This is a genomic window from Aeromonas sp. 9A (assembly GCF_963900955.1).
In the GTDB taxonomy this organism is placed as follows: domain Bacteria; phylum Pseudomonadota; class Gammaproteobacteria; order Enterobacterales; family Aeromonadaceae; genus Aeromonas; species Aeromonas salmonicida.
The window spans coordinates 3,160,454-3,275,796 of the sequence record NZ_CAWRFG010000001.1 but is presented as its reverse complement, the minus strand read 5'-3'; the positions used below and the strand labels follow the sequence as shown (position 1 = coordinate 3,275,796).

Annotated in this window: 94 protein-coding genes and 1 tRNA gene (2 of these 95 running past the window's edge); 52 read left to right on the top strand and 43 right to left on the bottom strand. The window is 57.7% G+C overall.

The annotated features are described in order from the left end of the window. Positions 1-739: the 3' portion of a DUF1615 domain-containing protein gene (locus AACX78_RS15100; RefSeq protein ID WP_059113220.1), read on the top strand. The gene continues 428 nt to the left of window position 1, outside the view; 739 of the gene's 1,167 nt are visible here — the last part of the coding sequence; its start codon lies beyond the left edge, outside the window; its stop codon occupies positions 737-739. Between the two features lie 35 nt (positions 740-774). On the opposite strand, the gene AACX78_RS15095 is transcribed toward AACX78_RS15100, so the two are convergent. Both AACX78_RS15095 and AACX78_RS15090 read right to left on the bottom strand, forming a co-directional pair. After that, the gene (locus tag AACX78_RS15095) at positions 775-1,773 is read right to left on the bottom strand and encodes a DUF1176 domain-containing protein (RefSeq protein ID WP_159166700.1); all 999 of its coding nucleotides are present in this window, start codon (positions 1,771-1,773) and stop codon (positions 775-777) included. 110 nt (positions 1,774-1,883) lie between these two features. After that, complete coding sequence (locus tag AACX78_RS15090) at positions 1,884-2,846, bottom strand: hypothetical protein (protein WP_159166699.1); 963 nt, start codon at positions 2,844-2,846, stop codon at positions 1,884-1,886. Positions 2,847-3,179: 333 nt separating this feature from the next. Here AACX78_RS15090 and AACX78_RS15085 point away from each other — a divergent pair, with 333 nt between their 5' ends. The 6 genes from AACX78_RS15085 to AACX78_RS15060 all read left to right on the top strand — a co-directional run bounded on the left by AACX78_RS15085 (position 3,180) and on the right by AACX78_RS15060 (position 8,733). Continuing rightward, a complete protein-coding gene (locus AACX78_RS15085) occupies positions 3,180-3,830 on the top strand; it encodes a DedA family protein (protein ID WP_159166698.1) in 651 nt (216 codons plus the stop codon). Between the two features lie 114 nt (positions 3,831-3,944). Then, positions 3,945-4,478 carry a spermidine N1-acetyltransferase gene (gene speG / locus AACX78_RS15080; protein ID WP_017413054.1) on the top strand — a complete coding sequence of 178 codons (534 nt, stop codon included), beginning with the start codon at positions 3,945-3,947 and terminating at the stop codon, positions 4,476-4,478. Between the two features lie 274 nt (positions 4,479-4,752). Next, positions 4,753-6,048: a DEAD/DEAH box helicase gene (locus tag AACX78_RS15075; RefSeq protein WP_005314664.1), complete on the top strand. Its 1,296-nt coding sequence runs from the start codon at positions 4,753-4,755 to the stop codon at positions 6,046-6,048. A gap of 137 nt (positions 6,049-6,185) precedes the next feature. Further along, positions 6,186-6,830 (top strand): DUF2913 family protein, encoded by a 645-nt coding sequence (locus AACX78_RS15070; RefSeq protein WP_021141127.1) that lies wholly within the window; start codon positions 6,186-6,188, stop codon positions 6,828-6,830. Positions 6,831-7,208: 378 nt separating this feature from the next. Next, complete coding sequence (locus tag AACX78_RS15065; RefSeq protein WP_201302868.1) at positions 7,209-8,249, top strand: M35 family metallo-endopeptidase; 1,041 nt, start codon at positions 7,209-7,211, stop codon at positions 8,247-8,249. Between the two features lie 49 nt (positions 8,250-8,298). Next, complete coding sequence (locus tag AACX78_RS15060) at positions 8,299-8,733, top strand: protease (protein ID WP_201302867.1); 435 nt, start codon at positions 8,299-8,301, stop codon at positions 8,731-8,733. Here the strand turns inward: AACX78_RS15060 and AACX78_RS15055 are convergent. Next, positions 8,730-9,725, bottom strand: coding sequence for a questin oxidase family protein (locus AACX78_RS15055; RefSeq protein ID WP_159166696.1), 996 nt, complete (start codon positions 9,723-9,725; stop codon positions 8,730-8,732). The genes AACX78_RS15060 and AACX78_RS15055 overlap by 4 nt on opposite strands. Positions 9,726-9,785: 60 nt before the next feature. On the opposite strand from AACX78_RS15055, the gene soxR reads away from it, so the two are divergent. The 3 genes from soxR (at position 9,786) to AACX78_RS15040 (ending at position 11,328) form a co-directional block, all read left to right on the top strand. Beyond that, on the top strand, positions 9,786-10,265 hold the full coding sequence (gene soxR, locus AACX78_RS15050; protein ID WP_159166695.1) for a redox-sensitive transcriptional activator SoxR: 480 nt from the start codon (positions 9,786-9,788) through the stop codon (positions 10,263-10,265). A gap of 62 nt (positions 10,266-10,327) precedes the next feature. Next, a complete protein-coding gene (locus tag AACX78_RS15045) occupies positions 10,328-10,915 on the top strand; it encodes an O-methyltransferase (RefSeq protein WP_159166694.1) in 588 nt (195 codons plus the stop codon). Between the two features lie 2 nt (positions 10,916-10,917). After that, positions 10,918-11,328, top strand: a complete 411-nt coding sequence (locus AACX78_RS15040; RefSeq protein ID WP_034524486.1) for a nuclear transport factor 2 family protein — start codon at positions 10,918-10,920, stop codon at positions 11,326-11,328. 91 nt (positions 11,329-11,419) lie between these two features. On the opposite strand, the gene AACX78_RS15035 is transcribed toward AACX78_RS15040, so the two are convergent. Further along, positions 11,420-12,835, bottom strand: coding sequence for an FAD-dependent oxidoreductase (locus AACX78_RS15035; RefSeq protein WP_159166693.1), 1,416 nt, complete (start codon positions 12,833-12,835; stop codon positions 11,420-11,422). Between the two features lie 12 nt (positions 12,836-12,847). Continuing rightward, positions 12,848-17,305 carry a glutamate synthase large subunit gene (gene gltB / locus AACX78_RS15030; RefSeq protein WP_159166692.1) on the bottom strand — a complete coding sequence of 1,486 codons (4,458 nt, stop codon included), beginning with the start codon at positions 17,303-17,305 and terminating at the stop codon, positions 12,848-12,850. Positions 17,306-17,905: 600 nt separating this feature from the next. Between gltB and AACX78_RS15025 the strand changes: the two genes are divergently transcribed. The 12 genes from AACX78_RS15025 to AACX78_RS14970 all read left to right on the top strand — a co-directional run bounded on the left by AACX78_RS15025 (position 17,906) and on the right by AACX78_RS14970 (position 37,170). Continuing rightward, positions 17,906-18,841, top strand: coding sequence for a TIGR01212 family radical SAM protein (locus tag AACX78_RS15025; protein ID WP_159166691.1), 936 nt, complete (start codon positions 17,906-17,908; stop codon positions 18,839-18,841). A 400-nt stretch (positions 18,842-19,241) separates the two neighbouring features. After that, positions 19,242-21,386 (top strand): type I secretion system permease/ATPase, encoded by a 2,145-nt coding sequence (locus AACX78_RS15020; RefSeq protein ID WP_159166690.1) that lies wholly within the window; start codon positions 19,242-19,244, stop codon positions 21,384-21,386. Beyond that, entirely contained in the window at positions 21,379-22,797 is a 1,419-nt protein-coding gene (locus AACX78_RS15015) for an HlyD family type I secretion periplasmic adaptor subunit (RefSeq protein ID WP_159166689.1), read from the top strand. Before AACX78_RS15020 ends, AACX78_RS15015 begins: the two co-directional genes overlap by 8 nt. 35 nt (positions 22,798-22,832) lie before the next feature. Next, positions 22,833-24,158 carry a TolC family outer membrane protein gene (locus tag AACX78_RS15010; protein WP_159166688.1) on the top strand — a complete coding sequence of 442 codons (1,326 nt, stop codon included), beginning with the start codon at positions 22,833-22,835 and terminating at the stop codon, positions 24,156-24,158. A 121-nt stretch (positions 24,159-24,279) separates the two neighbouring features. Further along, positions 24,280-25,041 (top strand): transglutaminase-like cysteine peptidase, encoded by a 762-nt coding sequence (locus tag AACX78_RS15005; protein ID WP_159166687.1) that lies wholly within the window; start codon positions 24,280-24,282, stop codon positions 25,039-25,041. A gap of 3 nt (positions 25,042-25,044) precedes the next feature. After that, positions 25,045-26,970, top strand: a complete 1,926-nt coding sequence (locus AACX78_RS15000) for an EAL domain-containing protein (RefSeq protein WP_159166686.1) — start codon at positions 25,045-25,047, stop codon at positions 26,968-26,970. A 260-nt stretch (positions 26,971-27,230) separates the two neighbouring features. Beyond that, positions 27,231-28,637: a retention module-containing protein gene (locus AACX78_RS14995; RefSeq protein ID WP_445206867.1), complete on the top strand. Its 1,407-nt coding sequence runs from the start codon at positions 27,231-27,233 to the stop codon at positions 28,635-28,637. Beyond that, on the top strand, positions 28,634-30,001 hold the full coding sequence (locus AACX78_RS14990; protein ID WP_159166685.1) for a tetratricopeptide repeat protein: 1,368 nt from the start codon (positions 28,634-28,636) through the stop codon (positions 29,999-30,001). Before AACX78_RS14995 ends, AACX78_RS14990 begins: the two co-directional genes overlap by 4 nt. Positions 30,002-30,205: 204 nt before the next feature. Continuing rightward, on the top strand, positions 30,206-30,898 hold the full coding sequence (locus AACX78_RS14985) for a winged helix-turn-helix domain-containing protein (RefSeq protein WP_159166684.1): 693 nt from the start codon (positions 30,206-30,208) through the stop codon (positions 30,896-30,898). Positions 30,899-30,900: 2 nt separating this feature from the next. Then, positions 30,901-32,247 carry an ATP-binding protein gene (locus AACX78_RS14980; protein ID WP_159166683.1) on the top strand — a complete coding sequence of 449 codons (1,347 nt, stop codon included), beginning with the start codon at positions 30,901-30,903 and terminating at the stop codon, positions 32,245-32,247. Between the two features lie 544 nt (positions 32,248-32,791). Continuing rightward, positions 32,792-35,545, top strand: coding sequence for a cation-transporting P-type ATPase (locus tag AACX78_RS14975; RefSeq protein ID WP_159166682.1), 2,754 nt, complete (start codon positions 32,792-32,794; stop codon positions 35,543-35,545). 227 nt (positions 35,546-35,772) lie between these two features. Beyond that, the gene (locus AACX78_RS14970; protein WP_159166681.1) at positions 35,773-37,170 is read left to right on the top strand and encodes an amidohydrolase; all 1,398 of its coding nucleotides are present in this window, start codon (positions 35,773-35,775) and stop codon (positions 37,168-37,170) included. 171 nt (positions 37,171-37,341) lie between these two features. On the opposite strand, the gene AACX78_RS14965 is transcribed toward AACX78_RS14970, so the two are convergent. Further along, entirely contained in the window at positions 37,342-38,550 is a 1,209-nt protein-coding gene (locus tag AACX78_RS14965) for a tyrosine-type recombinase/integrase (RefSeq protein WP_159166680.1), read from the bottom strand. Between the two features lie 396 nt (positions 38,551-38,946). On the opposite strand from AACX78_RS14965, the gene AACX78_RS14960 reads away from it, so the two are divergent. Beyond that, positions 38,947-40,509, top strand: coding sequence for a methyl-accepting chemotaxis protein (locus tag AACX78_RS14960; protein WP_201302866.1), 1,563 nt, complete (start codon positions 38,947-38,949; stop codon positions 40,507-40,509). A gap of 134 nt (positions 40,510-40,643) precedes the next feature. Here the strand turns inward: AACX78_RS14960 and AACX78_RS14955 are convergent, their stop codons facing one another. Continuing rightward, positions 40,644-42,227, bottom strand: coding sequence for a GGDEF domain-containing protein (locus tag AACX78_RS14955; RefSeq protein WP_159166679.1), 1,584 nt, complete (start codon positions 42,225-42,227; stop codon positions 40,644-40,646). Between the two features lie 90 nt (positions 42,228-42,317). Between AACX78_RS14955 and AACX78_RS14950 the strand changes: the two genes are divergently transcribed. The 6 genes from AACX78_RS14950 to maiA all read left to right on the top strand — a co-directional run bounded on the left by AACX78_RS14950 (position 42,318) and on the right by maiA (position 47,867). After that, on the top strand, positions 42,318-42,977 hold the full coding sequence (locus AACX78_RS14950) for a TIGR01621 family pseudouridine synthase (RefSeq protein WP_034524454.1): 660 nt from the start codon (positions 42,318-42,320) through the stop codon (positions 42,975-42,977). 17 nt (positions 42,978-42,994) lie between these two features. Continuing rightward, complete coding sequence (locus AACX78_RS14945) at positions 42,995-43,627, top strand: HAD family hydrolase (protein WP_159166678.1); 633 nt, start codon at positions 42,995-42,997, stop codon at positions 43,625-43,627. 258 nt (positions 43,628-43,885) lie between these two features. Next, complete coding sequence (hppD, locus tag AACX78_RS14940; RefSeq protein WP_159166677.1) at positions 43,886-44,998, top strand: 4-hydroxyphenylpyruvate dioxygenase; 1,113 nt, start codon at positions 43,886-43,888, stop codon at positions 44,996-44,998. Further along, entirely contained in the window at positions 44,991-46,148 is a 1,158-nt protein-coding gene (locus AACX78_RS14935) for a homogentisate 1,2-dioxygenase (protein WP_059169666.1), read from the top strand. Before hppD ends, AACX78_RS14935 begins: the two co-directional genes overlap by 8 nt. An 8-nt stretch (positions 46,149-46,156) precedes the next feature. Further along, a complete protein-coding gene (locus AACX78_RS14930) occupies positions 46,157-47,155 on the top strand; it encodes a fumarylacetoacetate hydrolase family protein (RefSeq protein WP_159166676.1) in 999 nt (332 codons plus the stop codon). A gap of 73 nt (positions 47,156-47,228) precedes the next feature. Then, the gene (gene maiA / locus AACX78_RS14925; RefSeq protein ID WP_201302865.1) at positions 47,229-47,867 is read left to right on the top strand and encodes a maleylacetoacetate isomerase; all 639 of its coding nucleotides are present in this window, start codon (positions 47,229-47,231) and stop codon (positions 47,865-47,867) included. 82 nt (positions 47,868-47,949) lie between these two features. Here maiA and AACX78_RS14920 read toward each other — a convergent pair whose 3' ends face one another. The 6 genes from AACX78_RS14920 to AACX78_RS14895 all read right to left on the bottom strand — a co-directional run bounded on the left by AACX78_RS14920 (position 47,950) and on the right by AACX78_RS14895 (position 53,960). After that, a complete protein-coding gene (locus AACX78_RS14920; RefSeq protein WP_159166674.1) occupies positions 47,950-48,333 on the bottom strand; it encodes a hypothetical protein in 384 nt (127 codons plus the stop codon). Between the two features lie 146 nt (positions 48,334-48,479). Then, positions 48,480-48,857: a hypothetical protein gene (locus AACX78_RS14915; RefSeq protein ID WP_159166673.1), complete on the bottom strand. Its 378-nt coding sequence runs from the start codon at positions 48,855-48,857 to the stop codon at positions 48,480-48,482. Between the two features lie 397 nt (positions 48,858-49,254). After that, the gene (gene asnB / locus AACX78_RS14910) at positions 49,255-50,919 is read right to left on the bottom strand and encodes an asparagine synthase B (protein ID WP_111587688.1); all 1,665 of its coding nucleotides are present in this window, start codon (positions 50,917-50,919) and stop codon (positions 49,255-49,257) included. A 193-nt stretch (positions 50,920-51,112) separates the two neighbouring features. Next, entirely contained in the window at positions 51,113-51,481 is a 369-nt protein-coding gene (locus tag AACX78_RS14905) for a cupin domain-containing protein (protein WP_159166672.1), read from the bottom strand. Positions 51,482-51,570: 89 nt separating this feature from the next. After that, positions 51,571-53,190: a cation:proton antiporter family protein gene (locus AACX78_RS14900; RefSeq protein WP_159166671.1), complete on the bottom strand. Its 1,620-nt coding sequence runs from the start codon at positions 53,188-53,190 to the stop codon at positions 51,571-51,573. Between the two features lie 20 nt (positions 53,191-53,210). Further along, a complete protein-coding gene (locus AACX78_RS14895) occupies positions 53,211-53,960 on the bottom strand; it encodes an HAD-IIA family hydrolase (protein ID WP_058395458.1) in 750 nt (249 codons plus the stop codon). 219 nt (positions 53,961-54,179) lie between these two features. Here AACX78_RS14895 and AACX78_RS14890 point away from each other — a divergent pair, with 219 nt between their 5' ends. Next, positions 54,180-55,199, top strand: a complete 1,020-nt coding sequence (locus tag AACX78_RS14890; RefSeq protein ID WP_159166670.1) for an adenosine deaminase — start codon at positions 54,180-54,182, stop codon at positions 55,197-55,199. Positions 55,200-55,301: 102 nt separating this feature from the next. Here AACX78_RS14890 and AACX78_RS14885 read toward each other — a convergent pair whose 3' ends face one another. The 3 genes from AACX78_RS14885 to AACX78_RS14875 form a co-directional block, all read right to left on the bottom strand. Continuing rightward, entirely contained in the window at positions 55,302-56,423 is a 1,122-nt protein-coding gene (locus AACX78_RS14885; RefSeq protein ID WP_159166669.1) for an alkene reductase, read from the bottom strand. A 175-nt stretch (positions 56,424-56,598) separates the two neighbouring features. Beyond that, entirely contained in the window at positions 56,599-58,134 is a 1,536-nt protein-coding gene (locus AACX78_RS14880) for a TerC family protein (RefSeq protein WP_159166668.1), read from the bottom strand. Between the two features lie 286 nt (positions 58,135-58,420). Further along, positions 58,421-59,347, bottom strand: coding sequence for a cation diffusion facilitator family transporter (locus tag AACX78_RS14875; protein ID WP_099992763.1), 927 nt, complete (start codon positions 59,345-59,347; stop codon positions 58,421-58,423). A 169-nt stretch (positions 59,348-59,516) separates the two neighbouring features. Between AACX78_RS14875 and ydiJ the strand changes: the two genes are divergently transcribed. The 7 genes from ydiJ to phnE all read left to right on the top strand — a co-directional run bounded on the left by ydiJ (position 59,517) and on the right by phnE (position 68,624). Continuing rightward, entirely contained in the window at positions 59,517-62,594 is a 3,078-nt protein-coding gene (ydiJ, locus tag AACX78_RS14870) for a D-2-hydroxyglutarate dehydrogenase YdiJ (protein WP_201302864.1), read from the top strand. Next, entirely contained in the window at positions 62,594-63,082 is a 489-nt protein-coding gene (locus AACX78_RS14865; protein WP_159166667.1) for a hypothetical protein, read from the top strand. Before ydiJ ends, AACX78_RS14865 begins: the two co-directional genes overlap by 1 nt. Positions 63,083-63,190: 108 nt before the next feature. Beyond that, positions 63,191-63,652: a hotdog fold thioesterase gene (locus tag AACX78_RS14860; protein WP_159166666.1), complete on the top strand. Its 462-nt coding sequence runs from the start codon at positions 63,191-63,193 to the stop codon at positions 63,650-63,652. A 181-nt stretch (positions 63,653-63,833) separates the two neighbouring features. Further along, a complete protein-coding gene (locus AACX78_RS14855) occupies positions 63,834-65,711 on the top strand; it encodes a DEAD/DEAH box helicase (RefSeq protein WP_017412353.1) in 1,878 nt (625 codons plus the stop codon). A 281-nt stretch (positions 65,712-65,992) separates the two neighbouring features. Then, the gene (phnC, locus tag AACX78_RS14850) at positions 65,993-66,826 is read left to right on the top strand and encodes a phosphonate ABC transporter ATP-binding protein (protein WP_159166665.1); all 834 of its coding nucleotides are present in this window, start codon (positions 65,993-65,995) and stop codon (positions 66,824-66,826) included. Between the two features lie 55 nt (positions 66,827-66,881). Then, positions 66,882-67,766: a phosphonate ABC transporter substrate-binding protein gene (gene phnD, locus AACX78_RS14845; protein WP_159166664.1), complete on the top strand. Its 885-nt coding sequence runs from the start codon at positions 66,882-66,884 to the stop codon at positions 67,764-67,766. A gap of 60 nt (positions 67,767-67,826) precedes the next feature. Next, positions 67,827-68,624 (top strand): phosphonate ABC transporter, permease protein PhnE, encoded by a 798-nt coding sequence (gene phnE, locus AACX78_RS14840; protein WP_040094714.1) that lies wholly within the window; start codon positions 67,827-67,829, stop codon positions 68,622-68,624. A 70-nt stretch (positions 68,625-68,694) separates the two neighbouring features. Here phnE and AACX78_RS14835 read toward each other — a convergent pair whose 3' ends face one another. Beyond that, on the bottom strand, positions 68,695-70,017 hold the full coding sequence (locus AACX78_RS14835; protein WP_021140420.1) for a Na+/H+ antiporter family protein: 1,323 nt from the start codon (positions 70,015-70,017) through the stop codon (positions 68,695-68,697). Between the two features lie 251 nt (positions 70,018-70,268). After that, complete coding sequence (gene rnt / locus AACX78_RS14830; RefSeq protein ID WP_005310637.1) at positions 70,269-70,940, bottom strand: ribonuclease T; 672 nt, start codon at positions 70,938-70,940, stop codon at positions 70,269-70,271. Positions 70,941-71,088: 148 nt separating this feature from the next. Between rnt and AACX78_RS14825 the strand changes: the two genes are divergently transcribed. Both AACX78_RS14825 and AACX78_RS14820 read left to right on the top strand, forming a co-directional pair. Then, on the top strand, positions 71,089-73,062 hold the full coding sequence (locus AACX78_RS14825) for a methyl-accepting chemotaxis protein (protein ID WP_159166663.1): 1,974 nt from the start codon (positions 71,089-71,091) through the stop codon (positions 73,060-73,062). A gap of 68 nt (positions 73,063-73,130) precedes the next feature. Then, entirely contained in the window at positions 73,131-74,006 is an 876-nt protein-coding gene (locus AACX78_RS14820) for a flagellar protein MotY (RefSeq protein ID WP_181455285.1), read from the top strand. Positions 74,007-74,078: 72 nt separating this feature from the next. On the opposite strand, the gene gloA is transcribed toward AACX78_RS14820, so the two are convergent. From gloA to rsxA, 8 genes are all read right to left on the bottom strand, one after another. Beyond that, positions 74,079-74,492 carry a lactoylglutathione lyase gene (gene gloA / locus AACX78_RS14815; protein ID WP_159166662.1) on the bottom strand — a complete coding sequence of 138 codons (414 nt, stop codon included), beginning with the start codon at positions 74,490-74,492 and terminating at the stop codon, positions 74,079-74,081. Between the two features lie 102 nt (positions 74,493-74,594). Then, on the bottom strand, positions 74,595-75,236 hold the full coding sequence (gene nth / locus AACX78_RS14810) for an endonuclease III (protein WP_005310645.1): 642 nt from the start codon (positions 75,234-75,236) through the stop codon (positions 74,595-74,597). An 18-nt stretch (positions 75,237-75,254) separates the two neighbouring features. Continuing rightward, the gene (locus AACX78_RS14805) at positions 75,255-76,013 is read right to left on the bottom strand and encodes an electron transport complex subunit E (RefSeq protein ID WP_125600485.1); all 759 of its coding nucleotides are present in this window, start codon (positions 76,011-76,013) and stop codon (positions 75,255-75,257) included. A gap of 73 nt (positions 76,014-76,086) precedes the next feature. Beyond that, positions 76,087-76,719: an electron transport complex subunit RsxG gene (rsxG, locus tag AACX78_RS14800; RefSeq protein WP_159166661.1), complete on the bottom strand. Its 633-nt coding sequence runs from the start codon at positions 76,717-76,719 to the stop codon at positions 76,087-76,089. Positions 76,720-76,842: 123 nt separating this feature from the next. Beyond that, positions 76,843-77,895, bottom strand: a complete 1,053-nt coding sequence (gene rsxD, locus AACX78_RS14795) for an electron transport complex subunit RsxD (RefSeq protein WP_021140426.1) — start codon at positions 77,893-77,895, stop codon at positions 76,843-76,845. A gap of 3 nt (positions 77,896-77,898) precedes the next feature. After that, a complete protein-coding gene (gene rsxC / locus AACX78_RS14790) occupies positions 77,899-80,469 on the bottom strand; it encodes an electron transport complex subunit RsxC (RefSeq protein ID WP_159166660.1) in 2,571 nt (856 codons plus the stop codon). A 14-nt stretch (positions 80,470-80,483) separates the two neighbouring features. Continuing rightward, positions 80,484-81,047 (bottom strand): electron transport complex subunit RsxB, encoded by a 564-nt coding sequence (gene rsxB, locus AACX78_RS14785; RefSeq protein WP_017412577.1) that lies wholly within the window; start codon positions 81,045-81,047, stop codon positions 80,484-80,486. A 4-nt stretch (positions 81,048-81,051) separates the two neighbouring features. Continuing rightward, entirely contained in the window at positions 81,052-81,633 is a 582-nt protein-coding gene (rsxA, locus tag AACX78_RS14780) for an electron transport complex subunit RsxA (protein ID WP_005310657.1), read from the bottom strand. A 112-nt stretch (positions 81,634-81,745) separates the two neighbouring features. Between rsxA and AACX78_RS14775 the strand changes: the two genes are divergently transcribed. The 4 genes from AACX78_RS14775 (at position 81,746) to AACX78_RS14760 (ending at position 85,927) form a co-directional block, all read left to right on the top strand. Continuing rightward, positions 81,746-82,642 (top strand): DMT family transporter, encoded by an 897-nt coding sequence (locus tag AACX78_RS14775; protein WP_159166659.1) that lies wholly within the window; start codon positions 81,746-81,748, stop codon positions 82,640-82,642. Positions 82,643-82,737: 95 nt separating this feature from the next. Next, positions 82,738-82,935 (top strand): hypothetical protein, encoded by a 198-nt coding sequence (locus AACX78_RS14770; protein WP_159166658.1) that lies wholly within the window; start codon positions 82,738-82,740, stop codon positions 82,933-82,935. A 160-nt stretch (positions 82,936-83,095) separates the two neighbouring features. Continuing rightward, positions 83,096-84,289 carry an enoyl-ACP reductase FabV gene (gene fabV / locus AACX78_RS14765; RefSeq protein WP_021140931.1) on the top strand — a complete coding sequence of 398 codons (1,194 nt, stop codon included), beginning with the start codon at positions 83,096-83,098 and terminating at the stop codon, positions 84,287-84,289. Positions 84,290-84,451: 162 nt separating this feature from the next. Next, the gene (locus tag AACX78_RS14760; protein ID WP_159166657.1) at positions 84,452-85,927 is read left to right on the top strand and encodes a YfcC family protein; all 1,476 of its coding nucleotides are present in this window, start codon (positions 84,452-84,454) and stop codon (positions 85,925-85,927) included. Between the two features lie 64 nt (positions 85,928-85,991). Here AACX78_RS14760 and AACX78_RS14755 read toward each other — a convergent pair whose 3' ends face one another. Beyond that, positions 85,992-87,206 (bottom strand): pyridoxal phosphate-dependent aminotransferase, encoded by a 1,215-nt coding sequence (locus AACX78_RS14755; protein ID WP_005314784.1) that lies wholly within the window; start codon positions 87,204-87,206, stop codon positions 85,992-85,994. Positions 87,207-87,598: 392 nt separating this feature from the next. Here AACX78_RS14755 and AACX78_RS14750 point away from each other — a divergent pair, with 392 nt between their 5' ends. After that, positions 87,599-87,811 (top strand): DUF1653 domain-containing protein, encoded by a 213-nt coding sequence (locus AACX78_RS14750; protein ID WP_159166656.1) that lies wholly within the window; start codon positions 87,599-87,601, stop codon positions 87,809-87,811. 61 nt (positions 87,812-87,872) lie between these two features. On the opposite strand, the gene AACX78_RS14745 is transcribed toward AACX78_RS14750, so the two are convergent. From AACX78_RS14745 to AACX78_RS14695, 11 genes are all read right to left on the bottom strand, one after another. Next, the gene (locus tag AACX78_RS14745; protein WP_005314790.1) at positions 87,873-88,136 is read right to left on the bottom strand and encodes a GrxA family glutaredoxin; all 264 of its coding nucleotides are present in this window, start codon (positions 88,134-88,136) and stop codon (positions 87,873-87,875) included. A gap of 197 nt (positions 88,137-88,333) precedes the next feature. Continuing rightward, positions 88,334-89,779: a D-alanyl-D-alanine carboxypeptidase/D-alanyl-D-alanine endopeptidase gene (gene dacB, locus AACX78_RS14740; RefSeq protein ID WP_021140934.1), complete on the bottom strand. Its 1,446-nt coding sequence runs from the start codon at positions 89,777-89,779 to the stop codon at positions 88,334-88,336. 105 nt (positions 89,780-89,884) lie between these two features. Beyond that, the gene (locus tag AACX78_RS14735; RefSeq protein ID WP_159166655.1) at positions 89,885-91,645 is read right to left on the bottom strand and encodes a DEAD/DEAH box helicase; all 1,761 of its coding nucleotides are present in this window, start codon (positions 91,643-91,645) and stop codon (positions 89,885-89,887) included. A 102-nt stretch (positions 91,646-91,747) separates the two neighbouring features. Further along, positions 91,748-92,785, bottom strand: coding sequence for an HlyD family secretion protein (locus AACX78_RS14730; protein WP_159166654.1), 1,038 nt, complete (start codon positions 92,783-92,785; stop codon positions 91,748-91,750). A gap of 3 nt (positions 92,786-92,788) precedes the next feature. Next, positions 92,789-93,127: a DUF3302 domain-containing protein gene (locus AACX78_RS14725; protein ID WP_005314799.1), complete on the bottom strand. Its 339-nt coding sequence runs from the start codon at positions 93,125-93,127 to the stop codon at positions 92,789-92,791. Between the two features lie 287 nt (positions 93,128-93,414). Then, on the bottom strand, positions 93,415-94,836 hold the full coding sequence (locus AACX78_RS14720) for a carbon starvation CstA family protein (protein ID WP_159166653.1): 1,422 nt from the start codon (positions 94,834-94,836) through the stop codon (positions 93,415-93,417). A 142-nt stretch (positions 94,837-94,978) separates the two neighbouring features. Then, on the bottom strand, positions 94,979-95,683 hold the full coding sequence (gene btsR, locus AACX78_RS14715) for a two-component system response regulator BtsR (RefSeq protein WP_021139958.1): 705 nt from the start codon (positions 95,681-95,683) through the stop codon (positions 94,979-94,981). Between the two features lie 75 nt (positions 95,684-95,758). Beyond that, positions 95,759-97,435 carry a sensor histidine kinase gene (locus tag AACX78_RS14710; RefSeq protein WP_159166652.1) on the bottom strand — a complete coding sequence of 559 codons (1,677 nt, stop codon included), beginning with the start codon at positions 97,433-97,435 and terminating at the stop codon, positions 95,759-95,761. A gap of 353 nt (positions 97,436-97,788) precedes the next feature. Next, positions 97,789-99,024, bottom strand: coding sequence for an HD-GYP domain-containing protein (locus AACX78_RS14705; RefSeq protein WP_159166651.1), 1,236 nt, complete (start codon positions 99,022-99,024; stop codon positions 97,789-97,791). 110 nt (positions 99,025-99,134) lie between these two features. Then, on the bottom strand, positions 99,135-101,810 hold the full coding sequence (gene adhE / locus AACX78_RS14700; protein WP_058395430.1) for a bifunctional acetaldehyde-CoA/alcohol dehydrogenase: 2,676 nt from the start codon (positions 101,808-101,810) through the stop codon (positions 99,135-99,137). 295 nt (positions 101,811-102,105) lie between these two features. Further along, a complete protein-coding gene (locus AACX78_RS14695) occupies positions 102,106-102,738 on the bottom strand; it encodes a 2OG-Fe dioxygenase family protein (RefSeq protein WP_169045921.1) in 633 nt (210 codons plus the stop codon). A gap of 268 nt (positions 102,739-103,006) precedes the next feature. Here AACX78_RS14695 and AACX78_RS14690 point away from each other — a divergent pair, with 268 nt between their 5' ends. The 7 genes from AACX78_RS14690 (at position 103,007) to AACX78_RS14660 (ending at position 110,867) form a co-directional block, all read left to right on the top strand. Beyond that, positions 103,007-103,642, top strand: coding sequence for a YchE family NAAT transporter (locus AACX78_RS14690; RefSeq protein ID WP_005314822.1), 636 nt, complete (start codon positions 103,007-103,009; stop codon positions 103,640-103,642). Positions 103,643-103,922: 280 nt separating this feature from the next. Continuing rightward, complete coding sequence (locus AACX78_RS14685) at positions 103,923-105,542, top strand: ABC transporter substrate-binding protein (protein ID WP_159166649.1); 1,620 nt, start codon at positions 103,923-103,925, stop codon at positions 105,540-105,542. 98 nt (positions 105,543-105,640) lie between these two features. Next, positions 105,641-106,561, top strand: a complete 921-nt coding sequence (gene oppB / locus AACX78_RS14680; protein WP_021139963.1) for an oligopeptide ABC transporter permease OppB — start codon at positions 105,641-105,643, stop codon at positions 106,559-106,561. Between the two features lie 14 nt (positions 106,562-106,575). Continuing rightward, positions 106,576-107,487, top strand: a complete 912-nt coding sequence (oppC, locus tag AACX78_RS14675; RefSeq protein ID WP_021139964.1) for an oligopeptide ABC transporter permease OppC — start codon at positions 106,576-106,578, stop codon at positions 107,485-107,487. A gap of 32 nt (positions 107,488-107,519) precedes the next feature. Continuing rightward, positions 107,520-108,506, top strand: a complete 987-nt coding sequence (locus tag AACX78_RS14670; protein WP_042869676.1) for an ABC transporter ATP-binding protein — start codon at positions 107,520-107,522, stop codon at positions 108,504-108,506. A gap of 110 nt (positions 108,507-108,616) precedes the next feature. Then, positions 108,617-109,612 carry a murein tripeptide/oligopeptide ABC transporter ATP binding protein OppF gene (gene oppF / locus AACX78_RS14665; RefSeq protein WP_058395427.1) on the top strand — a complete coding sequence of 332 codons (996 nt, stop codon included), beginning with the start codon at positions 108,617-108,619 and terminating at the stop codon, positions 109,610-109,612. Between the two features lie 295 nt (positions 109,613-109,907). Beyond that, a complete protein-coding gene (locus AACX78_RS14660) occupies positions 109,908-110,867 on the top strand; it encodes a TerC family protein (RefSeq protein ID WP_159166648.1) in 960 nt (319 codons plus the stop codon). A 52-nt stretch (positions 110,868-110,919) separates the two neighbouring features. On the opposite strand, the gene alr is transcribed toward AACX78_RS14660, so the two are convergent. Continuing rightward, entirely contained in the window at positions 110,920-112,146 is a 1,227-nt protein-coding gene (alr, locus tag AACX78_RS14655) for an alanine racemase (RefSeq protein ID WP_159166647.1), read from the bottom strand. A 191-nt stretch (positions 112,147-112,337) separates the two neighbouring features. Between alr and AACX78_RS14650 the strand changes: the two genes are divergently transcribed. Then, positions 112,338-112,778 carry a methyltransferase family protein gene (locus AACX78_RS14650; RefSeq protein ID WP_159166646.1) on the top strand — a complete coding sequence of 147 codons (441 nt, stop codon included), beginning with the start codon at positions 112,338-112,340 and terminating at the stop codon, positions 112,776-112,778. An 82-nt stretch (positions 112,779-112,860) separates the two neighbouring features. Here the strand turns inward: AACX78_RS14650 and AACX78_RS14645 are convergent, their stop codons facing one another. The 4 genes from AACX78_RS14645 to AACX78_RS14630 form a co-directional block, all read right to left on the bottom strand. Continuing rightward, positions 112,861-114,120 (bottom strand): dicarboxylate/amino acid:cation symporter, encoded by a 1,260-nt coding sequence (locus AACX78_RS14645; RefSeq protein ID WP_059112229.1) that lies wholly within the window; start codon positions 114,118-114,120, stop codon positions 112,861-112,863. Between the two features lie 204 nt (positions 114,121-114,324). Next, positions 114,325-114,819 carry a CC0125/CC1285 family lipoprotein gene (locus tag AACX78_RS14640; protein WP_234593193.1) on the bottom strand — a complete coding sequence of 165 codons (495 nt, stop codon included), beginning with the start codon at positions 114,817-114,819 and terminating at the stop codon, positions 114,325-114,327. A gap of 147 nt (positions 114,820-114,966) precedes the next feature. After that, positions 114,967-115,043, bottom strand: a tRNA-Pro gene (locus AACX78_RS14635). 240 nt (positions 115,044-115,283) lie between these two features. Further along, positions 115,284-115,343 carry the final stretch of a dihydroorotase gene (locus AACX78_RS14630; RefSeq protein WP_005314854.1) on the bottom strand. It continues 1,284 nt past the right edge of the window, so the window shows 60 of its 1,344 coding nt (coding positions 1,285-1,344); its start codon lies off the right edge, out of view — the gene reads right to left on this strand; it ends in the stop codon at positions 115,284-115,286.

The window sequence follows — 115,343 nt, the reverse complement described above, 5'->3', positions numbered from 1 at the left end:
CCTTGGCATCAAGTCCCCCACCGGCAAGAGCTATGCCGAGCGCATCGACAAGCTTCGCACCGAGCGGGAGATGAGCGAGATCTTCGAGGACATGATCAGCATGGTGCCCATGGGCAAGACGCTGTTTGGCAACATGAACCCGGTGCATACCGGCGGCCCCATGCAGGTGAGCATCGCCTTTGCCGAGGCAAATGCCCGTGGCTACCCCTATCCCGTCAAGGATTCCATTCGCCATGAGGTGTTCAGCCGTCGTGGCGGTATCTGGTTCGGCACCAAGCACCTGTTTGGCTATCCCGCCGACTACCCGGATACCCTCTATCGCTTCGCCGACTTCAATGCGGGCTGGTACGCCAGCCGCAACGCCGCCTTCCAGGCTGCCGTCAGCCGACTGAGCGGCAAGCCCCTGGCGCTGGATGGGGATCTTGTCCGCTATGACTCAGACTTGCCGGGCAAGACTGAGCAGGCTGTCTATACCCTCGCCAGCCGGGTCAATATGAGCAAGCAGGCGATCCACCAGAGCCTGCGCAAAGGGGATACCGCCGAATTTGCCCAGACCGACCTCTATCACAGGGTCTTTACCCTGGCCGACAAGCAGGCCGGCAAGCGGCAACCCCGCGCCATCCTGCCCGGCATTCAGCTCAAGAGCCCCAAGATCACCCGCAACCTCACCACCGCCTGGTTTGCCAAGCGAGTGGATGACAGGGAGCAAGCTTGCGTGAAACGGCTGGGATCCTTGTAATCGCAAAAACAAAGGCGGCCAGTTGCCGCCTTTGTTCACTGTGTTTTGACCACCTTGCTGGTCAGGGTTGGCAGATGCCAGGTTCCTCCCAATGTAATCATGCGACAGCTTCCGGTGGTGCTTTGCTCGCTTTGCACGAAGGTTTTGCCATTCCATACCCAGCTCTCGAAAGAGAAACAGTCTCCTATCCCGCGCCCCTTGTGTGAGGCCCTCAGTTCACCCGAACCATAACCGTTTGCATCTGTGTTGATGAGTGTTGCACTGCCGATATCAAGGTCTGCGTCTATCAGGATGAATGCTGAACCATCGTTGTAAGCGGCGAGCCAGCAGGGGAGTTGTACCAAGGTTCGGTCCATGTTCAGGGTGTAGAGCATGCCACCTTCCTGATTCTCATAGGCCATGGGACAAGTGTCTTTATCGACTTGCTGCTTTAGCCACTCGCCTATGCTCTGGAGCTCTGGTTTTGTGAGTGGACGAGATAGGTTATCTGCGGCAACAGCGCCTGCGTGGATCACGGGAGCTGCCAATGCGGGAGGCACGGTTGTGGCTGGTAGTGTGCCCTTTTTAGTCAGGGCTGTACTGGTATTGAGACGGCCTTGGAATTCATCCATTTTGAGAAAAATGGCGTAGGCTCCGGCCCCGGATAGCGGTTCCTGGTGCTTGCTCCATTTAAATACCACCTTCCCAGCCCCCTTGATTGCCTGAATGATCGCTGTGGTTTGGTGTTGGCTAAACGGAATCCGCTCTTTTACGGTGCCGAGTACCTCGCCATTGATGCGCAGTGTGATCAAACCATCAGCGGGGGCTCCTGGAGTCTGTTCATCAACCTCTGAGATGGCAAGCTCGGCATGCAGTGCGCCCTTGGCTCCTGCCTCTCGTGTAAGCAGAACTGATATTCCACCAGCTTCTGCGCTGTAACCTGCGGCTCGGCATGTGCCTGTGTTGTCACAGGCGAGCTCCCAGTCCTTGTGTTGAAAAGATACCCCTTCAGAAAACGAGCCGAGTGCAGAGGCCAGCAGTGTCGTGATGATCATGAGATGGTTCCAGAAGCATTGGGCCGATCAGGATAGCATTCTGGACGGTTTAAATTGAATCCTGTTGTGGGCTGACTTAACTGTACCGAGGGGATAGTTCCTCGATCCGCTTAGAAACTCATCGCCAGCCCGACGCCGTAGCCGCTGGTGTTGTGGCTGAACATATAGCGGGCTACCAGCCGGGTGCGGGTCACTATGATGTCGTACTTGCTGCTGTCGAGTTCTATCCCGAGCCCCAGCGAGTTGAGGGAGTTGAAACCGAGCAGGCCCCTTTGCTCGCCAAGATATTCGGTGCGTGCCCCTTCCATCACGTAGCGCAGCGGCTTGTCCAATAGTGTGAGATTGCCGATGGGGGCGCGGCGGCGCAGGTAGAGGCCGAGGTTCTCCGCATTGGCCTGACCGGTTACGCTGGCCGAGGTGCCGCCAAAGCTTTGCAGATGCTGGTAGGAGTAGCGCAGCTCAACGTCGATATCCTGCTGTGCAGAGAAGAGTTCATAGTCGAGCATCATGGCGCCACCCAGGCCGTAGACATCGAGCCTGCCGCCATCGAGAAAGTCGAGGTTCTTGCCTGTGTATTGGCCCAGCAGCCAGTTGCCGATGCGCAGATCGCTTGCCACAGTACCCAGCGTGACGTTGCCGATGGGGCGCAATACCCAGTTGCCGCCGTGACGATCCTGATGCAGATGAAGATCCCAACCGATGCCACCCGTGGCGGTGAGACTGTTCCATCGGGTGGGGATAGTGCGACTCTCGCTGCCGTTGCTCACCACGAATTTGGGATCGTAGCGGCTAAAACCCAGGGTCCCTTCCAGATAGACGGGCACACTCTCGCTCATGGTGGCGCCGCCCCCCATCTGGGTCATGTTGAGCGCCGACGACGCCGTTGTGCTGGTGTTGCTGCCGATGTCGAGGTTGCTGGCTGTGATGTCGGGCACCACAGTGAAGGTCATCAGCGACACCACTGCGTTGGCACGTTTTTGTATTAGTGACGACTCTTCAGCCATGGCGCCATGGCTGAGCAAGGGGGTGATCAGCAGGGGCAGGGTAGTGCGAAGGGTAGTGTGTGTGGGCATGCCTTGTTCCCCCGAAGCCGGTTGTGATGATGCGCCGTCTGACTGTAGCGACTTTTTATCATCTTGGCAGCCCAAGGGTGAGCCGGTTGAAGCTTATACATCGCCGAGCATATCGCCGAGCCGGAGTGCTCGTCCAACCCTTGTCCTGCCATTCAGCTTTTTGTATTGATTGCTGACTTTGTGCCAGACATTAATTTTTTGTTCACTTGCGCGGGTGTATAACGAGAGCCCCTTCAAGGAGAGAAAGGGGATGGCGACAGGGAGTGTCAGCCGCAACGGGGGCCATCGGGTCCCCCGGGATGGATGCTCACTGACGTTGATGGGAGTCACCAGATGCAGGATATGCTGCTTGCCATATGGCAACAGGACTTTGACCAATTGATCCAGATGCAGGCGGCGGGCCTGCTCGTCACCTGCCTGGTGGTGATCCTCTTTCTCGAGTCGAGCTTCGTGTTTTTACCCCTGCCCGGTGACAGTCTGGTACTGCTGGCCGGTGGCTTGGTAGGGATGGGGGTGCTCGGCCCCGAAGTGACCCTTGTCTACATGCCGCTTGCCGCCGGGATCGGCAGCCTGATCGCCTATCTGCAGGGCCATGCGCTGCACGGCACCTCCTTTATGGGCCATGTGGAGCGGATGATCCCGGACGGCAGTTTGCCACGGGCCTCGCGTCTGCTGCACAACTACGGCTTCTGGGCCCTGTTTTCCTCTCGCTTCGTGCCCTTCGTCAGGGTGCTGACGCCCATGCTGATGGGGGTCTCCCGCCTGCATCTGCCCCGGGTGGTGATGGCCAGTTTTGCCAGCGCCTTCCTCTGGGCCCTGCTGCTGAGTCTGGTGGGCAAGTTCGTGATGGCAGCGCCGGCGCTCGTCCAGTATCACGAATTGATGACCAAGTGCCTGCTGGTGACCTCCCTTGGTCTGTTCGTTATCGCCATGGCGGCCATCGCCATCCGGTTGTTCAAGCGCCCGACCAATCGCATTCGCTGAGTTATATCCGGGGGAGCGCAGGCTGGCCCCGGGTTCTCCATTGATTTACCAATGGCATTGGTTAGGCCCAGGCGGGCCGCCAATGCCGCCCATCAACCATCAAGCAGGTACTTTATGCCATGTCGTGACACCCTGAGCCTTCGTCCCCTCGAGCGAGAGGATCTGAAATTCGTACATCAGCTCAACAACAACGCCAGCATAATGCGTTACTGGTTCGAGGAGCCTTACGAGGCTTACATGGAGCTGGCCCAGCTCTATGACAAGCACATCCACGATCAGCAAGAACGCCGTTTCATCCTGGAGGTGGAGGGCACCAATGTTGGCCTGGTGGAGCTGGTGGATATTCGCAGCATCCACCGCCGCGCCGAGTTTCAGATCATCATAGCCCCCGCCTATCAGGGGCTGGGCTATGCCAAGACAGCGACCTTGAAGGCGATGAAGTATGCCTTCAACGTGCTGAATCTGCACAAGTTGTATCTCATCGTCGACAGTGACAATGCCAAGGCGCGCCACGTTTATCAGTCGCTGGGGTTCGCGCCGGAGGGGGAGCTGAAAGAGGAGTTCTTCATCGATGGCAAATATCGCACCGCCATTCGCATGTGTCTGTTTCAGCGTGATTTTCAGGCAAATGCTGCCAACAGGGTCTAACGTTTCCTGACATTCTGGTGCCGATGGGGGCAGGGCTGCGCTGGCCGATGCCAGTGATGCGGCTCTCTTTGTCGGCACCTTTCTCGTGACAGGATAAAAACTCAGGCCATTTGAGGCAGAATTTGTGATGCCTATCTGTTACACTTCGCGCCCGCCATTTTCCGGCTCATTTTCTGACTTGATGTCGGACGCAGCCACCGGTGGTATCAACCTCCGCCTCGCCTACGCCGAGCCGCAAGCCAAACACAGTCCAGCTGGAACACAGGAACCCATTATGAGATTTGAATCGTTCGATTTTGCCCCCGAGATTTTGCGTGCTGTCTCAGATTGCGGTTATCAGGAGATGACCCCTGTGCAGCGCCAGGCGATCCCGACTATCCGTCGCGGTCTCGATGTGCTGGCCAGCGCCCAGACAGGTACCGGCAAGACTGCCGCCTTCGCCCTGCCGATATTGCAGCGCCTGGTGGACAAGCCGGCCGAGCTGCAGCCGTCCAATGCCCGCGTGCTGATCCTGACCCCGACTCGCGAGCTGGCGGCCCAGGTGGCGAGCAACATCAATGATTTTGCCAAGTACCTGGATGTCACCGTACTGACGCTCGTTGGCGGTGGCAAGCAGGATGTGCAGGCCAAGAAGCTCAAAGCGGGCGCTCACATCATAGTGGCGACCCCGGGTCGTCTGCTGGAGCACCTGACCGCCTGCAACCTCAGCCTGTCAGGCGTCGAGTGTCTGGTGCTGGACGAAGCGGATCGCATCCTCGACATGGGCTTTAGCGCCGATGTGCAGCAGATCCTGCAAGCGGTCAACAAGGAACGCCAGAACCTGCTGTTCTCCGCCACTTTCTCCGACGGGGTGAAGAAGCTGGCCAACGTCATGCTGGACAAGCCGCAGATCATCAGCGTCAACAAGCAGAACTCCACCGCCGATACCGTTACTCACACCGTCTATCCGGTGGAGCAGAAGCGTAAGCGCGAGCTGCTCTCCGAGCTGATTGGCAAGCAGAACTGGCCGCAGGTGCTGGTGTTTGCCAGTACCCGCGAAAGCTGTGACGAGCTGGTGGCCGAGCTGAACCTGGATGGCATCAAGTCTGCCGTTGTGCATGGTGACAAGGCCCAGGGCAGCCGTCGCCGTGCCCTGCGCGAATTCACCGAGGGCAAGCTGCGGGTACTGGTCGCCACCGAAGTGGCCGCCCGTGGTCTGGATATCCCGGATCTGCAGTACGTGGTCAACTACGATCTGCCGTTCCTGGCCGAAGATTACGTGCACCGCATCGGCCGTACCGGTCGTGCTGGCAAGAGCGGCATGGCCATCTCCTTCGTCAGCCGCGAAGAAGAGCGCACCCTGCTCGAGATCGAGGCGCTAATCGGCCAGAAGATCCGCCGTGTCATGGCGAAGGGCTACGAAGTGGGCAACCGTGACGAGCTGATCAAGCAGTTGCAGGAGCGTCGTCGCTTCGGCAAGCGTCCCCAGCGTGAAGACAACGCCGCCGCCCAGGCCATGGCTGAAGCCAAGTTGCAGGGTCAGCGCCTCAAGCGTCTGGCGGCAATGAAGAAGCCGCGCCAGCCGAAATAAGCGCGCCCAACCCCGTCCGGGCCTTCCCCTTGTCAGGGCAGGCCCGGAGGGGCGATTTTGTATATAAAGGCGCCACTGGCGCCTTTATGCTGTTGATGACCCGGCCCCTGGCCTGCCCGTCTCTCTGAGGACTCGTAATGACACCTCCCAACTACAATCAGGCCCTGCTCGACATGGCCACCCAGAGCCTTGCCGAGCTGGCGCGCACCGCCGAGCAGAAGGCGGGCAAGCGTACCCCCGCCCAGGAGAGCCATTTTCTCTGCACCTGGATGGCGGACTCCCTCAAGGAGAAGCGTTTCTCCCGTCTGGTGATGGAGGATCTGAAAGGCTGGATCCAGCAGGGCCGTACTCTGGGGGCCGGTGCCGATCTCAAGGGCCTGCTGGAGCGCATCGCCTTCCAGTACGCCCGGGTGCAGGCGGACTCACAACAGCTCGGCACCAGGCTTGCCGCCCTGCTGGCCGAGCTGGAAGCTGCGGGTTGGTTGGTGTTTACCGACAGCGAGGTGAATGCCAAGCTGCGCTTGCAGGGACAGGGCCAATCCAGTCTGGTGATCTCCAGTTGCGAATATGGCGAGCACATAGTGCAGGGTGAGCTGATCAAACCCTTGACCCTGTACGTGCGCGGTGATGAAGCCAGGCTGGCGCAAGCGGCCTTTCACCATGGTCTGCTGCTGAGCCAGGGCAACAAGAAGGTCACTCTGGTCAAGCATCACAAGGCGTATCGTCTGGTGCCCGCCAACTTGCAGCCCGCGCTGGCGCTGCTGGCCGAGGCGAAAGCCTGACGGCGAGCCTCTTCCCCTGTTGTTCCCAAACCCCGGCCTGGCGCCGGGGTTTTTTATGCGCCAGTGATGGTGCTGGCGGGCTTGGTTGGGTGAGGCGAGAGCAAAAGCGAAATTTTTACAGGAACCTTTTTACAAGCACCTTTTACAGGAACCTTTTACAAGAACCAAAGGGGCTGCGTGATACGGCCAGCGGATTCCCGTTTTGTCGTTCGAAATGTGTCGCATGGCAGCGTGCCTGCATCTTGCCCCCCTCTGATGGGGGGCGTCCCCCATATGGTGGGATGGTGGTGGAAAATTTCTGCTCTAGGGTGAGTGAGCCCCAAAGAGGGCCTTAAGGAAGCAAACCGCCTGATGGCGACACTCAATGAATGAGGAAACATGATGAAAGTGACTCCAATAGCCTTGCTGCTGGCCGGTGTGCTGGCTTCCCCGCTCTGCGCCGCAGGGCTCGATGCCCAACTCACCCTGGTGGATGGCAGCACAGACGACGTGCGCATCAACCTGACATTGACCAACACGGGTGACAAGCCCATCCGTCTGCTCAAGTGGCAGCTGCCGGGCAGCGACGATGCCCCCCTGTTTTTGGTGGAGCGGGATGGTCAACCGGTCAGCTATGAGGGGGCGCTGATCAAGCGTGCGGCGCCAACCGACAAGGATTTCCAGCTGCTCAAGGCTGGCCAGAGTCTGACGGTGCAGGCGGAAGTGTCGGGTCTCTATGACATGAGTGCTCAGGGTCAGTACAGCATCCGCTATCAGCTGCCGACCGTACCGCAGGAGGCGAAGGCCGCCAAGGCCAAGCAAGCCCAGGCGAGCGAGTCCAACGCCATCACCCTGTGGGTGGAGGGGGTGAACGATGAGCGGGTTCAGGCCAAGGTGGCCGCCGCCGAGCCCCAGGCTGTTGCCGGTTCTGTCAGTTTCAGCGGACGCTGCACCAACACCCAGAAGAGCGATCTGTTGACGGCGCTGGATGCCGCCAGTGGCATCAGCAACAACGCCAGCAGCTATCTGGCGGTCGACAAGCCCGATGGCCAGCGCTATCGCAGCTGGTTCGGGGCCTATAGCAGTGCCCGTTGGGATCAGGCCGAGACGAACTTCAGCAAGATCAAGGATGCCATCGACAACAAGCCGCTCACCTTTGACTGCAGCTGCAAGCAGAGCTACTTCGCCTATGTCTATCCGGATCAACCCTACAAGGTCTATCTGTGCAAGAGCTTCTGGACGGCGCCCGTCACCGGGACCGATTCCCGTGCCGGCACCATAGTCCATGAGCTGAGTCACTTCAACGTGGTGGCAGGCACCGACGATCTGGGTTACGGTCAGGCCAATGCCCGCAATCTGGCGAAGACGGATCCGGTCAAGGCGCTCAACAACGCCGACAACCATGAGTACTTCGCCGAGAATACCCCGAGCGAAAACTGATCCGCTGACAGGGGCCGCAAGGCCCCTTTTTGATGCTGAAGGAGGCTCCATGATGACACTCTTGCTCACCACCCTCGCGCTCGCTCCCCTGCAGTGTGAACTGTCGGTCAAGGCACACAGCCGGGTGAACGAGCCCTTGCCCCTGGTGATGACCTTGACCAACAAGGGGGAGGGGCCGCTCGAGGTGTTGAGCTGGTTCACCCCGTTCGAAGGCTGGTTCGCCGATGCCATCGATCTCACCCTCGACAATCAGCCGCTGGTTTACAAAGGACCGCTCGCCAAGCGTGGCGAACCCGGTACCGATGACTTCTTCATTCTGGGGGCGGGTCAGCAGAGCCAGGCGGATGCAGATCTGACCCAGGTCTACGATTTGTCCCGGCCAGGCCTCTATCACCTCAGCTATCGCGCCCAGCCCTTGACCCTGACTCAGGGGGTCGCCCCCAGCTGCCCCGCCATCAGTTTCACCCGGTTGGCGGCACCCTAAGCGGCGTCACGCCCGTTTGCTGCGTTCAGCAGCCCCACAGCGCGGGCCGCGACTGCCAGATAGCGGGATGCATCGCCGGGTCTGCTTGCCTGTTCCCGCCAGCAGCAGTGCACCAGCTTGATCACATGATCGTCCAGACTGGCGAGCGCCCGCTCCAACACTTGCTGCCAGGATAATCCGTTGCAGGCGTGCCATGTCTGGGGACGCAGGTGCGGAGCCCCGACCGTGATATAAGCCGCCGCCACCGCCTGCCACATCAAGGTCTGCCACTGCCCTTGCCACTCGCTGGGCAACTGCGTTGCGACAATGGCTGCGGCCCGGCTGCCGGTCACCATGTGCAGCACGGTAAAATTGCTGGTTTGCCAATAGAGCGGCAGGGCCACCTCGGCCAGTTGTGTCAAAACAGACGATGACTCGGTGAGCGTTTGCGGCAGCGTGCCCGGCCAGCGCGGCGCCTCTGCTACCTGCTGCAAGCGTTCCGTGATCCACTCGCCCTGCCAACGCCTCCCTTCCCACTGTACTGATAGCCCGGCCAGCAGACTGGCGACATCCCGGGCCGGTGCGCCTTCCCCGACAGGCAGTATCAGGGGACGGCACTGCCAGGCGGCCAGTGCCGCAGCCTGCTCCCCCACATGACCATTTTCCAGGGCACAGGCGAAGCGAATAAGAGGATGGAAGGCGCCTCCTGCCGGTGAGAGGCGCCGGGCCAGCAGGGTCTCGAAGAGAGGCAACCAGCCCTCGGTGGCAATCCGGTCTGCCAACTGCTGACGCAGTCGTACGAAACGGATTTCATCCTCGTCCTGACTTGTTTCCCCGCTCGGCAGCGCATGGGTTGCCTGCCAATGATCGAAGAAATGCTGCAACTGGCGGGGGCTTGCACCCATCTCATGCAGGGCGTGCAGCGCCATGGGGCAGTGGTTGGTGGTGCCTTTGCCGTTGAGGGCAAAAGCCCGGTTGGCATCGAGCAAGTGGTGAAGATGATGCATAATCATTTGACTCCTTTTGCGAGGGGAGACAGGATTGTGCAAGTTAAAGCTAACTTGAGGTCAAGGGTGAAAACGGATCGCAAGTGGTTAGCCATAGGTCAGATAGCGAAGCGCGCCGGGGTCAATGCCAGTGCCTTGCGTTTTTACGAGCAGAAGGGATTGATCAGCAGCGTGCGCAGCGATGGCAGCCAGCGCCTCTATCCGCAGGATGCGCTGCGCCGGATAGCCTTCATCCGGGTGGCGCAGGGGATGGGGTTGAGCCTTGGCGAGATTGCCGATGCCCTCGCCGGCTTGCCAGATGGCCGCACGCCGGATCGCAGCGATTGGGAGCAGATAGCCAGCCAGTGGCAAGGCCTGCTTGATCAGCGCATCGAGGCTTTGGTGCAGCTCAAAGGCAAGCTCACCTCCTGTATTGGTTGTGGTTGCCTGTCCCTTGAGCACTGCGCCCTTTACAACCCGGATGATCAGGTTGCCGTACAGGGCGCCGGCCCCCGGTATCTGCTGGGGGATGTGCCGCCATCCGACCCGGGATCAGAAGACCAATAAACATGAGCGTCGACCTGGCATGCCATGCACTGGGCGACCTGAGTAATGAGCAAGGAGGAGACATGGCATTGCAACAGCTTAAACGGGAGTTGGAACAGTTTGGCGAGCGCAGCGATGATGCGCAGCCGACCCGTGGCAGCAAGATGCTCAATATCACCCGCGATACCGGCGAGTTGCTGGCGGTACTGGTACAGACGCGGGGGGCTGAGGCCGTACTGGAGATTGGCACCTCCAACGGTTATTCCACTCTCTGGCTGGCCGAAGCGGTGCAAAGGCTCAATGGCCGGGTCACCACCATAGAGCGGGATGAGGGCAAGCGTGAACTGGCTGATATCAACTTTCAGCGTGCCGGCCTGAGCCCCTGGATCACCCAGTTGGCGGGGGAGGCCGAAACCCTGTTGCCCACTTTGCCAGAGGCCGGTTATCAGCTCATCTTCCTGGACTCGGATCGCCAGCGCTATCGTGTCTGGTGGCCACAGATCCAGCGCCTGCTGGCACCCCGTGGTCTGCTGGTGGTGGACAATGCCGTCTCCCATCGGGATGAGTTGGAAGAGTGGATGGGAGAGGTGCAGCGTGATCCGGCCTTTGCAACCTCGCTGGTGCCTGTTGGCAAGGGGGAGTGGCTGGTGGTGAGTTTGTCGGGAGAGTGAGCATGGAGTTCAGAACCATGGAACCAAAAGCAGTGGTAGAGGCCTATTGGCAGGCCATGCAAAGCAATGATTTTTCGAGGGCGGCCCGCTGGCTCGGCGATGATTTTATCTGCGACTGGCCGCAGTCGGGGGAGCGCATCGAGGGGCGCTGCAACTTTGTCGAGATCAACCGCCGCTATCCGGCGGCAGGCCCCTGGAATTTTGACGTGGTCCGGCTACTGGAGCAGGGCGGTGAAGTCGTGACCGAGGTGTTGATCACCGATGGTGAGGTGCAGGCTCGCGCCATTACCTTTCACACAGTGCGCGGCAATGTCATCTCGCGCCAGACCGAGTTCTGGCCCGATCTCTACGAGGCACCCCGCTGGCGTCGCCCCTGGGTGACCCCCATTCCCCGGGAGCCGCAACCGGCCTGATGCATCCGTCAGCTGGCGCGCGTATGTGCCAACAAACAGCCCCGCAGATGCGGGGCTGTTTGTTGGCACAAAGGCGATGACGGACGGCGGATCAGACGGCCAGATAGTCCATGATCCCTTCGGCAGCCTTGCGACCTTCGTAGATGGCGGTCACCACCAGGTCGGAACCGCGCACCGCATCGCCACCGGCGAATACCTTGGGGTTGCTGGTCTGGAAGGGGTAGTCAGCCTGCTCGCTGGCTTTGATGCGATCACGGTTGTCGAGCGCTATGCCAAACTCCTGCATCCAGGGTTGGGGGTTGGGCTGGAAGCCAAACGCCATCACCACCGCATCGGCAGCCAGCACCTGCTCTGAACCCTCTATCACTACCGCATTGCGACGGCCATTGGCATCGGGCGCACCGAGTTCAGTGCTCACCATCTTGATGCCACAGGTCTGGCCATCAGCATCCAGTTCGACGCCGATGGGCTGCAGGTTGAACATGAATTCGACCCCTTCCTCCCGGGCATTTTTCACTTCCCGTTTGGAGCCCGGCATGTTTTCGGCATCGCGGCGATAGGCGCAAATGACGTTGGCGGCACCTTGGCGGATGGCGGTACGCACGCAGTCCATGGCGGTATCGCCACCACCGAGCACCACGACTTGCTTGCCGGCGAAGTCGATGTAATCGGCCTGCGCCTTCTCAAAGCCCAGCAGCCGGTTGGCGTTGGAGATGAGATAGGGCAGGGCATCGTACACACCGGGAGCCGTCTCATTCTCGAAGCCACCCTTCATGTACTTGTAGGTGCCGACCCCGAGGAAGACGGCGTCGAACTCGCCCAGCAGATCGGTGAAAGTGACATCTTTGCCCACCTCGGTCTCGAGACGGAACTCGATGCCCATGTCCTCGAAGATCTCGCGTCTGCGCTGCATCACCTCTTTTTCCAGCTTGAAGGAGGGAATGCCGAAGGTGAGCAGGCCACCAATTTCCGGATACTTGTCAAACACCACGGCGCTGACGCCCCCCCGTGCCAGCACATCGGCACAGGCGAGCCCGGCCGGGCCTGCACCTATGATGGCGACCCGCTTGTCAGTTTTCACCACGTTGGAGAGATCCGGGCGCCAGCCCATCTCGAATGCCTTGTCGGTGATGTATTTCTCGATATTGCCTATGGTCACGGCGCCGAAGCGATCGTTCAGGGTACAGGCACCCTCACACAGCCTGTCTTGCGGGCAGACGCGGCCACACACTTCCGGCAGGCTGTTGGTCTGGTGGGAAAGCTCCACCGCCTCCAGGATGCGCCCCTCATTGGCCAGTTTCAGCCAGTTGGGAATGTAGTTGTGGACCGGGCATTTCCACTCGCAATAGGGGTTGCCGCAGTCGAGGCAGCGATCCGCCTGCATGCCGACCTGGGCCTGGTTGAAGGGCTCGTAGATCTCCACAAACTGGATCTTGCGGATCTTGAGTGGCTTCTTGGGCGGGTCGACCCGCTGGACATCGATAAACTGGAATACGTTCTGGCTCATAGGGTTCCCTCCTTATTGCGCCTGGATTCTGAGTTCTGCACTGGAACGGCTGGTGTGGCCAAGCAGGGACTTGACGTCGCTGGACTTGGGTTTGATCAGCCTGAACTTGGGCACATAGGAGTCGAAGTTGGCCAGGATCTCCTCGGCGCGCGAGCTGCCGGTCTCATTGAGGTGCGCCGTTATGATGCCGCGCAGGTGCTCCTGATGGATGGCGAGTGTCGCCACGTCCAGCAGTTCGACCAGCTCGGGGTTGGTGCGTTTGGCAAAGTTGCCGCACTCATCCAGCACGTAGGCAAAACCACCTGTCATGCCCGCCGCGAAGTTGACGCCGGTGGTGCCGAGGATGGTGACGATACCGCCTGTCATGTATTCACAGCCGTTGTCGCCTATCCCCTCGACCACTGCCAGGGCCCCTGAGTTGCGCACCGCGAAGCGCTCGCCCGCCGTACCGGCCGCAAACAGCTTGCCGCCGGTGGCGCCATAGAGGCAGGTGTTGCCAATGATGGCGGCTTCGTGGGACTTGAATGCCACGCCGACGTGGGGTTTGACCACCAGTTTGCCGCCAGTCATGCCCTTGCCCACGTAGTCGTTGGCGTCACCCGTGAGTATCATCTCGAGGCCACCCGCGTTCCAGACGCCGAAGCTCTGGCCTGCTGTGCCGTTGAAGTGAACCTTCACCGGATCGGCCGCCATGCCCTGGTTGCCGTGACGCTTGACGATCTCGCCCGACAGACGGGCCCCCACGGAGCGGTCTGTGTTGCGGATGTCGTAACGGAACTCGCCGCCCGACTTGTGCTCCACCGCCTCCAGCAGATCGTCCACCATCCGCAAGTTGAGCGGTCCCTTGTCAAAGGTGGGGTTGTGCTGCTGGCTGAACAGGCTGGAGCCTGCCGGCGCCACCGGACTTGCCAGGATGCCGGAGAGGTCAAGCTTGGCCTGACGGGCGGTGAGGCCTGGCAGGGCTTCCAGCAAATCGGTACGACCGATGAGATCGGTCAGCTGGGTGACCCCCAGCTGAGCCATGAGTTCGCGTGTCTCTTCTGCGATGAACTTGAAGTAGTTCATCACCATCTCCGGCAGGCCGGTGAAGTGCTCGCGGCGCAGCTTCTCATCCTGGGTGGCGACGCCGGTGGCGCAGTTGTTCAGGTGGCAGATGCGCAGGTATTTGCAGCCGAGCGCCACCATGGGGCCTGTGCCAAAACCGAAGCTCTCGGCACCGAGGATGGCGGCCTTGATGATGTCGAGGCCGGTTTTGAGACCGCCATCCACCTGCAGCCGCACCTTGTGGCGCAGGCCGTTGGCAACCAGCGCCTGCTGGGTCTCGGCCAGGCCCAGCTCCCAGGGGGAACCGGCATACTTGACCGAGGTCAGCGGGCTTGCGCCCGTGCCACCGTCATAGCCGGAGACGGTAATGAAGTCGGCATAGGCCTTGGCCACGCCGCAGGCGATGGTGCCGACACCGGGCTCGGAGACCAGCTTGACCGACACCAGACAGTCTGGGTTGATCTGCTTGATGTCGAAGATGAGCTGGGCCAGGTCCTCGATGGAGTAGATATCGTGGTGCGGCGGCGGCGAGATCAGGGTTACGCCAGGCACGGAATAGCGCAGCTTGGCTATCTGGGCGGTGACTTTGTCACCGGGCAGCTGACCCCCTTCACCGGGCTTGGCGCCCTGGGCCACCTTGATCTGCACCACGTCCGCGTTCATCAGGTAGTGGGGGGTGACGCCAAAGCGCCCCGACGCCACCTGCTTGATACGGGAATTTTTCTCGGTACCAAAACGCTTGGGATCTTCGCCGCCTTCGCCGGAGTTGCTCTGACCGCCGAGGCGGTTCATGGCCACTGCCAGCGCTTCGTGCGCCTCAGGGCCCAGGGCGCCGATAGACATTGCAGCGGAGTCAAAGCGGGGGAACAGCTTGGCTGCCGGCTCCACTGCGCTGATGTCCACTGGATTGTCGACCTTCTTCAGAGCAAGCAGATCGCGCAGGGTAGAGACAGGGCGCTCGTTCACGAGCCGCGCATACTCCTTGTAATCGGCATAGTTGCCGGAGCGCACCGCGGTTTGCAGGGTTTGTACCACATCCGGATTGTAAGTGTGATACTCGCCGCCGTGGACAAACTTGAGCAGGCCACCCTGAGTGAGGGCCTTGCGTTGCAACCAGGCCAGGCGGGCCAGATTGAACTGATCCTGCTGGATATCGGTAAAATCGGCGCCCTGAATACGGCTGGATACACCACGGAAGCACATGGCGACCACGGCACTGGAGAGGCCCACGGCTTCAAACAGCTGGGAGCAGCGATAGCTGGCGACCGTGCTGATGCCCATTTTGGACATCACCTTGTAGAGGCCCTTGTTGATGCCGTTGCGGTAGTTGAGCATGGCCTGGCGCAGGTTCATCTTGAGCACGCCTTCCTCGACCTGCTTGGCGAGGGTTTCATAAGCCAGATAGGGGTAGATGGCGGTGGCGCCAAAGCCCAGCAGCACCGAGAAGTGGTGCGGGTCGCGGCAGCTGGCGGTCTCCACCAGGATATTGGCGTCGCAGCGCAGATTGTTGTCCACCAGGGTGCGCTGCACCGCGCCTACCGCCATGGCGGCTGGAATGGGCAGGGTGTCGGCACTGACGTCCCGATCCGACAGGATCAGCAGTACTGTACCGTTGCGGGCGGCAGTCTGGGCCTCTTCGCAGATGCGCACCAAGGCTGCTTCCAGTCCCTCTTCGGGCCTGAAGTTGAGGCTGATCACCTGATGGCGATAGTGCTCCCCTTCCAGCGCAAGCAACTGGTGGAAGTCGGAGTAGAGCAGGATCGGCGACTGGAACAGTACCCGGTGGGCGTGGCCGAAGGTCTCGTTGAAGACGTTCTGCTCGCGACCGATACAGGTAGCCAGTGACATGACGTGGTTTTCCCGCAGGGGATCGATGGGCGGGTTGGTCACCTGGGCGAACATCTGGCGGAAGTAGTCATACAGGGTGCGCTGGCTGGAGGAGAGCACAGCCATCGGGGTGTCATCCCCCATGGAGCCCACCGCTTCCTGACCGTTCTCGCCGAGCACGCGAATGATCTGATCCAGCTCCTCGTAGGAGTAGCCGAACAGTTTCTGATAGGTCTTGAGCTGATCGTCCGAGAACTCGCGGGCTCCCGTGCTGGCGTCATCCATCTGCTCGAACGGCACCAGCCGCTTGCAATGGGAGTCCATCCACTGTTTGTAGGTGTGACGGCTCTTGAGATCGTCGTCGATCTCGAAGCTGGTCCACACCTTGCCGTTGCTGGTGTCCACCACGAACAGCTCGCCCGGGCCGACCCGGCCCTTCTCCAGCACTTCATCCGGGGTGTAGTCCCAGGTGCCGACCTCAGACGCGAGCGTGATGAACTTGTCCTTGGTGATGACATAGCGGGCCGGACGCAGGCCGTTACGGTCCAGTGCGCAGGTGGCATAGCGGCCATCGGTCATGACGATGCCGGCCGGACCGTCCCAGGGCTCCATGTGCATGGAGTTGAAGTCATAGAAGGCGCGCAGGTCGTCATCCATGTTCGGGTGTTTTTGCCATGCAGGCGGGATCAGCAGGCGCATGGCACGGAACAGGTCCATGCCACCGGCCAGGAAGAGATCCAGCATGTTGTCGAGGCTGGAGGAGTCGGAGCCCGTAGTGTTGACGAAGGGCGCCGCCTCTTGCAGATCCGGAATGAGCGGGGTCGCGAACTTGTAGCTGCGGGCCTTGGCCCACTGGCGGTTGCCAGCAATGGTGTTGATCTCGCCATTGTGGGCGAGATAACGAAACGGCTGCGCCAGCGGCCAGCGCGGGCTGGTGTTGGTGGAGAAACGCTGGTGGAACACGCAGATGGCCGATTGCAGGCGAATGTCGGCAAGATCCAGATAGAAGTGCGGCAAATCCACCGGCATGCACAGTCCTTTATAGACGGTGACCAGGTTGGAGAGGCTGACCACGTAGAAGTAGTCGTCGCTGATGCGCTTTTCGATACGGCGACGCACTATATAGAGGCGGCGCTCAAGATCCTTGTCGACCCAGCCTGGCGGCGCGTTGACAAAGACCTGTTCAATACTGGGCAGGGAGGCTTTGGCGATGGGACCGAGCACATTGGTATCGATGGGCACCTTGCGCCAACCGACCAGACTCAAGGTCTCTCTTTCCAGCTCCTCGTCGATGATGTCGCGAGTCTGCTGGGCCAATACGGGGTCCGGGTTGAGAAACAGCATGCCGACCGCGTATTTGCGGCCCAGATGCCATCCTTTCTCTTCGGCGACGGCTCTAAAGAAGCTATCCGGTTTTTGCAGCAACAGACCGCAACCATCGCCGGTCTTGCCGTCGGCGGAGATACCGCCGCGGTGCTGCATGCGAGCCAATGCTGACATCGCGAGACGGACAAGCTTGTGGCTGGCTTCACCTTCCATGTGGGCCAACAGGCCGAAGCCACAGTTATCCCTCTCCAGCTTTGGATCATATAGTGACATTGCATTTCTCCCTTGCTCGGCCTTGCATCGCAAACTGCATAAATTGCGATTGGCTCTTGTGGTTCCGTCCGCCTGACGTGGCGAATCTCCAAACTAATGGGATTTTTCGGCAAGGTCAATTGAACATCCCGGCTGTTTTCATTATTACAAAGTCATAACAAAATGTTGGAGTGCGGGTATATATGGGGCTTGAATTGGTGATTGCTCTGGCGTTTTTTATTTTTATAGCACTTAATGTTGATATGTGGGCTTTTGTTGGTTGACTCAGTGGGGGAGGGGATTTGTAGTAATTTTACCAATTCATCAGGCAAGTGGTGGGGAGAGATCACAATTACGCACCACGAGTCTTGCTTTTGTCGTCAGTGAGTCTATGCGTGAATTTTCATTGCCTAACAGATGGTTAGCTAACTGTTATTCATCATGATTGTGCATGCTGTGTTTGGTGTAAGGGTTTCGAAAGCATCAACAACGACCCGCTTGCTGATATTTATCCAGATATTGGTGAATATTTATATGTTTTCTGACCTTCCCCTCCCTTGATCCAGCTCAGCGCCCTGTTTTTGCAAGCTCGTACAATGACGCTCCTTTAGCGGAGGTGTCATGCAGTTACACGAACTCGTCAATACATTCGGTCAGGATCTCAAGCAACGCCACGGCCAGAAGATCCACAAGCTCTCTATTCACGGCGCTTTCACCTGCCCCAACCGGGATGGCACCCTGGGCCGTGGTGGCTGCACTTTTTGCAATGTCTCCTCTTTTGCCGACGAGTCGGCCCAGCAGCTCTCCGTGGTGCAGCAACTGTTGGCGCGCCGGGATGAAGTGACCCGTGCCAAACGTTATCTCGCCTACTTTCAGGCCTATACCAGCACCTATGCCGAGGTCGAGTACCTGCAACGCATGTATGAAGAGGCATTGTCAGTCAGCGACATGGTGGGTTTGTGTGTCGGTACCCGACCCGATTGCGTGCCGGATGCGGTGCTGGACCTGCTGGCGGCGTATCAGGCCCGTGGCTATGAGGTGTGGCTGGAGCTGGGGCTGCAAAGTGCCAATGACAAGACTTTGCAGCGCATCAATCGCGGTCATGGTTACGTCGCCTATGCCGATGCGGTTGCGCGGGCCCATCAGCGCGGCATCAAGGTCTGTGCCCATCTGATCGTCGGCCTGCCGGGCGAGGTGCCGATGGATAGCCTCGATACCTTGCATCGCATCGTGGCGACCGGGGTCGAGGGGATCAAGCTGCACCCGCTCCATGTGGTGGAGGGGAGCACCCTCGGCAAGGCGTGGCAGGCAGGGCGGCTGGAGGTGTTGTCGCTGGATCAATATGTTGAAGCGGCAGTGGCCATGATCCAGCACACCCCTCCCGAGGTGGTCTATCATCGCATCTCTGCCTCTGCCCGCCGACCGACTCTGTTGGCACCGGTCTGGTGCGAAAATCGCTGGACAGCCATGGCCGGGATTGCTAGTGAACTGGCCCGTTCCGGTGCTCAGGGACACAGTCTGGGACGGCCTTTCTCCCTTCCTGACCATATAGAGTAAGCAATCAAATTTCGTCAAAAAAACAGAGGGTTATTAGATGAAATTCAGTCTTTGCGGTATAGTTTCGGTAAAATTGTCTTGATATAGTATTCCGCTTGGAAAAGATATCATTATCAATAAGCGTGTATTGTTTCCAATTTTGGCGGGATATATCAGACATGGCGCCATCTTGTGTCGCTATCAAGCACTTTCATGCCGTACCGTCTTTGGGCGTAATGCCTCTCAGGTCTGATGATGATATCCAGTGTCATTTACCTGTGCTTAACGTTTATCAGGCTGTTGATCTCTATGCTGTGGGATCCTGATGTTTATTCCACGAGCGTGCGCGCGTCATGCAACCATGTGTGACCACAGATGCGCGATGATGACGGCCGACCTATTCAAGCAGTGACAGGATGCTATGCAAGCAGAAACGAACCGTATTGATGAGCTGTTGGAATGTCTGGTCTTTTTAACCCGCTTTTATGGCGTGCCCAACAGCAAGGATGCCCTGACGACCGGACTGCCGCTGGTATCCGGCTTGCTGACTCCGAACCTGTTCAGCCGCGCAGCAGAGCGGGGGGGGCTTTCCGCTCGGGAAGTGATCCAGCCCCTTGCCGACATCTCATCCTTGTTGCTGCCTTGCGTATTGCAGATGCGAAACGGTGGTGCCTGCATACTGCTGGAGTGGAACGAAGACAGAACTCAGGGCAAGGTGATTTTTCCTCAGGCGGGTGATGCCGCCCAGTGGCTCGGCGTTGCCCAGCTGGGTGACGAATATCTGGGCCGGCTCTTCTTTGTCAAAAAGCAGTTCAAGTTTGATGATCGCTCTCCCAAGGTACTGGAGACCCGTGATGGTCACTGGTTCTGGAGCACGCTGTTTGAATCCCGCGGCATCTATCGGGATGTGCTGATTGCCTCCATTTTGATCAACCTGTTTGCGGTGGCCAGTCCGCTGTTCACCATGAACGTCTATGACAAAATCGTGCCCAACCTGGCGTTCGAGTCACTCTGGGTGCTGGCGGTAGGCGCCATGGTGGTGTTTACCTTTGATTTTGTGATGCGCCAGCTGCGCAGCTATTTCATTGATATTGCGGGCAAGAAATCCGATGTATTGCTGTCGGCCAAGATCTTCGCCAAGGTGATGGGCATGCGGATGGAGTCGAGACCGGCTTCCACCGGCGCTTTTGCCAAACACCTGCAAGAGTTCGAGTCGGTACGGGAGTTTTTCACCTCGGCCACTGTCTCGACCCTCATCGATCTGCCGTTTGCGTTCTTCTTCCTCTTCATTATCTGGTTGTTTGCCGGCGTCATGGTGGTCGTGCCCATCGTCGCCATGCTGATCCTGATTATTTACAGCTTCTATATTCAGGCGCCGCTCAAGCAATCCATCGAAGAGGGTTCGCGCCTCGCCTCCCAGAAGAATGCCAACCTCATCGAGAGCATTTCCGGACTGGAGACCGTCAAGATCTTCGGCGCAGAGAGCATGTTCCAGCATCGCTGGGAACAGGCTGTATCCCACATCTCTACCTGGGGCGTGCAGACTCGCCGCATCACCAACTCCATGTCCTCCCTGGCCAGCTATATCCAGCAGGTGGTAACCGTGGGTCTGGTGATCGTCGGTGTCTACCAGATATCGGAAGGGCTGGTCACCATGGGGGGCATGATTGCCGCCGTCATGCTTTCCAGCCGCGCCATCGCCCCCATGGTGCAACTCTCCGTGCTCTCCACTCGTTACAACCAGGCCAAGTCCGCGCTGGAGATCCTGGAGAAAATAATGATGACGCCCGGTGAGCAGGAGGAAGGCAAGCAGTACATTCACCACCCCATCATCTCCGGGCGCATTGAATTTGATAATGTGTCGTTCAAGTATCCGGGGATGGAGACGAGCACGCTGCACAATATCAATCTGCGTATTGAGCCGGGTGAGAAGGTGGCCATCATAGGTCGGATCGGTGCGGGCAAGACTACTCTCGAGAAGATTCTGATGGGGCTGTATCGACCCACAGATGGGTCGGTCCGTCTCGACGGGTTCGAACTGGATCAGCTGCCCGCATCTGTGATCCGGCGAAACATAGGTTGTGTCCCTCAGGATGTGACCCTGTTTTTCGGCTCTGTGCGTGACAACATCATGCTGGGCAATCCGCTGGTGGACGATGCGCGGGTGCTGCGTGCGGCCAAACGAGCCGGGGTCACCAACTTCACCAACCGTGACCCGAACGGTCTGGACAGACAAATAGGGGAAGGGGGACGTCAGCTCTCCGGCGGTCAGCGTCAGGCGATCCTGCTGGCACGTGCTTTGCTCAACGATCCCCCCATTCTGGTGATGGACGAACCCACCTCCAATATGGATAACCAGTCAGAGATGCAGGTCAAGCATGAGCTGGCACGACTGGGACCGGAAACCACCCTGATCCTCATTACTCACAAGACCTCCATGCTTGATGTCGCATCGCGGGTCATCGTCGTGGAGCAGGGGCAGATAGTGGCAGATGGACCCAAAGATGTAGTGTTGCAACAGTTGAAGGAAGGCAAGGTGCGAGTGCAGGAGGCGTCCAATGGCTAAATTTGGCCTGTTCAAGAAGTCGCCGTCCGATACAGTGCTGCCCGCACCCGAACATCTGGAGTTTGTCGATGATGGCGCCGCTGCCGTCCTGCTGAGTACTCCGACCCGGGCCAGAGTATTGTTGTGGGCCTGTTTTCTGTTCTTTATGAGCGCCATTGTCTGGGCTGCCTGGGCCGAGCTGGATGAAGTGACGGTCGGACAGGGCAAAGTGATTCCGTCCCGTCAGTTGCAGGTGATTCAGAACCTGGAAGGGGGGATCGTCAAGGAGATCTTCGTCAGGGAGGGGGACATAGTCGAAGAGGGGCAGCCGCTGCTGCGTATCGATGACACCCGTTTTCGCTCCGATTTCCGGGAGCGTGAACAAGAGCTGGTGACCCTCAAGGGTGGTATCGCCCGGCTAAGGGCCGAGATTAAGAGCGTGCTGGTCAAGACTGGGCCGAACCTGAGCTGGCGTGAGCAGGTGCTCATCGACAAACAGCCCATCGACTTTCCCGAGGGCTTTGAAAATGTCTTTGCCGAATATGCTGCCCGTGAAAAGTCGGTTCAGGATGAACGACTTAATAGCCTGAATAACCAGCTCTATATACTTGGCCAGCAGATCGAGCAGAAAGAGCAGGAGCTGATCGAGCTCAATGCCAAGATAAGAACCGTCGGGCGCAGTGTTGATCTGGCCCGGCAGGAATTGAACATCAGTCGTCCACTGGCCAAAGAAGGGATAGTTCCCCAGGTAGAGCTCATCAAGCTGGAACGCCAGGTCAACGAGATGCAGGGAGAGCTGGAGAGCAACCGGCTTATTATTCCCAAACTCAACTCTGTGCTGAGAGAAAGCATTTCCAAGCGCAACGACATTGCATTGAAGTTCCGTGCTGACTCACAGACTGAGCTCAACGAACTTCAGGGTAAATTGAGACAGTTGTCGGAAGGGCAGGTCGGGCTGCGAGACAGGGTCGACAGGACCAGCGTCATTGCGCCCCTCAAAGGCACCATCAAGAAACTCAAGATCAATACGCTGGGGGGGGTGGTGCAACCGGGTATGGATTTGATGGAAATCGTGCCGTTGGAAGACACCTTGTTGGTAGAGGCCAAGGTTTCCCCGAAAGACATCGCATTCTTGCGGCCAGGGCTTGATGCCGTGGTCAAGATCACTGCTTATGACTTCACCGTTTATGGAGGACTACATGGAAAGGTCGAACAGATAAGTGCTGACTCGATCCAGGATGAGGAGGGGAACTCCTTTTATCTGGTTCGTGTCCGCACCGAGAAGAGTTACTTGGGCGATGAGCTTAACGCACTTCCCATCATCCCCGGTATGTTAGCCAGTGCAGATATTATTACTGGTAAAAAAAGTGTCCTAGACTATTTGCTTAAGCCGATATTACGGGCGAAACAGTCGGCACTGAGAGAACGATAAGCCAACAATCTAAAAACAACATGACTGGAGATACCATGAAGAAGACGATTGTTGCCATGTTAGTAAGTGGCTCCGTGCTGTTCCCGGGCCTTACCCAGGCTCAAACGCTGGAACAGTCAGTGGCACAGTCACTGGCTACCCATCCGAAAATCAAGGAAGCTTTTGATCTCTATCAGGCACGACTGTATCAGCATGATGGAGCCAAAGGTGGTTACTACCCCACTATCGATCTGCGCGGTGGTGTCGGTTATGAAAAGACCGATAGCCCCTCCACCCGTGCCGCGGGCGCCAATAGCAATATTGACGACTCCATGACCCGTAAAGAGGCCGGGATCAGTCTGCGCCAGATGCTGTTCGACGGTTTCAATGTCAGCAGCAACGTGGCTCGGACCGATGCCGAAGCCAGCGCCCAGCGTCTGGCCATGATCTCCGAGGCAGAGAACACGGCGCTGCGCGTGGCTGAGGTTTACCTCAACATGTTGCGTCAGCAGGAGATCCTGGAACTGTCCAAGCAGAACCTGGAAACCCATGAGCAGATCCGCAGCGACATCAGCAAGCGGACCGACTCTGGCCTGGGCTCTACTGCGGACCAGACCCAGATCGATGGTCGGGTTGCCAGAGCCTATGCCAACCAGGCTGCCGCCGAGAACAACTATCGCGATGCCGAGAGCGAATTCATTCGCGTTGTCAACGAGATGCCCAAGGATCTGGTACAACCGGTTCCCGATGGACAGTTCATTCCAGCCAGTCTGGATGCCGCGCTGAAAACGGCCACCGAAGTACATCCGACCCTGCTCTCTTCCCTGCAGGATATCGAAGCGGCCAAGTATCAGCATGAAGGCTCCAAATCCGGCTTCTATCCGAACGTCACGTTCGAAGTGGATCAGAACTGGAATGAGGATATCGATGCGGTCAAGGGACGCAACGATGATCTGACTGCCATGGTTCGGATGCGTTACAACCTGTTCCGCGGTGGTTCTGATCTGGCAGAGAGCAAGGCGGCTTCATCCCTGTACTCCCAGGCGAAAGACATTCACCTGAATGCCTTCCGTCAGGTTGAAGAGGGAACGCGTCTGGCTTGGAACGCCAAAGAGTCTTTGACCAAGCAGAAGACCTTCCTCAAAGAGCACGTTGACGCCAGCTATGACACTGTACAGGCGTACAAGAAGCAGTTTGGTCTGGGTCAGCGTACCTTGCTGGACGTGTTGAACACCGAGAACGAACTGTTCGAGGCGCGCCGCAGTTACATCACGGCCGAGTATGACGCCCTGCTGGCGGATTATCGCATCCTCAACGCGACAGGCAGTTTGCTCAACGCGTTTAACGTGCAGCAGCCGGCCGAATGGCAAGCTAAACGGTAATGGAGAACGCATCAGGTTTGATGCGAGTGAAAGGGATGGTCGCAGCTGTGCTGCCACCATCCCTTGTCTCTAACGGTCTGATGCTTGGCCGGTGCAGTGACAGTCATTGGATGCCCATGGGATGAGTGTGACGGTGTGGTGGAAGGCAAGCGGTTGCAGCAGGGTGTCAGCCTCTGGGTTGGGTCTGCTTTTGCGCGCTCGCTGGCTGCGTTACTCACTGTGGTTGTTGCTGGTTTCGCTTCCGCTCCTCCTCTCCGCCAGTCAACCTTTGACACCCGAAGACCTCAAGCTGGTCCAACGCGCCGAGGAAACCTATGGGGCCAGGGCAGGCAAGCGCGTGACAAGCTGGCGTACGCTGGTTATGCAGAATCGTGCAGCCGGGCTGAACGAACGCCAGAAACTGGAGAAGGTAAACCAGTTTTTTAATCGAATGCGTTTTCTTGATGACATCAAGTTGTGGCGCAAGAAAGATTACTGGGCCACCCCGTTGGAATTTCTGGGGGCGGCCGGCGGTGATTGCGAAGACTTCAGCATTTCAAAATACTTTACCCTGCTGGAGCTTGGCATTCCCGATGAGAAAATGCGGATGGTATATGTCAAGGCGTTGGATTATAACCAGTTTCATATGGTTGTTGCCTACTATGACACTCCGTCCTCCGAACCTGTGATTTTGGATAATTTGATCGGCTCGATCCGTCCTGCCAGCCAGCGCAGGGATCTGGTGCCGATATACAGCTTTAACGGTAGTCACTTGTGGTTGATGAAGGCGCGTGGTCAAGGGGAACTGGCCGGGCAGTCGTCACGCTTGGGATTATGGACTGATTTACGCAATCGCATGACTTCCGGGCGATTGGCTCGGCCTGTGGTGAATTTGGATGATTAACCTATGACGCTCTACAGACAATTATTGGCAACTATGTTGATCCTGTTCGGCTTGTTGTTTGCAGCCACCTATTGGGTGCAGTTCAATTCGACCCGAACCTATCTGGCCCAGCAGCAGGAAACCACCGTCATCAATACCGCCACCTCACTTGGGTTGGCGCTGACCCCGTATTTGGAAAACGGTGACAAGGTGGGAGCTGAGTCTGTCATCCAGGCCATATTCGATGGCGGCTATTATCAGTTGATCCGACTGGATTTGCTGGCGTCCAAAGATGTCATCGAGCAAGAGAACACCAGCAACATCCAGGGCGTGCCGCAATGGTTTATCGGTTTGGGTTTGTTTCCAGAAGTATCCAACGAGTCCATTCTGACATCCGGCTGGCTGCAACTGGGTAAACTGAAAGTGGTGGGCCACCCGGGACAAGCCTATTACGAGCTGTGGCGGGGGATGAGCGAACTGGCAAGCTGGTTCCTGATCGGTTTTTTAATCACCACCATTTTGCTGATGAGGGCACTGAATTATCTGCTCAAGCCACTCAAACAAATTTGCGAGCAGGCTGTGGAAATTGAACTTCACCATTTCGGTCATGCCATTCCAGAGCCCAAAACCCACGAATTGAAGCAGGTGGTCCAGGCCATCAATACCCTCTCCAGCAAGTTGGCACTGCAGTTCAAAGAGCAAGCCGATGAAGCTGAAAAACTGCGGGAGCGGGTCTATGTGGATGCGGTTTCCGGGCTGGGCAACAGGGCCTATTTTGTCGGTCAGGTCAACGCCTGGATTGCCGAGGCAGGACAAGGCGGTGTCATGCTGGTTGCGGTCGACATGCTCGATGATTTGTACCGCGAAGAGGGGTTTGCCGCGCGGGACAACATGGTCAAGTCCATCGCCCAGACCTTGAAGGATCAGCTGAAGGGGTGGGATGGTGCGGCTCTGGCGCGGATCTCTGCGACTGAATATGCGCTGCTCTGTCCAACCGATGATCTGACCCAGTTGAAAGATCTGGCGGAGGTTATCAACAGCCGGATTGCCGACCTGGTCGTTAATCCGATGGGTGAAGGAGATGCCCTCTCCGTCATCGGTATTGCGGGGCGTGATGGCAATGACGATCTCTCCGCCTTGCTGACCAAAGCCGATAACGCCCTTGGCAAGGCCCGCAACGAACGCCGTGGCGCCGTGGTCATGGAAGGGGGTACAGATCAGGGAATGATGGGGCGCCTGGCTTGGCGTGATCTGGTGCAAGATGCCATTTCACGGCACTTGTGGCGCTTCAAGGCTCAACCGGCCTGCCGATTCGACAATGGGGTGCGGTTACATGCCGAGTTGTTTGCCTCTATTTCGCGGGATGGGACCGACTACTTTGCGGGCCAGTTCTTGCCAGCCATCGAACAATTCAAGTTGGGGAGTGAATTTGATCAGGCAGTATTGGATGCCTGCGTTCCTTTGCTTAAACAGCAGTCAGACCTGGTGCTGGCCATCAATATCACGGTAGGTTCCCTCTGCTCTGACGAGTTTCTGACCTGGCTGACGGAGTACCTGACAGCCCATGCAGAGTTGAAGGATCGTTTGCTGTTTGAAATACCGGAAGCCGCCATCATGAAGCACAAGGAACATGTGACCGTGCTGGTGAATACTTTGCAGGAGCATGGATTTCAGTGGGGGGTTGACCATTATGGTCGTCACTTCCAGTCTCTGGGTTATCTGGAAGAGCTGGCTCCGGCGTATGTCAAGGTCGACCATGGTTATACCAGTCAGGTCATGGAGCCGGGGGCTGACACCTCTTTCCTGGCCGCGGTTTGTCGCGCCGCCCACAATGCGGGTGTGACGACCATTGCAACCCGTGTTGAGGATCAGCATCAGGTCGAGCTGCTTTCCAAGCTGCATATCGACGGTTATCAGGGCTTCGTACACCCTGCATTTCCCTTGCCCTGAGCAATCGATATTCACAGTGAGGCCCCATAGGGGCCTTTTTTTTATGCGAAATATAAATAAGCATGGAGGTTTTTAATGGCAAACCTGCTAAGGCTTTACTCGAATCCCAATTAAGTGATTGATTCAATAATATAAAAAAGACCCTTCGATTTAATGGGTGGCATTGCTCTTGGTTTGAACCAACCTTATACATTTTTGCAACGGAAGCCAGGGGGACGGGTATCTATGGTGTAGACATCAAGATCTGTCATGTTGGAGCAATGGATATGCGTACTCAAGTGATCGACAAAACCGTGGTGGTGTCTTCTATTGAAGGCAATATTCAAATTTTGCTGGCTGATGGTAGCAGCCGCCCGCTGCAGAAAGGTGAAATTCTGCAGCCTGGTGCCAGGCTAAACATCGCAGATGACGCCAAGCTGTTATTGGCTCCCTATGACGATTCTCCTACGGCTACCACGCCAGACTCCTCCGCCCCGGATGTGCCTGTACCGGGATTGCAACAAGTGCCAGATGATGGCACAGCTACCTCCCCTGAAATCGCGGCATTGCAACAGTCGATCTTGCAAGGTATCGACCCGACACAAAACTTTGAGGCTTCTGCTGCCGGTGGGGCGCCCGCTGCTGGTGGGGGCGGTGGCATTGGTGGAGTCGCCGGTGCCAGTGGTAATGGCGGTTTTGTCACCATTGATAGAACGGGTGATGCAACCATTGCCGCAGCCGGATTTGACACCACTTATCAAACTGAGCCTGTGGTGGATACAGAGCAACTCGCAGAGCCACTGCTGACCAATGAATTGAGTGATGAGGGAGAGCAGCTGACAGTTTCTGAGGGTGGGGTGCTCAATGGCAATGTGCTCACCAACACCGTCAATACGGATGGCCCTGAAGCTGCATCGGTGCCGATCTTCAGTTGGGGGGACAATATCAATGTGACTGCCGGTACGAGCGTCACGATTGATGGTGTCGGCAGCCTCATCGTCAACTCCGATGGCAGTTTCACCTTCACGCCTGCACCCAACTATGATGGTGCGGTTCCGCCTGTTACCTATGTGGTAACCGACGGAGTAGATACCGTGACCTCTACGTTGACCTTGACCATAGACCCGATAAATGACCTGAGTGATGGTGATGAGGCGTTCTCCATCGCAGAAGATACATCTGTCTTGGGTAACGTATTGAGTAATTCAGTGGATCCCGATGGGCCGCAGGGGGCCAGCGTAGTGAGTTATAGCTGGGGGGATGTGCTTGGTATTGCGGCAGGAACAACCACGACTCAAGAAGGGATTGGTACGCTGATTATTAACAGCGATGGCAGTTTCTCGTTTACTCCATCTCCTGATTTTTCCGGCGTTGTTCCACCGGTTAGCTATCTGGTAACCGATGGAGAAGACACAGTTACCTCAGTGCTGACCATCAATGTTACCCCTTTGGGAGACATCGACTTCAATGCGCAGGCACTGAACGTGGTGAGCACCGAGACCGATGCCGGGCTGCAGGTGGAGTTGACCAACACAGTGACCATCAGTGACAGCGATGGCTCCGAGAGCTGGACCAGTCTGGTGTACACCTTTGACAACCTGCCGGCGGGGACCACGGCGGTGGGGGGCACCCTGGTGGGTAACGTGCTGACGGTGACAGTCACCGGCGGNCGTAGATTTTCCTCATGACATACCGTGCCTTATGGCTGGCACTGACAGCCAGCATGCTTGCCGCCTGTACTTCCACTACGTCATTCACTGACGCCGAGTTATCCCAAGCAGCAACGCAGGGGGATGGCCGAGCCCAATATGAGCTGGCTAAACGTCTGGCAAACCAGCCCGATTACCCCAACGCCATGCACTGGATGCAGCAAGCTGCAGAGCAGTCAGGCCCCTTGGCCTCCGATCAGCAGACCCGCGCGAACGCCGCATGGCAGGTAGGTGACTGGTATCAGGTTGGGCTCGGTGAGCCTAAAAATCCGGCACTTGCCAATCAGTGGTGGCAACGATCTGCGCGTCTTGGTAACACCCATGCCAGCTATCGGTTGGGGTTGATGTGCCAGGAGCAGCATCAAGGCAAACTGGTGAATGAATGCCTCGACTGGTTCGAGCAGGCTGCCAAGCGGGAGCATGCCGAGTCACAGTTAGTCCTGGCCCGGTGGTACAGCAAACAACCGGGGGCTGATGCGGACGCTATCAAGTGGCTAGAGCGGGCAGCCGAACTGGGCAATCGTGATGCCCAGTTCCTGCTGGGTGAGCGATATGCGCAAGGTAAAGGGGTTGTTAAACGACCAGATCTTGCCCAACGCTGGAATGACAAGGCTGCTGCCCAGCAGCAACCGGACGCTTTGTTACTACAAGCCAAACAGGCCGCCCCCTCCAATGCTTTCGCGGCCTATCAACGAGCAGCCAATGCGGGCTCTGCCGAAGCTGAACTCTGGCTAGGTATGGCTTATCTGGCAGGGAAACAGGTTCCCACAGACCCCGCTTTGGGGCGTTACTGGCTGGAACTGGCAGCCGGACACGGCTCCCATGAAGCCGAGTACCAACTGAGCTTGCAGCAGGTAGACCAGGAGCAGCAGCTCCACTGGTTAACGCGGGCTGCCGACGGTGGTGTCACCAAGGCATGGTTTGAGCTGGCGGAGCTACAGCATAAGCAAGGGACACTGGAACAAGCGAGAGCCAGCTATGCCAAGGCTGCCCAACAAGGACACACTGCAGCGCAATACGTTTACGGCGAAATGTTGCGTCTGGGGCAAGGTGGTAAAGAGAATTACGCACTGGCTCTCAAGCAGTATCGCCTGGCAGCCCAGCAAGGTGACCGCATGGCCCAATACCGGATGGGAACACTGCGAGAGGAAGGCTTGGGTGCTCCTCGTAATCGGGTGCATGCCTATGCTTGGCTCTCACTGGCGGCTACAGAAGCTATGCCTGAAGCCGTGCGGGCCCGTGATGAACTGGAGGCCGTGATGACCAAGCCAGAAGTCAAACAAGCTCAGAAACTGTCGGAGCACTGGTTTGGCAAGATGCCATTAACCGTCAGGAAAAGCTAAAAAAAAGAACATAGAAGGAAGCGGCCTTGGTGGGCCGCTTCTACCTTGTTTTGCACTTTCTGAGCTAACGCTCGTCCAGCGAGCTCCCGCGCATAGCCCTGCTCGCTGCACCAGTCTCGAAACAGGTCACTTCATTGTAAGAGTTGTGTTTGCTTGGTGGAGGTTGGACAATGTTCTTCTGCTACTGAGTATGGGCCAACAAGTATGCGTGTTCTTCTCGTAGAAGACGATAAGAGGCTGGCAGACGTTACTGCCGAATATCTCGACCGTTTTGGTTTTTCGGTTAGCATTGAGCTACGTGGTGATACAGCAGCTAGACGCATCCTTTCAGAAAATCCAGATGTGGTGATTCTTGATTTGCTTCTTCCAGGTATGGATGGATTTGAGGTCTGCCGACAAATTCGCCCTCATTTTACCGGTATTGTTGTAATGCTGACGGCCGTGAGTGATGACGCCGATCAGGTCCTCGGGCTTGAAATCGGGGCTGATGATTATATTGCTAAGCCTGTCCATCCGCGTGTGTTGCTTGCCCGCTTGCGGGCCCTCACTCGTCGGACGTTACCAGCCGTAACGGCAGAGCCTGAAACAACGGTACGTTTTGGCAAACTGGAGATCGTCCCTTCAGCACGTACTATTTTGCTGAATGGGCGAGAAATCCTGCTGACCACAGCTGAATTTGATCTGCTTTGGCTCTTAGCCAGCAATGCAGGCGAAGTACTTAGCCGGGATGAGCTGATGAGCAAGTTACGTGGCATCAATTACGATGGTATTGATCGCTCTATGAATGTGCGAATAGCTCGCTTGCGTAAAAAACTGGGTGATGATCCGGAGCAACCTCAGCGCATCAAGACTGTGCGAGGCAAGGGCTATCTGTTCAGCAGGTTGGGTTGGGATTAGAGATGCTTATTTTCCAGCAAGCTCATTTGCGGCAATACCTGCGTTTTTATGCTTTCTGGCTTATTTCGGTGGTTGTTCTGGCTGCTCTTGCACAGGCGTTGATCGACAAAACTCTGCGAGATAATCAGCGTGCCTACATGCAGGGGTTATTGCGCGGAACCGAGCTGCTAATTGAAGATCGGCTGACTCTTGCTCCCGCTAGCCATTGGCCTAGGCTTGTGGCGGAGTTGGATCGTCATTTTCACTATAATCTTCGACTGTTGCCGCTTGAACAGAAACAGGCGATTTTTCGCCCCGATGAATATCAAGCCCTCCTGAGTGGTCAAAGTGTCATTACCGATGAAGGCGATGTTCTCTATCGTCTACTTCCTGACAAACTGACACTGGCCGCCATTGGTCCTCTCAGTTACTCAGTGAATCCAGAGTATGCAGCAGCATTCCGCCAGGAAATTCTGACCAAAATGACAATATGGGGACTCGCAGCACTGTTACTTGGCGGAGCTGCTTGGTGGTGGCTGCGTCCCTTACAGCTTGATGCGCGCAGCTTGCGCACTACTGCAAAATTACTGGGGGAGGGCAAGCTTGGCTGCCGAGTTGCACCTGCGCGCTCCGAGTTATTTTCACCGTTGGTCGCTACGATGAACAGTATGGCTGAGCGGGTCCAGTATCTGATTGCTGCGCACAAAGAAATGTCCAGCATGATTTCTCACGAGTTACGTACGCCACTGGCTCGCATTCGTTTTACGGTCGGTATCTTGCAGGAACTTGATGATCCGGAAGCCATGAGTGGTTATTTCGAGCGCATCGAGAATGATTTGACTGAGCTGGATGAACTGGTTCAGGCTGCATTAGTGTTTGGCCGTTTTGACCGTGATGATGTTGCCTTCCGTCCCGAGGTTCATGTACTTGCACCTTGGTTGTATGAGGTTATAGAAAATCTGGAAAGTTTGGCGAATGGCGTGCAAATTGAAGTCGGGGACATACCGGCAGGATGTAGCGCATACTTTGATGCCAAGTTGATGAAATATGCTGTTAGTAACATAGTTCGCAATGCCTGCAAATATGCTACATCACGCGTATCCCTCACTGTTTTTCTCCAACAGGATATGGCCAATATTATCGTTGATGATGATGGGCCTGGCATTCCCGTCGGGGAGCGAGCAAAAATACTGCAACCTTACACTCGTTTTTTACGCGAACAGGCGCGTAGTAATGTTGGGTTTGGCTTGGGACTAACTATTGCCAACCGTATTATTGTCCTCCATGGCGGTCATATCGACATTACTGATTCTGCCTTGGGTGGTGCTCGCTTTGCACTTATTTGGCCAGTTACTAGCAAGACACAGTGAGTCCCCCCTCCTATCAGCGTTATTTTCAAACTGAAATCGGTGTTAATTTTTGGCCGAAAATATACGCATACTCTTAACTAATTTTAAATTCAAAACTTTTGACCACATGCCACGGGAAAATAAAACGATGACATGGCGGCAACTTCCTTGGTCTGTCTGACGAATCAATAAATCTGGAAGTATGGAAACCTATTGTAACCTTTGGGTGCTTTTGGTGGCTGAAGTGCCCCCATGTGTGCCATCAGGAAAATGAGTAGGCTGATACAATGGGTACAAAGCTGAAAGGTGCTCATCATTGATGGGGTTACCATATTGATTACCTTCGTTAGGCTATTTAAAAATATATCGTTATATCTGTTGGTTCTACTGATGATTACTACTTTCCCATTGTTCTCGATGGCAGCAAGCAGACTGTTAGAAGTCACATTGCGGAATATCAGCCATTAAAACAATTACCGGATCAGTTGCTTGGAATAAAAGCTGCACCTCGCCCCCATAAACTCGGATGACGCGTCTCGCCTTTCCGAGGCCAAAGGAGACTCTCATGAATAAAGAATTAATAATTTCCAACAAATTACGGCGAGACTGGCATCAGCTTTCTGCATCGGACACGCTGAATGAATTGGAATCCTCGCATATTGGACTGGCCACTCAGAATATTCCGGACCGAAACCGCCATTTCGGTAAAAATCGTCTCCCAGAAAAAGCACGACAAGCGGCGTGGTTGCGATTCTTAGCTCACTTCAATGATGTATTGATTTACATCCTGATAGGTGCCTGTATTTTAACCGCGTTAATGGGGCATTGGGTGGACACTTGTGTCATTCTGGGGGTGGTTCTGATTAATGCCGCCATTGGCTTTTTTCAGGAAAGTAGTGCCGAAAAATCGCTCCAGGGCATTCGCGGTATGCTGTCTAGCCGTGCACATGTCCTGCGTGATGGCGCATTGCAGGATATCGATGCAGAAAAATTAGTGCCTGGCGATATAGTATCGCTTCGACCAGGTGACCGTATTCCGGCTGATCTACGTCTATTTGAGGTACACAATCTGCGTGTCGAAGAAGCCATCCTTACTGGAGAATCGACCGTAGTTGATAAGCACATCCAACCTTTACCGGGGGCAACACAGTTGGGCGACCGCCTGAATATGGCCTACTCCGGCACTATGGTGAGTTCAGGTACAGCCAAGGGCATCGTTGTTGCGATCGGCAATCAGACTGAACTGGGCCACATCAACAGCATGCTTGCTGCAGTGCAAAAATTGCAGACGCCTTTACTGGCCCAGATGGAGCGGCTTGGCAAGGGCATTTTCCGGCTTATTGCCATCATGATGGTGGGTCTCTTTGCCATTAGTCTGCTGATCCATACTGTGCCGTTGCCGGAATTGTTGCTCAGCCTGATTAGTCTAGCTGTTGCTTCCGTTCCGGAAGGGCTGCCTGCCATCATTTCGATCATCCTGTCGCTAGGGGTGCAAAGTATGGCTCGTAAAAAAGCCATCATCCGCAACCTGCCCACCGTAGAAACATTGGGTGCAATGACGGTCATTTGTTCAGATAAAACCGGCACATTGACCATGAATGAAATGACCGTGAAGGCAGTCGTGCTGGCCGAGCGTGAATTCAGTGTGGATGGCGACAGTTATGAACCGGTCGGCTACATCCGGGACGCAGCAAGCGAAGCTGTAATTCAAGTCGCAGAAGAGCCTGTGCTATCACGCTTCATTGCTACTGTGCAGCTTTGTAATGACAGCCAGTTGCAACAAAACGAAGCAGGGCAATGGCTCATTATTGGGGCTCCGACGGCGGGTGCCCTGCAAGTGCTAGCTGCTAAATCTGGGCTGAGTTTTAGCAATGCCGAGCTGATCGACAAAATTCCTTTCGATTCCTCGTATAAATATCAAGCCAATTTACAGAGAATTGACGGTGAGCTCATGGTACTCATCACGGGGGCCCCTGATGTGTTGTTTGAGATGGCATGTACCCAACAGGGCAAGGAAGGTGAGCAGCCATTCTGTCGCGAATACTGGGAAACAGCAATGGCACGCTATGCCAGCAAGGGTTTGCGGATGATGGCGGCTGCATTCAAGTGCATACCAGCCGATACAAAGGAACTGACCCATGCCGATCTGGCAAACGATGTGCAATTTCTTGGTCTTGCGGCCATGATGGATCCCCCGCGCCCGGAAGCGATCAGGGCCATTGCCACCTGTCAGCAGGCCGGCATTAGAGTCAAGATGATCACCGGTGATCATCCGGAGACCGCGATGGCCATCGGTGCCATGTTGGGTATGCCAAATACGCAGGAAGCCGTTACCGGTGCTCAACTTCAGCAATTGAGTGACGACGAGCTGATTGATGTTGCCGAATGTAATGACATTTTTGCCCGTACGAGTCCTGAGCATAAGCTTCGGCTGGTCAAGGCGCTGCAGTCGCGTGGCCATGTGGTTGGTATGACGGGCGATGGTGTCAATGATGCACCCGCACTCAAGCAGGCTAATGTAGGTATAGCAATGGGCATCAAAGGTACGGAGGTGACCAAAGAAGCTGCCGACATGGTGCTGGTTGACGACAACTTTGCCTCAATTGCCAGTGCAGTCTCTGAAGGCCGTCGCGTGTATGACAACCTGAAAAAAACTATTCTTTTTGCCTTGCCGACCAACCTGGCGCAAGGGTTGCTTATTGTGGTTGCACTATTGCTGGGCACCACGATTCCGCTGACGCCATTGCAGATTCTGTGGATGAATATGGCCACTTCAACCACCCTTGCGTTTGGCCTTGCTTTCGAACCGTCCGAGCCCGGAATGATGCGACGTAAGCCGCGAGCGGCCAAAGCCAGCATTCTTGATGGATATGGCCTATGGCGCATCGCGCTGGTTGGCGTACTGATTGCAGGTGGCGCCTTCTGGCTGGAGGCTATTTTGCTAGGCAAGGGGAACAGTGATAGTTTTGTCAGCACAGTGTTGCTGCAGATGTTGGTCACCGCACAGTGGGTCTACATGTTTAACTGTCGAGAGCAGACTCGCTTTTCGCTCAATGCGAGCATGTTCCGCAATAAAGGTCTCTGGCTGGCCAGTGTCGTCCTGCTGATGCTGCAACTCGCAATTATCTACCTACCAGCAATGAACCGAATCTTCAGTACTGAACCGCTGCCGTTTTATTACTGGGGTATGACATTGATGGTTGGCTTCGTGATTTTTGCAGTCATCGAGTTCGAGAAATGGCTTGTGCATCGTGTGTTTGGCAACAGCAACCGAACAAAAAGTCACGTTGCGACCACTCACGCAAAGGAGGATGCATAAAGATGAGTGTGTTGCCTTGTGGTCCCTATCGAGACCATTGCTCAAGAGGAAAACAGCGGGATTGCCAGCAAATGTTCATGGTGACAGGAAGACAGAATAATCAGTTTACATCACAGCCAGCCGCGTTACTGCATGCGCCCATTACCGGTTACCCATCATTAAATGAGCGAGCTGCTGGTGACTGCCAGTTATAACCTACCAATCAACTTGATTACGGATATTACAAAATGAAAGCACTCACCTTCCCCATACAAAAGTTCTGTGGTGCACTCGGGTTCAGTAGTTTTTTGTTTGCAGCCCCCTTACTGGCGGTACAACTTACCACAGCCCCACCTCAGACTCTGGCACCTGCCGTTATCGCTCAAGTCAATGCCTTGGTCGATGCGGATGCTGACCGGCTGGCCGCTATTTACAAGGATTTACACCAACACCCAGAAATTGCATTTACTGAAGTTCGCACCGCGAGCATCGTCGCTAAAGAGCTTAAGCGTTTGGGCTTCAAAGTTACCGAGGGGATTGCCCACACTGGGGTAGTTGGGGTGCTGGAAAATGGCCCCGGACCTGTTGTTTGGTTTCGCGCCGACATGGATGCTGTTTCGGTGAAAGAAGAAACTGGCTTGCCGTATGCGGCGACAAAAAAGCAACGTCTTGTTGATGGCAGTGAAATTGATGTGATGCATGCCTGCGGACATGATGCACATGTGACCTGGTTACTGGGCATGGCCAATACCATGGCAAAAATGACAGCGAAATGGTCCGGAACGTTGGTGGTTTATGCTCAGCCTGCCGAAGAAGTGGGTCTTGGCGCTCAAGCAATGGTAGATGACCAGCTCTGGGAGCGAGGCTTTCCCAAGCCAGACTATGCATTCGCAGTCCACGGTGTGCCTGGGCCGGTTGGCTATGTTGCAAGTGTAGCAGGTATACGCATGGCAGGTACGGACCAATTGGATGTCAACTTCAAGGGCGTTGGAGGCCATGGTTCAAGTCCTGAAATGACGATTGACCCTATTGTAATGGCTGCGCAGGCGGTTCTGTCTTACCAAACAATCATCAGCCGCAACCTTGACCCTCAATCGTCAGCTGTGTTGACGGTTGGCGCGATCGAGGCTGGACGTGACAACAACGTCATACCAGCAGAAGCAAAGCTCAAACTCAATCTTCGCTGGTTCAGTCCTGACATCCGCGAAAAGATGCTGGCACGCATAGAATCAATGAGCAGAGGTATTGCCATTTCAGCAGGTGTACCAGATAACCAGATGCCAACGCTAACCATGAAAGGTCATGCTGGTCCTCTGGTGAATGACGCGACATTGGTAGATAGGATCAAGCCTAATCTGACCCTCCTGCTGGGGGGAGACAAGGTGGTCGACAACTTCCCCTCCGTCATGGGGTCTGAAGATTTCCAGGAGGCATTTGCTCCGCTGGGAACACCCTACGTCTACCAGTTTATTGGTATTGCGCCCCCGAAGCTTTTTGCTGAGGCAATCGAAAATGGTCAGCCAGCGCCCTATAGCAACCACAACCCGAACTTTTTTGTCGACTTGACCGCCATTCCAGTGGGCACCAAGATTAACACCATCACAGTTCTGAGCTTGCTACAGGGACAGCCAGTCCCACAATTGTGATGGAAAAGCTAATGATGGCTGCGATTAGTTCAACATTATTTTGTTGTGGAATCGTTTATTGATGGCCGGAATATGCAGGTGGGCAGTAGAAAGATGCGAATGACCGCTGTCTGGTGGCGACATAGTAAAAAAACGAACATAGAAGAAAGCGGCCAAATGGCCGCTTTCTTCCTATTCAGTTGGAAAATAACCAGCAACAAACTCAGCCCACGCATCCATCATAGGACGCCGCTGATCGAGCAAATCAGTACGGTGGTATGCAGCTTCGACCTTGTTCTGAACTGTATGGGCTAACGCTCGTTCAGCGAGATCCCGCGCATAGCCCTGCTCGCTGCACCAGTCTCGAAAGCTGGAACGAAAGCCATGGGCAGTCGCCATTCTGCCAGGAGTACAGCTCTCCGCTTTGGCCCTTCTCAGAAACATCGTCAGCACTGTGTCTGAGAGTGGTACTTGGTCTCTGGGAGAAGGGAATACCAATTCGTCATGTAATCCCCTTAACCCCTTCAGGATCTTGACAGCACGAAGAGATAACGGAACACGATGTTGTTGCTTGGCTTTCATACGCTCGGCAGGCAAGGTCCAGATCTTTGCCTCCAAGTCTACTTCTGACCACTTCATGGCTCTGACTTCACCTGAGCGGCATGCGGTCAGGATCAAGAACTCCAGCATTGAGCGGGTTACATCGTACTGTTGCGTTGTTCTCAGATGTTTTTGCACAAATGCAGGGATATCACGCCAAGGCATCGCAGGCTGGTGTTCTACCCGCACAGACTTGCTGGGTTGTGCCGGTAGTAAATGACCCACCACATCTACTGGGTTTGCAGAGGTATAGCCGTGAGCCCATGCCCAAGCCATCACTGCGTGTAGGCGCTGCTTAACACGGCTTGCTGTTTCCGGGATCGTCAGCCATATCGGTTGCAGAACTGAAGCGATATGAGCTGGGGTGATGGTATCAATGGAGATAGCGCCAATGGTAGGAAAGGCATATTGCTCCAATGTGGTGATCCATTGCTTACCGTGTTTGGGGTTCTTCCAACCTGGTAGCAAGCTTTCGTAGACCAATCTGGCAGATGCTTCCAACGTCGGGATCTTCGGCTTGTTCTGCTCCTGCAGTCGGACCTCTAGCGGATCCAGGTTATTCGCCAGCTGTTCCCGCATTGCCTGTGCGTCTCGAGCTGCATCAGCGATGGATATCTCGGGGTAAGTCCCGAGGCCTGCATTCCGCCGTTTCTTTGTCAGTGGGCTGACATAGCGGAATACCCACTTGCCTCTGCCCTTGGCGGTAGAAGGGTGTAGCGTCAAGCCTGTAACGCCACCGTGAGCAAGGGGTTTATCTTCCGGCTTGATGTTACGAGCTTTAGTATCGGTGAGGATTGCCATCAGGGAACCTCCTTGAGAATTGAATATGCCACGCAGTATGCCACCAAGCATGCGCAGTGGTAATATGTGATTGGGATGGATTGGACAATGCTTGGCTCTAACTTACTGATAGTAAATGGCGTGTTGGGTTTGCATGGAGTTGATTGGACTTGATTGCGGCGGGCACCTCCTCCGCCATATTCAGAAAAGCCCAGACAACCTTGTTGTCTGGGCTTTTTGCTATTTGCGATACGAGCTCATATCCGGATCCAGGTTGCTGCGGTTGGCTTGCGTCACACCCACCGATTGCAAAACAGTGTTCAGCTATCATTTTTGACATTCTCTCCATGTCCTCCTTTACAGGCTCTGGCCGCTTACCAACACTCTGTTGAGTAATGGCTCAGAATGGAGCGAGACATGCGTGAACAACGTGAACAAATGGTTCAACTCTTTGATCAGGAAGTTGATTTCCCTGCCGATGAACAGCTGGTATCCACCACGGATCTGCGTGGCGTCATCACTTATGCCAATGATCATTTCTGCCGGGTTGCCGGTTACAGCCGTGCTGAACTGATAGGCCAGCACCACAACATGGTGCGCCATCCCGACATGCCCAAGGCCGCCTTTGCCGATCTGTGGGGCAAGCTCAAGCAGGGGCAGCCATGGCGCGGCATGGTGAAGAACCGTTGCCAGGATGGTCGTTACTACTGGGTCGATGCCTATGTCACCCCCATCTTCGAGCAGGGCAAGATAAGTGGCTATCAGTCGGTGCGTTGCCGTGCCGATCCGCAGATGAAGGAGATTGCCGCCAGGACTTATGCCCGCCTGCGCGCCGCCGAGCAGGGAGGGCGCAAGCCCCGTATTTCCCTGTCACGGCTGCGCCATCTGGTTGCCGGTTCAGGATTGCTGGCGCTGGCCTGGCTGGGTGCCGTGCAGCTGGGATCCTGGGCTCCGCTCTATATGGCTTTGCCACTCCTGCTGCTGGGAGGTCTCTACCGCCACGAGCTCATCACGACTCCACGCTATTTGCAGCAGCTGGCCGATGAATATGACAGCCTGACCCGGCTTATCTACTCGGGTCAGGAGCCCAGCGCCATCGCCGATTTTCACATCAAGTTGCTGCAGGCCCGCATCCGGACCGTGCTGGGGCGGGTGGACGATGCTACCCACGCCTTGCAGGATCTGGCCGTACACCTGAAGAGTGCCTCCAGTGAGGTCAGCTCGGACATTGCCGAGCAGGATGCCCAGACCCAGCAGATGGCGGCGGCCATTACCGAGATGGCGAGCACGGCGCAGGAGATTGCCCGCAACATTCAGGACACCAACAGCCAGGTTGCTCAGGCCAAGGCTCACTGCCAGCACACGGACAAGCAGTTGCTCGACACGGAGCGCAAGATAACCGAGCTCGCGACGCAGGCGGAGCATGCGTTTGCTTCTGCGGTAGCGCTGGCCAGCGAATCGGATCGTATCGGGGTCTTGATGGGCGAAATTCAGGGCATCGCCGATCAGACCAACCTGCTGGCGCTCAACGCCGCCATCGAAGCGGCCAGAGCGGGAGAGCAGGGGCGGGGGTTTGCGGTGGTGGCGGACGAGGTGCGTACCCTATCAACCCGGACCCACAAGGCGACCGAGCAGATCCAGAGCAGCATAGGGCAGATCCAGCGCACCCTGAACGGCTGGAAGGGGATGATGCAGAACAACCTGCAACAGACGCAGTCCTGCGTGGAGATGACCCGGCAAGGTTCCGACAGCCTGCATCAGGTACTGGCCGAGATTGAGCTGGTGATGGATTTCTCTGCCCAGATCTCGGCGGCGGCGGAGCAGCAACAGGCGGTAGTCGAAAACATCAGCCAGAACGTCAATCTCATCTCCCAGCACTCCCACGCCAACAGCAACAAGATGCAGGATGTGGATGAGTCGAGCGAGATACTGCTGACCAAGGCCAGACAGCTCAAATCCTTGGGGCAGACCTTCGGCTGATGCTCCCGCGCGCTCACCAAAAGCAACAGGGCCACCCATAGCGGTGGCCTTGTTGCTTGTACTGTCCTGCGTCTTGGTGCTGCCCGCTTGATGCTGTGAGGTGCAGCTAGGCTGACCGGGTCCGGATGAAGGGCTTAGGGGGGCGCCGCCGCCAGCTCGATCCCCTTGTCGTTGTACATGGCGCGATCGGCGTGGATAAGCCACTGCTCGGCACGCCAGCCCGGCTGGTATTGGCTGACCCCGACGCTGATGCCAACCTCGAGTTGATGCTCCTTGACCTGAAATGGCTGGGCCATGGCCATTCTGATCACCTCGGCAATGGCCTCGGCATCGAGCAGGTCGTGATCGGGGAGCAAGAGCACGAACTCGTCACCGGCTAGTCTGGCGAAGAAGCGCTGGTGGTTGAGGCTGCGGGTGATCCGCTCCGCCAGCTGGCAGAGGATGGCATCACCATGGCTGTGGCCAAAGCCGTCGTTGACCTGTTTGAAGTTGTTGAGATCGCAAAACAGCAGGCAGCCGGGGTTGGGGCTGCTTATCTGCGCCTCCAGCCGCTCCATCAGGCTCAGGCGGTTGGGCAGGCCGGTGAGGGGATCTCTTCGTGCCAGCTGCAATATCTCCTCTTCCCGCTGCTGGCGCAGGGCAATCTCGCGATTGAGCCGTTTGTTGCACACCAGCAGGTAGACCGCCAGCAGCAATATGAGCACGCAGGCAGCCAGACTCAGCAAAAACCAGGGACGCCAGAATACCCACTGCTCGGAGGGGGCCTGATAGAGAAAGTCAGTCAGCGGCACGGGTCGCTTGATGAGCCCGATTTCGGCCAGCTGCTCCATGATGTGGGTGACGCGATCCGGGTTCATATACCCGATCTCCACATAGAGCGGTTGTATCATCTCCTTGCTGACCTGCAGCTCGTACTCCATGTGGGCCTGACTGCGGTTGACGCCATACTCCTTGCGCAGCAGGGCGATGGCCTCCTGGGGATGGGCGAGGGCATAGCGCCACCCTTCAAGGCTGGCGGTCCGAAACCGCTCTACCCTGCCCGGATGGGCCTGCTCCTGCGCCTGAGTGGTGAAGAGTATGTCGCTGTAAAAGTCGATGCCGTAATTGCGCGGGTTGATGACGGAGACGGGAATGCCGCGATCTTCCAGATAGAAGGGCTCGTTGCTGAGATAGGCGTTGAAGATATCGACCCTGCCCTCGACGAGATCATCGATATTGACCGAGGTCTGGATCGGGGTAAGTTGGCTTTCATTGAGACCTTGATAGAAAAGTGTCGCCAGCAACTCGGCATCCTGATGGGCGGAAAACATCATGATCCGTTTGCCACGCATGCCATCAACAGTGAGAATGCCGCTGTCACGACGGGCCAGGAAGATGGACGGCGAGTGCTGAAAGACGCAGGCGAGCGCCAGCAGTGGCTTGCCATTGGCATAGGCGGTCAGCACCTCTGTGTTGCCGACGCCAAAGTCGGCACGACCGCTTTGCACCTCGTCCACCGGGCTTATTCCCTTGCCACCGGGCCTTATCTCCACGTCCAGTCCGGCTTTGGCATAGAAGCCCTTGGCCTTGGCCATGTGATAGCCCACAAACTGGGGCTGGTGCAGCCAGCGCAACTGGAGCACCACCCGCTCCGGGGCTTCAAGGGAGGATTCATTGGCCAGGAGGGGCCCGATATAACTGGCGCCAATCAGCAGCAACCAAAGCAAGTATCTCTTCATCCGTGCGATTCTTGTTCTGAGTATTCATGGGGGGGCGACCCCTTGATGGAGTCATATTCTTGTAATGAAACACATTCTAAAAGGTTATAGATGTACCGGATACTAGCGCAGCACAAAGATTTTATGTTGATCAACAAAGGGCCGGGCCTTGGCATGCATGACGAAGCCGGTGAGTCGGGTCTGGTCAATCCGGGACTGGTCAGTCGCGTCAAGGCCGACACAGGGCAGGTGCTTTATCCCGTTCATCGGCTCGACAAGATGACCTCAGGTCTGGTGTTGCTGGCGCGCACTACGGCGGCTAACCGGGCGCTCAGCATGGCATTTGCGGATCGACAGGTGAGCAAGCAGTATCTGGCCCTCTCCGATCGCAAGCCCAAAAAGAAGCAGGGCTGGGTAAAAGGGGACATGCAAAAAGGGCGGGGTGGCAGCTGGATGCTGGCGCGCAGCCTGGACAACCCCGCCATCAGCTGGTTTGACTCAGTGCCGGTGCGCGAGGGCCTGCGGCTCTATCGCATCAAGCCCCAGACCGGCAAGACCCACCAGATCAGGGTTGCCTTGAAAAGCATAGGGGCACCCATTCTGGGGGATGAGCGTTACGGCGGTACGGCGGCTGACCGCGGCTACCTGCATGCCTGGCGCCTGAGTTTCACCCTGGCAGATGAAGCATTCGATTTTATCTGCCCTCCCGATGAGGGGGCCATGTTTCTCACCCCCGAGCTCCATGTCGCTATCGCCGGATTGAGCGAGTGAGGGGAGGACAAGACACTATGCGTACAGACTGGATCCTGGCTGACTTTGACGACACCCTGGCCCCGGGCGACAGCCACGCCGGCTTGCTGCGCTATATACTGCGCCGTCGCCTCTGGCCACTCTTGCTGCTGCCGGTGATCGCACTGGGTGGCCTGGTTTACCTAGTGCCAAGCCGGCGCAGGCAGGGGATTTCGCTGATCTGGTGGGCCATCACACTGGGGCTTTCGCCACTGGGCTGGCGCAAACTGGTGCGGGCCTATTGCCGCACCCGGCCTGGGCTGTTTCGCGAGGCGCGCGCCTTGCTGATGAAAGACGGTGATCGCTGCTGGGTGATCTCCGCCAGCCCTCGCGCCTTGGTGCGCGGGCAACTCCATCAACAGTTGCCTGGCAAGCTGCCCCATCGCACCCTGGGCTCGCGGATGCACTACCGCTTGGGCGGCTTGATGCCGCGCTTTTACTGCCACGGTCAGCACAAGATACTGCCCGAGATCCGTGCCCTCACTGTGACGCTGGCCCTGAGTGACAGCCTGCACGATCTGCCGCTGCTGGCGCAGGGCGCAGAGGCCTGGCTCATCAATCCCACCCCCCTTCGTCTGCAAAAGGCGCAGGCCTGTTTGCCCCACATCATGACCAAATGCTGGCGACTGTAAGGCAAAGCTGACAGCCCTGCGGGTCGCCATGGGGCGATCCGCAAGGCTGCGGCTTGAATGTCACAATCTATTTACATCTTTTGATGGAGAACCCCGAGAAACTATCTGAAACCCGCCTCTTCTCTTCTGCCGCGCACCTGCATCTAATGAAACAAGTTGTTAACAAGGCCTGTTTGACGGGATCGACGGTCAGGCCGTCGCCCCAGGTCAAACCGCTTTAACCACTTTCAGTCATCAGCACATTGCAAGGAGCGCATCATGACGACCACTTCCTCCTCTTCCCGTTCCCACACCATCAATCCCCTCGGCTCGGATGGCTTCGAATTCGTCGAGTACACGGCGCCGGATGCCAAGGGCATTGCCGCCCTCAAGGCGTTGTTCGTTTCACTGGGTTTTGCCGAAGTGGCAAAGCACAAGCACAAGCAGTGCTGGCTCTATCGTCAGGGTGACATCAACTTCGTGGTCAACGCCGAGCCACACTCCCAGGCGGAGCAGTTCGCCAGCCTGCACGGGCCCAGTGTGTGCGGCATGGCATTTCGGGTGGCGGATGCGGGCAAGGCCCAGCAATACGCCATCACCAAGGGGGCCAAGCCCTTCGTCGGCAAGATAGGGCCCATGGAGCTCAACATTCCTGCCATCTATGGCATAGGCGAGAGCACACTGTCGTTTGTCGACCGTTACGGCGACAGGGGCTCCATCTATGATGTGGATTTTGTGTTTTACCCCGACTGGCAGGCGCGCATGGCCGAGGTGGATGCGGGGCTCTACGAGATCGATCACCTGACCCACAACGTCCAGCGTGGCAACATGGATGTCTGGTCGAATTTCTATGAGCGGATCGGCAATTTCCGGGAAATTCGCTACTTCGACATAGAGGGCAAGCTGACCGGCCTGCACTCTCGTGCCATGACGGCCCCCTGCGGCAAAATCCGCATCCCCATCAACGAATCCTCCGATGACAAGTCCCAGATTGAGGAGTACCTGCGTCAGTACAAGGGGGAGGGGATCCAGCACATAGCGCTCGCTTCCCGTGACATCTACCAGACCATCCGCACCCTGCGTGGCCGTGGTACCGGTTTTATGCCGACCCCGGACACCTACTACGAGAAGGTCAACAGCCGGGTCGAGGGCCATCAGGAAGATCTGGCCTCCCTCAAGGATCTGCAGATCCTCATCGATGGTTCTCCCACCAAGGACGGCATACTGCTGCAGATCTTCACCGACACCGTCATAGGCCCGGTGTTCTTCGAGATCATTCAGCGCAAGGGCAATGAAGGGTTTGGCGAGGGCAATTTCCAGGCACTGTTCGAATCCATTGAACTGGACCAGATCCGCCGTGGTGTGTTGCATGGAGAACCCAGCGATGCGTAACTGGATAAGCTTTCCTCATCGGGAGGGAACTCACTCCCGTCAGGCTCATGCCGACTTGCCAGAGCAGGCCATCTATGAGCGCGAACTGGGGCGGGCCGGCTTCTTCGGCCCCGCCACCCATATGCACCACAAGCATGCTCCCACTGACTGGACCAACTGGGAGGGGCCGCTGCGGCCGAGGGCGTTTGACTTGAACGGCTTGCAGGAGGAGGTGAGTTCCCTCTCCCCCTGGGTGATGCCGGATATTCTGCACAATGCTCACTGCCGCTACCGGATGTGGCGTTTGCACGAGCCTATGCCGTTTCTGGTGCGCAATGCCGACGGCGACGAGCTGCTGTTCATCCACGAGGGCAGTGGCGAGTTTTATTGCGACTACGGCCACCTGACCTTGCGGGATGGCGACTATGTGGTGATCCCCCGTGGCACCATGTGGCGCATCGAGCCCACGGCGCCCATGTTCATTTTGATGATAGAGGCGACCAACGACAGCTATCAGCTGCCGGACAAGGGGCTGGTGGGCAATCACGCCATCTTCGATCCGGCGGCGCTGGATGTGCCTGCCATCAATGAACGCTTTCTGGCCCAGCAGGATGAGAATCCCTGGTCGCTGCAGGTCAAGCGCCACAACCAGGTGTCGGTTATCACCTGGCCCTTCAATCCGCTGGATGCCCAGGGCTGGCACGGGGACTTGTGCGTGGTGCGCCTCAACTGGCGCGACATTCGCCCGCTGATGAGCCACCGCTACCACTTGCCGCCCTCGGCCCACTCCACCTTCGTGGCGAGCCGGTTCGTCATCTGTACCTTCGTGCCGCGCCCCATAGAGAGTGATCCCGGCGCCCTCAAGGTGCCCTTCTATCACAGCAACGACGACTACGACGAGGTGCTCTTCTACCATGCCGGGGACTTCTTCAGCCGGGACAATATCGAGCGGGGCATGGTTACCTTCCATCCCGCCGGCTTTACCCACGGCCCCCATCCCAAGGCGTTTGCGGCGGGGCAGGCCTATGCCAAGAAGTTCACCGACGAGGTGGCCGTGATGCTGGATACCCGCGATGCGCTGAACGTCGGCAGCCTGTGCGAGGGGATAGAAAACCCGCGCTACGTCAGCAGCTGGCAGCGTCCCGAACTTTCGACTGCCACTGGCAAATAAGGATTTTTATGAAACTTGCAACCTTGAACAATGGCAAGCGCGATGGTGTCCTGGTGGTGGTCAGCCGCGACTTGAGCCGTGCGGTGCGGGTGCCATCCATCGCCCCCACCCTGCAGTCGGCACTGGATGAGTGGGCTGAGACCGAGCCCAAGCTGGCCTCCATCTATCAGACCCTCAACGATGGCACCTGTGCGGATACCTTCCCGTTTGATGAGAGTGCGTGTCTCTCGCCCTTGCCCCGTGCCTACCAGTGGGCCGACGGCAGCGCCTACGTCAACCATGTGGAGCTGGTGCGCAAGGCCCGCGGCGCCGAGATGCCGGAAAGCTTCTGGCACGATCCCCTGATCTACCAGGGCGGCTCGGACTGCTTTCTGGCTCCCCGTGGTCCCATCGTCATGGGCTCGGAGGCCTGGGGTATCGATTTTGAGTCGGAAGTGGCCATCATTACCGACGACGTGCCCATGGGAACCAGCCCGCAGGCGGCCGCTGCCCACGTCAAACTGTTGATGCTGGTGAACGACGTGAGCCTGCGCAACCTTATCCCCGGCGAGCTGGCCAAGGGCTTTGGCTTTTTCCAGTCCAAACCGTCGAGCGCCTTCTCGCCGGTGGCCATCACGCCGGACGAGTTGGGCAGTGACTGGCAGGAGGGCAAGGTGCATCTGCCGCTGGAAACCCATCTCAACGGTACCCTGTTCGGCGCGCCCAATGCCGGGGTGGACATGACCTTCAACTTCTTCGAGCTGATTGCCCATGCCGCCAAAACCCGGCCGCTCGGGGCGGGCTGCATTATCGGCTCCGGTACTGTCTCCAACTATGACCGCAGCGCCGGTTCCTCCTGCCTCGCCGAGCGGCGGATGTTGGAAATTATCGAGTCCGGTCAAGCCACTACACCCTTTCTGTGCTTTGGTGATACAGTGTCCATCGCGATGCAGGATCGCAACGGGATGAGTCTGTTCGGCACCATTTTGCAAAAAGTCACGCAACAGGATGCCAGCCAGACGAAGTGAATAAGCCAGCGCGGACACAGGGCCGACTGGTGAACGGCAGGTGCCCGCGCACCTGCCAACACAGGGACAGATTATGTTGCAGTTGTTTGGATATTGGCGTTCATCGGCAAGTTATCGGGTACGGATAGTCATGCAGCTCAAGGGGCTCGATTATGAGTATCACCCGGTCAACTTGAGGCAGGGCGAGCAGCGCGAGAAGGCCTATCATCGTGTCAATCCCCAGGGGCTGGTGCCCTTTCTTATCGACGGGGATGTGCAGTTCGGTCAGTCGGTTGCCATCATGGAGTACCTCGACGAGACCTATCCCGCCTATCCGCTGATGCCCTCGGCCGCCCAGGCGCGGGCCAGGGTGCGCCAGATAGTCAACATGATCGCCTGCGACACGCACCCCCTCGACAACCTGCGGGTGCTCACCTATCTGGAGCAGGATCTGGGGCTGGGCAAGGCGCAGCGTGATGCCTGGTATCGCCACTGGATTGACGAAACCTTCAGAGTGCTCGAACCCTTGCTGATGACCACGGCCGGCGTCTATTGCGTCGGCAACGAGGTGACCCTGGCAGATTGCATGCTGGTGCCCCAGGTCTACAACGCCCGCCGCTACGACATGACCCTGGATGAGTACCCCACCATTGCGCGCATCGTTGCCAACTGCGAGCAGCTGCAGGCCTTTATCAAGGCCGCGCCAGAGCAGCAGCCGGATGCGCAGGCCTGACATTATGCTGATCTTTGTAGGTTGTGCTTCGCAAGCTCAGCCCAACCTACCCTACTACCATTCAAGAAAATTGTTATAAGCACTATTGAATAATTCGCTCACCAAGTGTTGGTGGGAGTACAGCGGAAAGAAGTAATGGTACAGCTTCAATGGTAATCTTCCCGTCTTTGATTTTTTTCTTTATATATTCAGGGTATTTCTCAGGGAGGTATATTTCTTCGAACCAAACTCTGAATTCAGAAATGGCAGAAATAGGATATGCATGAATTTCTGGGTCTATCTGGCGATATGACTCTGGGAATTTATGGCGAATTTTAATTCTTGAAGAATACTTGCTGTCTAAGTTGTTTATTTTCCAAAACTTAGCCCAATGAATGCCTAAGCTGCCATCTGGCATTATAGAGTCATCAACAAAAATGTTGTGTCGAATCAATGATGCGATTATGGTTGTGGCTTCATCAAACATTGTAAAGAAGCCCTTAGGTGACTGGTTGTTTAGTATCCGCTCTTGGAATAAAGCCCAACTTTGAGCAAGTTGATTTTGCTGACTGTAGTTTAAACGTTCATAGATGTAAGTTCTTAAACCTAATTTTGCGGCTTTTCTATAATTACTTATAGCTTCAGGTTTTGTGGCTGGAGAAAATGAGCGTAATAGTCAGTGATTGCCATGACTATTTGCTCTGGTACCGCATGAATTACGTCTGTGATAGAGTTCGCACTGTCAATTTTTACATATAAACTATCAGGGGTGTCTTCACTTTCAGTCCACTCTTTAATTAACTCTTCGAGTTGCTTACCTCGAATCTTCCCTTGTGCTGAACCAGCCTCCCAATCTTGGGCTAATTGAACTATTGTACTCGGTGCTACACCACAAAATTTTGCTAAACCTTGAAGTGATAAAAAGGTCTCACCATTAGGCAAAACACCCATGCTAATGTTATCTACTTCCTGCATTTTTACAGGAACTAAATTTAAAGTTTTCTGTTCCATTAACACCTCTGAGGTTAGATGGTTGCTATGACTCTGACAAAATTCATTCAATAGCGCTTAGCTTAATCTCATTAATTTCAAGCTTTATTCTTCGGCGAAATCATGGGGGTGTTTATCTCCAATTTCTCGTACCTATGGTATAGTGAACTAGCCTTAGCAAAGTGGTCCTTTTCTGCCGACGCAGCTCACGTTCATGAATGGCAAAGTAGTCGTTTATATCTTACAAAATTATAATGAAACGTTCTATGAAATTAATCTAATAGCCACCAGAGATGGTTGATTATTTGCGTTAGCGCACATTCTATTTTTGATACCTCCATCGTAAATATTACAAAAAAGAAAGCCCCTCACTCAGGTAAAGGGCTTTGTTGATATTGTTTATTCGGACAATAGAGATTCAGTAACTCTGCTGGTGGACGTCCATCACGGCGCGACCGGACGGGTCGGCCATCTCCTTGAACTTGGCATCCCACTCCAAGGCGGTCGGAGTAGAGCAGGCGACCGACTTGCCGTAGGGCACGGTACGGGCGGCGGACTCCAGCGGGAAGTGCTCGTCGAAGATGGCGCGATAAAAATAGGCCTCCTTGGTGAGCGGTGTGTTGACGGGGAAGCGGAACGCCGCCGCCTCGAACATCTGATCCGTCACTTCGACCTCGACCATGGCCTTGAGGCTGTCAATCCACGAATAGCCCACGCCATCGGAGAACTGCTCCTTCTGGCGCCAGGCCACTTCGTGGGGCAACAGCTCCTCGAAGGCTTCACGCAGTATGTGTTTCTCGATCTTGCCGTTGCCACACATCTTGTCGGCAGGGTTGAGGCGCATCGCCACGTCCATGAACTCCTTGTCGAGGAAGGGCACGCGGCCTTCCACACCCCAGGCGGCCATGGACTTGTTGGCGCGCAGGCAGTCATACAAGTGCAGGGAGGCGAGCTTGCGCACGTTCTCTTCGTGGAACTCTTTGGCGTTGGGCGCTTTGTGGAAGTAGAGGTAGCCACCGAACAGCTCGTCGGAACCTTCACCGGAGAGCACCATCTTGATGCCCATCGCCTTGATGTAACGGGCCATCAGGTACATGGGGGTGGAGGCGCGGATGGTGGTGACGTCATAGGTCTCGAGGTGATAGATGACGTCCCGCAGGGCATCCAGCCCCTCTTGTACCGAGAAGTGGATCTGATGGTGAACCGTGCCCAGATGGTCGGCCACCTTGCGGGCGGCGGCGAGATCCGGCGAGCCTTCCAGCCCCACGGCGAAGGAGTGCAGCTGCGGCCACCAGGCAGCACTGTTGCCATCGTCCTCCACCCGGCGGGCGGCGTAGATCTTGGCAATGGCGGAGATGACGGACGAATCCAGCCCGCCGGAGAGCAGCACACCATAGGGCACGTCGCACATCAGCTGACGCTTGACGGCCGCTTCCAGCGCGGCTTTCAGTTCCGCTCTGTCGCTGACCTTGTGCTCGACCGCGCCGTATTCCATCCAGTCGCGCTTGTACCACTGCTTGAGCTCGCCATCCTTGCTCCAGAGGTAATGTCCGGGCGGGAAGGTTTCGACGCTCTTGCAAACCGGCACCAGGGCTTTCATCTCGGAGGCGACATAGAAGTTGCCGTGCTCGTCGCGACCGGTATAGAGGGGGATGATCCCCATGTGATCACGACCAATCAGGTAGGCATCCTGTTCGGCGTCATAGAGGATGAAGGCGAAGATGCCGTTGAGATCGTCCAAAAAGGCGGGGCCCTTCTCCTTGTAGAGTGCCAGCAGCACCTCGCAGTCGGAGTGGGTCTGGAACTGGAAGTCGACCTTGAGGTTCTTCTCGAGTTCCTTGTGGTTGTAGATCTCGCCGTTGACGGCCAATACGTGAGTGCGCTCCGGGTTGTAGAGCGGCTGGGCGCCATTGCCCGGATCGACGATGGCCAGGCGCTCATGCACCAGTATGGCTTTGTCTGAGCTGTAGATGCCGGACCAGTCAGGACCGCGGTGACGCAATCGCTTGGACATCTCCAGGGCCGATTTGCGCAAGGCTGCTGCATCGGATTTGATGTCCAGAATGCCGAAAATAGAACACATTGGCGGTAATCCTCTTGATTTTTATAGGAGCCCCCCACATACGGGCTCGAAATTCCATTTACATTCCTCGTCAATCACAATGCCTAGCGCAAAAACCTTTTGCAAGCGGGAAAACCGCAGAAAATCATGCCGTAAACGTCAAGCAGACGGGCAGATGGGTTGAGCGGAAAAACAGGGCGAGTTGACGCCAACGTCAAGTGGTGGCGGGCTCGAAGATCACATAGACCTTGCGACAGGGGGTGAGTGTCTCCCACTCCCCGACAAAGCCGGCCGGAATAACGAACTGATCCCCCGGTTTGAGGGCAAGTTGACCCCCCAGGCTGTCGTGGATCACCACATCCCCTTCCAGCAGCTGGCAATATTCGTGCTCCGTGTAGTGGATGGCCCAGCGCCCCGGCTCGCAGGCCCAGAAGCCCACGTGAAACTGCTGGCTGGGATCCGAGTAGTGGTTCCAGAGGGTTTGTGCAGGGTTGCCGGCCTTGATGCGCTCGGCTGGGGGCGTGAGCGGGGTGGGGGCCGCCTCGTGGCGGTCGAGCAAAATCCAGTCGTTGAGAGTTTTCATGGTGCATCCTTGCCAATGGTGAGTGAGAGATTGAGGGTGCGGGGCCATCCTGGCCCCGCGTTCGTTTAGTTTGTTTAACAATGTTGACGTTAAGTTAAACGAGGTGGCCACTCCTTGACAAGGGGGGACTCGGTGTCGAGTGGCTGCAACTCCCTGATGACGTGGCGAGCGAAGCCGCTGCCTGCCTCGTCGTAGACGTTGAACACTGCATCGACGCCCTGTTCACGCAGAGAGGCGATATCATCCTCGAAGCGGACTATGGCCGCTATCTTGCCGTGAAAACCGTGGCTGCGCAGCTTGTCGATGGCGTAGAGGTTGCCCGAGTGGTGGGGCATGGCGAGGATCACCAGCTGAACCTGATGGGAGAGGATCACCTTGTCCCAGAAGTCGGTATCGGTGGCATCCCCTTCCAGCACGTTCATCCCCTGTTCGCGCAGCAGGGGTGCCTTGTCCCCGTTGTTTTCGACCCCCAGTATGACGTTGCCGTATTTGCGCTCCAGCTCATGATAGGCGCCCTGTCCGATGCGCCCCATGCCGAGGATGATCACCTCTGCATCCCCCAGTTCGATGGGCCTGTCATCCAGGTGCAGGGTGTCCGATTGCAGGCGGCGCAACCAGGGGCCTATGTGCTGATAGATCCACTCGCTGTAGCTATTGAGCGGGGCCGACAACATGAAGCTGCCCGCCAGCGCCAGCGAGAGGGCGACCAGCCATTCGTGGGAGAGCCATCCCGCCTTGGCGGCGATGGCGGCCACAATCAGGCCGAACTCAGAGTAGTTGGTGAGAGCCAGCGTCGAGAGCAACGCGGTTCGCACCCGCAGCCGGGCACCGCTGTAGACCAGATAGTAGAGGGCGCTTTTGAGCGGCAGTGCCAGCATCAGCACCAATGCCATCCACATGGTTTCCTGGGTCGGCATGCCGTTGAGGCCGATGGAGAGAAAAAAGCAGATGAGGAACAGATCCTTGAGGCTGAACAGGGATTTTGCCATCCCCGCTGCCGCCGGGTGGGAAGCCAGCAACATGCCGATCACCAGGGCCCCCAAGTCCGGCTTCAAGCCGACAGCCTCAAAGGCGGCGGCCCCCAGCACCAGGGCCAGGGTGATCCCCATCAGCATCTGCAATTCACCGTGACCGGCACGCTCCAGCAGCTTGAACAGCAGGGGGCGCAGGAAGGGCAGCGCCAGTATCCAGAGCGCCCAGATGCTGGGCAATTTGCCGGTGGAGGCGGTCAGAAAGCCCACCGCGAAGATGTCCTGCATGATCAGCACCCCGATGGCCAGCTTGGCATAGAGGGCATTCATGTCGCTGCGATCTTCCAGCACCTTGACCGCAAAGACGGTACTGGAGAAGGAGAGGGCAAACCCCAGCATGATGGCGTGGGGCCACTCCAGATCCAGCATCAAGGTCATGCCGACCCCCTTGCAGGCGAGCAGGATCACCCAGAACAGGCCGCTGGATAGCAGGATATGGACGGTGGCAGTGCCCCACACGTCACGGCGGAGCAAGGTCTTGATGTTGAGCTTGAGGCCTATGGTGAACAGCATCAGGGTCACCCCCAGCTCGGCCACCGTGGTCAGTACTTCGGAGCTTTGATAGCCGAGGCCATTGAGCACAAAACCGGCGGCGAGAAAGCCGATCAGGGGCGGCAGCCCCACCAGGTTGACCAGCATGCCGCAGGCGAAGGCGACGGCAATGAAGAGCGGTTCCATGGATGACTCCTGTGATCACATCAGACGATATCGATATCCACGACTGAGTCGAAGATGTGGTTCGGGCGAAACGGCATGCGATCGATATCCGCGACCTTGCTCACCCCTGACAGCACCAGCACGGTTTCAAGACCGGCCTGGAAGCCCGCCAGAATATCGGTGCGCAGGTTGTCGCCGATGATGATGGTGTCGTCGGAGTGGGCCTCCATCCGGTTCAATGCCGCGCGAATGATCCAGGCGCTCGGCTTGCCCACATAAAATGGCTTCTTGCCCGTCATCCGCTCTATGGGAGCGCAGAGGGCGCCGCAGGCAGGATGCATCATGGGGCCATGGGTATCGGGGTTGGTGGCGATGAAGCGGGCCCCCTGATCCACGAACTTGGCCCCCAGCTGCATCATGGTCCAGTTGTAGTTGCGGGTCTCGCCCACGACCACGAAGTCGGGGTCTATGTCGGTGATGGTGAAACCGGCCTTGTAGAGCTCGTGGGTCAGGGCCCCTTCGCCAATCACATAGGCCTTCTTGCCATCCTGGCGTTTGAGAAAATCGGCTGTGCCCATGGCGGAGGTGTAGAAGCACTCCTCCGGCACCTCGATCCCGGCGGAGCGGAAGCGGTTTTGCAGATCTTTCTGGGTCTGGGCCGGGTAGTTGGTGAGGAACAACAGCTTGGTGCCCTGTTCCAGCAGGCGATGGACGAAGCGGTCGGCACCGGGGATGAGATCGTTGTTGTGCAGAATGACGCCGTCGATGTCACAGATGACGCTTTTTTTCATGGGAACTCCTTTGTATAGGGCACAAGAGTGAACGCGGGGCGGACGCCAACTCTTAATATCTTCAATCAGTTATGTTGTTTTTGTGACGCCATTATAAGTCGGTTTGATGACAAGTCTCCCCCTACCAGGCGAGATAGGTACACAATGAAAAGGGAGAGGGAAGGGATCCGCTCTGCAAGTGGCAGGTCTCGCTGTCTGTGTGCTGATGGAGCCGTCATCATGGATAACTTTATTGCCGGTTTGCCCAAGCTGGAGTTGCACCTGCATATAGAGGGGTCACTCGAGCCGGAGCTGATGTGTATGCTGGCCGCCCGCAACGGGGTGGCGCTGCCCTGGTCCGACGTGGGGAGCGTGCGTGCCGCCTATGAATTTGACTGCCTGCAATCTTTCCTCGATCTCTACTACCTTGGCGCCAGCGTACTCATCACAGAGCAGGATTTTTTCGATCTCACCTGGGCCTATCTCAAGCGCTGCGCCGCTGACAAGGTGGTGCATGTGGAGATCTTCTTCGATCCGCAAACCCACACCGCCCGAGGCATCCCCTTTGCCACCGTGCTGGGGGGCATAGAACGGGCGCTGCAGGCGGGGGAGCGGGAGCTGGGTATCAGTTGGCGGCTTATCATGAGTTTTCTGCGTCATCTGAGTGAAGAGGCAGCGTTCGCCACCCTGGATGACGCCATGCCTTTTCTCACCCGCATTCACGGCATTGGTCTCGATTCGGGGGAGAAGGGCAATCCCCCCGCCAAGTTTGCCCGGGTCTTTGCCCGTTGTCGCGAGCTGGGGCTGCCGGTGGTGGCCCATGCAGGCGAAGAAGGGCCGGCCGAGTATATCTGGCAGGCCATCCATGAGCTGCAGGTACGCCGCATCGATCACGGGGTGCGCTGCGTCGATGATCCCGACCTGCTGCGTTATCTGGCCGATACCCGGTTGCCGCTCACCGTCTGCCCCCTTTCCAATACCCGTCTGAGAGTATTTGAGCGCATGGCCCATCACAATGTGCTGACCCTGCTGGAGCAGGGGCTGTGCGTCACCATCAACTCCGACGATCCCGCCTATTTTGGCGGCTACATGGCAGCCAACTTCCACGCCCTGGCCCATGATCTTGGCGCCAGCATGAACCAGCTTTGCCGCTTGTCGCTCAATGCCGTCGAGGCGAGCTGGCTCAGTCTGGCGGACAAGGCGCGGCTGACCCGGGAAATAAGAAGCTACGCCGCCTGTTACGGCGTTGCCCTCTACTGACGCCTGGCTCGCTGGCGCCACACCCCAAAAAAACGCGCCCGCATCAATAGCGGGCGCGTTTTATTGTGCGGCTTTGTGACCGAGGTGGGCGGCTTGCCAGTCTCAGGCTGACTGCGTCTCGGCTAGCACTTGATAGGTCGGGTAGTCGGTCAGTCCCTTCTCATCGCCGCCAAACAGGGTCGCCGGATCGTGGGGGGCGAGGGGGTAGCCGTGGCGCAACCGGTTCGGCAGATCCGGGTTGGCCACGAAGGGACGACCAAAGCCAATCATGTCGGCCCAGCCCGCCTTGAGGGCGGCACGCGCCCGCTCACCGTCATACTTGCCTGCATAGATGAGGGTGTTGGGGAAGGCATCTCGCAACCCCTGCTTGAAGTTTTCCGCCATCAGGGGCGCATCGTCCCAGTCCGCTTCGGCGATATGCAGATAGGTGACGTCCAGTTCACCCAGCAAGCGAGCGGCGGCCAGATAGGTCTCTTGCGGGTTGGCATCGACGGTGCCGTTGAGGGTGGTGAGCGGTGCGAGCCGCACTCCGACCCTGTCCGCCCCGATTTCGGCACTGACCGCTTGTGTCACCTCTTTGAGGAAACGCAGGCGATTTTCCAGCGAGCCACCGTAGTTGTCGGTGCGGGTATTGGACTCGGAGTCGAGGAACTGGTTGATGAGGTAACCGTTGGCAGCGTGCAGCTCTATGCCGTCAAAGCCGGCGTTCAGGGCATTGCGAGCCGCCTGGCGGAACTGGCCTACTACCGCATCTATGTCGCTCTGGGTCATGGCGCGCGGGGTTGTGGTCTCGACAAAACCGGGAGCATCGCTGCCGTTATCGACAAATACCCGCACCCCTTCTGCTCTGATGGCAGACGAAGAGATGGGCTGGGCCCCGCCGATATTGTCAGTATGCGTGACGCGGCCCACGTGCCAGAGCTGGGCAAAGATGGTGCCCCCCTTGGCATGGACTGCATCGGTCACCCCCTTCCAGCCCGCTACCTGCTCGGCGCTGTGGATCCCGGGGGTCCAGGCGTAGCCCTTGCCCAGCGGGTCTATCTGGGTGCCTTCGCTGATGATGAGGCCGGCCTCTGCGCGCTGGGCGTAATAAGTGGCCATGATGGCATTGGCCACGTCACCGGGCTGGCTGGCACGGGAGCGGGTCATGGGGGGCATGACGATGCGGTTGTTAAGGTGCAACTGGCCCAGACGCAGCGGGCAGAACAGGTTGTCGTGGCTCATCTTGTGTTCCTCATGGTGGATTGAGGCCACTTTAGCCCTGCTTTTATTTGTGAAAAAGAGGGGTAATTGCAGAAAAGAATTGCACTTTATGCAGCAATCAAGCGTCAAGCAGCAAACAGCCATAAAAAGAGGGCCGCTTGGCCCTCTTTTTGGGTTGGTCGTGCGGTTCGTGTGATCAGGGGGTCAACGGTGTGACGCGCACCCGTTCGATGCGACGCTCGCTGACTTCGATCACCTCGAAATGCAACTGCTGCAATTGCAGCTGCTGGCCCGGAGTCGGCAGTGTGCCGAAGTGGGAGAGCAGCATACCCGCGAGCGTCACGTATTCATCGCTGTCACTCACCAGCCCCTCGTATTCCAGCACCTGCTCCACATGGTGGATGTTGGTACTGCCATTGATGAGCCAGCTCTCGCCATCAGGCACCATGTCCGGGGTTTCGTCTTCATCAGGCAGCTCGCCGACGATTGCTTCCAGCAGATCGTGGGTGGTCACCAGCCCCTGGATGACACCAAACTCGTCGGCGACCAGAATGAGGCTGCCTTTGGCCTTGCGCAGCTCTGCCAGCAAGCGGATCACGTTAATGGTCTGGGGCACGATAATGGGGTCATTCTGTTTGGCCAGCTCGGTCAGGGACTGCCCCTCGTTGAGAGCAAACAGCAGATCCCGCGCCTTGAGCACGCCTATGACCTCGTCCAGATCGCCGTCACAAACCGGGAACAGACTGTGGGGCTCCCGCTGCAACACGGCACGGATCTCTTCGACCGAGTCATTGACGTCGATCCACGCCATGTCGGAGCGAGGGGTCATGATGGTGCGGATGGATCGATCGGCAAGGGACAGTACCCCTGTCACCATGTAGCGCTCCTCTTCCCCGAAGCTCAGCGGTTGAGGTGTCGGTGCATCCAGGTCATCATCCGGCCTGTCCTGATACGCTTTGCTGCCCATCAGTTTGAAGATGGCGGCCGTGGTGCGCTCGCGCAGGGGCAACTTGGCCTCATGACGCTCTGCGCTGCGCTGGGACAACTGGTTGAAGAACTCGATAAGCACGGAGAAACCGATGGCCGCGTAGAGGTAGCCCTTGGGAATGTGGAAGCCAAATCCTTCCGCCACCAGGCTGAAGCCTATCATCAGCAGGAAGCTCAGGCAGAGCACCACCACTGTGGGGTGGGCGTTGACGAAGCGGGTCAGCGGCTTTGACGCGAGCACCATCACCACCATGGCGATGGTGACGGCCGCCATCATGACCCAGAGATGTTCCACCATGCCCACAGCCGTGATGATGGAGTCCAGCGAGAAGATGGCATCCAGCACCAAGATTTGTGTGATCACCACGCCAAAGCTGGCATAGACGCCGACCGGGCCATCTTCTGGCTGTTTGGATTCCAGCCGCTCATGGAGCTCGGTGGTGGCCTTGAACAGCAGGAACAGGCCGCCGCCCATCAGAATGAGATCCCGACCGGAGAAGGCAAAATCACCGAGGTGAAGGATGGGGGTAGTCAAGGTGACCAGCCATGACATCACGCTGAGCAGGGCCAGGCGCATCAGCAGCGCCAGTGACAGGCCTATGATACGGGCACGATCCCGCTGGGCGGGGGGCAGTTTTTTCACCAGGATAGCGATGAAGACCAGGTTGTCTATCCCGAGCACGATTTCCAGAATGATCAGGGTAAACAGACCAACCCAGATGTGGGGATCCAGCAGCAATTCCATGTAATGACCTCAATAAATACAGACAGAGCGGGTATCAGTCACGGCAACAGGGGCCGCGGCAGTGCAAGGCAATGGCGTTATTCAGAGGCGCTGATGAAGCAGGTAAAGACAGAGTTTGACAGGAAGAAACGAAAGGTAACTTCGGGGGTTGTCCATGATGGGCAATAAAACCTCGGGTTAAAAATGAGCCCTGATGATAGCGAGAATCGGCGCTTTGGCAAGAGCAGGGCGATGAAGATGTGATGACGCAGGGGAGGCAGCCTGGCTGCACTCCCCCTGTGGGTCGTTACAACCAGCGTTTTTCGCGAGTGAAGCAGACCGAGAGCCAGGCATCCCCCAGGGTATCTCCGAGGCGTGACCAGAGCTCCTGGCGCAGGGCATCCTGGCGCTCGACAGGCCACTCCTGCCCCGGTGCCACCAGTATGTTCAACTCCAGATCGAAGCGACGGCCGCTCTTGGCCAGATGGCTGTAGCACTCGATTCCATGGCGCTGGCGCAGGGCTTCAATCTCGCTGGCGACCCGCTGGGATACATCTCCCTTGGGGGCAATCTTCAACACCTCTCGCAGATTGCGGCCGAGCACCTTGATGGGAATGAGGGTGGCGCACAGGGCCAGCAGAGAGACCAGCATGGGGTCTATGTAGCGGTTGTATTGACCATGGCCCATGGCATCGAGGCCCATGGCGACCAGAAAGCCCACCAGCAGGGTGGCGCTTAAAATGGTGTCGACCAGCCACTCTTCGGAATCGACGCGCACCAGCTCCGAGTTGAAGCGCTTGGCCATTCGCGCCTCGACAACATAGATAAGTGCACACAAGAAGGTGGAGATGGCGGCGCAGATGAGGGCATGACCGAGATCTATCTCGCGACCACCGGCCAGCAGGGAGGTGATGCCGCTGTAGAGGGCACCGAGACAGAGCAGCAAAATGATGATCCCGTTGATGACGTTGGCAATGGGCTCGAAGTGAGCATAGCCATACTGAAAGCGGTCATCGGAGGGGCGGGTAACCAGATAGGCGGTAACCAGACCAAGGCCTGTCATGCCCATGCTGAACAGGCTGAAGATGCCATCGAGCATGATGGCGTGGGAGCCAACCAGCAGACCATAGCCAATCCCGAAGATGGCAAAGGCGATGCTGCCGAACAGTGACAGGGTCAAGGCCTGTTTCTCTGTGGTAATAAACGTACTGATAACATGGCTGTGGTGAGCCATAACAATCCTCCTTTCAAATGGTGAATATTGCCAAGCGCAAGCGGTTTTCTAGCTGATATACTGCCCGCTCACATGTGAGCAGACTGGCCCTGATACCCGCAAAGAGGCAGCCAGGGCAGTCTTTGTCGCCGGAGTACCGGCATCAAGCAAAGGATGGGAACAAGGATTCATGATCCCGAGACTCGATTACCAGGACAGTTTGTCACCTACAACCCTGCAGTTTCTTGAGTTGCTGGCGCGATCAGCATTTCGTGGTGATATCGAAAAGTCTTATGCAAGCCGGTTGGCGATGGCGACGGATAACAGCGTCTATCAGGTCGTACCTCAGGCGGTGCTCTATCCGCGCAGTGCGGATGACATTGCAGTGATGTTCAAGTTGGCACGGGGGCCCGAGTACGCAGCCTTGAGTTTCTTCCCTCGCGGCGGCGGTACCGGCACCAATGGCCAATCCCTGGGCGGCGGCATTATCGTCGATCTCTCCCGCCATATGAACCAGGTCATGGAAATTAATCTGGAGGAGGGCTGGGTGCGCGCTCAGGCCGGGGTGGTCAAGGATCAGCTCAACGCCTACTTGAAACCCCACGGTTATTTCTTCTCGCCGGATCTCTCTACTTCCAATCGTGCCACTCTGGGCGGCATGGTCAATACCGATGCCTCCGGGCAGGGGTCGCTCGTCTACGGCAAAACCTCGGATCACGTGCTGGGCCTCAAAGCCGTGCTGGAAAACGGCGACATCATGGCGACCGAGCCGGTGAACGGCCAGCGCCTGGCGGACAAGCTGGCCCTCGAGAGTCGGGAAGGGGAGATCTACCGCACCCTGTATCGCATTGGCCGCGAGCGCCGCGCCGACATCGAAGCCACTTTCCCCAAGCTCAACCGTTTTCTGACCGGTTACGATCTCAAGCACCTCTATGCCCCCGACACCGACACTCTGGATGTGAGCCGGGTATTGTGCGGCTCGGAAGGCTCCCTGGGGTTCATCACCGAAGCCAGGCTCAATATCACACCCATCCCGCGTTACCGGACCCTGGTCAACGTCAAGTACGACAGCTTCCCCTCGGCCCTGCGCAATGCCCCTTTTATGGTGCAGGCGCAGGCCTTGTCGGTGGAGACGGTGGATTCCCGCGTGCTGGGACTGGCCCGGGCCGACATCATCTGGCATTCGGTCAAGGCGTTCATTGAGGACGTGCCCGGCAAGGATCTGCAAGGGCTCAATATCGTCGAGTTTGCCGACACCGACGAACAAGAGCATCAGGCCAAGGTGGCTGAATTGTGCCGGCGCATCGACGGACTGCTGGCGCAAGGGGAGGCGGGTGTCATCGGCTATCAGGTGTGCAGTCACCTGCCGAGTATCGAAACCATCTACGCCATGCGCAAGAAGTCGGTGGGGCTGCTTGGCAACGCCGAAGGGCGTAAAAAACCGGTGGCTTTCACCGAAGACACTGCCGTTCCCCCTGAGTCGCTCGCCGATTTCATCATGGAGTTTCGCGCCCTGCTCGACGGCCACGGCCTCGACTACGGCATGTTCGGCCACGTCGATGCGGGGGTATTGCACGTGCGTCCCGCGCTGGACTTGTGCGACCCCGAGCAGGAGGTGCTGCTGCGGCGCATCTCGGATCAGGTGGTGGCGCTCACCGCCAAATATGGCGGCTTGATGTGGGGAGAGCACGGCAAGGGTTTTCGCTCCGAATACAGCCCCGCCTTCTTCGGCGAGTTGTGGGAGGAGTTGCAGCGGGTCAAGGGCGCCTTTGACCCCGACAACCGCATCAACCCGGGCAAGATCTGCATGCCTTATGGCAGCGGAGCTTCGCTTGTGTCGGTAGACGGGCCCAAGCGCGGCAAGTTCGACCGCCAGATCCCTATCGCAGTGCGGGAAAGCTATACCCGCGCCATGGATTGCAACGGCAATGGCCTCTGTTTCACCTTCGAAACCGACTCCCCCATGTGTCCTTCGGTCAAGATCAGCAAAGACAGACGTCACTCTCCCAAGGGGCGTGCCGGCTTGATGCGCGAATGGCTGCGCCAGCTGGCGGAGCAGGGCTTTGATCCCCTGGCCGAAGAAGTGGCGCTGCAATCGGGTGGCCTGCGCTTCAAGGTGATCGTCGACAAGTTTCGCAACACCCTGGCCCGCGCCCGTGGCCAGTATGACTTTTCCCACGAGGTGATGGAGGCGATGGAGGGGTGTCTGGCGTGTAAAGCCTGTACCAGCCAGTGCCCCATCAAGGTGGATGTGCCCACCTTCCGTGCTCGTTTCATGCAGCTCTACCACAGTCGCTATCTGCGGGGCCCCAAGGATTACTTCGTCGGTACAGTGGAGAGCTATGCGCCGCTGCTGGCCAAGGCGCCGAAACTGGTCAACTTTTTCCTGGAAAAAGAGTGGGCCCAGAAGGCGACCGAGAAGAGCATCGGCATGGTGGATGTGCCCTTGCTCTCGGTACCGACCCTGGCCGAATCCCTGCACGACAACAAGGCGCGCTATTTCGACCTGCCGGGCCTTGAGGCCATGAATGCCGAGCAGCGTGCCAGAGTGGTGCTGATCGTGCAGGATCCCTTCACCAGTTATTACGACGCCCCCGTGGTGCGGGACTTGGTGAAACTTGCCAGCAAGCTTGGGCTGCAACCCTATCTGCTGCCATTCAAGCCCAACGGCAAGCCCCAGCACGTGAAGGGGTTCCTGCGTGCCTTCGCCCGCACCGCGGCCAACAGCGCCCAGTTCCTCAACAAGATAGCGGCGCTGGGTATTCCCATGGTGGGAGTGGACCCTTCTCTGGTGCTCTGCTATCGCGACGAATATGCCAAGGCCCTCGGCGCGGCCCGTGGCGATTTTCAGGTGTTGTTGCCCCAGGAGTGGCTGCTTTCTCTTCCGGCCGACACCCTGCCCCTTGCCAAGCCCACCGCGGATGTCGATGAAAAAGGAGAGGCTGAGCCCTGGTATTTGTTTGCCCACTGCACCGAGAAGACGGCCAAGCCCTCGACTCACGGTGACTGGGGCACCCTGTTCAGCCGCTTCGGTGCTCGTATGGAGCCTGTCTCTGTGGGTTGCTGCGGGATGGCCGGTACCTATGGCCACGATGCAAAACAGGTGGAGAACTCCAAGGGGATCTATGGTCTCAGCTGGGCAGAGCCTCTGTCGAGGTTGCCCAAAGATCGCTGTCTGGCTACTGGTTATTCGTGTCGTAGTCAGGTCAAGCGGATGGAGGGGGAGAAACTCAAGCATCCGCTGCAGGCGTTGCTGGAACTGCTCTGATGCTGACTTTTCCCAAGCGGTTTCGGGTGCCGCAAGCCTACCGGCACCCGCACTTCCTGCTGTTGCCAGCCACCCCGGCCCAGGCCGTGGTGGAGTTTGTGGCCATGCAGCGTGAACGGGAGCAGCTTCATCAACTGTTTCGCCCCCAGGATGTCTGGCCCTCTGACCAGTTCAGCCTGAGCCAGCACGAAGGGGATCTGGAGTGGCAGCAGTCGGAGTTTCTGGCCAAGCGCTCGTTCGCCTATGGCCTCTGGAGCCCTGATCGGGAGCCGCAATTCTGGGGTGGGGTTTATCTCTACCCATCGGTGCTGCCGGAGGTGGCGGTGGAGCTCTTCTTCTGGAAGGTGGCCGAGGCGCCCATTACGGATGAGGAGCTGGAAACGCAGCTGCGCGACTGGCTCGCCAGGGTGTGGCAGTGGCCAGAACTCCGTCTGCCGGGGCGAGAGGTGCCGTGGGCCGAGTGGCCCGGAGTCACCTATCCCTGGTGACGCAAGGTGGTTGCCAAGATGCCCCGATCGGGGCATCTTTTTTTCTTTGTCTTTTTCGCCGACACTGCTCGCGTCCAACCCATTGATTACATAAGGAGTCTGCTCGCCATGAGTCAAGAAAACGCCCCCATCTGGCGCAAGCCCATCAGTCTGGAGGGGCTCAATGCCACCTCTCGCAACACTCTGATGGCCCATCTCGATATCCTCTATACCGGCTTTGGCCCGGACTGGCTGGAAGCGACCATGCCGGTGGATCACCGTACCCATCAGCCCCTTGGCATGCTCCATGGCGGTGCGTCGGTAGTATTGGCGGAAACGCTGGGATCGCTGGCAGCCAACATGGCGGTGGGACCAGATAGCTACTGCGTGGGACTGGAGGTGAACGCCAACCATCTGCGCGCCAAGCGGGAAGGGGTGGTCACAGGGCGCTGCTCGCCCCTGCATCTGGGGGCAAGGACCCAGGTGTGGCAGATTGAGATTCGGGATGAACGTGGGCGTTTATTGTGCACCAGTCGGTTGACCATGGCGGTGCTCAAACACAAGCGGGACAAGGACTCCAGCGGGGAGTGACCAGCAATAACGCACCAGTAGTGCAAAATAAGCAAGCCATAGTCGCGAGATCCCTCTATAATTGCCAACGTCTTGAGAGGCCTATCACATTTTTCAAGACAGCAGAACAAAGTGGCGCTATAATCGCCGCCTTTTTGCTATTCCGCGGTGCTTAGCCGCCTGCCTTAATCTGGAAGAATCTATGTCTGATACCGAACAACTGCCCCTTTTTAGTGAGCTTGGACTGGCCGCGCCTGTATTGAAAGCGCTGCAAGACGTGGGCTATGAGCGCCCGTCACCGATCCAGGCCGCAGCAATTCCCCACCTCATGGCGGGACACGATCTGCTGGGGCAGGCGCAAACCGGTACAGGGAAGACCGCTGCTTTTGCCTTGCCTCTGTTGTCTCGTCTGGAAGCTGGTAACCGCAACACCCAGGTTTTGGTGCTGGCTCCGACCCGTGAACTGGCCCTGCAAGTTGCCGAGGCGTGCCAACGTTACGCCAAGCACATGCCTGACTTCCACGTCTTGCCCATCTACGGTGGCTCCTCTTACGAAACCCAGACCCGCGCCCTGCGTCGTGGTGCCCAGGTTGTCGTGGGTACTCCTGGCCGTGTGATGGACCTGATCCGTCGCAAGAACCTGGATCTTTCCGGTCTGAAAGCTCTGGTGCTGGACGAAGCTGATGAAATGCTGCGCATGGGCTTCATCGATGACGTGGACTGGATCATGGAACAGTGCCCGAGCACCCGTCAGGTTGCTCTCTTCTCTGCCACCATGCCGGACCAGATCCGTCGTGTTGCCCAGAAGCACCTGAAGCAGCCCAAAGAGATCAAGATCGTCTCCAAGACCTCCACTGCACCGACCATCCGTCAGCGCTACTGGCAGGTAACCGGTCTGCACAAGCTGGACGCCATGACCCGTCTGCTGGAAGTCGAACCGTACGAAGCCGTACTGGTCTTTGTGCGTACCAAGAACGCTGCCGAAGAGCTGGCTGGCAAACTGGCCGCTCGTGGCCATGCTTGTGAAGCGCTGCACGGTGACATCCCGCAGAAGCTGCGTGAGCGTACCGTTGACAAGCTGCGTCAAGGCCAGCTGGATATCCTGATCGCCACCGACGTAGTCGCCCGTGGTCTGGACGTCGAGCGTATCACCCACGTGGTGAACTACGACATTCCTTACGATACCGAATCCTACGTTCACCGTATCGGCCGTACCGGTCGTGCTGGTCGCAAGGGTGAGGCCATCCTGTTTGTTGCCCCCCGTGAGCGTCGTATGCTGCGCGCCATCGAGCACGCCACTCGTCAGGCCATCGAGCCGATGAAGATGCCGAGCACCGAGGACATCAACCAGCACCGTATGACCAAGTTCAAAGAGCGCATCCGGGAAACCATGATGGGCGAAGAGCTTGAGCTCTATCTGAACCTGGTGAACGAGCTGATCGAAGAAGATTCTGCCGATCCGCTGGAACTGGCTGCCGCCCTGGCCAAGCTGGTTCAAGGTGATCAACCGCTGCTGCTGGATGACTCCATCCCTGAGCCGCAGTTCAGCAGCAATGATCGTGGTGGTCGTGATTTCGAACGCCGTGACGGTGGCAGTGATTTTGCTGACCGTGGTGATCGTCCTGCCCGTCGCATGCCGTCCCTCGAGCCGCGTCCGTTGAAAGACAACCCGGATGTCGAGATGGAGCGCTACCGCGTAGACGTGGGTGCCCATCACGGTGTCAAGCCGGGCCAGATCGTGGGCGCTATCGCCAACGAAGCGAACATCGAGAGCCGTTTCATCGGCAACATCGATATCGCTGATGACTTCTCCACCGTCGACCTGCCCAAGGGCATGACCGCCGATGTACTGGAAGTGATCAAGAAAGCCCGTGTTTGCCAGCGTCCGCTGATGATCACTCGCTACACAGAGGTGCCGGCTGGCAGCAATACTGCCCCCCGTCCGCCCCGCAGCGATCGTCCTTTCAACAAGGATCGCCGCCCCAGCGGTGACCGTCCGTTCAACAAGAGCGGGGAGCGCCGTGAAGGTGGCTTCAACAAGGATCGCAAGTTCGGTGGCAACAAGCGCCGCGACAGCTAAGTCCTGATTGCATTGATAAAAAGGCCGCTCATCGAGCGGCCTTTTTTGTTCAGGATTTTTTATGCGCATCGAACAGCGTATCGATTTTTCTCGCTCGGCCTAATGGCTCTGTTTACATCTTTTAGGCTTTGTTTCTCTGAGCTTGTCTCTTCTCCGTCGTTGTCACTGCCTGTCATCTTAGCGTCATTCAAATCCACTCAAGCTGACATAAAACCTGACTACCTTGATGACCATCAATGGGCAGGGTTGCCCGAATCTGTCAATGGAGAGAAAGAGGCGTGATGAATCCTGTTATACGAGTCGAGGGTCTCAGCAAGAGCTTCCATGGCAAGCCGGCGCTCCATAATTTGAGTCTGATAGTGGAGGCCGGTGAGATGGTGGCGCTGATCGGTGCATCAGGCTCCGGCAAGTCAACCCTGTTGCGCCATCTGGCTGGACTGTGCCACGCCAACAGCGGGCCGGGTAGTCTGGTTCGGGTACTGGATCGCCAGGTGCAGCAGCAAGGCAAACTGAGCCCCCGCGTTCGCCAGGTACGTGCAGATATCGGTTATATCTTCCAGCAGTTCAATCTGGTGGGACGGCTGAGTGTGCTTCACAACGTGCTGCTTGGCACCTTGGGCAGGATCCCCCGCTGGCGAGGCTCTCTGGGGCTCTTCAGTGCAGAAGAGAAAGCCGATGCCATGCAGGCACTGGCTAGAGTCGGGCTGGCTGAACTGGCGATGCAGCGGGCTTCCACCCTCTCTGGCGGCCAGCAGCAGCGTGTTGCTATCGCACGGGCTCTGACTCAGCGAGCCGAGGTGATCCTGGCCGATGAACCTATCGCATCGCTGGATCCCGAGTCGGCCCGCAAAGTGATGTCCATTCTGGCAGACATCAATCGCCAGGATGGCAAGACTGTGGTGATCACCCTGCATCAGGTTGACTACGCCATGCGTTACTGCCAACGCGCGGTGGCCCTCAAGGGCGGGCACATTCACTTTGATGGTCCCATCTGCGATCTGACCCAGATGCAGCTGGACTCTCTTTATGGCGCAGCGTCCTACGACAGCGTCAATATTCTCTCCGAAGTTGCCTCCTCCAGGCATGAGTCCGGTTTGACCGAGGCTCTGGCCTGATCCTGTTTAGTGTTATTCAACCCATTAGCTGTTCAATACAAAGGAATGTCAGTTCATGTTCAAGCGTATGCGTCACGTACTCGCGGCTTCTGCCCTGCTGGGTGGGGCCTTGGTCAGTGGCCAGGCCCAGGCGGCCGGGCAAGAGCTCAATTTCGGGATTATCTCTACCGAGTCGTCCCAGAATCTCAAGGCAATGTGGGATCCGTTCATCACCGACATGAGCAAGCAGACCGGCCTCAAGGTCAACGCCTTTTTTGCCCCTGATTATGCGGGCATCATACAGGGCATGCGTTTCAACAAGGTGGACGTGGCCTGGTATGGCAACAAGGCAGCCATGGAAGCCGTGGATCGCGCCAACGGTGAAATCTTCGCTCAGACGGTCGCCGCCAACGGATCCGAGGGTTACTACAGTCTGGTGGTGGTCCACAAGGACAACCCGGTCAGCACCATCGACGACATGCTCGCCAAAGCAGGCGAGCTCACCTTCGCCAATGGTGACCCCAACTCAACTTCAGGTTACCTAGTGCCCGGCTATTACGTGTTTGCCAAGAACAATGCCGATCCTAGCCGTATCTTCAAACGCACCCTGAATGGCAGCCACGAGGTGAACGCCTTGTCCGTGGCCAACAAGCAGGTGGATGTGGGTACCTTCAACAGCGAGGGGATGGAAAGGCTGCAAGAGACGGCACCGGATAAAGCCGCTCAGTTGAAAGTGATCTGGACCTCACCCCTGATCCCTTCCGATCCCATGGTATGGCGCAAAGGGCTCGATGATGGGGCCAAGGAACGTATCCGCACCTTCTTCATGACCTATGGGGATCAACCCGCCGAGCAGCAGGTCCTGACCGGTTTGCAGTGGGCCAAGTTCAAGCCCTCTGACGATGATCAACTGTTGCCCATCCGCCAGCTGGAGCAGCGCATGGCTGCCAGTGCCAGCTGATGTCAACCCGTGCCCCCGCCCGGGGGCACTTATCTTCACGATACCTTGTCGAGAGTCACTATGAGCAGTATCACTGCCGTTCCTCATCCCGCTGTCCCCAATAGCAAGCCATCCTGGCGCAGCTTGACAGGCTGGGGTCTCTTTATGGCCGTGTTGGCCTGGTCATGGCAAGGGGCTGAGATGAATCCGCTTGCCCTCTACCGGGATGCGGGCAACATGGCCCAGTTTGCCGCTGACTTCTTTCCTCCGGACTTTTCCCAGTGGCAGCTCTACCTGCGCGAGATGATAGTGACGGTTCAGATCGCTCTGTGGGGGACTGTACTTGCCATTATCTGCGCCATTCCCCTTGGCATCTTGTGTGCCGAGAACATAGTGCCCTGGTGGGTCTATCAACCGGTCCGCCGTCTGATGGATGCTTGTCGCTCCATCAATGAAATGGTGTTTGCCATGCTGTTTGTGGTGGCCGTGGGACTGGGGCCCTTTGCCGGTGTACTGGCGCTGTTTATCGGAACCACAGGGGTGCTGGCCAAGCTGTTTGCCGAAGCGGTGGAAGCCATAGAGCCGGGTCCGGTGGAAGGGGTGCGGGCAACGGGCGCCAGTGCGCTGCAGGAGGTGATCTATGGGGTCATTCCCCAGGTGCTGCCGCTGTGGATCTCCTACTCCCTCTACCGCTTTGAGTCCAATGTCCGTTCCGCCACTGTGGTGGGCATGGTGGGTGCAGGCGGAATAGGGGTGATGCTGTGGGAAGCCATTCGCGGGTTTCAGTTTGGCCAGACCTGCGCCCTGCTGATCGTGATCATTCTGGTGGTGAGCATGCTGGACCTGCTTTCCCAGCGGCTGCGCAAACAGTTTATCTAAGGGCCTTGGTCCACAAAGTGAAAAGGCGACCACGAGGTCGCCTTTTGCATGTCTGCATCTTGCCCGAGTGCTAGAGCACCATGGCCGCCACCCAGCCAAAGAGGATGAGCGGGATATTGTAGTGAATAAAAGTGGGCACCACGCTGTCCCAGATATGGTCGTGCTGACCATCGACATTGAGACCCGACGTGGGGCCCAGGGTCGAATCCGAGGCGGGTGAACCTGCATCCCCCAGTGCACCGGCGGCGCCGACCAGGGCCATGGTCGCCATGGGGGAGAAGCCGAGGTGGATACAGAGCGGCACATAAATGGTGGCTATGATGGGCACAGTGGAGAAGGAAGAGCCTATCCCCATGGTGATCAAGAGACCAACCAGCAGCATCAGGAAGGCGGCGAGGCCTTTTTGATCCCCGATCACCGCAGAGACGGACTGCACCAGGCTCTCCACCCCCTGGGTCGCCTTCATCACGGCGGCGAAGCCGGCGGCTGAGATCATGATGAAGCCGATGAGGGACATCATGCGCACGCCCTGGGTGAAAGCGTCCTGGCTCTCGCGAAACTTGATGACACCGCCACAGGTGAAGATGACAAAGCCCGCCAATGCACCCAGCACTATGCTGTTGGTCATCAGCTGCAGCCCGAGGGCGACGGCGATGGCCAGCAGGGCAACCCAGATATGGTTGAGATTGAGCTCGGTGGATTCGGGCTCGGCGGCCAGGATCTTGTCCATGTCATACTGGCGTGGCTTGCGGTAGGTGATGAACACGGCGACCAGCAGACCAAGGAACATCCCAAGCACAGGGATTGCCATGGCCATCGGCAGCTGGCCAAGCTCGACCGGCACCCCGTTGTCGATCAGGTTCTTGGCCAGTATGTTGTTGAGGAAGATGCCACCAAAGCCCACCGGCAACAGCATATAGGTCGCGGTCAGGCCGAAGGTGATGACGCAGGCCACCTGGCGGCGGTCGACTTTCATCTTGGCCATCACATGCAGCAGCGGCGGGATCAGGATGGGAATAAAGGCGATGTGGACCGGGATCAGGTTCTGGGAGGCGACGGATACGCAAAGGACGGCGCCGAGCAGCAGTGTCTTGACCCAGAGGATGCGCGAGCTGCTGGCATCTTGCCCCAGCTGGTTGATCACCTTGCGGGCCAGCAGGTCGGTGATCCCGGAGCGGGAGATGGCGACCGCAAAGGCCCCCAGCATGGCATAGGAGAGCGCGATCTCTGCGCCACCGCCCAGGCCACCGCTGAAGGTGCTGAGGGTGTCGGCCAGGGACAGGCCACCCAGCAGGCCACCTACGATGGCGCTGATGGAGAGCGAGACCACCACATTGATCCGCAGCAGGCTGAGCACCAGCATCAGCGAGACCGCGACAACAACAGGGTTCATGTGACTTCCTTTTAATGGTTATTGGTTGTCTGTCTTTTGAAAGGCAGTTAGTTTGCGAAAATCACGACAAATGTCGAGTAAAAAATCAGGCAATTGGCCTGTGAGACGTATCCCCGCAGGGTTGGGGTGAGCGAGGGGAGCAGAGCGGTTGAAAACTGTGCTGTCCGGGTCTGCCTGCCATTCTGGTCAAACCACGTTGATGCCGTATCCCAATAGAAGAAGGCTGCCATGGCAGCCTTCTTGCTCGTTGCTTATCCCGCTTGTTCGTTCGCGTCATCGACGGGGGCATCATCCGGGTGGGCTGGCGGCCAGCCACCCAGGCTCTTCCAGCGGTTGACGATATGACAGAACAGCTCAGTGGTGCGTTCGGTGTCATAGAGGGCCGAGTGCGCCTCTTTATTGTCAAACGGGATGCGAGCGCTCTGGCACGCCTTGGCCAGCACTGTCTGACCCAGGGCCAGGCCGGAGAGGGCGGCAGTGTCGAAGGTGGCAAACGGATGGAACGGATTGCGCTTGAGGCCGGCCCGCTCGGCGGCGGCCATGACGAAGCCATGATCGAAGGTGGCGTTATGGGCCACTATGATGGCGCGGTTGCAGTCGCTCTCCTTCATCCCTTTGCGAATGCCCTTGAAAATCTCGGTCAGCGCCTCTTTCTCGCTGACGGCGCCGCGCAGCGGATTGAAAGGGTCTATGCCGGTGAACTCCAGCGCCGCCTTTTCCAGGTTGGCGCCTTCGAACGGCTCGACGTGAAAATGAAAGACCTGATCGGGAGCGAGCCAGCCATCCTCATCCATCTTGAGGGTATAGGCGGCTATCTCCAGCAAGGCGTCTGTCCTGGCATTGAACCCGGCGGTTTCAACATCGATGACGACGGGGTAAAAGCCACGAAAACGGCCCTTGAGAGTGTGTACAGCGTCGGTCATGGTATCTCGGTCGGCGTGAAATGAGGCGGCATTATGGCAAAAAAGCCAGCCTTTGTCCCTCATCAGCAGCCATGAGACGGGCGTCTGATTCTATTCTCGGCACTCGTGCTTATAATTGACCACTTCAACAATGGAATGGGGAGAGGGGATGAACAAGCTGGGATTGGCACACAAGATGTTGCTGGTGGTCTGCCTGCCACTGCTGGCCTTGCTGTTTTTTTCTGGCCGATACGTGTATGAGCGTTATCAGGTCGAGCAGGAGATGGGCCAGGCACAAGCGGCACTCTATGTCGTGCGGGAGGCGGCACAACTGGCCCACGAGCTGCAAAAGGAGCGCGGCATGTCGGCAGGTTTCCTTGGCTCTGGTGGCAACAAGTTTCGCGACGCCCTGCCTGCCCAGCGCAAGCTGGTCGATACCCTGTTGGTCCGTTTTCACGAGGATCCCGCCTTGTTGGCGTTGGGAGAGGTGCAACAGGCGCTGACCGGGCTCACCGCCATGCGTGAGCGGGTCGGCGCGCTGGGGGTCGAAGTGGCCGAGCAGGTTGGCTTTTACAGCCGTCTCATCAGCCAGCTGCTGGCCGTGGTGGACCAGGTCAGTCTCAACAGTCAGGATGCCACCATAGCGCTGCAGACCAATGCCTACGCCGCCTTCTTGCAGAGCAAGGAGCGAATGGGGCTGGAGCGGGCAACCCTGAGCAATGTGTTCGGCCGTGACCACTTTACCCCTGCGCTGTTGCAGCAATTCATCTCCCTGCTGGCGGCCCAGAATACCTATCTCGAGCGTTTCCAGGCAGTGGCGAGCCCGTCACAACGTCAACTGCTGGCCGACAGCCTGACCTCTCCCGTGGTAGCCAAGGTCGCCGCCATGGAGCAACTGGCGCTGGACAAAGCCACCACAGGCGGCTTCGGGGTCGATGCCGAAGCCTGGTTTGCCTTGAGTACCGACAAGATAGGTCTGCTCAAGGAGAGCGAAGATCGCCTTTACCAGCAGTTGTTCGAGCGGGTCGAGCAGATGCGGGCAAAGAGTGCCAGTGACTTCTGGTGGGCGGCGCTCGGTGTGCTGCTGTGCGTAGCGTTGACCACCTTCGTCTGCTGGCGGGTGGTGCGAGATCTGCACCTGGGTTTTATGGCGTTGCACCAGACCTTCAAACGGCTGGTACAGGAGAATGATCTGACGGTGCGGGTCAACTGGCGGTCCGGTGACGAACTGGGTGCCCTGGCGCAGGATCTGAACCATTTTCTCGCGCACCTTGAGGGGCTGTTGCTGGCGGTCCGCCGTTCCTGCGAGGTGCTGGCCCGCAGCGCCGCCACCTCGGCAGACGTGATCGCCGAGGTGAATGCTGGCGTCGTCAAAGGTTTCGGTCAGGTGGACCTGGTGGCGACGGCAGCCACCGAGATGGCCTCGACGGTGGCCGAGATTGCGCGCAATGCAACCCAGACGTCGCTGGCGACCCAGCAGGCCATCGGACGTGCCCGTCAGGGCGACAAGGAGGTGGATCAGACCATAGACGCCATCCAGCTGGTGGCGGGCACCCTGGCCAACACCCAGCAACTGGTGGATAGCCTGTATCAGGATACAGAGTCGGTCGGTGAGGCGCTAAATCTCATCAAGCAGATCTCGGATCGCACCAACCTGCTTGCCCTCAATGCAGCCATAGAGGCGGCCCGGGCCGGTGAATCTGGTCGTGGTTTTGCCGTGGTGGCGGAAGAGGTGAGGGCACTGGCCTCTCGCACCCAGCAGGCGGCAGAGGACATAGAACGGATGTTGTCCCGATTGCGCCAGGGGGCGGATCAGGCGGTCACGGCCATGCATCTGGGCACTGAGCAGGCAGGCTTGAGCGTGACCGAGGCCAAGCGGGCGGGGAGCGAGCTGAGCGACATAGTGAGCGAGGTGCGCAAGGTGAGTGACATGACTGCCCAGGTGGCCACCGCGACGGAGGAGCAGCGCTACGTCACTGACGATATCCAGCACAATGTGATGACCATACGCGAGGTGTACGAAGCTCATCGCCTGCACTCTGAAACCTTGCAGCAAAACAGCGCAGAGCTGGATCTGCTGGCTCGCGAGCTGGCGGGTCGCATTGCCAGCTTCAAGCTGATGGATCGTCCTTCCCCCCACTGAGTGCTTTGCCCTAAAGCTTGCCCTGCCCCTGCCGATACCTAACGTGAGATCGTGTGGAGGGCAGGCACTTGAACGCTTGGATAGTCGGGTTGGTCAGCATATCAGTGAGTATGCAATTACAGGCGGGGGTTACCGAGTTTGGTGCCGGCCTGGATCAATCCGTCTGGCGTTTGACTTCGGATACGCAAGTGGAGTGCCGCCTAGAACACCCTATTCCCAACTGGGGGACGGGGGCTTTCGTCAGCCGTGCCGGTCGCAAGATCAATCTGGATTTCGAACTCAAGGGGCTGCGACAGCAAGCCCAGACCCAGACGGTCAGTCTGGGGATCATGCCGCCACTCTGGCGTCCCGGTGTTGCCGGGCGGGAAGTGAGCCAGTTGCGCTTTTACCAGCAGTTTGATGGTCTGGTGGAGGGGCAGACCGCCTGGACCATGCTTGATGAGCTGGAAGGGGGGCGCATGCCAACTTTCCAGTATCGTGACTGGTACCGTCAGAACCGGCCGGTGCGGGTCTCCCTCTCCTCTGTCAACTTTCGGGTCAAGTACCAGGCCTTTGTGGATTGCCTGAGTGGATTGCTGCCCTATAGCTTCAATGACATCGCCTTCAGCGTGCTCTCCTATGACAAGAACAGCGATCAGCTGTCACTGGCCTCCCGGCGGCGACTTGCGATGATTGGCGAGTATGTGAAGGTCGACAAGAGCATTGATGTGGTGGTGATCAACGCCTACAGCGACAGCTATGGCGGCCGCTGGCCCAACCAGAAACTCTCCGAGAAGCGGGCAGATGCCATCAAGAAGGTGTTTGTGGATCTGGGGATCGATCCGGGCAAGATCTCGGTGGAAGGGCATGGCGAGAAGCGTCATGTCCGCTCAAATGAAACCGATGACGGTCGCGCCAAGAACCGGCGGGTGGTGATCAATATGGGCCGCAATGGCGCCATCTGATGGCCTGTAGACTGAGATGAAAAAAGAGCGCCGCAGCGCTCTTTTTTATTGGGCGTTGCCTGAGGTATTGCCTCAGAAGTTGTCACCCAGGCCGCTGCCTGCATCTTTCTTGGCGATCAGTTCAATCTTGTAACCGTCCGGATCTTCCACGAAGGCAATGACAGTGGTACCGCCCTTCACTGGACCTGGCTCGCGGGTGATCTTGGCGCCGGCGGCGCGCAGGGCGTCGCAAGTGGCATAGATGTCGTCCGCTTCCAGCGCAATGTGGCCGTAGGCCGAGCCCAGTTCGTACTCGCTGACACCCCAGTTGTAGGTGAGCTCGATGACGGCTTCGTCTTTTTCGTCACCGTAGCCAACGAAGGCCAGAGTGTACTTGTATTCGCTGTTTTCGCTCTTGCGCAAGAGTTTCATACCCAGCACTCGGGTGTAGAAGTCGATGGAGCGTTGCAGATCGCCAACACGCAGCATGGTATGCAGAATTCTCATTGCTCAGTTCTCCGGGTAGATTTTTGTACTCACACAAGTCTTGGATGATACAGGAATCGCAGCAGAAGTTTGCGGGCTATAGCGTACAGCCTGCATGCTGCCTTATTCCTGTGGATAGACTTTTTCTTTGTATTCACACAAGTCTTCGATGATACAGGAGCCGCAGCGCGGTTTGCGAGCCAGACAGGTGTAACGGCCGTGCAGGATCAACCAGTGGTGCACATCGAGCTTGAACTCGGCAGGCACCACTTTCAGCAGTTTCTCTTCCACCTGATCAACGTTTTTGCCCACCGCGAAGCCGGTGCGATTCGACACCCGAAAGATGTGGGTATCGACGGCGATGGTGGGCCAGCCAAAGGCGGTATTGAGCACCACGTTGGCGGTCTTGCGACCCACACCGGGCAGCGCTTCCAGCGCCTCGCGGTTCTCCGGCACCTCGCCGCCATGGCGTTCCAGCAAGATGGCGCACGTCTTGATGACGTTTTCGGCCTTGGTGTTAAACAGGCCTATGGTCTTGATGTACTGTTTCAGCCCATCCACCCCGAGCGCCAGCATGGCGGCCGGGGTATTGGCCACCGGATAGAGCTTGTCGGTGGCCTTGTTGACGCTTACGTCGGTGGCCTGGGCTGACAGCAACACGGCAATCAAGAGCTCGAAGGGCGAGGTGAAGTTGAGCTCTGTGGTGGGATGGGGATTGTTGTCCCGCAGTCGCTCCAGGATCTGCCTGCGTTTCTGGTTGTTCATGGTTTCTCACGTCTCAGATCAGAGTTGGGTGGCGCGCACACCCGCCACCGGCACACTGCTATCGGCAAGGGGGGCGGCTTGCTTGCGATCACGCCAGTCATTGATGGCATTCTTGCCGGCGATCATCAGGCCTAGCCCGATAAAGCCCCCCGGCGGCAGGATCGCCAGCAGCAGGCTGGCATCGGCATGAAACAGCTCGATGCGCAGGGACTTGGCCCAGTCACCCAGCAGCAATTCGGCGCCGTCAAACAGGGTCCCCATGCCAATGATCTCCCGCAGGCCACCCAGTACCAGCAGCACCAGGGTAAAGCCCAGCCCCATCATGAAACCGTCCAGTGCCGCCAGCAGGGGCGGATTCTTGGAGGCATAGGCTTCGGCCCGGCCTATGATGACGCAGTTGGTGACGATCAGGGCGATGAAGATACCGAGCGCCTGATAGAGGCCATAGGTATAGGCATTCATCAGCAGCTGCACGCTGGTGACCAGGGCGGCGATGATCATCACGTAGATGGGAATGCGAATGTCCTTGGGCACCAGGTTGCGCACCAGGGAGATGGCAAGGTTGGAGCTCACCAGCACCGCCATGGTGGCCAATCCCAGTCCGAGCGCATTGGTAAAGGTGGAGGACACTGCCAGGGTAGGGCAGAGCCCCAGCACCTGCACCAGGGAGGGGTTATTCTTCCACAGCCCTTGCAGCATCAGCTCCTTGAGCTCTTCACGACGGCCCTTGCCCTCACTGATCGGGGTCTGGTCATCCAGTGTATGAGAGTGTTCCATTTATCGGCTCCGGCTGAGATGGTACATGGATATGCATAGCACATCAGTCTGTTTCATATGTGTGGGCCCAGGCTTATGGCGTGGGGTCGCACGGAGGGGCATCACGCAGCGACTCAGGGTGCGTTTGCTCCAGCAGCAGCAGGTTTTTCACTGCCTTGACCACGGCGCGGGGGGTGATGGTGGCGCCGGTGAAAGCATCGAATTCGCCGCCATCTTTTTTCACTGCCCAACTTGCCTCGTTGTCGCGGCTGAGGAACTTGCCGACAAAACTGTCTATCCAGCTCGATTTCTTCAGTTCTATCTTGTCACCCAGGCCCGGCGTCTCGTTGTGGGCCAGCACCCGCACAGCACTGACGCTGCCCTTGGCATCTGTACCAACGATGAGGCGAATGGCCCCACTGTAGCCGTCAGGTGCCACGGTTTCCAGCGCATAACCCGTGGTCTCGCCTTTCAGGGTTGCAGTGTAGAGCGGCATGGCCTGATCGCTGCCCAGATAGGTTTTGCTCTGTACCAGCTTGCAACTGGCCACCAGGTCGTTGTCATAGCTTCCTTCTGGCAACAGGGCGGAGAGGGTGCGCAGCTTTTCCAGCTGCTGCTGATGGGCGATCCTGTCGCGGGTCAGCTCGTTGGTCAGCACCACAACGGCGGTGCAGGCCAGGGCAAACAGGGCTAGCGTGACGCCGTTTTTGCGCATGCTCTTTAACATTGGATACTTCCTGAGAGTGAGGTTTGCGCCGGGATCATTTGCGACGAGCTCCATGTCCCCTGAGGCGTGTCAGGCTGTCGTGCCGTGTGGTCACGCAGGGGTGGGTTATCCGCATTATGTTACTCATTTGCGACGGGCTCCATAGACCTTGGGGCGTGTCAGGCTGTCGATCAGCGGCACACACAAGTTGGCCAGCAACACGGCAAAGGCGAAGGCATCAGGGTAACCGCCAAAGCGACGGATAAGGTAGACCAGCACGCCGATCAGTACGCCATATACCAGGCGGCCACGGGGCGTGGTGCTGGCGCTGACCGGATCGGTAGCGATGAAGAAGGCCCCCAGCATGGTGGCACCGCTGAACAGATGGAACATGGGGGTGGCGGTGGCATCCGGCGTCATCAGATAACCCAGGGTTGCGGCCAGCAACAAGGAGCCCAGGATGGCACCCGGAATACGCCAGTTGATCACTCTTTGCTGCAGCAGGAACAGGCCGCCCAGCAGGTAACCCAAGTTGACCCAGCTCCAGCCGATGCCGCCCCAGCCCTCGAATACGGCGTGACTCATCACTTCACCCGTGGTGAGCCCCTGATTCAGCCCTGTCTTCAGGGTATCGAGTGGCGTAGCCATGGTGAGGCCATCCACCCCCTGCTTGAGCTGCGCCATGCTGTAGCCATCCAGGCTGAAGCCGGTAAAGATGACGGACGCTGCATCGCCAAAGCCGATGTCATAGGCGCGAATGGTGTCTGGCGGCAACCAGCTGGTCATTTGCACGGGGAAGGAGACCAACAGCAACACATAGGCCACCATGGCCGGGTTGAACAGGTTCTGGCCCAGGCCGCCATAGAGGTGCTTGGCGATGATGATGGCAAAGGCGGTACCCAGTACCAGCATCCACCAGGGCAGCAGGGGGGGCAAAGAGAGGCCAATCAGCACGGCGGTCAGAGCGGCACTGCCATCCATCAGGGCGGGCTTGATGGGGCGGCGGCGCAAGCGAAGCACCAGCGCCTCGGCCCCCAGCGCCGTCACCAGCGCCAGCAGGATCTGGATGAAGGAACCCCAGCCAAAGAACCAGGTCTGGGCCAGCAGGCCTGGCAGGCAAGCCAGGATCACCAGCAACATCAGGGTTTGGGTCTGTTTGCGGTTATGAGCAAACGGCGCACTCGCGATATTGAACATGGATCAGTGGCTCTTGTCTGGCGATGGAGAAGGTGACTGTGCTTGGGGGGGCAGGCCTTGTGCGGCAGCCTCTGCTGCCAGCTTCTTGGCTTTGGCCCGAGCGATGGCGGCGGCAATGGCTGCTTTCTTGGGGTCGACCTCGGCAGTCGCCGGTGCGAATTCGCTTACCGGCTGGGCCTCGTTAGCCGTCGCCTCAGGCTCGGCGACCTTTTCATCCGCCGCTTGCGCTGCTTTTTTTGCTTTGGCACGGGCGATGGCGGCGGCAATGGCTGCTTTCTTGGGGTCGACCTCGGCAGTCGCCAGTGCGGGTTCGCTTACCGGCTCGGCCTCGCTAGCGATAGCCTCAGGCTGGGCGACGTTTTCATCCGCCGCTTGCGCGGCTTTTTTTGCTTTGGCGCGTGCGATGGCGGCGGCAATGGCTGCTTTCTTGGGGTCGACCTCGGCAGCTGCCGGTGCGCGTTCGCTGAGCGGCTCGGCCTCGTTAGCCATAGCCTCAGGCTCGGCGACGTTTTCATCCGAAGCTTGCGCTGCCTTCTTGGCTTTGGCCCGAGCGATGGCAGCAGCAATGGCTGCTTTCTTGGGGTCAACCTCGGCAGTCGCCGGTGTGGGTTCGCTGAGCGGCTCGGCCTCGCTAGCGATAGCCTCAGGCTTGGCGACGTTTTCATCCGCAGCTTGCGCTGCCTTCTTGGCTTTGGCCCGAGCGATGGCAGCGGCAATGGCTGCTTTCTTGGGGTCAACCTCGGCAGTCGCCGGTGCGGGTTCGCTGAGCGGCTGGGCCTCGTGAGCCATAGCCTCGGGTTTGGCGACGTCTTCATCCGCAGCTTGCGCGGCCTTCTTGGCCTTGGCACGAGCAAGGGCTGCGGCGATAGCTGCCTTTTTCGGATCCTGCGTCTCTGGCGTTGGTGCAACGACGGCGGCAACGTCAGCGGATTCACCGCTGGCGGCCTTGGCGGCGCGCCGCGCGAGGGCCTCCTGCTTGCGCGCCTCGCGGGCGGCAATCATGGCGCTGTTGTCTGGCTGCTCGCCAACAGCGCTGGCCGTGACTTCCTGCTTGGCTTTGATGCGGGCGAGGGCGGCAGCGACGGGATCTTCCCCTCCACTGGCCGTCATGGCCTGGCGGCGCTGGGCCGCAGCCTCGGCATGGCGGGCTTCTCGGGCCGCTTTTTCCCGCTCGAAGCGGGCCTGCTTGGCCTCGAAACGCTGCTTGGCACGCTCGGCTTTTTCGGCCTCGGCACGGGCCTCGCGAATATCATCCTTGGCAATCTTGTAGTACTGCACCAGCGGGATCTGGCTGGGGCAGACCCAGGCGCAAGCGCCGCACTCGATACAGTCGAACAGGTTGAGCCCTTCGGCCTTGTCGTACTCCTTGGCGCGGCTGTACCAGTAGAGCTCCTGGGGCAGCAAATTGGCCGGACAGGCATCGGCGCAGGCGCTGCAACGGATGCAGGCTTGTTCGGGACCGGGGGGCGGCAGCTCGGCACGGGTCGGGGAGAGCAGGCAGTTGGTGGCCTTGACCACGGGGACCATGGCGTGGGGCAGGGTGAAGCCCATCATGGGGCCTCCCATGATGACCCTCTGGTCCGCCTCGGGTTGCAGCTCGAAACGCTGCAACAGCCAGCGCACTGGCGTGCCCAGCAGTACCCAGGCATTGCCTGGCTTCTTGAAGGCGTCACCAGTCAGGGTGACGATGCGGGAGATGAGCGGCTCGCCGTCGATGATGGCGCGCTTGATGGCGAACACGGTTGCCACGTTGAGCACCATGATGCCCATGTCCACCGCCCGCCCACCTTTGGGCACCTGACGGCCGGTAAGCAGCTCTATGGTCTGCTTGGCACCGCCCGAGGGGTACTTGGTCGGCACCGTCTTCACCAGCACGTCATCATCGGTGGCGTGGCGGGTCAGTTCGGCAATGGCGGCGGGTTTGTTGTCTTCCACCCCTATCAGGGTCAATTTGGGTTTGAGCAGATGCTTGAGCACCCGGATGCCGTCCATGATCTCGTCGGCATACTCCTGCATCAGCCGATCATCTGTGCTGATGTAGGGCTCACACTCCAGCCCGTTGACGATCAGGATCTCGGTGAGCTGGCCGCGGCCGTCCAGCTTGCTGTGAGTCGGGAACACTGCGCCGCCCAGACCTGCAATGCCGGCCTGCTGGATGCGCTCGAGCAGTTCGCCCCGATCCAGATTCCAGTAGTCTGGCTTGCCCTGGTGCTCACCCCAGGCATCCTCCCCATCCGGCGTCAGGGTGATGCAGAGATCATCGAGACCCGAGGGGTGCGCCACAGTATGGTGGCCGATGGCGGTGATGGTGCCCGAGGTCGAGGCGTGCACGGGCACTATGCGGCCCTTGTCATAGCGGGTAAGGGGCTGACCTTTCTTGACCTTGTCGCCGATCTGTACCAGCAGATCGCCGGCCGGCCCTGCGTGCTGGCGCACCGGTATGATGAGCTGGGGCGGCAGGCCCGCGTCCACCACGGGTGTCAGGCTGGATTGGTGCTTGTTCTCGGGAGGGTGAATGCCGCCGTGAAAATCCCACAGAGTGCCGGCTTTGATGCGTTCGAGCAGATGCTGCATGGTTACTCCGCTGTTTATTCCACTATCTTGACCGGAATGGCAACGCTGGCCAGATCCCACTTCCAGTTGTCGACCGTGGTCGGCACAGGGATCATTTCGATACAGTCGGTCGGGCAGGGATCGACACAGAGATCGCAGCCGGTGCACTCGTCTGTGATGACGGTGTGCATCGCCTTGGTGGCACCGACGATGGCATCGACCGGACAGGCCTGGATGCACTTGGTGCAGCCGATGCATTGATCTTCATGGATGAAGGCAACTTTCTTGACCGGGATGGCGGCCTCGGCACTGCCCAGCGGTTGAGGGTCGACCCCCATCAGGTCGGCTATCTTGCGCATGGTGGCATCGCCACCGGGCACACACTTGTTGATCTGATCGCCATTGGCCAGCGCCTCGGCATAAGGTTTGCAGCCAGGGTAACCGCACTGGCCGCACTGTGTCTGTGGCAACAGGGCGTCAAGCTGATCGACGATGGGATCGGCTTCCACGTGAAACTTGACGGCGGCAAAGCCCAGAATGATTCCGAAGGCAAGGGCCAGCAGGGCCAGTACCAGAACGGCAAAGAGTATGTGAGTCATAGCGCTATATCTTGATAAGGCCGGTAAAGCCCATAAAGGCCAGCGACATCAGGCCGGCGGTGACCATGGCAATCGACACACCGCGAAACGGAGTGGGAACGTCGGCCGCCACCAAGCGTTCACGCATGGCGGCAAACAGTATCAGTACCAGCGAGAAGCCTGCGGCTGCGCCAAATCCGTAGATGATGCTTTGAATGAAGTTGTGACGCTCGTTGATGCTCAGCAGTGCCACCCCTAGCACGGCGCAGTTGGTGGTGATGAGCGGCAGGAAGATGCCCAGCAGGCGATAGAGGGTCGGGCTGCTCTTGCGGATAACCATCTCGGTGAACTGCACTACGACGGCGATCACAAGAATGAAGGCAAGGGTGCGCAGGTAGGCGATGTTCAGCGGGATCAGGATATAGTGTTCCATCAGATAGGAACTGGCGCTGGCCAGCGTCATCACGAAGGTGGTCGCCAGCCCCATGCCGACGGCGGTCTCCAGCTTGCCGGAGACGCCCATAAAGGGACACAGGCCGAGAAACTTCACCAGCACGAAGTTGTTAATCAGCACGGTACTGACCAATAAAAGCAGGTACTCAGTCATGGGAGATGGGTTATCCGGTTTGAAGGCGGCGGTATTATCTGATTTTAGGTCTCCTTAAACAACCGCAAGGCCGCATGGTTATTATTCAAATGGCCAATTTCATGGAGGAAATGTGCGCCCTTTACCCATTTTTACCCTGACCCTGGCAATGCTGCTCTGGTCCAGCTCCTTTATCGCCCTCAAGCACGTGCTGGGGATCTGGGGTTTCGGTCAGGTGCTGTTCATGCGCATTAGTGTGGCGGCGCTCTGCTGGCTGCTCTGCTACCGCTATCTGGGCAATTTCACCTATCAAAAGGGGGATTGGCGCTGGCTGGCCCTGATGGGGGGACTGGAGCCCTGCCTTTATTTCCTGCTGGAGGTCAATGCCCTGCGTTACACCAGTGCTGGTCAGGCGGGCATGGTCTGTGCCCTGTTGCCGCTCATCGTGGCACTGGTGGCTTTTGTGCTGCTCAAGGAGCGGGTCAGTCGCCGCCAGTTGCTCGGCTTTGCCATCGCCATCGTCGGCATTGCCCTGCTGGGGCTGGGTAGCGGCGTGGATGAGTTTGCCCCCAACGCCTTGCTCGGCAACAGCCTGGAGATGGCGGCCATGCTGTGCGCCGCCACCTATTCTGTGGTCTTCAAGAAGCTCTCCAGCCGCTATGGCGTGCTCACCCTGACAGCGCTGCAAGCCTTCGTCGGTACCCTCTTTTTCGCCCCCTTCGCCTTCAGCGAACCCTGGCCCACCGCCTGGGCCTGGCAGGACATGGCGGTCATCGTCTTTCTTGGCGCCTTTGTGACGCTCGGAGCCTACCTGCTCTACAACTGGTCGGTGATCCAGGTCAAGGTGACCCTGGCGGCGGCCTATGTGAACCTCATTCCGGTCTTTACCCTGTTGCTGGCCTATCTGCTGCTCGGTGAAACTCTGACGCCATTGCAATGGCTTGCCTGTGGCGCCGTCTTGCTGGGGATTGCCGTGGGCCAGCTGCCCGCTCGGCGCAAAGTGCGCGAGCCGGTTATCGCTGACAGCTGATCTATCCCGGAGGCTGATCGATGGACTAGAGTCAGCACAGTAAAAGGGCGTGTGTCGCTTATCACCTTGGCCAGGCTTTATCCGGGAGAATGCCGATGAACAGCATGATGTTATTGACCAGGGCACAGGCCTTGTTGACCCATAGCCCCTTTACGCTGGACGATGCCAGGTCGCTGGAAGCACTGGAGGAGGCTGCGGTGGGAGAGGAGGGGCTGCGGATCGCTGAATTGTGGGAGGCCGCCCTGATGCAGGCTGACGAAGCGGCTCGCCATTACATCAAGGGGGAAGGCTGAGTATCGGGTCTGGTTATCTCGCCGCTTGTTAATTTTTGGCAGTGGGCCGCCTCTCTTTGCTCATTTTCCCCGCAGTCCAACACATCAGAGCACCCTAGGGCGGCAAGATGAGGTATCTTATGCCCCGATTTCATCCATTTAACGGTGTCGAGACCCCTCTATGATTATCAAACCCAAGGTTCGCGGCTTTATCTGCACCACCACTCACCCGGTCGGCTGTGAAGCCAATGTTCGTCGTCAGATTGCTTACACCCAGGAGCAGGGCATGATTGCCAATGGTCCCAAGCGGGTGCTGGTGATTGGCGCTTCCACCGGTTATGGTCTGGCCTCCCGGATTGCCACTGCCTTCGGTAGCGGCGCTGCCACAATAGGCGTCTTCTTCGAAAAAGCCGGTAGCGAAACCAAGACGGCGACTGCGGGCTGGTATAACTCGGCCGCGTTCGACAAGGCCGCCAAAGAGGCGGGTCTGTATGCGAAAAGTGTCAACGGCGATGCTTTCTCCAACGAATGCCGCGCCAAGGTGATCGAGCTTATCAAGGCCGATCTGGGCCAGATTGACCTGGTGGTCTACTCCCTGGCCTCGCCGGTACGCAAGATGCCGGATACCGGTGAAGTGGTGCGCTCAGCCTTGAAACCCATCGGCGAGACCTACACCACCACCGCCATCGATACCAACAAGGATCAGATCATCACCGCCACCGTCGAGCCGGCGAATGAGGAAGAGATCCAGAACACCATCACCGTCATGGGCGGTCAGGATTGGGAGCTGTGGATGGCGGCCCTGCGCGATGCAGGCGTGCTGGCCGACGGCGCCAAGTCCGTGGCTTACTCCTATATCGGCACCGACCTGACCTGGCCCATCTACTGGCACGGTACCCTGGGCCGCGCCAAGGAAGATCTGGATCGTGCCGCCACCGCCATTCGTGGCGATCTGGCCGCCAAGGGCGGCACCGCTCACGTGGCCGTGCTGAAATCCGTGGTGACCCAGGCCTCTTCTGCCATTCCGGTGATGCCGCTCTACATCTCCATGGCCTTCAAGATCATGAAGGAGAAGGGCATCCACGAAGGTTGCATGGAGCAGGTCTACCGCATGATGCGCACCCGTCTCTATGGGGAAGAGCTGGCGCTGGACGAGCAGGCCCGCATCCGCATGGATGACTGGGAACTGCGTGAAGACGTGCAGCAGACCTGCCGTGATCTCTGGCCTTCCATCACCACCGAGAACCTCTCCGAGCTTACCGACTACACCGGCTACAAGCAGGAGTTCCTGCGCCTGTTCGGCTTCGGTTTGGCCGAGGTGGATTACGAGGCTGATGTGAACCCGGACGTGAAATTCGACGTGGTTGAGCTCTGAGTCTGACTCAGGTGAAAACAGGGCCCTGCGGGGCCCTGTTTTTTTGTCACCAATCTGGTGAAATCACGAAATTTTATTATCCGCGATCACCTTTTCCCCATATCAAACCCGCTAATCTTGCGCTGTCGGATCACATGACGGCGCTGCCGAGGAATGGAAGCTATGACCACCCCACATGAGGCGCCCAAGAAGCGCCAACTCCCCACCGTATACACACTGCTGTTCATCATCATCGCCCTGATGGCGGTCCTCACCTGGGTGTTGCCAGCGGGCAAATATGACTATGTCACCGCCAAGAGCCAGCAGCCGGTTGCGGCCGCCACAGTGGCCGATTACAGCGGTGATGAGCGTTTGCTGCCTGTGCCCGGCAGCTATACCGAGCTGCCCTCCCAGCCGCAAGGGGTGTTCGAGGTGCTCAAGGCCCCCATTCAGGGCTTTCACAAGGCGGCCGACGTGGCGCTGTTCGTGCTCATCATCGGCGGCTTTCTTGCGGTGACCATGCAAAGCGGCGCGCTGGATGCGGGTGTGGGGGCCATAGTGCGCACCTTCGCCGGGCGCGAGCGGCTGCTGATCCCGGTGCTGATCGCTCTGTTTGCCCTCGGCGGCTCCACCTTCGGCATGGCGGAAGAGACGGTGGCCTTCTGGGCGCTCATCGTGCCCGTCATGATGGCGGCAGGCTTCGATCGCATGGTGGCGGCGGGGATCATACTGCTTGGCTCCGGGGTCGGGGTACTCGCCTCTACCGTCAATCCGTTTGCCACCGGCATCGCCTCCGGTTTTGCCGGCATTCCCATCGGGGAGGGGATTGGGCTGCGGGTCATCCAGTGGCTGCTGCTGGTGATCTTCGCCTCCTGGTTCGTGATGCGCTACGCCGAGCAGGTGCAGCAGGACAAGTCCCGCTCCGTGTTGGCGGACATCGTCTATGACGATGAATTCTCCCAGATGAAGCGCAGCGACTCGGCCTTTACCGGCAAGCAGAAGCTCACCATGCTGGTGTTCTTTGGCACCTTCCTGCTGATGATCTATGCGGTGGTGCCCTGGTCGGATCTGGGGATAGACCTGCTGCCGACCTTTGGCTGGTGGTTCGACGAGCTCTCCACCCTATTTTTCAGCGCCTCCATCCTGATAGCGCTCATCAACCGGATGCCCGAGTCCAACTATGTGGCGACTTTCCTGAGCGGAGCACGGGATCTCATCGGGGTGGCGCTGGTGGTGGCGGTGGCGCGCGGCATCTATGTGGTGATGGAGCAGGGCGTCATCATAGACACCATCTTGCACTGGGCCGAAGGGTTGGTGACCGACCTCTCCTCGTCGGTGTTCATCCTGATGGCTTATCTGGTGCACATCATTCTTAGTTTTTTTATTCCCTCAACCTCGGGGCTGGCGACTGTCTCCATGCCCCTGATGGGGCCGCTGGCGGATTTTTCCGGCATCTCGCGGGATCTGGTGATCACCGCCTATCAATCCGCCTCCGGCTGGATCAATCTGTTCGCCCCCACCGCCGCCCATCTGGTGGCGGGGTTGGCGCTGGCCAAAATCCCCTACGATCGCTTCGTGCGCTGGGTGCTGCCCTTCATCGTCGGGGTGGCCCTCATCACAATGGCAGTGCTGGTGGCGGGCACCCTGTTGCATGGCTGATGATTCAGCTGCAAACGACAGATAGCAAAAAGGCTCCCGAAGGAGCCTTTTTCATGAGCCGTGCTTACTGCTTGTAGCCCTTGAGGAAGCGGGCGAGGCGACCGATGGCCTCTTCCAGCTCCTCTTCCCGGGGCAGGAACACCAGCCGGAAGTGGTCCGGCGCCGGCCAGTTGAAGCCGGTACCCTGCACCAGCAAGAGCTTTTCCTGCTGCAGCAGGTCGAACACCATCTTCTGGTCGTCACGAATGTCGTACACCTTGGGATCGAGGCGCGGGAACATGTAGAGCGCCCCCTTGGGCTTGACGCAGGAGACCCCGGGGATCTCGTTCAATAGCTCCCACGCCTTGTCCCGCTGCTTGCGCAGGCGACCGCCCGGCAGGATCAGCTCGTTGATGCTCTGGTAGCCACCGAGGGCGGTCTGGATGGCGTGCTGCATGGGCACGTTGGCACACAGTCGCATGGAGGCCAGCATCTCCAGCCCCTCGATATACCCCTTGGCACGGCCCTTGGGCCCGGTAATGACCATCCAGCCCTGACGGAAGCCACAGGCACGATAGGCCTTGGAAAGGCCGTTGAAGGTCACCACCATCACATCGTCGCACAGGGTGCAGACGCTGGTGTGGGAGATGTCGTCGTAGAGGATTTTGTCGTAGATCTCGTCGGCGAAGATGATGAGGTTGTGCTGGCGGGCTATCTCGATCACTTCCAGCAGGAACTCGCTGCCGTAGACGGCGCCGGTCGGGTTGTTGGGGTTGATCAGCACCAGGCCGCGAGTGCGCGGTGTGATGCGGGCGCGGATGTCATCCAGATCCGGATACCAGTCGGCCCCTTCATCGCAGCGGTAGTGCACCGCATGGCCGCCGGAGAGGGTCACCGCCGCGGTCCAGAGCGGGTAGTCGGGGGAGGGCACCAGCATCTCGTCGCCGTTGTTGAGCAGCGCCTGCATGGCCATCACGATGAGCTCGCTGGCACCATTGCCGATATAGATGTCGTCGATGTCGACCTTGCGCATCCCTTTTTGCTGGTAGTACTGCATCACCGCCTTGCGGGCAGAAAACAGCCCCTTGGAGTCGCAGTAGCCCTGGCTCAGCGGCATGTTGAGGATGACATCCTTGATGATCTCTTCTGGCGCATCGAAACCAAACGGGGCCGGATTGCCGATATTGAGCTTGATGATGCGGTGGCCTTCGTCTTCGAGACGGCGCGCTTCTTTATGCACCGGGCCGCGAATGTCATAGCAGACATCGTCGAGCTTGTGCGACTTGTCGATAGTGAACATGGTGAGTGTGCTTCCTTCCCCGTGGGGACGCGTTGGCGAAAAAGGCGTTTTTTAGTATCAAATTTCTTTTCCCCTATTCTTCACAGAATTGAATGCTAGAACAATCTTCTTTTTAGTAGAATTCCCTGATTTTTAGCCTTAAAACAGGGTTGCTGAAACGTTAAATTCAGCACGATCGTTTGTGTAACCCGAGGTTCACTAGTGAAAGATGAGGGGCTGATTAACAAAGCTACCCGACTGTGTTGAAATATTCGTATCCAATGGCACGATTGGCTTGGGCCCTAAATCGCCTTCTCGCCCGTGCCAGCGAATAATAAAGAGGGCGCAGACAACAGGGCCTGCGGCTTTCTTCTTCGTTTGTTCATCGTGCCCGCACTCACAGAGGTATGTCCATGAATGCACCCGCGCCCGGCCGTTATCGCCACTTCAAGGGGGGCTATTATCAGGTGCTCACCCTGGCCCTGCACACCGAAACCCGGGAGCAGCTGGTGGTCTATCAATCCGAGCAGGATGGGGTCGTCTATGCCCGCCCTGTGGCCATGTTCATGGAGTGGATCGAGCATCAAGGGCAGGTGGTAAGCCGCTTCACGCCGATGGGGGGCTGAGTCTGTCACTTTCACCATAAAAAAAGGCGCCATCAGGCGCCTGTTTTCTATGGGGTAGAGCTTACTGGTAGAGACCCAGGTTCTCTTTGGCATAGGCTTCAAAATCGGTGCAGCCACCGATGTGCTGCTCGTCCAGGAAGATTTGCGGCACTGTATTGACCGGCTTGCCGGCGCTCTTGGCCAGGTCTTCCTTGGTGATGCCTTCTGCGTGGATATCCACGTAACGGAAATTGAAATCGTCACGCTGTTCAACCAGTTGCTCGGCGATCTGCTTGGCACGGACACAATAGGGGCAACCGGGACGACCAAAAATCACTGCAAACATCTTCTCTCTCCGTTGAATTGAGGCAGGGCACAGCATAGCCCTGCCTCGGTACCGATCAAAGTGCAAATTGTCGATATGACCATTCGCCATTTCCGATAAGCCGGATGAATTGTTGCTGGTAGATGCTCTCCTGCACTCCTTTCTCGAGCCTTGTTCAGGGCATAAGAGTCGCCTTGCTGGCAAGGTGGCTCCCCACATTACTGCTCGATGATCTGGATGGGTTGTTGCTGGTAGATGCTCTCCAGCACTCCCTTTTCAAATACGGTCCAGGGCCAGGGTGCCTTGCTAGCACGATAGCGCTCGTGGGTGGCCGGGTCCTGCGACAGGCCGCGCTGGAACATGACGAACGCCTTGCGCTGGCCACCGACTGTGTCGATAAAACCGGCCAGATTGGAGGTACCCGTGATGGTGCCTGTCTTGGCATGCACCCGGTTTTTCATCATGGGGGCGGTAACGCTGCGACGCCAGGCCAGGGTGCCATCCACCTGAGAGCTGGGCAGCAACTTGATGAGACCGAGTTCGGCATCATTTTTCTGGATGAAGTTGAGCACAGACAGCATCTGGCGTGCACTGATGAGGTTATGGGCAGAGAGGCCGGAGCCGTCGGCCAGGGTGGCATTGCCTAGGTCTATGCCCTGCTTGGTCAGGATGGCGCGTACCGCCATGGTGCCGCTGCGATAGCTGCCCGGCTTGTTGTAGTAGTGGCGGCCTACCGTTTTCAGGAAGGTATCGGCGTAGAGGTTGTCCGATTTCTTCAGCATCCTGGAGAGCATGATGGGCAATGAGACAGAGTAATGGGTACCCAGGGTCTCGGCACTGCCTGGTGCCTTGTGGGTGACCTGAAGCAGCCCTTCGTGTGCTATGCCTGCTCTGTCCATTGCCCAGCGGATGTTGTCCCAGCCCCAGGCTTCCACGTCGTGGATGGCAAAGCGAAGTCCCTGGGGTTCCTTGTTGGGGGTGATGCAGCCTTTAAGCTCATAAAAGTTGCCCTTGGCCATGTCGACTTCCAGGGCGCAGAACTGACGTGCCATGTCGCCATAGCTCATCACTTCCACCCTGTCGGTGCCAATGCCGATGGGCACGCCGGTGGCGACGTTGCCGGTGGCGGGGCGACCAATCTGGGTGGCTGTAATGGTGGCGTAGGCGCAGTTCTTGTCGATGATGACAGAGGAGACGGGGGCGGCGAAGCAGAGGGTCTGATCCCCCCAGGACCAGCCGTTACCGCGCTCGTAACCGTTATAGGCACCGGTATTGACGTAGACATTGCCCTTGATGCGGTTGACGCCGAGCTGCTTGAACAGGGCCAGCAGATCCATCCGTGACAAGGTGGGGTCGCCGACGAAGTTGATCCAGATGTCGCCATTGATGGCATCACCCTGTTTGGCACCTGGCTGGGCCTGAATATCGGTGGCAAAACGGAAGTCGGCACCGAGCTCGAGCCGTGCCGCCAGGGCGGTGAGCACCTTCATGGTGGAGGCGGGGGCTATCATGTCATCGGCATTGCGGGCGAACTCTATGCCGCCATTGCCCTGCACTATGATGGCGTACTGGCCCCCCTTGGGCGGCGTCAGCGTGGCGGCTTGAACTAGAGTCGGAACAAGTGTGGAAAACAGAGCACAAAAACCAATCAACAGCCGCTGCATAAGATCCTCTAACTTAACGAAGGGGTCGGTAGTGCGCTACCCACCCTGATAATCACTATGTTTACGTTCACCGGCCAGCCTGTTGCTGCAAGGTATGAGCCACGCTCAGCCAAGGGCATTGGCGGCGCGGTACCGGCCTTCATAATCAAAAATTTTCTCTTTCACCTGCCAAAAGCGACCTGACTTGCGGGCGATGACAAAGTCGGGGTGACGAAACTGGTTTGATGCGGCCAGCACGCTCTCCAGAGTGGTGAATTCGGGCTCCAGGCCCGGGGCGGGCCAATGATGACGCACAAAGCGCTGTTGAAACAAGCGCCGTGCACCCGGGGAGTGAAAACCGAAGTACTCCATCAGGGTAAGACCATCCTCATCGTGATAGGTCACCTCCAGCCGCCCCCCCTGTTTGCCACGGCCCGCTGTGAGGGTGAGACCGGCGCAGCGAATGACCATGCAGTCTTTCAGATTGAGGGCCTCCTTGAGCTTGTCGTCCGGATCCACCAACAGCTGATCACAACTCTGGCAGCGGCGGGCGGCGATGTCGTTTTCGGCGCCGCAGGCGGGACACACCTTGGCGCGAAAGCGGTAGTCACACTCCTCGCGGTGGCCCTCGTCATCTTCAAACAGCCCCTGACAGCGACGGCCGTAGTGTTCAATCACCTTGCCTTCTTCATCAGTCTTGCCCCAGAAGGTGTTGGCAAAACCGCAAGCCGGACAGGGCACCTGTACCGGCTCGGTGCCTGCGTGGGGTCTGGGCTCACCCACCTCGGGAGCGAACAGGTTGAAGTTGTTGCCCGCGTAATCGAGCACCAGACAATCGGCCTTGCCTGGTGAGAGGCGAAGACCGCGGCCCACGATTTGTTGATAGAGCGACACCGACTCAGTGGGGCGCAGCATGACGATGAGATCAACGTGGGGGGCATCGAAACCTGTGGTGAGCACAGCCACATTGACCAAAAACTTGATCTCCCGCGCCTTGAAGGCGCTGATGAGGGCATCGCGCTCCGGGCCCGGTGTCTCGCCCGTAATGAGGGCCGCCGTCTGGGATTTGGCAATCAGCAGCCCCTGGATCTCACCAGCATGTTCGACGGTTGCGGCGAAGATCATGACCCCTTGTCGGTCGGCTGCATATTCCAGCACCTGGCTCAGGATATGGGGGGTGACCCGTTGTTGGCGTTTGAGCTCGCCGTTGAGATCCTCCTCGCTGAACAGGCCATTCTTCCGCGCAACCAGCTTGCTGAAGTCGTAGTGGACTATGGGGGCGTCGATGAGCCGCGGCGGTGTCAGATAGCCATTTTTCACCATGAAGCGCAAGGGGAGCTCGAACACGCAATCGCCAAACAGACGCTCGCCATGGCTCTTTACCATGCCGTGATAGTGACGCCGGTAGATCCAGCCCAGCCCCAGGCGGTAAGGTGTGGCGGTGAGGCCGAGAATTTTGAGGGACGGGTTGCTGGCTTTGAGATGGCCCAACACCTGGTGGTACTGGCTCTCGTCATCCAGCGACACCCGGTGACACTCATCGATGATCAGCAGCGAGAAGGCGCCATCGAAGACATCCAGATTGCGGGCGACCGATTGTACCGAGCCAAATACCACCTGGGCCTTGGCCTCCTTGCGATCCAGACCAGCTGCGAAGATGTCGGCCTTGAGTCCCCAGGCTTCGTACTTGGCGTGGTTCTGCTCCACCAGCTCCTTGACGTGAGCCAGCACCAGCACCCGGCCACGGGCCTTGCGGGCCAGTTCGGCGATCACCAGGCTCTTGCCCGCGCCGGTGGGCAGCACTACCACAGCAGGGTCAGGATGCCGACGAAAGTGGCTGATGACGGCGTTGACGGCGTCGATTTGATAGGGTCTGAGAACAAACATGGGGGAACGGATGTGGTGCAGGATGGCGCCATTATAGGGATCTTGGCGCCACAAAAACAGCGGGCCGGCATGATGCCGGCCCGCTGGGATCCCTTATTCTGATTAATGGAAGGGGAAGACGTAGTTCATCCAGCTTGCCATGCGCAGCAGCACCTTGCGCATCACGGAAACATGGTGGAAGTGCTGGGTATAGATGGCGGCCTGACCACTGGCGCCAGCGATCACCTGATACTTGTGCCACTCGGGATCCGTGATGGAGATGACCACAGGCAGACGACCCGGACGCACCGCTGTTGTCTGATCCAGCAGGCCAATATTGGCCTGGACATTGCCGGCGGCGATAGCCGGCACCACGGCGGTGACAGTGCCTTTGAAGATCTTGCCGGGGATACCATCGATCACCACTTCGGCCTCGTCACCAATTGCCAGACGCTGCATGCTGTTTTGCCAGAACCAGCCGACATAGGCGGTATCGTCTTTATGGATGAAGGTCATCACGGGGCGGTACATGAAAGGGGTGGCAATCATGCCGGGGCGCAGGGCCAGCTGCACCACATGGCCATCACTGGGGGCATAAACCACTGTCTGTGCCAGCTGGTATTTTGCCTCGTTCAGCTGGGCTTGCAGATCTTCCAGGGTGGCTTTTTGCTGGTCAATCTGGGCCACTATGTCGTCCACATTCGCTTGCGTGACATCGAGATCCCGCTGCTTGCCAACTCCCCGCCGCATCAAGTCACTGGCGCGATCCCTGTCCAGTCTGGCAGAACGCAGTCTGGCCTCGATGGATTTGAGGTGTTCACGGTTGGCGTCGAGTCGCGCGCCCAGGCTATCCACCTTCAGCTGGAAAGGTTCGGACTCGATACGAAACAGTACGTCGCCTTTTTTCACCGGCTGGTTGGCTTGTACCGGTACCTCGACAACCCGCCCCTTCACCAGGGGAACAATCGGCGTGGAGACGTAGTAGTTGCGGGCCATTTCGGAGTAGGGGTGGTTGTAGTTCATCAGCATTATCAGGGTGCCGATGATGAGCACGCCACCCAGCGCTGCCGTGGGCACAGTCCACTTGTTGAGCGGGATGCGAAAAATCTTGAACACGGCCACACACAGGGCCGTGTAGGTCAGGATCAGTAGCAGGTCCATGATTTATCCCTGTTGTTCAGTCTGTTGGATGGTATCGATGCGTGCCTTGAGATCGGCGAGTTCCTGCTTGAGAAGCTGTATCTCGTCTTCATCCTGTTGCAGACGCTGGTTGAAGCCCCAGCCGCGATCAGGACGATAGACAGTGGCCCAGATCCAGAGGAAGGGCCAGAGCACATGCAGGGTAAACAGACTGACCCATCCCGCCACATGAATGGCATCTTGATGGGGGTGCTGACGGTGTTTGGCTATTTCATAAGGAATATCGTGGATCACTATGATCCCGTAGAACATGACCAGCCCGACAAAGAAGAGCAGGCCAAGGGCAAAATAATCAAGGAACATGGGTGTCTCCACAGGTTTGATGCACAACCAATCATTGGATTCAATTTTAGATAAAGCAATTAAATATCACATATTTATCGGGGATGCTGCGGGATTTTACAGCCTGATCTTGTATCGAAGCTTAAGCAGGATGGAATAATTAAACATTGATGCAGGACTCATTTTTACGAGCGAAAAGGTGCGCGTTTGGTTAGTGACACAGGCCGCCTGTTTGTGCTTGCCAGCTGCCGTGGATGATCGAAAAAGGGGGAGCCAAGTTGGCTCCCCCTTTATTTGCAGCGTGATGTTCAGCTTTCGCCTGGGTTGCTGACCAGGGTCGGGCGGTATTTCAGCAGGAAGGCAATGGTAATGGCGGCGGTGGATGCCAGGCCAATAACGGTGGAAATACCCATCTCCAGCCCGAAACCTATGGGGGCATTGGCCAGATAGGTGAACACCACAGCCGTCATGAACATGGCGGGAATGGTGCAGACCCAGTGCAGCTTGCCCTCTTTGGCCAGATAAGCCGCCGCGGCCCACAGCATGATCACGGCCGTGGTCTGGTTGGCCCAGCCGAAGTAGCGCCAGATCACCCCGAACTCCGCCTTGGAGATGATAAAACCAAGGATGAACATGGGGATGGCGATGAGCAGACGCTTGGCCATGGGTTTCTGGGTCAGGTTGAGGAAGTCAGCCACAATCAGGCGGGCGCTACGAAACGCCGTATCGCCGGAGGTGATGGGCAGGATCACCACGCCGAGGATGGCCAGAATACCGCCCACTGTGCCGAGCAGGCTGGTGGACACTTCATGTACTACTGCCGCCGGGCCGCCGCTGGCCATGGTGGCGTTGAGCGCCTCTGTGCTGTCGTAGAAGGAGAGTCCCAGGGTGCACCAGATAAGGGCGATGACCCCTTCACCTATCATGGCGCCGTAGAAAATGAAGCGGCCGGATTTCTCGTTCTGCATGCAGCGCGCCATCAGCGGCGACTGGGTGGCATGAAAACCGGAGACGGCACCACAGGCGATGGTGATGAACAACAGCGGCCACAGCGGCAGCTCGGTGGGGTGCAGGTTGTAGAAGTCCATCCCTGTGTTGTAGAAGCCTTTGCCGGAGACGATGAGACCTATGATGAGGCCGACCGACATGAATACCAGCAGGGCGCCGAAGATGGGATAGAAGCGACCGATGATCTTGTCGATGGGGACTATGGTGGCAAGGATGTAGTAGGCAAAAATCGCCACAATCCAGTAGACCAGATCGGTGGAGGTGAGGTTGGCCAGCAGGCCCGCCGGGCTCAGTACAAAGACCACGCCTACCAGCATCAGCAACACGACCGCAAACAGGTTCATGAAGTGCTTGGCGACCGTGCCCAGATGTTCACCGACCACGGTCGGTACGGAGGCGCCCTTGGCGCGCACCGACAGCATGCCGGAGAAGTAGTCGTGCACTGCACCGGCAAAGATGCAGCCGAATACGATCCATAGCATGGCGACCGGACCATAGAGGGCGCCGAGGATCGGGCCGAAGATGGGGCCGACGCCGGCGATGTTGAGCAGTTGCACCAGGTAGACTTTCTTGTCCGACATGGGCACATAGTCCACACCGTCAGCCATGGTGATGGCGGGGGTGGCGCGCTCGGGTTTCGGGCCAAATATCCGCTCGATGAACTTGCCGTAAATAAAATAGCCGGCGACAAGTAAGCCGACACAGAGGAAGAACCAGATCATTGCTACGCTCCTGCATTGTTATTTTATGGTGTGCGCAGCCAGTCTAATGGGGTTGTCTGTCAAGGGCAGGTGAAACGCGCCGAGCGGCGCCATGGTGACTCGAGTGGTCGCCGGCTGTGATCCGGCGCACAGTCCCACGCCACTATTCCAGACCCAGTTCGTCTTTGAGCTCCTTGAGGTAGCGACGGCTGACCGGTACCCGGGCGCCGCTTGGGGTAACGATCTGGGCCAGCTGGTTTTCCAGCAGCTGGATCTCGAAGATGGCGCCGGGAGAGATCAGATATTGGCGGTGACAGCGCAGCAGGGGGGTCTTCTCTTCCAGAGATTTGAGGGTGAGCTGAGTATGAAACAGCTCGCCCTGACAGGCGACGTGCACACCGCCGAGATCGGAGAAGGCGTACTCCACCTGCTCGATGGGCAGCAGACGCACCCGGTTGTGCAAATAGCCAGGAATGTGGCGGATAGCAGGAGCCAGCATCGCCATGGATTGGGGGCTGATATCCTGCTTGAGGCGAGCCAGCGTCTTGGCCAGCCGGGCCGGCTCTACCGGTTTGAGCAGATAGTCAAAGGCGTTCTCTTCGAAGGCCTGGATGGCGTACTCATCGAAGGCGGTGACAAACACGATGCGGGGCAGGGGATCCAGCATGGCGACCAGTTCCATGCCGCTCAGCTTGGGCATCTGGATGTCGAGAAACACCACATCCGGCTTGAGCCGCTGTATCAGTGGCAAAGCCTCGATGGCATTGGCCGCCTGGCCCAGGATCTCGATATCGGGGTCCTGGCCAAGGTGCAGGGCCAGCTCCTCACGGGCATAGAGTTCATCATCGACGATGAGTGTGCGGATCATGGGATCTCCTGAACAGAGTGACAATGGGTGAGTGGCCATGGGGGGAGGGAGTGCACCCCATCAATATCAGGAGGTTCAGCATCCGGATGCGTCCCTGGGCAGGGTGAAGGAGACGCGGGTCCAGCGCTCCGGCTCGCAGCTGACACTGACGCCATAACGATTGCCAAACGCGCTCTTGAGGCGCCGATCCACTATGGTCATGCCCAGACCATCCCCTGCGGGTTTCTCCTGCCAGGTGCCGGCATTGTCCTCCACGCAGATGGTCACGCTCTCCTGATGCTCTTCGGTATAAAGGCGGATGCATCCCTGCTCCAGCAAGGTCGAGATGCCGTGCTTGATGGCATTCTCGATGAGCGGCTGCAGGGTAAAGCTCGGCAACTTCAGGTTGGCAAGCTGAGGCGGGATCTCGTTGATGACGGTCAGCCTGTCCCCAAAGCGGGCCAGCTCTATCTCCAGATAGGATTGGCAGTGCTCCTGCTCTTCCAGCAGGGTGGCGAGGCCACTCTGGCGCTTGAGGTTCTTGCGAAAGAACAGCGACAGGTGCAGCAGCAGTTCCCGGGCCTTGTCCGGATCGCGCCGGGTAATGGCGCTGATGGTATTGAGGGTATTGAACAGAAAATGGGGATTGATCTGGGCCTGAATGAGCTTGAGCTCGGATTGCACCAGCAGGCGCTGCTGCTGCTCCAGCCGACCGGCCAGCAACTGTTGTGACAGCAGGTTGGCTATCCCTTCCCCCAGCGTGTGGTTGATCTTGAGAAACAGCCGCTTCTTGGGCTCATAGAGCTTGATGGTGCCTATCACCCCCTCATCACCGTGCAACGGTATCACCAATACAGAGCCAAGCTGGCACTGGGGCGAGAGGCTGCAGCGGTAGGGCTGGCTGTTGCCATCGGCAAACAGCACCTTGTTTTGGGCAATGGCCTGCAGCGTGATGGCGGAGGCAATGGGGGTACCCGGTTTGTGGTGATCTTCCCCCGTGCCGATGAAGGCGAGGATCTTGTCGGTATCCGTGATGGCGACGGCGCCGACCCCTGTCTCCTCTTTTACGATATGGGCTATCTTGCTGCTTGCCTCAGCGGTGAAACCCTGGCTCATGATGCCGACGGTGCGGTTGGCAATGGTGAGCGCCTTGGCTGAGAAGACTCGGGAGAACTTCTCATACATCCGCTGCTGATCGCGGATCATGCTGATAAATAACGCCGCACCGCAGGAGTTGGCCAGGATCATGGGAGTGGCTATGGTGCGCACGAGCAGCAGGGATTTGTCAAAGGGGGTGGCCACCAGCAGTATGATGACCATCTGCAATATCTCAGCGCCAAATGTCGTGAAGAACGCAATCCTGGGTTCGAACAGCGCATTCATACGCCCCGAGCGCATCAGCCGCCAGTGCACCAGACCGCCCAGCAGTCCCTCGCAGGTGGTGGAGATGGCGCAGGCGAGGTCGGTAAATCCCCCCAGGGTGTAACGGTGCAGACCCCCGGTCAGTCCGACCAAAAATCCCACCAGCGGCCCCCCCAGCAGTCCCCCCAGCACGGCACCGACGGCACGGGTATTGGCGATGGCATCGTCAATATCCAGTCCCACATAGGTGCCAAGGATGCAAAAACAAGAAAAAATGATGTATATCAGTATCTTGTGAGGAAGTCTTACGGAATAGTTGGCCAGGGGACGCAACAGGGGGCTCTTGGAGAAGAGGTAGGCGATCACCAGGCTGACGCTCATCTGTTGAAGCAGAGAGAGGACCAACTGCATAAAAAACGTTCCTCAGAGTTCATACCAAAAAAGGCGGCCGGGATGTGCAAATGTGATCAGGATCTTGTTCTGCGGGCGCCCCCGACCCGAACACGGGCGCAGTTTGCCAGAAACGTGAAATAAAACCATATTAAATCAGCATGTTAAATTGATATTTGTGTAATCGCCAAAGGGTTGATATTGCTGGGTGGAGCATGAATGTATCCGCTGGATACGCCACATGGAAGTGGCATGCTCCGCCCAGCCCCTTGGCTGGGCGTTTTTTATCCAGGGTCGGCAGTGAACCGTTTTGAGGGTAATTGGGCAATTATTCAGGTTTGTCCAATGAGTTATCCCCAGCTTTTGGGGATAACTCAGAAGGCAAAATAGTAACAGAAGCGCCGGGTCAGGTTAAAAAACAGCCGTTGCCCTTCATCCAGATCTTCCTGCTTCAGCACACCGGTAATGGTCCGTTCATCCTCCCGCAAATCCAGCATGGCTACCCCTTCCGGTCGTTGTGCCTTGATATAGGGCAGTATCTTGGGTTTGAGGGGCATGGTGGGCTCGGTAGAAAGCACCAGTGCAATGCTTTCATCCGAGAGTTTAACCAGCGAGCCGGGAGGATAGACCCCCAACACCTTGATCAGCAGCTTGACGAGATCCTGATCGAACTTCTTCTGTGACAGCTTGTAGAGCAGGCTGATGGCCTGGCTGGGTGCCGCCGGTGTGGTGCTGTTGCGTGGATGCAGCAGTTCGTCATAGTAGTCTACCAGCCCTATTATCCTGGCCAGCGGGGGGATCTCGCCGCCCTTGATGCCAAGAGGATAACCGCTGCCATCGAGACGCTCATGGTGCAGATGGGCTACCTGGCGGATCTTGGGTTCGAATGCCTGCAACTGTGTCAGCATCTCCAGTCCGTACTGGGGATGCATGTTGAGAAAGTTCTGCTCCGACTTGTTGAGATCCCCCCGTTTCTGGGTGATCTGGCTAGGTATCTTCATTTCCCCTATGTCATGGATCAGGCCTGCCAGCCCGGTCTCCTCGATTTCGACCGGGTTCATGCCGAGTTCCCGTGCCATCAGCATGGCAATGAAAGCCACGTTCAGGCTGTGCTGCAGCAGGATGTCAGTGTGCGGGCTGCGAATGAGGTGCAGGCCGAGGGGCCCTTCATGTTCACTGATGCGGGCGGCTGCGTTGCGCACTATCTGCGCCGTGTTGGCAAGCCCCTCGTCAGGCTTGAGGTTGAGGGCCCCCAGCGCATCGCGCAGATCGGACATGGATTGGCCAAAGGCCTTGTCTGCGGCGCGCAGGGAGCGGCGGAAGGCTTTCTCATCAAAAGGGGGAGGGCCTGCGTCTACTATCTCGTCAATGGTCGACAGATCAGGGCCGGCAGAAGGGACATCGCCCCGCAAGATGGGTTCGATGGGCAGATCGCTCTTGTCCGGATCCACCATCAAAAGGGTGAGGTCGAGGTGACGTATGATGTCGAGCTGTTGCTGATCCTTGATCTTGAAGGCGTTGAACATAAAAGGGTGACTGGTCCATCCCGTGGGGAGATGGATGTAGTGGCCGATCCGTAACTGCTCTATCGAGGCTTGTATCAGCGCCATGTGCTAACTCGCATTTCATGAATGCCTACCAACAAGCTAGCAAAATTAGAGAGATAGACAAACAAAAAAGCCCGCGCATGTGCGCGGGCTCTCGAGTTCAAGTCCGATTATCAGGCCTTGGATTTCTTCTTGCTGTCTACCTTGGTCTCAACCTTGGCTTCTACCTTGGCCGCTACCTGAGCTTCCTCGGTGAAGGGACGACCATAGTAGGTGTCCATCAGGATGGCTTTGAGCTCGGTGATCAGCGGGTAGCGCGGGTTGGCGCCTGTGCACTGGTCATCGAATGCTTCCAGCGCCAGCTGGTCAACCTTGGCCAGGAAGTCGGCTTCGTTGACGCCAGCTTCGCGGATGGAGGCCGGGATGCCCAGGGTGGCTTTCAGCTCGTCCAGCCAGGCCAGCAGCTTCTCGATCTTGGCAGCGGTGCGGTCACCGGCGGCAGTCAGACCCAGGTGGTCGGCGACTTCGGCGTAACGACGGCGAGCCTGCGGACGGTCGTACTGGGAGAACGCAGTCTGCTTGGTCGGGTTGTCGTTCGCGTTGTAGCGGATGACGTTGCTGATCAACAGGGCGTTGGCCAGGCCGTGCGGGATGTGGAACTCGGCACCCAGCTTGTGCGCCATGGAGTGGCAGACACCCAGGAAGGCGTTGGCGAACGCGATACCGGCGATGGTGGCAGCATTGTGCACCTTCTCGCGAGCAACCGGGTCGTTGGCACCATTCTGGTAGCTGGAAGGCAGATACTCTTTCAGCAGCTTCAGGGCTTGCAGCGCCTGACCGTCGGAGTATTCGTTGGCCAGTACGGAAACATAGGCTTCCATTGCGTGAGTGACCGCATCCACACCACCGAAGGCGCACAGGGACTTGGGCATGTTCATGACCAGGTTGGCATCCACGATGGCCATGTTCGGGGTCAGCTCGTAGTCGGCCAGCGGGTACTTCATGCCGGTGGCGTCGTCGGTCACGACCGCAAACGGGGTGACTTCAGAACCGGTACCGGACGTGGTGGTGATACAGACCAGTTCGGCCTTCACGCCCATTTTCGGGAACTTGTAGATACGCTTGCGGATGTCCATGAAGCGCATGGCCAGGTCTTCGAACGCGGTATCCGGGTGCTCATACATGACCCACATGATCTTGGCCGCATCCATGGGTGAACCACCACCCAGCGCCAGGATAACGTCCGGCTTGAAGGAGTTGGCCATCTCGGCGCCCTTGCGGACGATGGACAGGGTCGGGTCAGCTTCTACTTCGTAGAATACTTCCACTTCCATGTTCAGCTTCTTGAGCAGACGAACCACGTCATCGGCATAACCGTTGTTGAACAGGAAACGGTCAGTTACCACCATGGCGCGCTTCTTGCCTTCCAGGTCGCCCAAGGCGATCGGCAGGGAACCACGACGGAAGTAGATGGATTTCGGAAGTTTGTGCCACAGCATATTTTCTGCCCGTTTTGCGACTGTCTTCTTGTTGATCAGGTGCTTGGGACCGACGTTCTCGGAGATGGAGTTACCACTCCAGGAGCCGCAACCCAGGGTCAGGGAAGGAGCAAGAGCGAAGTTGTACAGGTCACCGATACCACCCTGGGTGGAGGGGGTGTTGATCAGGATACGGGCGGTCTTCATCTTGTCGCCGAAGTATCTGATACGGTCCTGGTTGCGATCCTGGTCGGTGTACAGACCTGAGGTGTGGCCGATACCACCGATGTTGACCATGGTGCAGGCCATCTCGACAGCGTCTTCGAAATTCTTGGCGCGGAACATGCCCAGGGTCGGGGAGAGCTTCTCATGAGCGAACTCATCTTCAGCACACAATTCCAGGCCTTCACCGATGAGGATCTTGGTGGTGGCAGGCACAGTCACACCGGCCATGGCGGCGATCTTGGTGGCCGGCTGACCGACGATATCTGCGTTCAGCGCGCCGTTGATCAGCAGCACCTTACGTACCTTGTCAGCTTCATCTTTGGACAGGATGTAGCCATCGTGGTTGGAGAAACGCTCTTTTACCTGGTTGTAGATGGAGTCAACGACGATGACGGCTTGCTCGGAAGCACAGACCACACCGTTGTCGAAGGTTTTGGACATCAGGATAGAGGCGACGGCACGTTTTACATCGGCGGTTTCGTCGATGACGATTGGCACATTACCGGCACCTACACCAATGGCAGGCTTGCCTGAAGAGTAAGCGGCTTTCACCATGCCCGGGCCACCGGTGGCCAGGATCAGGTTGATGTCGTTGTGCTTCATCAGTGCGTTGGACAGCTCAACGGACGGTTGATCGATCCAGCCGATGATGTCTTTCGGTGCACCGGCGGCAACGGCTGCGTCCAGTACCAGCTTGGCAGCGGTATTGGTGGAGTTCTTGGCGCGGGGGTGCGGGGAGAAGATGATGGCGTTACGAGTCTTCAGGGAAATCAAAGATTTGAAGATCGCGGTAGCGGTCGGGTTGGTGGTCGGAACGATACCGCAGATGATACCTACCGGCTCGGCGATGATCATGGTGCCCATCTCGTCATCCTGGCTCAGGATGCCGCAGGTCTTCTCGTCTTTATAGGCGTTGTAGATGTATTCGGAGGCGAAGTGGTTCTTGATAACCTTGTCTTCGATGATACCCATACCGGATTCTGCCACGGCCATCTGGGCCAGGGGGATACGGGCATTGCTGGCGGCCAGGGCGGCGGCACGGAAAACCTTGTCTACCTGCTCTTGCGAGAAGCTGGCGAATTCACGCTGGGCTTCTTTGACGCGGGCGACCAGTGCATCCAGTTCAGCCAAATTGGTTACTGCCATGTTTATCTCCTGATGATTTGAAAACTGTTTAGTAAGAGTTTGGCAATGCCCGGCAATTATAGTCGCCCTGTCAAGGCGAGAATCACTATAAGGGGGTATTTACATGCCTTACTAAATTGCTTTCTGAGCCGATTATAGAGCGGGTCTGACTCAGAAAAATTTGATCTGGATCATGTGTAACAAAAGAACAAAAGAAATTTTGTTTCACAATACATGTTTTCCGGATGTTACTAGGATGTAGAGTGAAACAAAAGCGGGATGAATCATGGGTGAACAGAGTGTCACGCACTATTTTTCAAGCAGTTAGCACGATCACATCCCAGTGTCCACGGGTCGGGGTCAGGGGCAGTACAGGGGCTGCATTGTGATAGAAACGGCGATCATCCAGGACCAGATATTCTCCTGGATGTAACTCTTGTTGGAAAAATGGTTGTTCTTTTAATCCATGATAAAGCTGAAGCGCGCCGCCACTGACCCCTTCGCTGCCACAAAAGAACACGCCGATAAAGTCGAAGCCATCCTGATGGACGCCTTCCGGTGCGGGAGGCACGCTCTCGCCCTGGGCCGTGGTGATTCGCATCTGGTGAATGCCGATCGCCTTGCCATCCGCGAGTCGAACATGACGGGCAAAGCGGGTCAGCATCTGCCCAAAGGCGGGATGGGCGACAAAAGCGGGATCCAGCTCGGCATAGGTTCTGGGCACATCCCCGAGGAACTTGTTGATGGCGGCGGCCTGAAAGAAGACGCCGTTGTCGAGGGGGAAGAAGCGTGACCCCTCTTTCTCGACACGGCCATAGCGGCGTTCCCGAAAGGTGCCCTGAATATAGGGATCGACCGGCAGTCGATCAAAAAAGCCGAGCAGGGGGTCGACCGTGCCTGCCGGCAGCGCATCCAGGTGCCATTTCAACTTGATGTCCGTATCAATCATTACAAAATCCTTGTTTGCTGAGATGAAATCTTGCGCCAAAACTCCATGGCCGCATAAAGCTCGACGTGATTTTACCAGAGTGTTAAATGGCGACAATCTTTATTAACAAATCAATGTGTTGAATTTTGGCCATGCATTAGAGGAACTAACTGAAAAGCCACGGAAAGGGTGAGATTATTTGATTGGTGAAGGGCATTGGCATGGTGTAAATTTACGCACGATTTATCGGGGGGATCCCCGTGGCCTTGCTTACTTCTGGATGGCGCCTATGGCAGCGATTGACGTCTCTTTATATCTGAAGTTTTTCATCGGTTTGTTCGCGATCATCAACCCGTTGGGGTTGTTGCCGGTGTTTGTCAGTCTGACCGGCCATCAAACGCCGGAAGAGCGGATGAAGACCAACACCACTGCCAACATTGCCGTGATGATTATCTTGCTGGTCTCCATGTACATGGGGCAGTTGATCCTCGATGGCTTTGGCATCTCGCTGGCATCGTTTCGCATCGCCGGTGGATCCCTGATTACCCTGATCGCCTGGTCCATGCTGCAGGGCAAGCTGGGGGAAGTGAAGCATAACAAACAGGAGAAGGGTGAGCTGGCCGCGCGCGAATCTGTCGCAGTGGTGCCCTTGGCACTGCCGTTGATGGCGGGTCCGGGTGCCATCTCTTCTTCTATTGTCTACGCCAGCCAGAGCACCTGGTCCCAGATGCTGGGCATGTCGCTGGTGGTCATGGTGTTTGCATTCTGCTCCTGGCTCATCTTCCGCGCCGCCCCCTTGCTGTTCAAGCTGATGGGCAACACCGGCATCAACGTGGTTACCCGGATCATGGGCCTTATCATGATGTCACTGGGCATCGAGATCATGGTGGCAGGGATCAAGGGAGTCTTCCCCGGATTGATGTGATTCAGGTCTGTTTTGTCGGAGCCGGTCCTCGTGACCGGCTTTTTATTGTTTCTTTTTTGTTAGTCATTTCCTAGAATCGAGCGGGTTTGTATAAAAAACGTCCGTGGCGCGATATTTAAATGCTGAATAATTGGCTAAAAGCTGTTTTTTTAACCATTGTTCCCAGCCTAGCCTGATGATATCTATTGCATTATTAGAATTGTCAGGGAATTATGCTGGCAGCGGGGTACTTATCTCGTTGATGGACAAATGCATGGAATGTTCTTGTTGGAGTAGGGAAATGACTCATAAAAAAACAATGATTAACACACTGCTGATGGCTGCCCTGTTTGGTGGCGTCAACGTGGCTCAGGCTGCCGATGTCCCGGCGGGAACCAAGCTGGCTGAAGTCCAGCAACTGGTAAAAGGCAATGGCTCGGAGCCGGCAACCTTGGATCCACAAAAAGTGGAAGGTACCCCAGAGTCAGCGATTTTACGTGACTTGTTTGAAGGTCTCGTGACCTCAGGTCCCAAGGGTGAAGTTGTCCCTGCCATGGCCGAGTCCTGGGAAACCAAGGACAACAAACACTTCGTATTCCACCTGCGCAAAGATGCGAAATGGTCCAATGGTGAACCGGTTACTGCCCACGACTTTGTTTATGCCTTCCAACGTGCGGTGGATCCCAAGACCGCCTCTCCTTACTCCTGGTATCTGGAGATGCCAACCATTGCCAACGCCACCGAGATCATCGCCGGCAAGAAGCCATCCAATACGCTGGGTGTGAAGGCTACCAACGATTACACCCTCGAAGTGCAATTGGAGAAAGCGATCCCCTATTTCGTTACCATGCTCTCCCACACCACCACCTACCCAGTCCCGAAGAAGGTGATTGAGAAGTTTGGTGACAAGTGGACCCAGCCAGAAAATATGGTATCCAACGGTGCCTATGTACTGAAGAACTGGGTGGTCAACGAGCGGATCGAGCTGGAGCGCAACAAGCACTACTGGAATGATGGCAAGACCGTCATCAACAAGGTGACCTATTTGCCGATCCAGTCTACCAACGCTGAGTTGAACCGCTTCTTGGCTGGCGAGATCGATATGACATGGAACGTGCCTATCGAGCGCTTTAAGCAATTGAAAAAAGACTATCCGGCGGACTTGAAAGTGGAGGGGTTGGTTTCGACCTATTACTACCAGTTCAATACTCAGAAAAAGCCGTTTGACGATGTTCGGGTGCGTACCGCGTTAGCTTATGCCGTTGATCGCGATGTCATTGCCGACAAGGTGATGGGACAAGGTCAAACACCTGCTTATGGTCTCACTCCTGACTATGTCGATGGTTTCAAACCGGTTGCCCCCGAGTGGTCCAAGCTGACCCAGGCGGAGCGTGACGCCAAGGCGAAGGCCCTACTGAAAGAGGCCGGTTTTGATGCCAGCAAGCCGCTGAAGTTCGAGCTGCTCTACAACACAGACGACAACCACAAGAAGGTGGCGGTCGCCGTCGCCTCCATGTGGAAGAAGCTGGGGACAGAGGTGAGTCTGGTGAACCAAGAGTGGAAAACCTACCTGGAGACCAAGAAGCAGGGCCAGTTTGACGTGAGTCGTGCTGGCTGGAGCGCTGACTACAATGAAGCCTCGTCCATGCTGGATCTGATGCAGACCACTCACGGTAACAACGATGGCAAGTACTCCAATGCTGCGTTTGACAAGTTGATGGACGAGTCACGCGATCAGGTTGATGCGGATGCGCGCAACAAGCTCTATGTCCAGGGCGAAGAGATCCTGGCCAAGGACATGCCAATTATCCCTATCTATCAATATGTTCAGCCCCGCATGGTCAAGTCCTATGTGGGCGGCTACCCGGCCAACCCGCTGGACAACCTCTACAGCAAAGACATGTACATCGTTGCTCACTGAGTAAAATAACAAGTCGCATAACAAGCAGGCCCGCCAGACGGCGGGCCTTAGTATTAAAACCGCGACCCTTTGGAAGCAGTACAGGACAGGAATTGTCTATGTTGAAATTCATTTTTAAACGTCTATTGGAAGCGATCCCGACTCTGCTGGTCTTGATCACCGTCTCTTTCTTCATGATGCGTTTCGCGCCGGGTAACCCCTTTACCAGCGAACGTGCCCTGCCGCCGGAAGTGTTGGCCAACATCGAGGCCAAGTACGGCTTGGACAAGCCCATCGGCGTTCAATACCTCACCTACTTGGGCAACCTGGTACAGGGGGATCTGGGCCCCTCTTTCAAGTACAAGGACTTCAGCGTCAATGATTTGGTGAGTCAGGCGCTGCCTGTTTCCGCCAAGATCGGGAGCGCGGCCTTCGTCTTTGCCGTCTTGCTGGGGGTGACCTTTGGCACCATTGCAGCCTTGAAACAGAACACCCTCATCGACTATCTCTTGATGTCGTCGGCCATGGCTGGCGTGGTGATCCCGGGCTTTGTGCTGGCACCCTTGCTGGTGCTCTTCTTCAGTATCTATCTGGGCTGGTTCCCGGCCGGTGGCTGGCAGGGGGGCGGGGTGCAATTCATGGTACTGCCGGTATTTGGCATGATGATGTACTACATCTCCGCCATCTCGCGCATCATGCGTGGCAGCATGATCGAGACCATGAACTCCAACTTCATCCGTACCGCCCGTGCCAAGGGCTTGCCGCTGCGTCACATCATACTGAAACACGCGCTGCGTCCGGCCATGCTGCCGGTAGTCTCCTATCTGGGACCTGCATTTGTGGGCATCATCACGGGTTCAGTGGTGATAGAGACTATTTTCGGTTTGCCTGGAATTGGTCAGTTGTTTGTCAACGGTGCCCTCAACCGTGATTACTCCATGGTGCTTGGCCTGACCATTCTGGTCGGCGCCCTCACCATTACCTTTAACGCCGTGGTCGATATTCTCTATGCCTTTATCGATCCCAAGATCCGTTACTAAGTCGGGAGTTCATCATGGTTGTCACAACTGAAAAACGCGAGGCCGTCGAGGCGTTCGCACAGCAAGTGGAAGTGGTGGAGGGACGCTCCCTGTGGAAGGATGCCCGTCGCCGTTTCCTGCGTAACAGGGCGGCGCTGACCAGCCTCATCATACTGACCATTATCGGTCTGGCGGTGATCGTCGGTCCCCATCTGTCCCAATACACCTTTGACGATCCGGATTGGGGCGCCATGCAGGCCGCGCCTGATATGGAAACCGGTCACTGGTTCGGCACCGACAGTCTGGGGCGTGATCTGTTCGTGCGCACCCTCTTGGGTGGCCGCATCTCGCTGATGGTCGGCATCATGGGGGCCATGGTGGCCGTGGTCATCGGCACCTTGTATGGCGCGGCGTCCGGTTTTATCGGCGGGCGGGTCGACAGCCTGATGATGCGCGTGCTCGAGATCCTCAACGCCTTCCCCTTCATGTTCTTCGTGATCATGCTGGTGACCTTCTTCGGCCGCAATCTGGCGCTCATCTTCATCGCCATCGGTGCGGTGAGCTGGCTCGATATGGCGCGGATCGTGCGAGGCCAGACCCTGAGTCTCAAGAGCAAGGAGTTTATCGAGGCGGCTCACGTCTGTGGCGTCTCCAAGTGGAAGATCATCACCCGTCACATAGTGCCGAACGTGCTTGGTATCGTGGCCGTCTACGCCACCTTGCTGGTGCCGGGCATGATCATGTTTGAATCCTTCCTGAGTTTTCTGGGCCTCGGCGTCCAGGAACCCATGACCAGCTGGGGTGCCCTGCTGGATGAAGGCTCCAAGTCGATGGAAGTAGCCATCTGGCAACTCTTGTTCCCTGCCGGTTTCATGGTGGTGACCCTGTTTTGCTTCAATTTCCTCGGGGATGGTCTGCGTGACGCACTCGATCCGAAGGATCGATAACAAGAGCGGCCAAAGATCGATAAGGAGTTTTTATGAAATTACTGGATGTAAAAGATCTGCGGGTCGAGTTCAAGACTCCGGATGGCAATGTGGTGGCGGTCAACGACCTCAACTTCTCTCTCGCCGCAGGTGAAACCCTGGGGATCGTCGGCGAGTCAGGCTCAGGCAAATCACAGACGGCATTTGCCATCATGGGGCTGCTGGCCAAGAACGGCATCATAACGGGGTCGGCCAAGTTTCAGGGTGACGAGATCCTCAACCTGCCGGAGCACAAGCTCAACAAGATCCGCTCCGAGAAGATCGCCATGATCTTCCAGGACCCCATGACCTCGCTCAATCCCTACATGAAGGTGAAGGATCAGCTGATGGAAGTGCTGATGCTGCACAAGGGAGTGAGCAAGGCCGAGGCGTTCGAAGAGTCGGTGCGCATGCTGGATGCGGTGAAGATCCCCGAGTCGCGCAAGCGGATGAACATGTACCCCCACGAGTTTTCCGGTGGCATGCGCCAACGGGTGATGATCGCCATGGCCCTTCTCTGCCGGCCTCAGCTGCTCATCGCCGATGAGCCGACCACGGCGCTGGACGTGACGGTGCAGGCCCAAATCATGACCTTGATGAACGAGCTCAAGCGCGAGTTCAACACCTCCATCATCATGATCACCCACGACTTGGGCGTAGTAGCGGGTATCTGTGACAAGGTGCTGGTGATGTACGCCGGTCGAACCATGGAGTACGGCCGGGTGAATGACATCTTCTATCGCCCGAGCCATCCCTATACCGAAGGCTTGCTGCGCGCCATTCCCCGCCTCGACACCGAAGGGGAAGAGCTGCCTACCATACCGGGCAATCCGCCCAACCTGCTGCGTCTGCCCACCGGCTGCCCCTTCCAGGAGCGCTGCCACAGGGTGAGCGAGATTTGCGGCCAGCAGTCACCTGTTCTGACGCCGTTCAACGACGGGCGTGAGCGGGCATGTCATTGGGTATCGGATGCCATCAACGCCAAGGAGGTGAGCGTATGAATGCTGTTATATGCGGCCAGCCATCCTCCATGATCCTGACGCCGTTTAACGACAGGCGTGAGCGGACATGTCGTTGGGCATTGGATGCCATGATCAAGGGGGCGAATTAAATGGGTACTGACAAGAAACTGCTGCTGGAAGTGTCCGACCTCAAGGTCCACTTCAGCATCAAGAGTGACAAGGCCTGGCCTTGGGCCAAGCCCTCGGCGTTGAAGGCGGTAGATGGGGTAACCCTGCGCCTGTATGAAGGGGAAACCCTTGGCGTAGTCGGGGAGTCCGGCTGTGGCAAGTCTACGTTTGCCCGTGCCCTGATAGGCTTGGTGCCGGCTACCGACGGCAAGGTGGTGTGGCTGGGCAACGATCTGACCAAGCTTGACCAGAAGGCGTTGCGGGAGAAGCGCAAAGAGATCCAGATGATCTTCCAGGATCCGCTGGCCTCCCTGAACCCGCGCATGACCATCGGCGACATCATCGCCGAGCCGCTCATCACCTTCTATCCCAACCTCTCCAAAGAGCAGGTGAAGGAGAAGGTGCGCGCCATGATGAGCAAGGTGGGTCTGCTGCCCAACCTGGTGAACCGCTATCCCCACGAGTTTTCCGGCGGTCAGTGCCAGCGTATCGGCATCGCCCGGGCGCTGATCCTGGAACCCAAGATGATCATCTGTGACGAGCCGGTGTCGGCGCTGGATGTCTCCATCCAGGCTCAGGTGGTGAACCTGCTCAAGGCAATCCAGAAGGAGATGGGGTTGTCGCTCATCTTCATCGCCCACGACTTGTCCGTGGTCAAGCACATCTCGGATCGGGTGCTGGTGATGTATCTGGGCAATGCGGTGGAGTTGGGTACGCGCAAGGAGATCTTCGCGAACCCCCTGCATCCCTACACCAAGGCGCTGATGTCGGCCGTGCCCATTCCGGATCCGGATCTGGAGCGCAGCAAGGTCATCCAGATCCTGGAAGGGGACTTGCCATCCCCCATGAATCCGCCGTCCGGCTGCGTGTTCCGTACCCGCTGCCCGGTGGCGGGTCCCGAGTGTGCCAAGACCCGGCCCCAGCTGGAGGGCAATTTCGACCACGCCGTCTCCTGCCTCAAGGCCGATCCGCTCTGAGTGTGAGCATCCGATACGGGGCGCCCAGGTGGCGCCCCGATTCATTTTGCATTTGGACAAGATGCATCTTGGTGTTCTCTTTTGCTGCTGTTACTATCCGCTTCAACAAGGGGAGTAACTTCTCGCTGGTTTGTCGTCATTACGGTGCACCCATTTCCTGCAGTGCACCCGGCAGCCGGGCAGTTGATGCAAGTCAGCTGTAAGTGAGACCTTGCCGAGAGGCAAGGTGTATCTGCTCCAAACGCAAACCCACGCCTCTCGGTCGTGGGTTTTGTCGTTTTTGGGAGAGATGAACATGGGTGAATGGTGGATGTGGATCGGTTTCTTCAGCATAGTGCTGGTCCTGTTATGGATAGATATACGCTTTGTCGGTGGTGGCAAGGCGCACAAGGTATCCCTCAAAGAGGCGGGCATCTGGTCTCTGGTCTGGGTCAGCGTGGCGCTGCTCTTCAACCTGGCAATCTGGCTCTGGCTGGATCACAGCGCAGGCCGCGAAATCGCCAACCAGAAGGGGCTGGCGTTTCTCACCGGCTACCTCCTCGAGAAGGCGCTGGCGGTGGACAACGTCTTCGTCTGGCTGATGCTGTTCGGGTACTTCGCCATCCCGGCCGAGTTGCAGCGCCGTGTGCTGCTCTACGGGGTACTGGGTGCCATCGTCATGCGGGCAGGCATGGTGTTCGCGGGCAGCTGGCTCATCGAGGAGTTTCACTGGATCTTGTATCTGTTCGGGGTTTTCTTGTTGCTGACCGGGGTCAAGATGCTGTGGGCAGCCGACAAGGAGCCAGACCTCGCCAACAACCCGCTGCTGGGCTGGATGCGCCGTCGCTTCAAGGTGACCGAGACCCTGGAGGGGGAGAAGTTCTTCGTCTGGCGTGACGGTGTGCGGTATGCGACGCCGCTGCTGCTCATTCTGGTGCTGGTGGAGGTGAGCGATCTCATCTTCGCGGTGGACAGTATCCCGGCCATCTTCGCGGTGACCACGGATCCCTTCATCGTGCTGACCTCCAACATCTTCGCCATCATGGGCCTGCGCGCCATGTACTTCCTGCTGGCCGGTGTGGCCGAGCGTTTCGCCCTGCTGAAATACGGTCTGGCGCTGATCCTGATGTTTATCGGGGTCAAGATGCTGCTGCTGGATATCTTCAAGATACCGACCGGCATTGCCCTTGGGGTCGTGAGCTTGATCCTGCTGATCTCCATGGGGCTGAGCCTCTGGACTACTCGCAGCCAGCAGTCGGTCAACGCAGAACAGTGAATATGAAGAGGGCTCCCGCGGGAGCCCTCTTTGCTGGTGAGATTGTCACATCTTAGCGTTTGATCTTCTTGGGGTTGGTGTAGCCCCAGATGGTGTACATGTCCGCCAGTAGGGCACCGTTGTACTCCTCGAGATCGGCCTGTTTCACTTCGGCCTCACCCTGACGGCCAAACAGCACCACTTCATCACCGGGTTTCACCCCTTTGAGATCGGTCACGTCCACCATGATGGTGTTCATGGAGGTCTTGCCCACCACAGGTACCTTCTGACCCTGGATCAGTACATAGGCCTTGTTGCTGAGCGCACGGCGATAGCCGTCGGAGTAACCGAGCGGCAGGTTGGCGAGCAGGGAGTCACGCTTGAGGGTAAAGGTGCGGTCATAGCCGACGGAGTTGCCTGCCGGATAGTGGTTGACCGACGCCACCTGGGTCTTGAATGCCATCACCCGCTTGTATTCGGTGTAGGAGGGGATGGAGTCGCCGTAGATGAGGCCGCCCGGGCGCACCATGTCAAAGTAGGCTTCCGGCACTTCCAGGGTGGCGAAGGAGTTGGCCGCGTGGATGGTGAGCTTGCTGCGATCCAGCTTGCCCGCCTCGATCAGCCACTGGGAGTCCAGCTTGAACTGGGCCAGCCCCATCTTGACGTCCTCTTTCTCCTCCACCGGGAAGTGGGTCATGATGCCGACCGGGGTGATCCCCTTGAGTTTGAGCATGGCCAGCGCATCTTGCTTGGAATCGGCCAGACGCAGGTCTAGGCCGTTGCGGCTCATGCCGGCGGAGTTGAGGCCAATATGCACCGGGATCCGGGTATTGTGGCGCAGGGCGATGTCGGAGATCCCCTGAGCACTCACCAGGCTGCCAACCAGCTCTTCCAGCTTGTAGGGCAGGGCCTGTTCCACTTCGACAGGAGTGGCGGCGCGCACCCGCATCAGGCGACCGGTAAAGCCCTTCTCGCGAGCGACGCGGGCCTCTTCGTTGCTGGCGATGCCGATACAGGGGATCTCGGCCTTGATGACGGAGGGAACCAGCAGATCGATGCCGTGACCGTAGGCATCCGCCTTCATGATGGCGCAGATCTGCGGGCCCTTGTCTCCGAGGCGGGTCTTGAGAGTCTGCAGGTTCTGTTCAAACGCGGTCAGGTCTACTTCCAGCCAGGCGTTGCTGGCGGTTTGTACTTCGCCGTTGCGATGATCGCTCGCCTGCGGCAGATAGGGGGCTGCGACGGCTTGACCGGCCAGCAGGCCCAGGATCAAGGTGGCCAGCAGTGTCTTCTTGTGCATGGGGTGATTCCTTTTTTATTGTTGGCGTTGAGGTGCATGACGACCTTATGACGGTCTTTGTCATGCAGATGGGATAGAGTGTAGCCAAGGCATTGTTATTGTTATGAACTTTGTCAATTTCCTGCGGCATTATTCCCGTGGGAAGTGTATCGCAAGGTGTCGATTGTGGCACGTCTCATGGGAGCCAGTAGATGAGAGATCTGGAGTGTCGTGTGCCGCCTGTCCTGCTGTTTGGCATAGTGGTGCTGGCCATGGTGTTGGGGGGCGGTAGCGGGGAGGGGTGGACAGAGCTGGCCCTGTTGCTGACGGTGGTCGGCAGTGTATTCGGTTTTGGCGGCGTGCTGCGCTTTCGCCAGCATGGCACCACCGTCAGCCCAACCCGGCCGTCGCAGGCCAGCGTGCTAGTGACCACAGGGCTTTATCGGCTCAGCCGCAATCCCATGTACCTGGGGCTGCTCTGCTGGACAATGGCGCTGGCCTGCTATCTGGAGGGCATGGGGGTCTGGATCGGGCCCTTGGTGCTGTGGGGCTGGTTGAATCGCTTTCAAATCGTGCCGGAAGAGCGGGCCCTGCAGGCTCGCTTCGGTGAGGCGTATGCAGAGTACTGCCGGCGGGTTCGTCGCTGGTGCTGAGCCGCGGGACACACTGAAAAAACGCAGATAAAAAACGGCCCGCATCAGCGGGCCGTTCTGCTTTTCGGGGGGGAGCGGAGGATCACGCCTTGGCGGTATCGACCTCACCCAGAGGTTCGGTTTCCCCCAGGCTGTCTTCGGTCTTGGCCACCACGCTGGCGGCGATGGCATTGCCCAGCACGTTGGTGGCGGAGCGGCCCATGTCGAGGAAATGGTCGATCCCCAGCAGCAGCAGAATGCCTGCCTCCGGGATGTGGAACTGGTTGAGAGTGGCAGCGATGACCACCAGAGAGGCGCGTGGCACACCGGCCATTCCCTTGGAGGTGACCATCAACAGCAGTAGCATGGTGATCTGCTGAGCCAGGGAGAGCTCTATGCCATAGGCCTGGGCGATGAACATGACCGCGAAGGTGCAGTACATCATGGAGCCGTCCAGGTTGAAGGAGTAGCCCATGGGCAGCACGAAGCTGGCGATGCGCTTGTCACAACCAAACTTCTCCAATCGATCCAGGGTTTTGGGGTAGGCAGCTTCGGAGCTGGCGGTGGAGAAGGCGAGCAGTATGGGTTCGCGGATCATGGCCAGCAGGGTCAGGATGCGGCGGCGGATAAACAGACTGCCCATGGCAATCAGCAGCAGCCAGAGGCAACCCAGCGCCAGATAGAATTGCGCCATGAAGGTGCCGTAGGTGGCCAGAATGCTCAGACCTTCCTTGGCGACCATGGCTGCGATGGCACCAAATACCGCGAACGGCGCAAAATTCATCACGTAGCCGGTTACTTTCAACATGATCTCGGCGCCGCTGGCCATCAGCTTGACCACCGGCTTGGCGGTATCGCCCAAGGCGGCGGAGGCCAGTCCAAAGAAGAGGGAGAACACCACTATCTGCAGGATCTCGTTGGTGGCCATGGCCTCTACCACGCTTTTCGGTATGGCGTGGGTGACAAAGTCCTTGAGGGAGATGGCGGTGACGACCACACCTGAGCTTGCGGTATCATCCGGCAAGGAGAGAGAGAGGCCCACGCCCGGTTGCAGCAGGGTAACCATCACCAGTCCCAGTGTCAGGGAGAGCAGGGAGGCTAGCATGAACCAGCCAAGGGTCTTGGCGCCGATGCGACCGACGGTGCGGGTGTCGCCCATCTTGGCGATGCCGACCACTAGCGTGGTGAAGACAAGGGGGGCGATGATCATCTTGATCAGACGCAAAAAAATGTCGGTCAGTATGGTGATATCGTCGGCAAAGCCTGCGGCCTGCTCCGGGGCGAACACGCGATAGCCTTGACCAGTGAGGATGCCACATAACATCGAAATGATGATGGCAGCCGTCAATTTATTCATTTTCATGAGGTGGTCCCAGTTTTGATAAGTGCAAAGCGTTTTGAGTGGCAGGGGTGCCACTTCAGTCCGTTTTTGTGATCCGGGCCGTAGATTCCTGACAGCCGGTGTGCTTGCAGCATGCCTAATTCGGGGGGGTAAATCCAGCGTCTTGCATCAGTGTTTTATGCTGTCGTTAGTTGTATGTGATATGGATCTTGCATTTTATCGATATTAATCGCCGTTTATTTTGATGTTAACAAGATATTTGGCTTCCATGCACTGTTCGTGTAAGGGCTGATGCAGCAGGGTAAAAATCAGCAGGGCCGAGGTGGTGTGTTGCACCTGCATCTGTGCCAGGAAGAGGTCCGGTTCCTCTTCATCAAAGCCGAACACGGGGCGCGAGGGGGTGACCCTGACCGCATCGCGCTGCAGCGTCAGTTCGTTCACCTCAATCCACTCATAGCCCCGGCTTTGCGCCATCTCGCCCGCGCGCTTGAGCACATACTTGCGAGCCGTTTCCCGGTCGATCAGATCGTTACCGACAAACTCCAGCTGCCACTTGTCGGGGCCAAGTTGTGTCTTTGAGAAGCCGGTCCGGCCGTTCCAGAATGACTTTTCGCTGTGATAGGAGGTGGCACAGCCGCCCAGTAGGGTGCCGAACAGGCTGACGACAAGCAGCAGAACATGCAGGGGTGAGCAAAAGGAGAGGAGGAGCGGACGTTGCATCTCGATGGCCGGTTGGCGAAACACCTTGTCACTACAGCACAAACCGATCAGTGAGACAATCGTCGCTCAGGTCATCAACGGGCAGTGCCAGAGACGCGGCACAAAAGAAAAGGCCTTGTCGTTTGACAAGGCCTTTACCGGGGAATTTGGTCGGTGTGAGAGGATTCGAACCTCCGACCCTCTACACCCCATGCAGATGCGCTACCTGGCTGCGCTACACACCGACGGAGTCAGCTCGGCTGACGGGGGCTGAGTTTATGGAGATGCTTCGACCCTGTCAACAGGGGAAATCCGGCTCTGAGACTGTTTGCCTGCTTTGCGAGCAATTGACGCTCAAAGTGCCGCCACAGTGGTTGAATTCGGCCATCGAGAGCGCATTTCAGGGGGCGTTGTGACGCATTTTTCAAGACACCATAAAAAAGCGGCCGCCCTGGGGGCGGCCGTTTGCATCAGTGGTGACCGGATCAGCGGTTGAAAGTCAACCGCTTGCCCAGCACCTGATCGGTGACCTGGCCGTTTTGCCA

Bases quoted from the DNA above. Each gene is read 5' to 3' on its own strand.
- AACX78_RS15070 (WP_021141127.1), top strand. From the start codon at position 6,186: ATGACACCTCCCAACTACAATCAGGCCCTGCTCGACATGGCCACCCAG.
- AACX78_RS14760 (WP_159166657.1), top strand. From the start codon at position 84,452: ATGACCACCCCACATGAGGCGCCCAAGAAGCGCCAACTCCCCACCGTA.
- AACX78_RS15090 (WP_159166699.1), bottom strand. From the start codon at position 2,846: ATGCCCACACACACTACCCTTCGCACTACCCTGCCCCTGCTGATCACC.
- AACX78_RS15045 (WP_159166694.1), top strand. From the start codon at position 10,328: ATGGCATTGCAACAGCTTAAACGGGAGTTGGAACAGTTTGGCGAGCGC.
- AACX78_RS14985 (WP_159166684.1), top strand. From the start codon at position 30,206: ATGCGTGTTCTTCTCGTAGAAGACGATAAGAGGCTGGCAGACGTTACT.
- AACX78_RS14875 (WP_099992763.1), bottom strand. From the start codon at position 59,347: ATGGCTCACCACAGCCATGTTATCAGTACGTTTATTACCACAGAGAAA.
- phnC (WP_159166665.1), top strand. From the start codon at position 65,993: ATGAATCCTGTTATACGAGTCGAGGGTCTCAGCAAGAGCTTCCATGGC.
- AACX78_RS15000 (WP_159166686.1), top strand. From the start codon at position 25,045: ATGACGCTCTACAGACAATTATTGGCAACTATGTTGATCCTGTTCGGC.
- AACX78_RS14860 (WP_159166666.1), top strand. From the start codon at position 63,191: ATGAGTCAAGAAAACGCCCCCATCTGGCGCAAGCCCATCAGTCTGGAG.
- AACX78_RS14685 (WP_159166649.1), top strand. From the start codon at position 103,923: ATGACTCATAAAAAAACAATGATTAACACACTGCTGATGGCTGCCCTG.
- AACX78_RS15060 (WP_201302867.1), top strand. From the start codon at position 8,299: ATGATGACACTCTTGCTCACCACCCTCGCGCTCGCTCCCCTGCAGTGT.
- gloA (WP_159166662.1), bottom strand. From the start codon at position 74,492: ATGAGAATTCTGCATACCATGCTGCGTGTTGGCGATCTGCAACGCTCC.
- AACX78_RS14990 (WP_159166685.1), top strand. From the start codon at position 28,634: ATGACATACCGTGCCTTATGGCTGGCACTGACAGCCAGCATGCTTGCC.
- AACX78_RS14805 (WP_125600485.1), bottom strand. From the start codon at position 76,013: ATGGAACACTCTCATACACTGGATGACCAGACCCCGATCAGTGAGGGC.
- AACX78_RS15075 (WP_005314664.1), top strand. From the start codon at position 4,753: ATGAGATTTGAATCGTTCGATTTTGCCCCCGAGATTTTGCGTGCTGTC.
- nth (WP_005310645.1), bottom strand. From the start codon at position 75,236: ATGAACAACCAGAAACGCAGGCAGATCCTGGAGCGACTGCGGGACAAC.
- AACX78_RS14825 (WP_159166663.1), top strand. From the start codon at position 71,089: ATGAACAAGCTGGGATTGGCACACAAGATGTTGCTGGTGGTCTGCCTG.
- fabV (WP_021140931.1), top strand. From the start codon at position 83,096: ATGATTATCAAACCCAAGGTTCGCGGCTTTATCTGCACCACCACTCAC.
- AACX78_RS14980 (WP_159166683.1), top strand. From the start codon at position 30,901: ATGCTTATTTTCCAGCAAGCTCATTTGCGGCAATACCTGCGTTTTTAT.
- AACX78_RS14920 (WP_159166674.1), bottom strand. From the start codon at position 48,333: ATGTTTGATGAAGCCACAACCATAATCGCATCATTGATTCGACACAAC.
- AACX78_RS14865 (WP_159166667.1), top strand. From the start codon at position 62,594: ATGCTGACTTTTCCCAAGCGGTTTCGGGTGCCGCAAGCCTACCGGCAC.
- phnE (WP_040094714.1), top strand. From the start codon at position 67,827: ATGAGCAGTATCACTGCCGTTCCTCATCCCGCTGTCCCCAATAGCAAG.
- maiA (WP_201302865.1), top strand. From the start codon at position 47,229: ATGTTGCAGTTGTTTGGATATTGGCGTTCATCGGCAAGTTATCGGGTA.
- AACX78_RS14725 (WP_005314799.1), bottom strand. From the start codon at position 93,127: ATGTTCCTTGATTATTTTGCCCTTGGCCTGCTCTTCTTTGTCGGGCTG.
- AACX78_RS14965 (WP_159166680.1), bottom strand. From the start codon at position 38,550: ATGGCAATCCTCACCGATACTAAAGCTCGTAACATCAAGCCGGAAGAT.
- rsxC (WP_159166660.1), bottom strand. From the start codon at position 80,469: ATGCAGCATCTGCTCGAACGCATCAAAGCCGGCACTCTGTGGGATTTT.
- AACX78_RS14950 (WP_034524454.1), top strand. From the start codon at position 42,318: ATGTACCGGATACTAGCGCAGCACAAAGATTTTATGTTGATCAACAAA.
- AACX78_RS14745 (WP_005314790.1), bottom strand. From the start codon at position 88,136: ATGTTTGCAGTGATTTTTGGTCGTCCCGGTTGCCCCTATTGTGTCCGT.
- AACX78_RS14735 (WP_159166655.1), bottom strand. From the start codon at position 91,645: ATGTTTGTTCTCAGACCCTATCAAATCGACGCCGTCAACGCCGTCATC.
- AACX78_RS14890 (WP_159166670.1), top strand. From the start codon at position 54,180: ATGGATAACTTTATTGCCGGTTTGCCCAAGCTGGAGTTGCACCTGCAT.
- rsxD (WP_021140426.1), bottom strand. From the start codon at position 77,895: ATGTTCAATATCGCGAGTGCGCCGTTTGCTCATAACCGCAAACAGACC.
- AACX78_RS14930 (WP_159166676.1), top strand. From the start codon at position 46,157: ATGAAACTTGCAACCTTGAACAATGGCAAGCGCGATGGTGTCCTGGTG.
- AACX78_RS14695 (WP_169045921.1), bottom strand. From the start codon at position 102,738: ATGATTGATACGGACATCAAGTTGAAATGGCACCTGGATGCGCTGCCG.
- rsxB (WP_017412577.1), bottom strand. From the start codon at position 81,047: ATGACTCACATACTCTTTGCCGTTCTGGTACTGGCCCTGCTGGCCCTT.
- AACX78_RS15020 (WP_159166690.1), top strand. From the start codon at position 19,242: ATGCAAGCAGAAACGAACCGTATTGATGAGCTGTTGGAATGTCTGGTC.
- AACX78_RS14650 (WP_159166646.1), top strand. From the start codon at position 112,338: ATGAGAGATCTGGAGTGTCGTGTGCCGCCTGTCCTGCTGTTTGGCATA.
- AACX78_RS14975 (WP_159166682.1), top strand. From the start codon at position 32,792: ATGAATAAAGAATTAATAATTTCCAACAAATTACGGCGAGACTGGCAT.
- AACX78_RS15085 (WP_159166698.1), top strand. From the start codon at position 3,180: ATGCAGGATATGCTGCTTGCCATATGGCAACAGGACTTTGACCAATTG.
- rsxG (WP_159166661.1), bottom strand. From the start codon at position 76,719: ATGTTAAAGAGCATGCGCAAAAACGGCGTCACGCTAGCCCTGTTTGCC.
- AACX78_RS14880 (WP_159166668.1), bottom strand. From the start codon at position 58,134: ATGGAATTGCTGCTGGATCCCCACATCTGGGTTGGTCTGTTTACCCTG.
- alr (WP_159166647.1), bottom strand. From the start codon at position 112,146: ATGCACAAGAAGACACTGCTGGCCACCTTGATCCTGGGCCTGCTGGCC.
- AACX78_RS14710 (WP_159166652.1), bottom strand. From the start codon at position 97,435: ATGCAGTTGGTCCTCTCTCTGCTTCAACAGATGAGCGTCAGCCTGGTG.
- AACX78_RS14945 (WP_159166678.1), top strand. From the start codon at position 42,995: ATGCGTACAGACTGGATCCTGGCTGACTTTGACGACACCCTGGCCCCG.
- gltB (WP_159166692.1), bottom strand. From the start codon at position 17,305: ATGTCACTATATGATCCAAAGCTGGAGAGGGATAACTGTGGCTTCGGC.
- oppC (WP_021139964.1), top strand. From the start codon at position 106,576: ATGGTTGTCACAACTGAAAAACGCGAGGCCGTCGAGGCGTTCGCACAG.
- hppD (WP_159166677.1), top strand. From the start codon at position 43,886: ATGACGACCACTTCCTCCTCTTCCCGTTCCCACACCATCAATCCCCTC.
- AACX78_RS14645 (WP_059112229.1), bottom strand. From the start codon at position 114,120: ATGAAAATGAATAAATTGACGGCTGCCATCATCATTTCGATGTTATGT.
- AACX78_RS15025 (WP_159166691.1), top strand. From the start codon at position 17,906: ATGCAGTTACACGAACTCGTCAATACATTCGGTCAGGATCTCAAGCAA.
- speG (WP_017413054.1), top strand. From the start codon at position 3,945: ATGCCATGTCGTGACACCCTGAGCCTTCGTCCCCTCGAGCGAGAGGAT.
- AACX78_RS15010 (WP_159166688.1), top strand. From the start codon at position 22,833: ATGAAGAAGACGATTGTTGCCATGTTAGTAAGTGGCTCCGTGCTGTTC.
- oppB (WP_021139963.1), top strand. From the start codon at position 105,641: ATGTTGAAATTCATTTTTAAACGTCTATTGGAAGCGATCCCGACTCTG.
- AACX78_RS14915 (WP_159166673.1), bottom strand. From the start codon at position 48,857: ATGGAACAGAAAACTTTAAATTTAGTTCCTGTAAAAATGCAGGAAGTA.
- AACX78_RS14900 (WP_159166671.1), bottom strand. From the start codon at position 53,190: ATGGAACCGCTCTTCATTGCCGTCGCCTTCGCCTGCGGCATGCTGGTC.
- AACX78_RS15015 (WP_159166689.1), top strand. From the start codon at position 21,379: ATGGCTAAATTTGGCCTGTTCAAGAAGTCGCCGTCCGATACAGTGCTG.
- AACX78_RS14970 (WP_159166681.1), top strand. From the start codon at position 35,773: ATGAAAGCACTCACCTTCCCCATACAAAAGTTCTGTGGTGCACTCGGG.
- AACX78_RS14690 (WP_005314822.1), top strand. From the start codon at position 103,007: ATGGCAGCGATTGACGTCTCTTTATATCTGAAGTTTTTCATCGGTTTG.
- AACX78_RS15040 (WP_034524486.1), top strand. From the start codon at position 10,918: ATGGAGTTCAGAACCATGGAACCAAAAGCAGTGGTAGAGGCCTATTGG.
- AACX78_RS14660 (WP_159166648.1), top strand. From the start codon at position 109,908: ATGGGTGAATGGTGGATGTGGATCGGTTTCTTCAGCATAGTGCTGGTC.
- AACX78_RS14885 (WP_159166669.1), bottom strand. From the start codon at position 56,423: ATGAGCCACGACAACCTGTTCTGCCCGCTGCGTCTGGGCCAGTTGCAC.
- AACX78_RS15065 (WP_201302868.1), top strand. From the start codon at position 7,209: ATGATGAAAGTGACTCCAATAGCCTTGCTGCTGGCCGGTGTGCTGGCT.
- AACX78_RS14905 (WP_159166672.1), bottom strand. From the start codon at position 51,481: ATGAAAACTCTCAACGACTGGATTTTGCTCGACCGCCACGAGGCGGCC.
- AACX78_RS14770 (WP_159166658.1), top strand. From the start codon at position 82,738: ATGAACAGCATGATGTTATTGACCAGGGCACAGGCCTTGTTGACCCAT.
- AACX78_RS14895 (WP_058395458.1), bottom strand. From the start codon at position 53,960: ATGAAAAAAAGCGTCATCTGTGACATCGACGGCGTCATTCTGCACAAC.
- phnD (WP_159166664.1), top strand. From the start codon at position 66,882: ATGTTCAAGCGTATGCGTCACGTACTCGCGGCTTCTGCCCTGCTGGGT.
- btsR (WP_021139958.1), bottom strand. From the start codon at position 95,683: ATGATCCGCACACTCATCGTCGATGATGAACTCTATGCCCGTGAGGAG.
- AACX78_RS14935 (WP_059169666.1), top strand. From the start codon at position 44,991: ATGCGTAACTGGATAAGCTTTCCTCATCGGGAGGGAACTCACTCCCGT.
- AACX78_RS14720 (WP_159166653.1), bottom strand. From the start codon at position 94,836: ATGATCTGGTTCTTCCTCTGTGTCGGCTTACTTGTCGCCGGCTATTTT.
- adhE (WP_058395430.1), bottom strand. From the start codon at position 101,810: ATGGCAGTAACCAATTTGGCTGAACTGGATGCACTGGTCGCCCGCGTC.
- AACX78_RS15005 (WP_159166687.1), top strand. From the start codon at position 24,280: ATGAGTGTGACGGTGTGGTGGAAGGCAAGCGGTTGCAGCAGGGTGTCA.
- AACX78_RS14755 (WP_005314784.1), bottom strand. From the start codon at position 87,206: ATGTTCACTATCGACAAGTCGCACAAGCTCGACGATGTCTGCTATGAC.
- rnt (WP_005310637.1), bottom strand. From the start codon at position 70,940: ATGACCGACGCTGTACACACTCTCAAGGGCCGTTTTCGTGGCTTTTAC.
- AACX78_RS14705 (WP_159166651.1), bottom strand. From the start codon at position 99,024: ATGGCGCTGATACAAGCCTCGATAGAGCAGTTACGGATCGGCCACTAC.
- AACX78_RS14730 (WP_159166654.1), bottom strand. From the start codon at position 92,785: ATGGACCTGCTACTGATCCTGACCTACACGGCCCTGTGTGTGGCCGTG.
- dacB (WP_021140934.1), bottom strand. From the start codon at position 89,779: ATGCAGCGGCTGTTGATTGGTTTTTGTGCTCTGTTTTCCACACTTGTT.
- AACX78_RS14835 (WP_021140420.1), bottom strand. From the start codon at position 70,017: ATGAACCCTGTTGTTGTCGCGGTCTCGCTGATGCTGGTGCTCAGCCTG.
- AACX78_RS15095 (WP_159166700.1), bottom strand. From the start codon at position 1,773: ATGATCATCACGACACTGCTGGCCTCTGCACTCGGCTCGTTTTCTGAA.
- AACX78_RS14955 (WP_159166679.1), bottom strand. From the start codon at position 42,227: ATGAAGAGATACTTGCTTTGGTTGCTGCTGATTGGCGCCAGTTATATC.
- AACX78_RS14960 (WP_201302866.1), top strand. From the start codon at position 38,947: ATGCGTGAACAACGTGAACAAATGGTTCAACTCTTTGATCAGGAAGTT.
- asnB (WP_111587688.1), bottom strand. From the start codon at position 50,919: ATGTGTTCTATTTTCGGCATTCTGGACATCAAATCCGATGCAGCAGCC.
- AACX78_RS14750 (WP_159166656.1), top strand. From the start codon at position 87,599: ATGAATGCACCCGCGCCCGGCCGTTATCGCCACTTCAAGGGGGGCTAT.
- AACX78_RS14670 (WP_042869676.1), top strand. From the start codon at position 107,520: ATGAAATTACTGGATGTAAAAGATCTGCGGGTCGAGTTCAAGACTCCG.
- ydiJ (WP_201302864.1), top strand. From the start codon at position 59,517: ATGATCCCGAGACTCGATTACCAGGACAGTTTGTCACCTACAACCCTG.
- AACX78_RS14855 (WP_017412353.1), top strand. From the start codon at position 63,834: ATGTCTGATACCGAACAACTGCCCCTTTTTAGTGAGCTTGGACTGGCC.
- AACX78_RS14640 (WP_234593193.1), bottom strand. From the start codon at position 114,819: ATGCAACGTCCGCTCCTCCTCTCCTTTTGCTCACCCCTGCATGTTCTG.
- AACX78_RS15035 (WP_159166693.1), bottom strand. From the start codon at position 12,835: ATGAGCCAGAACGTATTCCAGTTTATCGATGTCCAGCGGGTCGACCCG.
- AACX78_RS15055 (WP_159166696.1), bottom strand. From the start codon at position 9,725: ATGATTATGCATCATCTTCACCACTTGCTCGATGCCAACCGGGCTTTT.
- oppF (WP_058395427.1), top strand. From the start codon at position 108,617: ATGGGTACTGACAAGAAACTGCTGCTGGAAGTGTCCGACCTCAAGGTC.
- rsxA (WP_005310657.1), bottom strand. From the start codon at position 81,633: ATGACTGAGTACCTGCTTTTATTGGTCAGTACCGTGCTGATTAACAAC.